This window comes from Sphingomonas suaedae (assembly GCF_007833215.1).
GTDB classification, from domain to species: domain Bacteria; phylum Pseudomonadota; class Alphaproteobacteria; order Sphingomonadales; family Sphingomonadaceae; genus Sphingomonas; species Sphingomonas suaedae.
The window spans coordinates 1,579,725-1,691,347 of the sequence record NZ_CP042239.1 but is presented as its reverse complement, the minus strand read 5'-3'; the positions used below and the strand labels follow the sequence as shown (position 1 = coordinate 1,691,347).

Here is a 111,623-nt window from a genome sequence, read left to right as displayed (position 1 = left end):
AGCTCGACAACGGCATCGAGGTGAGCGGCGGGGTGAACAACGTGTTCGACGAGCGCTATCTGATCCAGGGCAATGCCAGCCTAGCGACGCTGGGCTATGCCGAGCGCATCTATGCGCGGCCGCGCAGCTGGTATGTGCAGGTGGCGGCTTCGTTCTGATCGTCTGCGTATGGAGAAGCGGTCCGGGAAACCGGGCCGCTTCTTTTTTCATCCGCGTTCAGCGGGCCGTGGCGGCAGCGATGGCGGTCGGGACGACGATCGCATCCTCCACCAGTCCGGTCGTGGCCTGGCTGTGTCGCTCCATCGCTGTCTTGCGCATGCGCCAGCTGACATAGGATGCGGCGGCGGCAGCCGTACCGGCGACGGCCGCTGCCGCCAAACGTCGACGCCGGGGAGCCAGCATCGCGCCTGCAAACGCCGCGTTGAGCGTGCGTACGACCACCGCCGGCGTGACGATGCGGTCGCCCGCCTTGTCCTGTTTGTCGCCGACCAGTTCGAGCAGCGCGAGCCCGCCCGTTCCCGCCGATATCAGCGGATGCGCGAGCAATGGCGGCGCTGCGCTGTCGCGTGGCAGCCGACCGGTGCGTGCGGCATTGGCCACCGCCGCCAGCGGGGTCATTGCGCGCGAACCGGCGACAAGGCCGAGCAGGATCGATCTGAGCATCGGGGAGTCCCTTTCTTTTCTTCTCCAACGGCTGAGGCGTGGGCCGGGTCCCCGCATCGCGACAAAGCCGATTGCTTTGCGCGCCGAGTCCCGGCACCCAGCACCCATGAACTTCGGTATCGACCGGCTGCTTGCCGACCCCGCGCTTCTCGGACACCTCAAGGGCCGCCGCGTCGCGTTGCTCGCGCATCCCGCATCGGTGACGGCGGACCTGACGCACAGCCTCGACGCGCTGGTCGCGGCGGGGCTGAACGTGTCGGCGGTGTTCGGGCCTCAGCATGGCGTGCGGGGCGACCTGCAGGACAATATGATGGAGTCGCCGGACTATACCGACCCGACCTACGGGATGCCGGTGTTCAGCCTGTATGGCGAAGTGCGGCGGCCGACGGGGCAGTCGATGCACACGTTCGACGTGGTGCTGATCGACCTGCAGGACCTAGGGTGCCGGATCTACACCTATGTCACGACTTTGCTCTACATGCTCGAGGCGGCGGCGGCGCACGGCAAGGAAGTGTGGGTGCTCGACCGGCCCAATCCGGCGGGGCGGCCGGTGGAAGGGCTGACGCTGTTGCCCGGATGGGAGAGCTTCGTCGGCGCCGGGCCGATGCCGATGCGGCATGGCATGACGCTGGGCGAGATGGGGGCGTGGTTCATCGACCACTTCAAGCTGAACGTCGAATACCGCGTGATCGCGATGCAGGGGTGGGAGCCCGATGCGGCGCCGGGGTTCGGCTGGCCCATGGATCGCGTGTGGATCAACCCCAGCCCCAATGCCGCGAACGTCAACATGGCGCGCGCCTATGCCGGGACGGTGATGCTGGAGGGCACGACGCTATCCGAGGGGCGCGGGACGACGCGACCGCTGGAGCTGTTCGGCGCGCCGGATATCGATGCGAAGGCAGTGATCGCGGAGATGCGCCGGATCGCGCCGGAGTGGGTCGCGGGGTGCACGCTGCGTGACTTCTGGTTCCAGCCGACCTTTCACAAGCATGTCGGGCAGCTGTGCAGCGGCGTGTTCATCCATGCCGAAGGGGCGGGGTACGATCATGCTGCCTTCCGGCCATGGCGGGTGCAGGCGCTGGGGTTCCGGGCGATCCGGTCGCTCTACCCGGATTACGATCTGTGGCGCGATTTTCCGTATGAATATGAGTTCGACAAGCTGGCGATCGACGTGATCAATGGCGGGCCGGGGTTGCGGGCGTGGGTCGATGATGGGGCGGCGGCGCCGGGCGATCTGGATGCGGCGGCCGGGGCGGACGAGGCGGCGTGGGTGGCGACGCGGGAGCAGTTCTTGCTGTATTAAATCCTCCCCGTGCCGGGGAGGATTTGTGTGCTTCCCCCACTTCGTCAATTCGCCTAACCGGATCGATATGCTGGCAGGGCTGATCTTTGCGACCGAGGATGCGGGGGACCGGGCGGGGACGCTTGCGGCGACCCTGCCGTTCGGGGGCATGACGCTGCTCGAATATCAGGCGCGGCTGCTGATCGGCGCGGGCGCGGGGCATATTCTGGTCGCCGTCACGCGCGTCACTCCGGCGCTGCTCGGCGCGGTCAATCGCGCGGCCAAGCGCGGGGTGCCGGTGGATATCGTGCGATCGGCGGAGGAAGCGGCGGCGCGGGCGCATCCGCTGGCGCAGTTCGTGGTGATCGCCGACGGGCTGGTCACGACCGACGATGTGATCGACCGGATGGCGCATGAGGGGAAAGACGCGATCCTGGTGACGCAGGAGCCCGCCGCGTCGCTCGAGCGGATCGATGCGCGCAATTGCTGGGCGGGCGTCGCGCGGATGCCGGCGCAGCGGATCAAGGATATCGCCGCCTTTCCACCCGATTATGATTTTCAGTCCACCCTGTTGCGCGCGATCGTGCAGGCAGGCGCCGAGCAGGTGATGCTGTCCGCCGCTGCGGTGCGCGCGGGCCATGGCGTCGAGCGCGAGGGCGCGGCGCTCGCCAGCCGCAGCAATGCGGTGCTGGCCGCGCTGACCGAGCGGCGGACGAGCTGGGCCGACCGCTGGGTGTTCACGCGAATCGCCCGCTGGGTGCTGCCCAAGGTGGTCGAGAAGGGCGTGCCGGGCTGGCTGCTGATGATCGGCGGGGCGGCGACCGGGGCGGGGGCGACCGCGCTGATTGCGTCGGGCTTTGCGTGGGGCGTGGCGGTCGCGATTCCCGGCGTTGCGGCGTTGGCGACCGGGGCGGCGCTGTCGGCATTGCGCGGCGAGGAGAAGTGCGCACTGATGCAGGAGGCGCTGATCGGCCTGATCGTCGGCGCGGTGGTGGGCGCGCTGGGGCTGATGGAAATGCGCGCGGACGCGACGCTGGATGGCGTCATCCTGGCGATGGTGACGATCGCCGCGACCGCGATTGCCGAGCGGAGCCAGGCGGTGATCCGCCGCTGGTGGGGCAGCCCGGCCGCCTATCTGCTGATCGTGACCCCCTTTGCGATCGCGGATCGGGCGAGCTGGGGGCTGGCGGCGATTGCGATCTACGCATTCGTCACGCTCGCCGCGGCAGTTGAGGCGCGACGGGAAAAGCCTTAGTTCGGTCTTAACCGCATTCCGCTAGTCCGGAGACCATGTCCGACCCGAATGTCGACATGAGTGACGGCGCCGCCGATCGGGGCGCCCGCACGTTGCTCGCGCATGTCGCGAGCGCGGACGCTGCCGTGTATCGCGGTCTGGCGACGGCGATCGACGATTTCTTTCTGCCCGAATCCGGGCGTTTGGATGAGCGCAGCCGGGTGGCACTGGCGCGGTTGATTCGCGCGCTGGTGGAGACGGTCGAGGGCGAGATTCGCGGCCATGCGGTGCGCCAGCTGGCGATGCAGGGGGCGACGGAGCTGGCCGACTCGCTCGGGCAAGCCGCCGAAACGCTCGGGGCCTTGCAGGCGTCGGGGCTGTTGCGCGACCGCGAGCTGATGGCGGAACTGATCGCACAGGTGCGCCAGGATCTGTTGGCGAGCGCGATGCCGGTGCAGGCGCATGACGATCCGGAACGGCCGAGCCTGATCAACCGATTCGTCCAGCATCCCGATCGGGTGCTGGCGCAGGGCGCGATGGCGGTGCTGATCGCCGAAAGCCGGCGGCGCAGCCTGCCCGAGGAGGGGCCGCTGGCGCAGACCGACCTGCCCGCCGAACTGCATCACAAGCTGGTGTGGTGGGTTGCGGCTGCATTGCGGCTGCGGGTTGCCCAGTCGCGCGATCTTGATCCCGCAGGCGCCGCCGCGCTGGACCGGGTGCTGGCGGATTCGGCGCAGCGCAGCCTGGTGGCGCATGATGAAGGCGACCGGCTGGAGGCGGCGGTGATGCGGCTGGCGGTCGCGATCGACGCGCGGCCCGAGGAACTTGCCGAACTGATGACCGAGGCGCTGGGCGACCGGCGCGTGACGCTGTTCGCGGCGTTGCTCGCCCATGCGCTGGGCGTCGACTATGCGGTGGCGCGCGGCATCGCGTTCGACACCGATAGCGGGCAATTATGGGTGGCGTTGCGGGCGCTGGGGCTGGACCGGGCGGCGATCGCGCGGCTGGGCCTGGCGCTGACCGAAGCCGATCCGCGCCGCGATATCGAGGCGTTCGCCGACACGCTCGACACGATCATGGCCGTGGGCGTGGAGGATGCGCGCGAGGCGATGGCGCGGCTGCGCCTGCCTGCCGACTATCGCGCGGCACTCGTCGCATTGGGGAGCGCCGTATGAACGCGATCGACCCCCATCTGCCGATCGCCATCGGCCGGGTCGGTCGCGACGGGCGGCTGGTGGAGGCCGAGCCTCGGCTGGCGGACCTCAACGCACGCGCGGGGGGCAAGCAGGGCGAGCCGCTGGCAATCCCGCAGATCGCGGCCATCGCGCGGCTGACGCAGCGGCTGGGCATCGCCATCTCGCGCAACATCGTCGCGGCGGATGGCGAGGACGATATCGACCTGTGGGTTCGCGCCGAGCCGGACGAACTGGGCGTGCGAATCGAAGTCAGCGGATGGCGCCCGCGTGCAGCCTGGCGCGCGGCGGAAGACAGTATGCGCGAGGGCGATTTCCTGCGCGCCGAGGCCGACTGGGTGTGGGAAACCGATTCGGCGATGCGGATCACGCATCTGTCGATCGAGGCGGGCGCGCGGCACGGGTTCGACGCGGGCAAGATGCTGGGCCAGCCGCTGACCCTGTTGTTCGCGCTGGAGGCCGATGACGAGGGCGCGCTGCCGATCCTGACCGCCGCTGCGGAACAGTCGCGGTTCGAGGGACAGGTGGCCGAGCTGCGCGGGACGGGCAAGCGCGTGCGCCTGTCGGCCAGCCCGCGCATCGACGCGCAGGGGCGGTTTGCGGGCTTTACCGGCGCGGCCGAGATGGAGGAGCCGGAGGAGGAACAGGCGGACCAGCCGCCCGCGCCGCCCGAGGCGGTGTTCACCACCGAATTCGGCCAGCGGCTCGATCGCGCCTTGCGCCGACCGCTCACGCGGATCATCGCCAATGCCGATAGTATCAGCGCGCAGGTCGAGGGGCCGCTGCGCACCGATTATGCCGAATATGCGGGCGACATCGCCAATGCCGGGCGGCATCTGCTGTCGCTGGTCGACGACCTGGCCGACCTGTCGGCGATCGAGCGCGACGATTTCGAGGTCGAGGCCGAGCCGATCGACCTTGCCGATGTCGCGCGCCGCGCCGCCGGACTGCTCGCCGTGCGGGCGAGCGAGGCCGATGTGCGGATCGACCGGCCGAAGGCGGATGAGTCGATGCCCGCGACCGGGGAATTCCGTCGCGTGCTCCAGATCATGGTCAACCTGATCGGCAACGCGGTGCGCTATTCGCCGCCGGGCGGATGGGTGTGGGTGCGGATGGAACGCGAAGGCCCCTATGGCTGCGTGATCGTCGCGGACCAGGGCAAGGGGATTGCAGAGGACGATCAGGCGCGCATCTTCGAGAAGTTCGGCCGCGTCGACCCGACCGAGCCGGGCGGAAGCGGCCTTGGCCTCTATATCGCGCGGCGGCTTGCACGGGCGATGGGGGGTGATATCACGGTCGACAGCGCGCCGGGACAGGGCGCGCGCTTCGTCCTGACGCTTCCAGCCCGCGAGTAACCTCCATGATCACCCGCCGCGCGACGCTGGCCGGCCTTGCCGCCGGCCTGACCTTGCCAGCGTTCGCGAAGGAACCACCGAGCGACATTTCGATGGCGCAGGACTTTGACGAGATGTGGGAGACGCTCGCGGAGCGCTATTGCTATTTCGGCGAGAAGACGACCGATTGGGCGGCGGTGCGGCGCGTCTATCGGCCGCTGGCGCTCGCCGCGCCGGACTGGGATGCGTTCGCGCTGGTGATGCGCGGTGCGCTGGGCGAAGTGTACGACACGCACACCAATATCCGGACCGCGCCCGACGGGACTCCGCGAATGCCGCCGTTCGACCTGATCGTGGCCCGCGCGCCGGACGGAGTGCGCGTGACGGCGGTGCAGACGGATTCGGCGGCAAGCGCGGCGGGAATTGCGATCGGCGACATCGTGACTGCGGTCGACGGGCGATCGGTGGATGTGGCGATCCGCGACGCGGCGCTGCGGTGCCTGTCGCGGGCCGATCCCGAAGCCGACGCCTTCGTAATCAATTCCGTCGTGGCGGGGGGACGGTCGACGCCGCGCCGCATGACCGTGCGGCGCGACGGCGCGGTGCGCGACCTGTCGCTGCCGCTCAAGCAGCGCGATGCGGTGGCGGAGGTGAGTCATCGCAGGCTGGACAATGGCATCGGCCTGATCGCGATCCGCGGCTTTTCCGACGATGCGGCGATCGCGGCGTTCGACCTGGGGCTGGCGGAATTGCGCGATGCGCCGGCGCTGATCGTCGACGTTCGCGACAATGGCGGCGGGGATACCGCCGTCGCGCGACCGATCATGGGCCGGTTCATCACCGAGACGCGGCCCTATGCGCGGATGCGCCGCCGGGCGGGGGCGGGGCTGAGTGCGGCGTGGACCGAGGTCGTCGAACCGCGCGGACCGTTCACCTATGAACGCCCCGTCGTCGTGCTGTGCAACCGATGGAGCGGCAGCATGGCCGAGGGTTTTCCGATGGGGATGCGCGGGCTGGGCCGCGCGCGGATCGTCGGCACGCCGATGATGCGGCTGGGCGCGGCGGTGTTTCCGCTGCGGCTCGATCGCAGCGGCCTGGAACTGCAATATTCGGCCGAGCCGGTCTATGATGTGAACGACCGCCCGCGCTGGCTGCTCGAGCCTGATGTGGCGGTGCCCGATGGCGCCGACATCCTCGCGGCGGGAATTGCCGAGGCGCGACGGTTGATCGCCGCCCGCTAAACTCGTGTCGAGCGTGCATCGCAGCTTGACGCGCGCATCGACGCCGCTATGTGGCGGCGCATGAACACGCAGGTCCGCCACAGCTATCGATATTACCGCGTCATCTGATTGACGGGGCGATGGCGTGCGTCCCGGGATGCGGGACGGCGAGACGGATGAAGCAGTCGGCTTCATCTTGCCAGATTCATCTCACAGCATTGCCATTGCCCTCTGTCCGGGAGGGTAAAGCCGGTAGTTCCGGCAGCCGGTCTGTAAAACCGGTCCTTCGGGGAGTGGAGCGTAACCACACCCTCCCACCATTTACCGCAGCAGCATCCACGCCGCCATCGCGACCATCATCACATTCTCGGTCAGCGAGACGAAGCCCAAGGGCACGCTGCTGTCGCCGCCCATGCACGCGCATTTGAGCTCGCGCTTCTCGACATAGACCGCCCTGAACACCGATATCACGCCGACCGTGCCGATGAATGCCGCGAGCGGGATCGACAACCAGTGCAGCGCCTGTGCCGTCATCAATATGCCTGCGGCGCCCTCCGCGAAGGGATAGAGATAGGCATAGGGGACCCAGCGGCGGGCGAGCAGGTCATAGCCGAGGAACATGGTCGAGAAGCTCTCGACATCGCGCAGCTTCTGGATCGCGAGCGCGACCATGCTGAACGAGATGAACCATTCGGCGGCGCGAATCGTGAAGGGGGAGCCATAGGCTGCATGGCTGGCGGCGAGCGCCATCAGCGCCATCATCCCGAACAGCGCGATGACCGGGGCGTAGCTGGTCTCGCCCTTTTCGCGGACGTGGAGGCCGAAATGGCGGCGCAGATCGTCATGGCCCCCGATCCGCTTGCCGTCGATGAAGGTCTGGGGCGTGGTGGCGACGTCGTGCTCGGCCTTGAACGCGTCGGTTTCCGCCCGTGTCTTCAGCCAGTGATCGTCGATCGCATAGCCCTTGCGCTCCAGCAGCGCCTTCGACTTGAGACCATAGGGGCAGATATGGCCCGGCATGACCATGCGATAGAGCGTGGCGACGGGACGGCTGGACATGTCTGGCTCCTTGGCAGCGTAACGTGTCCACCCCAGATAAGGTCCGTACCATGGTACGGAGTCAAGCCGTGAAGGACATGACGATCGGAACGCTGGCCAAAGCGGCGGGGGTGGGGGTGGAAACCGTGCGCTTCTACCAACGGCGCGGGTTGATGAACGAGCCGGGCCGGGCGGGCGGCGTGCGGCGCTATGGCGGTGACGATCTCGCCCGATTGCGCTTCATCCGGTCCGCAGCAGGCACCGGGTTTACGCTGGCGCAGATCGCCGAATTGCTGACGCTGGACGCGGGTGAAGATCGCGCGCGGGCACAGGCCCTGGCGCAGGAGCGGATGGCGGCGATCGACGCACAAATGGCCCGGCTCGCACAGGCGCGCGCGGCGCTTGAAACGCTTGCGACGCGCTGTGCGGCGGGGGAGGGCGATGGATGCCCGATCCTGACGGCGTTCGACGCGCCGGTTCAGCCGGAAGCGCGCGGTTTGACCGGGATGCGCAGATAGCGGACGCCGTTCGCCTCCGCCTCGGGCAGTTGCCCCGCGCGGATATTGACCTGGATCGAGGGGAGCAGGAGCTTGGGCACCGCGAGCGTCGCGTCGCGCGCCTCACGCATCGCGACGAAATCGTCCTCGCTGACCCCGTCATGGACATGCACGCTGGCGCGGCGCTGTTCGCCGACGGTGGTTTCCCAGCGATAGTCGTCGCGCCCCGGCGCCTTATAGTCGTGGCAGAGGAACAGCCTGGTGTCGTCGGGCAAGGCGAGCAGCCTGCGGATCGAGCGGTACAGGGTCCGCGCGTCGCCGCCCGGGAAATCGGCGCGGGCGGTGCCGTAATCCGCCATGAACAGCGTGTCGCCGACGAATGCGGCGTCGCCGATGCGATAGGCGATGTCGGCGGGGGTGTGGCCGGGAACGTGCAGCACCTCCACCTCCATCTCACCCAGCGCGAACCGCTCGCCATCGGCGAACAGCCGGTCGAAATCGGAACCGTCGGTCTTGAGATCGGTGAGGTTGAAGACCGGGCGGAAGATCTTCTGCACGTCGCGGATATGCTCGCCGATCCCGATCCACGCGCCGGTTCGCGCCTTGATGAGCGGGGCGCCGGAGAGATGATCGGCATGGGCATGGGTTTCGAGCACCATCGCGATCCGCCAGCCGCGTTCCTCCGCCCTGGCGAGCACATGATCGACCGAGGCCGAATCGACCTCGCCGCGGGCGGGGTCGAAATCATGGACCGGGTCGATCACCGCGGCCTGACCCGTGGCCGGGTCGGCGACGAGATAGGTGATGGTGTTGGTCGGTTCGTCGAAAAAGGCTTCGATAATGGGCTGCATGGGTCCCTCCATCAGGATGCTTGACAATATATAAGCACAATCTAAATTAGCAATGCCTAATGTAAGGAAGTGCAGATGCTCAAGGCTCCGATGGATCTGTCGACCTTTGCCGCGAAGGCGGACGCCGTGGCCGCATTGCTCAAGGCGATGGGCAATGGCCGTCGCCTGATTGTGCTGTGCAAGCTGGTCGAACATGGCGAGATGAACGTGACCGACCTGTCGCATGAGGTCGCGCTGTCGCAATCGGCGCTGTCGCAGCATCTGGCGAAGATGCGCGACGAAGGACTCGTCGCCTTTCGCCGCGAAGGGCAGACTTTGTGGTACCGGATCGCCGATCCGCGGACCGAGGCGCTGCTCGCCACCCTCTACCAACTCTATTGCAAGGACTGACGTGATGACGATCAGGGCAATCGCGCCCGTCGACGCGCGGCGGGCGGTGGAAGCCGGCGCGTTGCTGGTCGATATCCGCGATGCGGACGAACATGCGCGCGAGAAGATTCCAGGCGCGCTCAACGTGCCGCTGGCGCGGATCGGGGAGGTGGCGGCGCTGGGGCGCCCGCTGGTGTTCCACTGCCGTTCGGGAATGCGGACGCAGGCCAATGCCGATGCGCTGCGCGCGGCGGCGGCGGGATCGCCCTGCCATCTGCTGGAGGGCGGGATCGAGGGCTGGCGCAAGGCGGGACTGCCCGTCGCGGTTGACCGCAACCAGCCGCTGGAACTGATGCGTCAGGTGCAGATCGGCGCTGGATCGCTGACGCTGACCAGCATCGCGCTTGGCTTTCTGGTCCATCCCGGCTTTTTCGGCCTGTCGGCCTTTGTCGGCGCCGGGCTGACGGTCGCGGGCATGATCGGTTGGTGCGGCATGGCGCTGTTGCTGCGGCGGATGCCGTGGAATCGCGCGCTGCAGGCCGGGTGAGCCGATATGGCCGTTGCCACCCTCTTGGCGACGATCGCGTCTGGCGCGCTGATCGGTCTGGTCCTGGGGCTGGTCGGGGGCGGGGGATCGATCCTGGCCGTGCCGTTGCTGGTGCATGGCGTAGGGGTCACGTCCGCCCATACGGCGATCGGCACCGCAGCGGTGGCGGTCGCGGCCAATGCGCTGGCCGGGCTGGTCGGCCATGCGCGGGCAGGGACGGTGAAGTGGCGCTGTGGCCTGTTATTCGCGGCGGCGGGAATGATCGGCGCGGCGGCGGGGGCGGAGATCGGCAAGGCGGTGGATGGTCAGCGCCTGTTGATGCTGTTCGGGCTGCTGATGATCGGCGTCGGCCTGTCGATGTTCCGCAAGCGCCGTGGTGCCGAGATGCCCGATGTCCGGCTGAGCCGGGATACCGCACGCCACCTCGTCCCCCGGCTGATTCCGGCGGGGCTGGGCGTGGGGCTGGCATCGGGCTTTTTCGGGATTGGCGGCGGGTTCCTGATCGTGCCCGCACTGATCGCGGCGACGCGGATGTCGCTTCCTCAAGCTGCGGGAACCTCGCTGGTGGTGGTCAGCGCGCTGGGGGCGACGACTGCGGGCTCCTATGCGCTGTCGGGCTATGTCGACTGGCGGATCGCCGGTCTGATGCTGGTCGGCGGGGTCGGGGGTGCCGTGGCGGGAATCGCGCTGGGCAAGCGTCTGGCGGCACGCAAGGGGCTGCTGGAGCGGTTGTTCGCGGTCGTGGTGATCGCGGTCGGCCTCTACCTGATCGTCGCGCGCTGACCGCTCAGCGGCGGCGCATTGCCGCGATCAGGATTGCGCCGACGCCGGCGAGAACCGCGCCGCGCAGCGCCCATTGCCTGTCGGCGATCATGAAGCTCTGTGGTGGCCAGTTGAGCAGGTCCAGACCCTGCGCGACCCAGAGCAGGCCGATCAGGATCGCGAGAATTCCGGCGAGGACGAGAATGGTGTGGCGCATCGGGGACTCCGGACAGGGTCAGCGGTTCAAACGAAAAGGGGACCGCCGCGTTGCGACGATCCCCGGTTTCGTTTCACGGCGCGTGTGGCTCAGCGCTGGCTGACCGGCACGTAATCGCGCTGGGTCGGGCCGGTATAGAGCTGGCGCGGGCGGCCGATCTTCTGGTCCGGATCGCTGATCATTTCGTTCCACTGTGCGACCCAGCCGACGGTGCGGGCCAGGGCGAAGAGGACGGTGAACATCGTCGTCGGGAAGCCGATCGCCGAGAGGATCACGCCCGAATAGAAATCGACATTCGGGTAGAGCTTCTTGTCGATGAAATACGGGTCGCTGAGCGCGATCCGCTCCAGCTCGCGCGCCGTGTCGAGCACCGGATCGTTGATCCCCAGGCTGTCGAGCACGTCGCTCGCGGCCTTGGACAGCACCTTCGCGCGCGGGTCGAAATTCTTGTACACGCGGTGGCCGAAGCCCATCAGGCGGAAGGGATCGTCCTTGTTCTTGGCGCGGGCGATATATTCGGGAATCCGCTCGGGACGGCCGATCTCGCGCAGCATGTTGAGCGCGGCCTCGTTCGCGCCGCCATGCGCCGGACCCCAGAGGCAGGCGATGCCCGCCGCGATGCAGGCGAAGGGATTGGCGCCCGACGAACCCGCGAGACGTACGGTCGAAGTCGATGCATTCTGTTCGTGATCGGCGTGGAGGATGAAAATCTTGTCCATCGCCGCCTCGACCACCGGGTCGACGACATACTCCTCGGCAGGCACGCCAAAGGTCATGCGCAGGAAATTGCCGGTGTAGGACAGCGAGTTGTCCGGATAGAGGAACGGCTGGCCGACGCTGTACTTGTACGCCATCGCCGCGATCGTCGGCATCTTGGCGATCAGCCGGTGGCTGGCGATCATCCGCTGCTGCGGATCGGTGATGTCGGTCGAGTCGTGATAAAAGGCCGAGAGCGCGCCGACCACGCCGCACATGATCGCCATCGGGTGCGCGTCGCGGCGGAAGCCGCGATAGAATTGCGCCAGCTGCTCGTGCAGCATCGTGTGGCGGCTGATGGTGTAGCTGAACTTGTCGAGTTCGTCCTTGCTCGGCAGCTCATGGTTGAGCAGCAGATAGGCGACTTCCATGAAGCTCGACTGTTCGGCAAGCTGGTCGATCGGGTAACCGCGATGCAGCAGCACCCCCGCATCGCCATCGATATAGGTCAGCCCGCTTTCGCAGCTGGCGGTCGAAGTGAAGCCGGGATCGTAGGTGAACATGCCCGACTGGGCATAGAATTTGCGGATATCGACGACCTCGGGACCCACGCTCCCCTTTCGAACCGGATAATCCTTGTCGCCCAGTTTGAGAGTGGAGTCGGTCATCGTCACTTCCTTTCCTTCAGCCGTCCGTGTCATTCGCCCGGGGAGGCCGTCATCTGATCCGCAATGCGTCCAAGGCTTTCGTCGCGCCCAAGCAGGACGAGGACGTCGAAAATGCCCGGCGAGGTGCGTTTGCCGGTGAGCGCTGCGCGAAGCGGTTGTGCCACCGCCCCCAGCTTCACGCCCGCCGACTCCGCGACCTCGCGTACTGCGGTTTCGAGCGCTTCCGTATTCCAGTTCGCCACCGCGTCAAGCGCATCGTGCAGGCTGGCGAGAAGCGCTCGCGCGCCGCCCTCTAGCAGAGCTTGTGCATCTGCGTCCATTTCCAGCGGGCGGGTGCGAAACAAAAAGGCCGCGCCCTGGGCAATTTCGATGAGATTGGCCGCGCGCGGCTTGAGCGCATACATGCTGCGCTGCAGAAGATCGCGCTGCTCCGCGCTCGCCTCGAACGGCAGGAAGCGCGCCGCCAGATCGGCGAGTCGGGCATCGTCGGCGGCGCGGATATAATGGCCGTTGAGGCTGTCGAGCTTCTTGAGGTCGAAGCGTGAGGGCGACTTGCCGACGCCGTCGAGCGTGAACCATTCGACGGCCTGCTCGCGGCTGATGATCTCCGCATCGCCATGGCCCCAGCCGAGGCGGAGCAGGTGGTTGAACAGCGCTTCGGGCAGCACGCCGAGTTCGTCGCGGTAGTCATTGACGCCGAGCGCGCCGTGGCGTTTCGACAGCTTTGCCCCGTCCGCGCCGTGGATCAGCGGGATATGGGCATAGGTCGGCTCGGGCCAGTTCATCGCGCGGATGATGGTCAACTGGCGGAAGGCGTTGTTGAGGTGATCGTCGCCGCGGATGACATGCGTGACGCCCATGTCGTGATCATCGACCACCACCGCGAGCATATAGGTCGGCGTGCCGTCCGAGCGCAGCAGGACCATGTCGTCCAGCTCGGCATTCTGCACCGTCACTTCGCCCTGGACGAGGTCGCGGATCGTGGTCGCGCCTTCACGCTCGGCGCGGATGCGCACGACGTGCGGCTGGTCGAGCGGGCCATCGCTGCGGTCGCGCCAGGGGCTGCGGATGCGATAGGGCCTTTTCGCCGCCTGTGCCTCCTCGCGCTGCGCGGCGATTTCCTCCTGGCTCATCCAGCAGCGATAGGCATGGCCCGAATCGAGCATCTGGTGCGCGACCGCCGCGTGGCGATCGGCGCGCGCGAACTGATAGACTTCCTCGCCATCCCAATCGAGGCCGAGCCAGCGCATCCCGTCAAGGATCGCGGCGATGGCGGGCTGCGTCGAACGGGCGCGATCGGTGTCCTCGATCCGCAGCAGGAACTTGCCGCCATGATGGCGCGCGAACAGCCAGTTGAACAGCGCGGTGCGCGCGCCGCCGATATGCAGGAATCCCGTCGGCGAAGGCGCGAAGCGCGTGACGATATTCGTGCCCGAAACGGGCTCAGTAACTGCGCTCAAAACCGCGCGACCTCCGACATGTGATAGACCGGGCCGAACCGGCCCGGGGCGCCCGTAGCACGCAGTTTGAGCGGCTTCAAACCGCAGCGGATCGGGGGATGTTGGCGCAGCTTGCCTGAACCGCGATCCTCCCGCAGGTTCGGCGACGATGGGGAGCCGAGCCATGAGCGCGCCGGGGGCGGCGCGGGCGATGCCGGACCCGCCCGGCGCGCGCGCCGGAGCGGCGGCGGAACGCTGGCTGGAGGCCGAGCGCGGGCAGTTGTTCCTGTGGGTGCCGGTGATGCTGGGCATGGGGATCGCGGCGTGGTTCGTGCTGCCCGATGCGGCGCGATGGGGGGCGGTGATCCTGGGATCGCTGGCGGTCGGGGCGGCTGCGCTTGCGGTGGGGCGCGGCGGGCGGGCGGCACGGGCGCTGGCCTGGGGCGCGGTGCTGGTGGCGCTGGGCTGCGCGCTGGTGTGGTGGCGGGCCGAGCGCGTGGCGGCGCCGGTGCTGGCGCGACCGGCGGTGGTGCAGGTGGCGGGGACGGTCGAGCGGATCGAACCGCTGCCCGCGCGCGAGCTGGTACGGCTGCGCATCGCCACCGACGCGGCGACCCGGCTGCCGCCGACGGTGCGGGTCAATCTGGCGGTGAAGGATATGCCGGATGGGCTGACGCCCGGCGCGCGGGTGCGGCTGCGGGCGCGGCTGATGCCGCCAGCGCCGGCAGCCGTGCCGGGGGCCTATGCATTCGACCGGGTGGCTTGGTTCGAGGGGCTGGGCGCGACGGGGCGGGGATTCGCGCGGGTCGCGGTGGTGGTGCCGGGGCGACCCGATAGCGGGCTGCGCGCGCGGCTGACGGCGCATGTCCAGAGCCAGATCGGGGGGAGCGCGGGCGGGATCGCCGCAGCGCTCGTGACCGGCGACCGGGGGGCGATCAGCGAGGAGGATGCCGAGGCGCTGCGCCGGTCGGGGCTGGCGCATCTGTTGTCGGTCAGCGGGCTGCATGTGACGGCGGTGGTCGGGGCGACGATGTTGCTGGTGCTGCGGCTGCTGGCGCTCAGTCCGACACTGGCGCTGCGCTGGCCGCTGCCGGTGATCGCGGCGGGCGCGGCGGGTATGGTGGCGATCGGCTATACGCTGCTGACCGGGGCGGAGGTGCCGACGGTGCGGTCGTGCATCGCGGCGCTGATGGTGCTGGCGGCGATGATGCTGGGGCGGCAGGCGATCACGCTGCGGCTGGTCGCGTTCGGCGCGCTGGTCGTGCTGCTGCTCTGGCCCGAGGCGCTGATGGGGCCGAGCTTCCAGATGAGTTTCGCCGCGGTAACCGCGATCGTCGCGCTGTTCGAGAGCGCGCGGGTGCGCGGCTGGTTCGAGCGGCGCGAGGAGGGCTGGGGGATGCGAGTCGGGCGCGGTATCGGCTCGCTGCTGCTGACCGGGCTGGTGGTCGAGATCGCGCTGACGCCGATCGCGCTCTATCATTTTCACAAGTCGGGGATTTACGGCGCGTTGGCGAACATCGTCGCGATCCCGCTGACCACCTTTGTGGTGATGCCGTTCGAGGCGGCGGGGCTGTTCTTCGACCTGGCCGGGCTGGGCGCGCCCTTCTGGTGGGTGGCGGAACAGGGGTTGCATCTGCTGTTGTGGATCGCGCACAGCGTCGCCAATGCGCCCGGCGCGCTGGCGATGCTGCCTGCCATGCCGGGCGGGGCCTATGCGCTGATGGTCGCTGGCGGGCTGTGGATCACACTGTGGCGGACACGGGTGCGGGTGGCCGGGCTGCTGCCGGTGGCGGCGGGGGCGGTTTGGGCGTTGGCGACGCCGATGCCGGATCTGCTGGTGACCGGTGACGGCAAGCATCTCGCGCTGCGGATGCCAGGCGGCGAGATGGCGCTGCTGCGCGACCGGGCGGGGGATTATGTCCGGGACACGCTGGCAGAGAATGGTGGGGTCGATGCCGCGCTCCCCGCACTGGCCGACCAGCGCGACGCGCGATGCAGCGCGGACCTGTGCGTGGTGACGGTGGAGCGCGGAGGACGGACATGGCGGATCGCGGCGACGCGGAGCGGCTATCGGGTGCCGTGGCGCGAGATGGTGGATTTGTGTGCGTCGGTGGATATTTTCATCGCGGATCGCTGGCTGCCCCGGGGCTGCACCCCGCGCTGGCTAAAGCTCGACCGCGCGCTGCTGCGCCAGACCGGCGGGGTGGCGATAACCTTTGGACCGGAGCCGCATGTGGAAACCGTACGCGCGCCGGGGGCGCGGCATCCATGGCTGAAGCCCGAGACGGTGATGTCACCACGACCGTAAGGAAAGGGTGGCTTAGCGGCTGACCCGCGACCCCAGCCGGGCGGCGAGATATTCGAGGTTGGCGACCCGGCGCCACACCGCGCTGTCGGTGATCGCCTCCGGATTGAAAAAGGCGCGCATCGCCGGGAAGTCCAGATCGATCACGCGGGCCATATAGTCGGCGCCCATCGCGCCGCCGTGTTCGTCGCCCATCGGGCCGAGGCGGCGACGTAGTGCGTAGCTGTGGTGGCGCAGCCAGACCGGGCGGATGCGGGTCAGCCATTCGGTGCGGCGATGGGCGAGATTGGGCGGCCCGGCAAAGTCATGGCCATAGGCGGAGGGCTGGGCGGCGAGGATCGGGTCGATGGCGTTGAGCAGCTCCGCCTCGAACCGCCCGGCATATTTGAGCGGCAATGGCAGCGTCATCGCCTCCGCCACCACGCGGTGGTCGAGGAAGGGCATGAGATAGGGGCTGAACCGCGCCTCCAGGCTGATTTCGCGGCCGAACAGGGCGCGACAGCGGATGCGGGGGTAGATTTGCTCGATCCGGTTGCGGGGCAGGCGGCCCGTGGCGGCGGGCGGCTCGAGCGCGGCGCCGATCTTGGCCGCGATGGCGTTCAGAAAGGCGCCGGGATCGAACCGGTCGGTGGCGTCTGCGGGCGTGAAGCGCGCGAAGAAGGTGCGGGCGATGTCGTGTGCGCTGTAGCGCCGGTTCGGCAGGTAGAAAAAGTTGCGGTAGATCTCGCCGCATCCGCCTGAAACCGCGAGCGCGCCATCGGCATGGCGTGCCAGCTGGGCCGCGCCGTTGGTGCCGTTGTCGAAGAGATTTCCGAAGGTCGGCAGCCCGTCATATTGGTGGTAGTTGCGGTTCACCAGCTCGGGGAAGGCGTCGGGCGGGACGCTGCCGTCCTCCTTGTCCAGCCATTCGACCGGGAAGCCCAGCGCGGCGCCGATGGCGTGGGCGATCACCACATCCTCATCACCCGGCACGCCATAGACATAGACGTGGGGGGCGCAGCCACGGTCGCGGAGCGCGGCGAGGACGAGACGCGAATCGAGACCGCCCGAAAGCGGCGCGCGGACATTGCCGCCCAGCGCATCGACATGCGCGCCGACGATGGCGAGCAGCCGATCGCGGTGGCGGGCGATCCGTTCGGGAAGCGGCAGGTCGCTTGGCGTATCGGGCAGCGGCTTGGCGACCGTGTGGCGGACCACCCCGGTCGGGGTCAGTTCGGCGACGACATGCGGCGAAAGCGTCTTGAGCTGTTCGAACACCGTATCATCGCCGGTGGGCATGACGTTGAAGACGAGTTCATACACCCCCTGGGCATCGAAGCCGAGGCGGGGCAGCGCTTGTGCCGCGGCGAGGAAGGTGGTGGCGAAGACGCGGTCCTGCGTGTCGTGGAACAGCTGGAACGCGGCGAAATAATCGCCGAACAGGAAGTTGCGGCCGCCGCGCCGGACCAGTGCGACGAACTGGCCACCCAGCCGATCCCAGTTGAGCGCGAGCGGGTCCATCGCGAGCAGCGCGGCGAGCGCGTCGGGGCCGAGCTTGCCGTCGGCGACCAGCGTCCCGGCGAGCGCGACGAGATCGTCGCCCTGACACAGCAAAGTCTGCGGCCCCGCGATGATGTGGCCCGTGTGGAGAAGGGTCCAGCCGGGCAGCGCGACTTCCTGGGGCGCCGGAAACCCCTGGCCCGCAAGCACGGCGCGCGCCTCGCGCAGCGCGGAGTCAGCAAAGCGCGGCTCATCGTTACGGACAAGGAACAGGCTGGCCATGGGCGGTTCCTAACCGATCATGCCGCCGCTGGCGCGGGCGAAGTGTCGCGTTTCTTGCGCATCGGCTGCAGCCCCTCTTCGGCACGCTTGCGCGCGAGATAGGTGTCCAGGCCGATCTGCGCGCCAACCAGCATATAGACGAAGGGGTTGAGCGCGATGCCGACGAACAGCGATCCGAACAGATAGATGATGTGCCCATGCTGAAGCGCGGTCGCGAGCGGCGCGATCCATGCCTGTTCCGGGGGGACATTGCGGTAGCGACGGCGCAGCACCTCCATGCGCAAAATGCCGCCCAAATGGATCATCAGCCACAGGATGAAGCCGGGCCAGCCCTGTTCGCCCAGCATTTCGAAAAAGGCGGAGTGATAGGCGCGCGACTTGTCGATTTCGGGCGTGCGGACGACGGTGCGGCTCGCGCCTTCGCCGACGATCTCGACCTTGTCGTACTTGATCTCGTTCTGGCGATAGGCTTCAAATCCGCCGCCCATCGGGTGCGTTTTCACATAGTCCCAGGTCCATTTCCACACCTCGATCCGGGTCGAGGCGGAGGCGTCGGCCTGATAGCTGGAGATCGTCCCCATCCGTTCGGTGAAACTGGCGGGGAGGAAGGGGATCGAAGCGACCGCGAGGAATCCTGCGCCTGCGATGTAGAGGATGCGCCGCTTGACGTCGCGCAGCATCAGCACGGCGAGCAGGCCCGCGCAGACCAGGCCCGTGCGCGCCTGCGTCCCCACCGGCATCAGCAGGCAGGCGAAGATCAGGGCATAGCCGAAGGTCTTTACCCGCCAGTCGGGCGGGAAGATCGTACCGTACTTCGTGAACCACAGGATCAGCGGGATCAGGCAGATCGCAACGGCGGAGATGATGCTGCCCTCGAACAGGCCGCTATTATTGTCGACGATCAGCTTGAGCTGGCCATAGCCGCCGCCGCCCAGCGCGGTCTTGACCCCGCCCGCAATGATGATCGTGGAGACGGAGAGCAGCATGAACAGCAGCAATGCCTCGATCCGCAGCCTTGTGCGCAGGGTGAGGGGGAGGAAGATCGCAAAGGCCAATGCCTTCCACACCCAGTCCCATTTATACGCGGCGTCGATCGGGAAATCGGCGTTGAGCGTGGTGTAATAGCACCAGCCGAGCAAAGCGAGCATCAGCCCCTGACGCGGCGCGACGCGGGTGTCGCGCTTGTCGTCCATCGCCGCCCAGGACAGCACCGCAAACGCCACCGCCATTGCCGAAATCGGAAAGGCGTTGAGCAGGAAATAGCTCATCCGCTGGGGCGAGACGATGTCGATATAGACATAGGCGAGCACGAACAGGAACGGCCGGCGCAGGCCGAGCGCGAAGATGGCTCCCAGGAATGCGATGAAGGCGAGATCACGCACCGGGGCGTTTCCAGCCGCGCTTGGGCGGCGGCGGCTTGCCGTCCAGGCTGTCGTCATCGACCGCCGGGCTGTTGACCAGACGCCAGGCGACGACGAGCAGCAGCCCGTGGGTGAGCGCGAGAACCAGCGTGTCGATCATCGTAGGGAGGCGCGCTCCTGTTGAGTTACGGCACCGGCCCGCTCCCCCACCCGGCCACCCACAGGATACACTGTCGTTGGGTGGCCGGGTGGGGGAGCGGGCCGGTGCCGCAAACAGGCTTAGCCGCTTCCGGTTGACGGGCCGTTAAGTGATCGCGTGGCAGAGGGACGCCATGCGGATCCTGCACGTCCTTGACCATTCGCTGCCGTTGCACAGCGGTTACACCTTTCGCACGCGCGCGATCCTCAAGGCGCAGATGGAGCGCGGCTGGACCGTCGCAGGCGTCACGGGGCCGCGCTACCATACCGGCGATTCGCCGTTCGAGACGCTCGACGGGATCGATTTCCACCGCACCAGACAGATGCGCCGCCTGCCCCCTGTGCTGGGCGAGCTGGCGGAGATCGCGGCGTTCGCGCGTCGGATCGATTCGGTCGTGCAGCGCTTTCGGCCGGACATCCTCCACGCGCATTCGCCGGTGATCGACCCGCTGGCGGCGATGCGCGCGGCGAAGAAGCACGGCATTCCGTTGCTCTACGAAATCCGCGCATTCTGGGAGGATGCGGCGGTCGGCAATGGGACGGGGACCGAGGGATCGGTCAAATATCGCGCGATCCGGGCGCTGGAGACCTGGGCGGCGAAGCGCGTCGATGCGGTCGCGGTGATCTGCGAGGGCCTGAAGCGCGACCTGATCGCGCGCGGGATCGATGCGGGGAAGATCATGGTCTCCCCCAATGGCGTCGACCTGCATCTGTTCGGCGATCCGGCACCGCGCGACGAAGCACTGGCGGCGCAGCTGGGGCTGGATGGGGCGGACACGATCGGGTTCATCGGCAGTTTTTACGATTATGAGGGGCTGGACGATCTGATCGCGGCGATGCCGGCTTTGCTGGCGCGACGGCCAAAGGCGCGGCTGGTGATGGTCGGCGGCGGACCGATGGAGGAGGCGTTGCGTGCGCAGGCGGCGGCGTCGAGCGCGGCCCATGCGATCCATTTCGTCGGTCGCGTGCCGCATCACCAGGTGGAACGCTATTATTCGCTGATCGACCTGCTGGTCTATCCGCGCAAGCATATGCGGCTCACCGATCTGGTGACGCCGTTGAAGCCGATCGAGGCGATGGCGCAGCAGCGGCTGGTGGCGGCGTCCGATGTCGGCGGGCATCGCGAGCTGATCCGCCATGGCGATACCGGCACCCTGTTCCCGCCCGACGACCCGGCGGCGCTGGCCGATGCCGTGGCGGCCGTGTTCGCGGATCGCAGCACATGGGACGCGCAGCGCGCACGGGGACGCGCCTTTGTCGAGGCCGAGCGTAACTGGTCGTCAAACATTTCCCGGTACGAACCTGTTTACCAAAAACTGATCGACGCCCGCATTTCGGAAGATTCATGGTCGCGTACAGCATCGTCCACCGTCTGACCCCCAATCTCGCGCTTGCCGTTGCGGGCGGAGCGGGGGCGCTTGTCGCGGCGGCAAGCCTGTTGATCCCGGGCCCGGTGCTGGAAGAGATGGTGCTGGCGAGCGGGATCGCGGCGTTCGTGCCCGCGGCCGAGCCGCCTTTGGGGCTGACCGCGCGCATCTGTATCGGGCTGTTCGCGGGCGGGCTGATCTCGCTGCTGGCGTGGTTCGCGCTGTCGGCGCTGCTTGCCTGGACCGATTCGCGCGCGGTGACGCTGGATGAGGATGGCGAGCGCCGTCCGGTGGTGCGCCGCGCCGACGCGCATCCCGACGCGCGCCCGCGCGTGCCGCTGCGCGCCAGCGACCTGGAGGTGCCGTCGCGCCGCAAGGCGGGGCGCCCCGAGCCGGTCGCGCAGAATGACGACGTCCTCGAACTGGCCGATGAGGCGTTTACCGAAGAGGCGGTGCCGGAGGAACCGGTGATCGCGATGGGGCCGCCGAGCGAGGGGCGCCCGGTTCATGCCGAGCCTCCCGAGGTTCAGCATCTGCCCGACAATCTCAACCTGCCGCTTTCCGCCTTCGACCCCTCCGCGATTCCGCCGGTGCCGATGGCGCCGCCGCCGCCGGTGCGCCCGCTGCGTCGACGCCCGACCCGCACGCCGATCTATGACGAGAGCGAGCGGTTCGAGACGTTCGAGCTGACCCCGGCGGTGCGTCCCGCGCCGATGGGGGCACCTGCGGTCGATGAAGCGGCGATCGCCGATCCGCGCACCGAGGCGAGCGTCCATGCGCTGCTGGAGCGGCTGGAGCGAGGGTTGGCGACCCGTGGTCCGGTACCCGAGCCTGTCCCGGCGCCCGCACCCGAACCGACACATGGACTTGAGGATACGCTGTCGCAACTGCGCCGCATGGCGATGCGGGCCTGATTTCCTAGCCTTCTTCCACCGTCAGCACCCCGATCCGTAGCTCCAGCCTCTCGCCGACCCGCATGCGCGAATCGACCGCGAGATCGGCGACGAGATGGCCGCGCAACGCGAATTCGGCTTCGGGCAGTCCCGCAAGCCATGCATCGAGCGTGTGCGAGGAGCTGGCCGCCAGCGCGAGATCGTGCCGCGCGCCGGTGAAGGTGGCGCTTGCCCAGCGGGTCCAGCTTGCCTCGACGATAGCCAGATCGACTCCAGCCGCTGCGGCCTTATGGAGAAGCGCGCGTTCGAGCAGTACGCCGACGTCGGGTCCGTGGCTCATTGCGCGGCCCCCCGTCCATGCGAAACCGGAGGCCTGGACAGGAATGCCTCGACCCGTTTGAGCGTATCCTCGCGCAGCTCGCGCCCTCTTCGCAGGTCGCCCACCAGCCGCGGATCATTGACCGCGAGCCTGCCGAATTTGGTCTGCGGCATATCGTGCCGCCGCAGAAACCGTTCCACTTTTCCCAGAATCGCCATCGCCCTTCCCTCGTCCTGTCGGGGCCTTCCCCGACTCATATGTTCAGTAAATGTTCTCATTTCCAACTTGTCTAGGAAAAATCCTGCGACTATGGTTCGGCCATGGAATCGGCGGATCAGCGACGCGCATTGGCAGCGGCGGCGGAGGCGCGCGGAGAATCACTCGCGGCGCTCTCACGCCTGATCGGGCGCAATGCCGCCTATCTCCAGCAATATGTGACGCGGGGTAGCCCGCGGCTGCTGGCGGAGGGGGACCGGAGGCGGCTGGCGCGCTATCTGGGGGTGAGTGACGCGGCGCTGGGCGGGCCGGTGGCGGAGGGGCTGGTCGCGGTGGCGCGCGTCGATGCCGGGGCGGCGGCGGGGCGCGGGCGCGTGGTGGAGAGCGAGCGGCGCAGCCCGTTGCTGCTCGACCCTGCATTGCTGCGGCGGCTGGGGGTGCGGCCCGACATGGCCTCGACCATCCGGGTCGAGGGCGAGTCGATGGAACCGACCCTATGCGATGGCGACGAGATCCTGGTCGACGGTGCGCGCCGCACGCCCGGGCCGCGCCCGGCAATCCATGTGTTTCGTCGCGACGGGATGCTCGCGGTCAAGCGCCTGCGAATGCTGGGAAGCGAGGTCGAGCTGGTCAGCGACAATCCCGACTATGGGTGCGAGATCGTGGCGGCGCGGACGATCGAGGTGGTGGGCCGGGTGGTGTGGTTGCACCGCGCGCTGGTTTGACAGCGCCTAGCGGCTGCCGCGCAGCCGGTCGACCAGCGCGACCAGGAGGACAAGGCCGATCCCTGCGCCCAGGCCATAGACGAACCCAAGCGAAGGCTGGCCCTGGCGGACGCCGATCACCGTGCCGACGATCAGGCTGAGAGCGAGAAGGGCGCCGCCGGCGATCGGGGCGGGTTTCGATGAGCGGCTCATGCGGGCGCCATGCCACGTCCCGGGCCGGGACGCCACCGTCCCGTTGCGGTACGTGCGGCACGGCCGAAAGCGCATGGTTTCCAGCGATTTACCGTCGAGATGCCCGGAAACCCCGGCTTCCCGCGCGCTGGCACGCGCGATGCGTGCAGGCGCGCGAACCTTTCGCAGGAGCCCCCATGTCGCCGATCCCCTATCTTGCTGACCGCGCCCATGTGTTCGATGCTGCGGATCTGATCCGCGCCTTCGGAGACGATGCGGGGCTGGAAGCGGCAGCGCGGGCAGACAGGTTTCGCGACCTGGGCAATCACATCAACTTCTGTCGCTGGCGCCAGATCGAGCGGCTGATCGTGCTGATGAGCGTCAACCGCGCGGTCGGCACCGTTCACTGACGGACATGCCCCGCGAGGCAATATTTTCGCGCATTTCCCGCTGACGGAAACCACTGGCTTCGGCGGCGTTTAGCGCGGATGGCGCGCGCATGACATTACCGCAGATTCTGTCGGTCACGGTGTTGATCGGGATGATGGGCCTCTTTCTGTGGGGGCGGTTTCGCTATGACGTCGTCGCGGTGATGGCGCTGCTCGCGGCGGTCGCGACGGGCATCGTCGCGCCGGAGGATGCCTTTACGGGCTTTTCGGACGACATCGTCATTATCGTCGGATCGGCACTGGTGCTGTCGGGCGCGGTGCAGCGCTCGGGCGTGATTGAGCGGCTGATGCGCCTGTTGCAAAAGCGGGTGACGCGGGTGCGTTCGCAACTGCTGTTGCTCTCCGCCAGCGTCGGGTTCGGGTCGGCACTGGTCAAGAATATCGGCGCGCTGGCGATGATGATGCCTGCCGCATTCCAGATGGCGAAAAAATCCGACAGCTCGCCCAGCGTGTTCCTGATGCCGATGGCGTTCGCCTCGCTGCTCGGGGGACTCATCACCCTGATCGGCACCTCGCCCAACATCATCGTCAGCCGGGTGCGCGAGGAGATGACCGGCGAGCCGTTTCGCATGTTCGACTATGCGCCGGTCGGGATCGGACTGACGCTGGTCGGGCTGGTGTTCCTGTTTTTCGGCTATCGCCTGCTGCCCGCAGATCGCCGCGCAGCGCCGACGATGGGCGAGGCGCTCGACGTCCACGACTATGCGACCGAGGCGAAGATCGTCGAGCAATCCGTCCCCAATGGCCAGACGGTGGCGGAGTTCATCGAGCGGCACGAGCATGAGGTGGCGATCACCATGTTCCTGCGCGACGGGGTGCGCGCGACGCCGCTTGCCGATACGGTGCTGAACGAAGGTGACATCCTGATCCTGGGCGGCAATCCCGACAGCCTGGAGCGGGCGATTGCGCGCGACAAGCTGGACTTTGTCGGGACGAGCGAGGCGCCGGAAAGCCCGGAGGGTGAGGAGATCGGGGTGATCGAGGCGGTGGTGTCCGCCGGATCGCCGCTGGTCGGCGGGACCGCAGGATCGCTGATGCTGCGCCAGCGCTATGGCATCAACCTGATCGCGGTGTCGCGCCAGGGCGAACGCATCGTCCGGCGTATGCCCAATGTCGTCTTCCGCGCGGGGGATGTGGTGGTGCTGCAGGGGCCGCTCGGCATCCTTCCCCAGACGCTGAACGCGCTGGGCGCGCTTCCGCTGGCGGAGCGGGAATTGCGGCTGGGCAGCGTGCGCAAGGGGCTGTTGCCGATCGCAGTACTGGCGGTGGCGATGGCGGCGACCGCGACCGGGGCGGTGCCGGTGACGATCGCGTTCTTCGCGGCAGCGGCGGCGGTGGTGCTGTTCGGAGCGTTGCCGATCCGCGATGCCTATGACCATGTCGAATGGCCGATCCTGATCATGCTCGGCGCGCTGATCCCGGTCAGCGATACGCTGCGATCGACCGGGGTGACCGAGATTATCGGACAATGGCTGTCGGTGACCGCCGCGACATTGCCGCCCTGGGGCGCGGTGGCGCTGATCATGGCGGCGGCGATGGCGGTGACGCCGTTCCTCAACAATGCCGCCACCGTGCTGGTGATGGCGCCGATCGCCGCCACCTTTGCTGGCGATCTGGGGCTGCGGCCGGAGGCGTTCCTGATGGCGACGGCAGTCGGCGCGGGCTGCGACTTCCTCACCCCGATCGGGCATCAGTGCAACACGCTGGTGATGGGGCCGGGTGGCTATCGGTTCAGCGATTATGCGCGGCTGGGTGCGCCGCTGTCCTTGATCGTGCTGATCGTCGGGCCGCCGCTGATCCTGTGGTTCTGGCCGGTGGCCTAGTTGCGGGCCGCCGCCCGCATTCCTAATTCCTGACCGAGACCATGCAAGGAGAGCGTATGCGTACCCCCGAAGCCGTTGCCGGAATGCTGTGCCCCGTGTGCAAGGTCGGCCTTCATATGAGCGACCGGCAGGGGATCGAGATCGACTATTGCCCGCAATGCCGGGGCATCTGGCTCGATCGCGGCGAGTTGGACAAGATCATCGAGCGCAGCGGGATGGCGGAGGCGCCAGCCGCTCCGCAGCCGCCCATGCCGCCGCAGCCGCCTCAGGGTGGGCCGTGGCAGCAGGGCGGATATTCGCAGCAGGGCTATGACCGCGGCTATGGCCATCAGAGCCACGACCCGCGCTACTACAAGCACAAGCGCAAGAAGAGCTTTCTCGAAGAGTTGTTCGACTAAGAGAAATCCTCCCCGGAACGGGGAGGGGGACCGCCGCCGAAGGCGGTGGTGGAGGGGGCTCGAGGCACCGGATGCCGTTGCCTCAGCACCCCTCCGTCAGCGCTTCGCGCTGCCACCTCCCCGTGCCGGGGAGGATTTTTGATCAGGCCAGCGCGCCGACCAGCGACTTCACTTCCATGAATTCCGCCAGCCCATATTTGCCGTGTTCGCGCCCATTGCCGCTCTGCTTGTAGCCGCCAAAGGGCAGGTCGGGGTTGGGCTGGCCGCCATTGATATAGACCATGCCCGCGCGCAGCCTTGGGGCAACGCGCTTGACCGCGTCGGGCGATCCGAACACCACTGCCGACAGGCCGTAGTCGGTGTCGTTGGCGATGCGGACGGCGTCTTCCTCGTCCTTGTAGGGGATGATGGTGACGACGGGTCCGAAGATTTCTTCGCGCGCGATCGTCATGTCGTTGCGCACGCCCGAGAACAGGGTAGGCTTGACGAAATAGCCGGTCTCGATCCCGTCGGGACGGCCGGGGCCGCCGGTTTCCAGCGTCGCGCCTTCCTCCAGCCCCTTGCGGATCAGGCCCTGGATCTTCTCCCACTGCGCCTTGTTGACCACCGGGCCGAGATGGCGGCCCTCCTCGGCAGGGTCGCCGCAGCTGGTCGCCTTCATCATCTCCGTGGCGGCGGCGGCGGCTTCCTTCTCCAGCGCGGCGGGGACGAGCAGGCGGGCCGGGGCAATGCAGCTCTGGCCCGAATTCATCAGCACGCTGAACAGCGTTCCCTTGACCGCAGCGCCGACGTCCGCGCCCTCCAGCATCAGCGAGGGCGATTTGCCGCCCAGTTCCTGATGCACGCGCTTGACCGTGTCGGCGGCGTTCTTCGCCACCGCGATCCCCGCGCGGGTCGATCCGGTGAAGCTCACCATGTCGACGCCCTTGTGCTGCGACAGCGCGGTGCCGACGCCGGGGCCGTCGCCATTGACGAGGTTGAACACGCCTGCGGGCACCCCGGCCGCGTCCATGACTTCGGCAAAGATCGCGGCGCAGCCGGGCGCTTCCTCGCTGGGTTTCAGGATCATCGTGCAGCCGGCGGCGAGCGCGGGGGCGACCTTGGACACGATCTGGTTGAGCGGCCAGTTCCATGGGGTGATCATCGCGACGACGCCGATCGGCTCATGCACGACCAGGCTGTTGTCGACCTGCTCTTCGAACTGGAACTCCTTGAGTGCGCGCGCGGCGGACATGAGGTGGCCGATGCCGGAGCCGACCTGTGCGGTCCTAGCCAGGCTGAGTGGCGCGCCCATTTCGGCGCTGATCGCCTGCGCCATGTCTTCGGTGCGCCTCTTATATTCCTCGAGCACGCGCTCGATCAGCGCGATCCGCTCCTCCACGCTGGTGCGCGAAAAACTCTCGAACGCGGTGCGCGCGGCGGCGACGGCCTTGTCGACATCGGCCTGGGAGCCGAGGGTGATTTCGGTGACCGCGCTTTCGGTCGCGGGATTGATGACCTGGTGGCGGGTGCCGCCCTCGCTTTCGATCCACTGCCCTTCAATATAGTGCTTCAGATAGCTGCGCATCCTCGCCTCCGAAAAATTTGAGTATCGGGTATGGCCGTTATGTGGCGAGGGGCGGCAAGGGTTGCAACCTGAAACTGGAGACAAGCATGGCGCGCACCGCAATGATCGAACGGACCGGCGGCCCCGAGGTGATCCAATGGGTCGATGTCGAATTGCCGCCGCCCGGTCCGGGCCAGCTACAGGTGCGACACGTCGCCATAGGCCTCAACTTCATCGATACTTATCACCGTTCGGGCCTGTATCCCGTCGCGCTGCCGAGCGGACTGGGCAGCGAGGCGGCGGGCGTGGTCGAAGCGGTGGGCGAGGGGGTCGCGGGATTCGCGGTAGGAGACCGGGTCGCGACCTTCGGACCCGGGCTTGGCGCCTATGCGAGTGCACGCAACGCCAGCGCCGAAATCTGGTTCAAGATCCCCGACACCCTGTCATTCGAGCTGGCGGCGGCGGTGATGCTGAAGGGATGTACCGCCGAATATCTGATCGAGCGCTGTGCGCGGGTTCAGGCGGGCATGACGGTGCTGGTCCATGCGGCCGCCGGGGGCACCGGGCAGCTGCTCGTCCAGTGGCTCAAGCATCTCGGCGCGCAGGTGATCGGCACCGTCGGATCGCCCGAAAAGGCCGAGCGCGCGCGGGCGCTGGGGGCGGATCATGTGATCGAATATCGCAATGAGGACATCGCGACGCGGGTCCGCGCGATCACCGGAGGCGAGGGGGTTCCGGTGGTGCTGGACGGGGTCGGCATGGCAACCTGGGAGGCGTCGCTCAAATCGGCGGCGCGGCGGGGGCTGATCGTCAGCTTCGGCAATGCCAGCGGGCCGGTGACGGATGTCGATCTTGGCACGCTCAGCCAGCACGGGTCGCTGTTCGTGACCCGGCCGACCGCCTTCCACTATTACCTGACACCGGAGGAACGGGCGGCGGGCGTGGCGCGGGTGTTCGATCTGGTCATGCGCGGCGTGCTGAAGGTCGAGATCGGCCAGCGTTATGCGCTGAAGGATGCGGCGGAGGCGCATCGCGCGATCGCGGCGGGCGAGACGATGGGCGCGACGCTGCTGATGCCCTGAGGCTCAGCCCTCTCCCGGATAGGGATTTTCCTTGAGGAGGCGCGCGAGGTGCGCGGCGTTTCCCGCCAACATCGCGGCGGTTTCGTCGACCTTGTCCGGTGTGTCGTCGAGATCTTGGAAATCGGTGGAGCCCATCGCCTCGCCGACCCAATAGCAGACGCCACCTGCGGGGATGGTATAGCCGACATCGTTCAGCGCCTGGAACAGCTGCGCCGAACTGAAATGCGCGCCGTCTTCATTGCCGACGATCGCCGCGACCGCGACCTTGCCATAGCTGGGCATCCGGCCCTGATCGTCGGTTTCGGAGATGAAGGCGTCCATCCGCTCGAGCACGCGCTTGGCGATGCTGGAGATCTGGCCCATCCAGATCGGGCCGCCGAAGATCAGGATATCGGCGGCGAGAATTTTTTCGCGAAGGGCTGGCCATTGGTCGCCCTTGCCCTCGTCCGAGGTGACGCCCGGCTTGATGTCGAGCGCGGCGACGCGGACGGTTTCGGTGATCTCCACATCCTGCTTTTCGAAGGCGGTCTTGAGGACCGCGATCATCGCATCGGTAGAGGAGGGCTCGGCCGTGTCGGCCTTGAGCGTGCAGTTGAGGGCGATGGCTTTGAGCATGTCCGCATGACGCGCGGGGGGTGCGATACGTTCCATAAACAGCCACCGTCATCCGCGCGAAAGCGGGGACCCATCTCCCGAAAGGTCGGCACACCTCGCCGGCGCGTTGGAGGCGCGTCCGAGAGATGGGTCCCCGCTTTCGCGGGGGTGACGGATTTGGGTCAGCGCTTCTCGCGGCTCAACCGGGTGATGAAGGCGGCGCTGCGCAGCGCCTGCAGCGGGATCGAGGTCAGGTCGATCCACTCATTCTCCGCATGTGCGCCGCCGCCCGCGACGCCGAGGCCCGCGAGCGTATCGACATGCGCGGCGACGAAGGCGCTGTCGGCGGCGCCACGGCGGGCGGGGTCCATTTCGGCCATTTCGGGCAGCCTGAGATCGCGGTTGACCGCGTTGAGCTTGGCCAGCAGTGCGCGATTGCCCTCGGTCGGCGCCATCGGCGGATACCCTTCCTGAAAGTCGAGCTTTGCGCTGGTGCCGGGCAGGTTCTGTGCGACGATCGCCTGCATCGCGGCGCGTGCCTTGGCCTCCTGCTCCGGAGTCAGCGCGCGCAGGTCGCCGCGCGCCACCGCCTGCGCTGCGACGATATTGGTCTTGCCGCCCGCGCTCATCTGGTAATTGTTGTCGGCGAGGGTGGCAGGAGTGCCTGCGGCCATCACGCCTACATTGAAGGTCAGGTTCGGCTCGGGCAGGGTGCGGCGAAACTCGTCGAGGATGCGGGCGAGTTCATATGCGGCGCCATAGCCCAGTGACTCGCCGAACACGCCGCTTGAATGGCCGGTCCTGCCAGTGGCGGTCAGCGTCCAGTTGGTCGAGCTGCGCCGCGCGATGGTGCCGGTATCCTTGCCGTCCTCGCGCGCGAGATTTTCATATTCGAGCGCGACATCGGCCCATTTCCCGGCTTCGACGAGGTCGCGGCGGGCGAGTGCGAGCGGGCTGCCCGTGCGTTCCTCGTCGCCGGTCAGGACGATCTTGATATCGGCATCCTTGAGCGTTCCCGCCGCCTGCATCGCGCGCATCGCGGCGACGATCATGACGATCCCCCCCTTGTCGTCGCCGACGCCGGGACCGGTCGCGCGGTCGCCGGTGCGGACGAAGGTCTGGAACGGGCTTTCGCGTTCGAACACGGTGTCGAGATGCGCGATCAGCAGGACGCGCTTGCCCTTGCCATTGCCCTTGTGGGTCGCGACCAGATGCCCGGCGCGGCCGGTCTCCTTCATGTCGATCCACTCGACCGCGAAGCCCAGCGGCTCAAGCTCGGCGCGCACCATCGCGCCGACCTTGGTCACGCCGTCGATATTGAGCGAACCAGAGTTCTGGTTGACGAGCTTTTCGAGCAGCGCCACGTGGCGGTCGGTTTCGGCGGCGACGGTCGCGGCCATCTTCGCTTCGGCGCCGGTCTGCGCGTTCGCGGGCAGGGTGATAGCGAGGAGGGCGAGCGGGGCGAGCAGCTTGAGCATCGTAGCGTTAAAGCCGTCCGATGGCGCGACCGCAAGCGTTAGCCGGGAGTCACCATGAAGATCTCGCCATCCAGGTCGATCAGATAGAGGTTGCCCCCGGCATCCTCGCCGAACGAGACGAGCTGGTCGATCGTTCCCGCGTCGGGCGCGAAGTCCTGATTGCGGCGTTCGTATTTGCTGGATGCGAGCGTGGTCCCGGCGACCAGTGAAGAAGCGGGAACGCTCCAGATGTTGCCGCTGACGAAATCGCCGAACACATAGGCGCCAGCGAGCGAGGTGATGGGACCGCGATAGACATAGCCCCCGATCACCGATCGACCCTCTCGCAGCCCGGTACCATGGGCATATTCGGTCACCGGCGCCGTCAGTCCGGCCGGCGCGCCGCCGCTATAGGGCAGCGTTCCCTCGAGAAAACGCCAGCCGAAGTTGAGGCCCGGCTGATCGGTGCGGAGCACGTCGATCTCCTCCCGCGCGTCCTGGCCGACATCCCCTATGAACAATCGGCCATCGGGAGCGAAGGATGCACGGAACGGGTTCCGCAGCCCGTACGCGAACACATAAGGGTCGCCGCCCCCGGCAAGGAACGGGTTGCCCGGCGCGGGGCTGAAGAATTGGGCAGTTGCTCCCGCATAGGGATCGGTGTTGACTTCGATCCTGAGAATCTTGCCGAGCTGGACGTTGCGGTTCTGGGCATTGTTGCCGGGATCTCCCCCGCCGCCACCGTCCCCGATCGCAGCATAAAGATAGCCGTCGGGGCCAAAGCCCATCCAGCCGCCATTGTGATTGTTGGCCCCCGGGTGGGGGATCGAGAGCGTTGCGAGCAAGCTGGGCGGATAGCCAGCAGCAAGCATGTTATACCGGCGCAGCTCGATGGTGCCACCGGCGCCGGTGGCGAACACCATGAAGCGTCGCGACGTGGCGAAATCGGCAGGTAGCGCCATCCCCAGCAGTCCGCGCTCGCCGTCCGTGGTGAGGTTGCCGACCGTGAACAACAGCGACTTGGCGCCCGTGGTCGGATCGAGGCGCCAGATGCCGCCGCCCTTTTCGGCCACATACACATCCGTATTGCCGGGAATTGCGGCGACATAGAGCGGCTGGTCGAAACCGGTCCCGACGCGTCGGACGGCTATGCCCTCGCGGCTATTGGTAACCGTGACGCTGACCTCCTGCGTCGCGGAGAGGCTGCCGTCGCTCACACGCAACTGCAGCTGATAGACATTGTCCCCATCGGCGTCGGACGGGAGGTCGAAATTCGGAGCCGTCGCGAAGCTGAGCGCACCTGCAGCCGTTATCGCGAATTGCGATCCATCGGCACCGCCCGCGATCGAGAAGGTGAGCGAATTGGCGTCCGGATCAGTGGCCGTGGCCGTGAATACGGAGGTCCCGTTCTCGACCATCGAAGCGGTCGCCCCGGAGGTGAAACTGGGTGCGCGATTGGTCGGAGGCGTAACCGTGCCGCCACCGCTCCCGCCGCCGCTACACCCGGTGACAAGCACCGCCGCTAGACCGATTGCCGTGAACCGCATCGAATCCGTCCCCTTTTCTATGTGTTTTTCAATGGCCTGTTCATCGGCGCATTGCAAACAGGGGTGATCCTGGGCGGCCTGTTCATGGACCTGGGGCGGCGCATCTGCGGGTGCGCCGCCCCTCGCTTTCGCTTACTCGATTCCCAGCGCAGCCTTGATGTCCGCCCAGGCGGCGTATTTGAAGTTCTGGGCATAGGGCGGGTTATAGCCGTCCTGCGCCACGAACAGCCCGTCGGGATAGGTGGGACCGAAATCGCCGGGGGCGAAATCGATCCCGTCGGTCTCTTCCGTGGCGCCGTAAGTGCTGCCCGCGGCGATACGAAAGCGACCGACATAGGAATCGTCAGAGAGGCGATAGACGCTGTAGGCATGATCGCCCTGGCTGGAGACGATCAGATAGCCGCCATTGCCCTCGCCTTCGGGCGCGAGCGTCACGCCCTCGACATCGGCGACCAGTTTTTGCCCGTCGACACTGGCGATCGTCTTTCCCTCGACCGCGCCACCGGCGCGTGCGTCGAAGCGCCAGACGCCCGCATTTTCCTCGCCCACATAGAGGCGATGGGTGCGGTCGTCGGCGACGCAGCCTTCGGATTGGGTCGCGAGTTTCATCGTGCGGACGATCGTGCCCGAGGGGGTGGCGCCGGACAGGTCGAGCGCGACCTGGCGGATCGTGCCGTCCTTGATCACGTTGAACGCATGGAGCGTGGCGCCGCTGCGATAGAGGCACAGGCCATAGGCTTCGCCGGGGCCGACCGGAATGGTGCCGAGCGGGATCAGTTTCGCCGCCGCCGTGTCGAGCCGGAACAGCGCCAGCTTGGCGTTCTTGCGGTCGTTGCGGTCGCTGGCCGCGACGATGACGCCGAGCGGGCCCATGTCCTTGAGGTCGACATTGTTGACCTGACCCACATCGATGAAGAACCGGTCCTTGCCGGTGAGGTCATAGATGTGAAGCCCGGCCTTCTTATCCGTCCCGACGATCAGGCTGGCGGCGGGGTCTGCCCGGTTGCGCCAGATCGCGGGATCGTCCGCCGCATCGGCATTGGCGGTGCCGACGGCATCGGTCTGGCCGCGCGCCTGAACGCTGGCGGCGGGCGTGGTGGGAACCACCGGGACATCCGCCCCGGTGGTCGCGCACCCAGCTGCCAGCAGCGGGAGCAGGGCGAGGGTGAGGTCTTTGATATTCAACGGTCAATCACCCTCTTCAGAATTTGGCCGACACGCCGAACTTCGCCGTCCAGCTATATTCCTCATACTGAAGAATGCGCTTCTGGCCGCCGAAATTCTGATAGGCGAAATAGGGGGCATCGGTGACGTTGATCCATTCCGCGAACAGACGGACGCCCTTGGTGATCGCATATTTGGCCGACAGGTCGAGCTGGAAGTGGTTGTCGACGATGCGATCCTCTTCGGCCGAGCCGCCCAGCTCATCGAGATATTTGTCGCGATAGGTGCCCGCCGCGCGCAGCGAGATCGGCCCCTTTTCATAGCCGAGCACGACGTTGAACGTGTGCTTGGACGCCGAGGGGAGGTTGATGCGGCGCGGATCGGTGGGGTCGCCATCGGTGAACACCGTGCCCTTCGCATCGGTGTAGGTGTAGTTTGCGTTCAGCAGCAGCCCGTCCAGTGGCGCGGGCAGGAACGAGAATTGCTGGGCAAAGGACAGTTCGAGGCCCTTCACCTTTGCCGTTTCGCCGTTCTGGAAGGTGACCGATTCCTCATAATCGACGCCATAGGCCGTGCCCGGATCGCCATCGCGCACTTCGACGATGAAATCCTCGATCGACTTCCAGAACACGCCGGCGGTCAGCGCGGCGTTGTTGCCGAAATACCATTCTGCCGAGGCGTCGATGTTCCACGCGCTATAGGGGCGCAGATTCGGATTGCCGAATTCGGCCTCAAGGTCATCGTTGATGACGAAGCGCGGCGCGAGGTTGGACAGCTTGGGACGCACGAGGCTCTTATAGCCACCGAAGCGCAGCACGACATTGCGAACCGGCTCGTAGCGCAGCGTCAGGCTGGGCAGCCAGTCGGTATAATCGCGCAGGAACCGCGTCGGCGACACGGTGACGTCATTGCCGTCGGTCTCGGTCAGGAAACCGCGAATATTGTTCTTGGTGCGCTCGACACGGACGCCGCCGATGGCCCGCAGAGCGCCGCTGTCCCAACGGCCGAGCAGGTAACCGGCCAGCACGTCTTCGTCGATCGCATAGTCCGAAGAGGCCGAGTTGATCGCGGTGTCCAGCGCGTTGAGTTCGAAATTCGCGCGGTTGGTGTTGAAGAAGGCGGTTGGCGCGTTGTGGTCCGGCAGCGGACCAAGGTCCTGGATGCGGTAGGTCTGACCGCCCAGCACGTCGGCAAGCGTATAGTCGCCATCATAGTCATCATAGACCATCGCGTTGAAGTCATAAGACTTTTCACGCCAGCGCGATTTGATGCCGCCCTGCACGGTGAAGGTGCCGCTATCCGTCGCGAACTCGCGCGACAGGTCCGCGCGCAAGGTCCATTCGGTGTCCTTTGAATCGGACAGGGTGGTCAGCTCGAGCTCGTTAAAACCATAGCGCGTCGGATCGTTGAAGCGGGTGGTGTTGCCCGACACCTCGAACAGCGGCTTGCGCGGATCGGAATAGTCGAAATTCACATCGACGCCATGCCCGTCGAACCGCGCGCGGAAGCGGGTGGGATCGACCGAACCATTCTCCAGCTCGCTCGCCTCTGCCCAGGCGGCGGAATAGCTCAGCTTCCACGGACCGGTTTCGGTCTTGCCGCCCAGCGTCAGCGACTTGATCTTCTGTTCCTCGAACCGATCCTTCATGCGGCGGCGCACTTCGATGCGCCCATCTGCGTCGGTGAAGAATGCCGAGGTCGGTGTGCCCGATGCCGGAGCCTCATCCATGATGAGGATCACGTCGCCCCGATATTCCTGATCGGAGAACTGGCTGTAAAGACCGCGCGCATAAAGCGTCGTGCTGTCGCTGGCACGGAAGTCGAGGCTCAGCGATCCGCCGATGCGCTCGCGCTCCACGTCATAGTCGCGATACTGAAGTTCCTCGGCATAATAGATGCCGCCGTCCTCGTTCCAGTCCGCACCTTCGATATTGTCGGTCTCGAACTTGCGACGATAATAGCTGACGCCACCCGCAATCCCGAAATTGTCGGTGATACGGGTCGAGAAATCGATGCTGCCCTTCGGGGTCAGGGCATCGGCATAGTCGTTGTAGCTACCCTCCAGCTTGACCGAGAGCAGGTCCTTTTTGCGGTCGAACGCGCTGACCGTGTTGATCTCGATCGAGGCGCCGATCGTGTCGGCATCCATATCCGGGGTCAGCGATTTTTTGACCTCGATCGATTCGATCAGTTCGACCGCGACGACGTCGAGCGCGACCGAGCGGACATCGCTCTCCGGCGCGGGGACGCGGGTGCCGTTGATCGATGCGGCGTTGAGTTCGGGGTCGAGACCGCGGACCGACACGAACCGCCCTTCGCCCTGATCGGCGAGGATGTTGACGCCCGGCACGCGGCGTAGCGCCTCGGCGACGTTCTGGTCAGGGAACTGGCCGACATCGTCGCGGGTCAGGACGTTTTCCACGCCATCGGCCGCACGCTGGCGCGACAGGCTGCTGGCGAGGCTGGCAGCCTGGCCGACGATCACCACCTCATCGGCGCTGCCCAGTACCAGATTGGCGGTGACCACGCCGGTTTCGGTGACCTGGATGGTCGTACGGCTCGGCTCCGAGCCGATATAATTCGCCTCGATCGTGTAGGTACCGGCGGGAACATCGGCAAAGCGGAAACGGCCATCGCGACCTGCCTCGGTCACGCGGTTGAGCTCGACGATCCGCAGCTGAGTACCCTGCAACCCGCGCGTTCCGGCACTGTCGGTCACGGTGCCGACAATCTCTCCCGCCCAGGCGATCGAAGGGGCCAGCATGGCGAGCGCCACACAGGCGGATCGCAGAAAGGTTGCACGAGTGCTGCGCATGAAAATCCCCCGTTGGAAACGGCCCGTCAGTTGCGGCGGGCGCTGAGTCGAGGGGCGCGATAGGGCGGCTTGATGTCACTCCGGTGCGTTTTTCATTTCATTGTTGAGGCGAAATGAGGACAATTGTGTGACGTTGCGCAACGGCAACGCTGCACCGCACAAGATCGCGCGGTTGGGCTGGTCGCGGTCCGGTGCCGTCTCTCCCGATATCGCGACCGAAACGGGCGATCCCGGGTTCAGCCCGGTTCGGGAGGGTTGCGCATCGCCGTCACGGCGGCGGCGACCGCCGTCTCCGCCGCCTCATGCGCAGCGGCGACATCGGCGCGCGATCGACTGGCCGCGCGGTCCCGGCGCCGGGCGTCGCGCCGCTCTGCATTTGCGGGGGTGTCGGAAGCCATGGACCCGGCGCCCGAACGCGCTTTGCTGGTCCTTGTCTTCGCGGCCATCCTCTCTCTCCGATCCGGTGTCAGCCCGCGGGAAATGCCTTCAGCACCGAGGCCGCCGCCTCGCCAACGGCCTGATAGTCGGCAATGGCCTTGTCGGCGATCGCGGCCATTCTGGGCAGCGCTTCGAGATAGCGGGGATCGCCGGTGGCGAGGAACTGTGCGGTGGCGGCGGCGGTGGCCGCGGTGGCAAGGGTGGTCGCGTTGCGCAGCGCGTCGGTGGCGTCCTGGACCGCGATCGCGGCGGACTGCGCGACCGACTGATAGGCTTTGCCTGCCCCCGATGTCAGCACGACCTCTGGCGAAAGCACCGCCGACTGCATCTGGTGGATGGCGTCGGTGACTTGCGGATTGACGGTCATGGGATCGCTCATTGCGCTTTTCCGGCCTTTGCCTTGGGCGCCGCGCCCTTTTCCGGGGAGGGCGAAGGCGCCGGTGAAGCGGCGCTCGCGGCAGCAGCGATCCGGGCAAGCGCGGCGGTGGCCTCGTCGGCAATGGCGCCGTCGGCCTCTTTCTGTGCCTGGAGAAGGGCGATCGCCGCCTGTGCCTGGGCTTCGGCGGCGGCGACAAGCGCGGACGGCGTCATCGGCGCTACGCCGGGCGCGAGGCTCGCGCCCAGCATCCGGGCGCAGGCGGCCGTGATCGAGGCGGAGGCGATCGCTGCATCCGCCTGTTGCCGGGTGACGGCATTGTGCATTCCAAGGCCGATCGTGTTCGCGGCGACCAGCCCCAGCATCGCGGCCGCGCTGGCGGGAGCGCCCCCCGCGGCCAGCACGTTGAGCGCGGTTACCGCATCGGTGATCTGGCTGTTGACGGTGCCGCTCGCTCCGCCGTCTGCGGGCTCGGGGCCGGGCGCGTCGTCGTCGGGCTGCTCGGGGGGCTGATCGGGCATGGGTCGAACTCCGGCTAAGCGATCATTCGCCCGAGGGCGGGGGCGGGGGCGCGGCCTCGGCCCCGAGGCCGCGGACGGGGCTGCTCAGGATATCCATCGTATGCACGCCGCTGGCGGTATGGCCGTAGATCAGCGCGACACCGGCGGTGGTGGCGGCCTGTGCCGTGATCCACATCTGTTGCTGAGCCGCCGTGGCATTATGCGCGGCATTGGCAAGCGCCTGGGCGGTCGCCTGATAGAGGTTTCCGAGCGCCATGGCGGGCGACACGCCGACCACCTGAACATCGGCCTGCGTGACCGCATCGGTGATCTGGCTGTTAACGGCGGTTGGAAAGGCCAAGGCGAATTCCTTTCTGAATCAGAAAGCGACAGGCGACCCAATTTGCGGGTCGGCGGACTTCAGCTCTTGAGGATGTCCTCGGCCGCGAGGCCGGCCGCCGCGGTGTCGAGCGAATAGAGTGTGGCGACGCCCATCGTCGTCGCGGCCTGCGCCGCCACATTGGATTGTTGCTGGGCGTTGGTGGCATTGTGCGCGGCATTGGCAAGCGCCTGCGCAGTAGCCTGATAGAGATTTCCCATCGCTACCGCAGGTGCGTCGCCCAGAACCTTCGTATTCGCCTGAGTTACCGAGTCGGTGATCTGATCGTTTACCGCCGTTGGGAACGCCATATCCTGTCCTCCTCCTGAACCGGGCCGGGCATCGCGTGCCGATTTGCGCACCTTGCTATGCCTGAACGCGTTGCGAGTCGAATCGTTATTGTGGTGACCGTGATTTTTACTTTGCACCTTTTTGCGATGGGACAAAAAAAGGCGTCCCGGCCAAAGCCGGAACGCCCATCATGACATTGGTTCGGACGATTACGAGCTGTAATACATGTCGTATTCGACCGGCGAGGGGGTCATTTCCCAGCGGGCGACCTCTTCGCGCTTGAGTTCGATATAGGCGGCGATCTGGTCGGCGCTGAACACGTCGCCCTTGAGGAGGAAGTCCATATCGGCTTCGAGGCTGTCCAGCGCCTCGCGGAGCGAGCCGCAGACGGTCGGGACCAGGCTCAGTTCCTCGGGCGGCAGGTCGTAGAGATTCTTGTCCATCGGGTCGCCCGGATGGATCTTGTTCTGGATGCCGTCGAGGCCCGCCATCAGCAGCGCGGCATAAGCGAGATAGGGGTTCGCCAGCGCATCCGGGAAGCGGAATTCGACGCGCTTCGCCTTGCTGCCCGCACCATAGGGGATGCGGCACGAGGCGGAGCGGTTGCGGCTCGAATAGGCGAGCAGCACCGGCGCCTCATATCCGGGGACCAGTCGCTTGTAGCTGTTGGTCGACGGGTTGGTGAAGGCATTGAGCGCCTTGGCGTGCTTGATGACGCCGCCGATGAAATAGAGGCACATTTCGGACAGGCCGGCATAGCCATTGCCCGCGAACAGGGGCGAGCCCTTGTCCCAGATCGACATGTGGGTGTGCATGCCCGAGCCGTTATCTTCCTTGATCGGCTTGGGCATGAAGGTCGCGGTCTTGCCATAGGCATGGGCGACCTGATGCACGACGTACTTGTAGATCTGCATCCGGTCCGCGGTTTGAACCAGCGTGCCGAAGGTCAGGCCCAGCTCGTGCTGCGCGGCGGCCACCTCATGGTGATGCTTGTCGCAGGGCAGGCCCATTTCGAGCATGGTCGAGACCATCTCGCCACGGATGTCGACGGCGCTATCGACTGGCGCGACGGGGAAATAGCCGCCCTTGGCACGCGGGCGGTGGCCCATATTGCCGCTCTCATAGTCCTTGGACGAGTTGCCGGGCAGCTCGATATCGTCGATCGCATAATAGCTGGTCGAATAGCTGTTCTCGAACTTCACATCGTCGAACATGAAGAATTCGGCTTCCGGGCCGACATAGACGGTGTCGCCGATGCCGAGCGACTGGAGATAGGCTTCCGAGCGCTTCGCGGTCGAGCGCGGGTCGCGCGAATAAAGCTCGCCGGTCGACGGTTCGACGATGTCGCAGACCAGGATCAGCATCGGCGTCGCGCTGAACGGATCGGTCCAGACGGCGTCGAGGTCGGGCTTCAGAATCATGTCGGATTCGTTGATCGCCTTCCACCCCGCGATCGACGAACCGTCGAACATCAGGCCGTCGGTCAGTTCGTCCTCGCCGATCACCGATGCGACCATGGTGAGGTGCTGCCACTTGCCCTTGGGGTCGGTAAAGCGAAGATCGATCCATTCGATCTCCTGATCCTTCACCATCTTCAGAATATCGGCTGCGCTGTTAGCCATTGGAACCAAGCCCCTTTCTTTCGCTCTTCGGGTCCGGCGCCCGTCGCGGGTGCCGGAGAATCATGTTGCGCTGCGGTGCAGCTTCGTGAAATTATTGCGGTGCGTCAAATGGCGTTGTCGTCGCGCTCTCCCGTGCGGATGCGCAGCGCGGTTTCGATCGTCGTGACGAAAATCTTGCCGTCGCCGATCCGGCCGGTCTGCGCGGCGGCGGCGATCGCCTCGACCACCCGTTCGGCCAGTGCATCCTCGACGACCACTTCGAGCTTCACCTTGGGCAGGAAATCGACGACATATTCGGCGCCGCGATACAGTTCGGTATGCCCCTTCTGACGGCCGAATCCCTTGGCCTCGGTCACGGTGATTCCCGAGACGCCCACGTCGTGAAGCGCCTCCTTCACCTCATCCAGCTTGAACGGCTTGATGATGGCTTCGATCTTTTTCACGGTTTCTTCCCTCTGTGACGCCGGTGCGAGTCCCGATCGGCCGGTACCGCGCCGATGCTGGCGACGATATCGATCGCGATCAAGCGGAACGCCCCTGCCGCGCGACTTTGCATGAGGCGTGCCAGATCGCAGGGCCGCGCAATTGCGCGGCGCCAGCCCCATCGGGCGTTAACAACTGCCTAACAAATGGGCAACGCCGCGCCGCGGTTGCGCGATTGCGGTGCAGCCTTGCGACGCGGGGGCGAGGGTGTAATGTGCCGCTATTACACCTTTGCCAAGGACCCTGCCATGCGCCTCGCCCCCCTGATCCTCGCCAGCCTGCTCGCGGGGGTCAGCATCCCCGCGCTCTCCGCGCAGCAACAGCCTGCTCCCGCTGCTCTTCCCGGTGAAGGGGCGGAGGACGCGAAACTGAAGGCGCTGTTCCATGCAAGCGACGAAGCGTCGCTCAAGCGCAACCCGATCATGGCGCTGTTTCGCGGCGACCAGCGCTATGCCGACCAGCTCGGTACCTATTATACCGACGCCTATATCGCGGCGGAAAAGGCGGCGAACGAGGCGGATCTGGCGGCGCTGCGCAAGATCGACCGGGCCAAGCTGACCCCGGTCAACAAGATTGCCTATGACGTGTTCGAGGCGGATCAGTTGCGCGCGCTCAAGGGCTATCGTCCGGAAATCCTGGCGGTGTCCAAATATCTTCCGATGGACCATTTCACCGGCTTCCAGTCCTTTTACCCTGACTTCGCATCGGGGCAGGGCGCGGCGCCGTTCAAGACGGTTGCTGACTATGAGAACAACCTCAAGCGCAACGCTCAATATGCCGCGATGTATGATCGGGTGATCGGCCTGTTCCGTGAGGGGATGCAGCGCAGGATCGTCCAGCCCAAACTGGTCGTCACCAACATGATCGGCCAGTTCGACAATCTGATCGCGCAGGGGGTGGAGGAGTCCGTTTTCTATGGCCCGGTGCAGAAATTCCCCGATGGCATTGCGGAAGCCGATCAGGTGCGGCTCAAGGCCGCCTATGCCGCGCAGATCCGTGACGTGATCCTGCCCGCGCACAAGAAAATCCGCGATTTCCTGGCAAGCGAATATCTCCCCGCCGCGCGCGATACGGTGGGTACGTCGGACCTGCCCGGCGGCGCTGCGCTCTATGCCTATGCGATCGAGAGCAACACAACGCTGCCGCTGACGGCGGACTATGTCCACAATCTCGGCCTGTCGGAGGTGAAGCGGATCACCGCCGGGATGGAGGCGCAGAAGGAGAAGGTGGGGTTCAAGGGCAGCCTGCAGGAATTCTTCACCCATCTGCGTACCGACAAACGCTTCCAGCCCGCCAGCGCCGACGCGCTGCGGGAGGAATATGAGGCGATCGGCAAGCGTGTGGACGCGCGGGTGCGCGAGCAATTCTCGCTGATCCCCAAGACCCCGCTCGAAATCCGCCCGGTCCCCGCCTATCGCGAAAAGACCGATGCGGCGGGCAGCTATATGCAGGGCACGCCCGATGGATCGCGGCCCGGTGTCTTCTATTTCAACACCTATGATCTGCCGACCCGCTATACCTGGGGCGCCGAGACGCTGTACCTGCACGAGGGGGTGCCGGGGCATCATTTCCAGATCAGCCTGGCGCAGGAGAATGCCGCGCTTCCGGCCTTCATGCGCTTTGGCGGGAACACTGCCTATGTCGAGGGATGGGCGCTGTACGCCGAAACGCTGTGGCCCGAACTGGGGATGGAGACCGACCCCTATCAGCGCATGGGTGGCCTGACCGACGAGATGCTGCGCGCGATGCGGCTGGTGGTCGATAGCGGGCTGCACGCCAAGGGATGGAGCCGCGACCAGGCGATCGACTATATGGTCACCAACTCGCCAATGTCGCAGACCGACGCGACCGCCGAGGTCGAACGCTATATCGCGATGCCGGGGCAGGCGCTGGCCTACAAGATCGGACAGCTGACGATCCTGAAAGCCAAGGCGAAGGCGAAAGCGGCGCTGGGCGCAAAGTTCGACCCGCGCGGGTTCCATGCGGCGGTACTCGACACCGGCGCGTTGCCGATGCCGGTGCTGGAGAAGAAGATCGACGATTGGGTGGCGGGAGTGAAGTAGAGTCGTGTTCAGATAGGCGGCACCGCCCCGTCAGCGCGAAACGGTCAAGGCAGCGGGCGATCGCGGGTGACTGGCCGGGCGGTGATGCCGAGTGCGGGCGCGAGCTTCCTCATCGCATGTTCGGCGAGCGCGCGGGCGGTGGTGATCTTGCCGCCGAAGATCGAGAGGATCGGGGCGCCGTCGGTGTCGAGTTCGAGGTGGTAGTCGCGCGTCACGGCGCGCGCCTCGCCCGCGCCGTCGTCATGCAGCGCGCGGATGCCGGACCAGGTGCCGGTGACGTCCGCAGGGGCGATCTGCTGTCTGAAGTAGCGATTTGCGGCGGCGCAGAGATAGTCGATTTCCGCTGCATCGATCCCCGCGTCATCGGGATGAGCGACCGGGACATCGGTGGTGCCGATCATCGTCTGCCCCTGCCACGGCGCGGCGAAAACGACGCGGCGGTCGGGCTGTTGCAGGATATAGGCGTGATCGCCCTCCCACAAAGCGGGGACGGTGATGTGGCTGCCCTTGACCAGCCGCAGGCCGCTGTCGGTCGGGATGGCGAGGGTCGCGAGCAGTTGCTTCACCCACGGCCCGGCAGCGTTGACGATCGCGCGTGCAGCGACGGTGCGCCCGTCGGACAGCGCGATGTCCCAGCCGGTGTGGCCACGCCGCGCGCCGGTGACCGCGACTCCGGTGACGACCTCCGCGCCGTTGGCGATAGCGTCGGCGGCGTTGGCGCGGGTCAGCGCGACGTCATCGACCTGCGCGTCCCAATAGAGGAAGCCGCTGCTGTCGGGGATCAGCGGGGCGAGGCGTGGATCATCGCGGCCTAGCGACCGTGAACGCGGGAGCGAAGAGCCGACGCCGAGCAGATCGTAGAGATACAGCCCCGCGCGGACCATCCACCAGGGGCGGACGGCGTGCGCGTGGGGCAGCACGAACGCCATCGGGCGGATCAGTTGCGGGGCGGTGGCGAGCATCCGCTCGCGCTCGTGCAGCGCCTCGCGCACCAGCCGGAATTCATAGGTTTCGAGGTAGCGAAGTCCGCCATGGATCAGCTTGCTCGACGCCGAAGAGGTGTGCGCGGCAAGGGCATCGCGTTCGACGAGCAACGTCTTGAGCCCCAGCAGCGCGGCTTCGCGGGCGATGGCGCAGCCGTTGATTCCGCCGCCGGCAATCAGAAGGTCATAGGTCACGCCGACAGCCTAATGGCTTGCGCGCGGCGGATCGACCGGTTTCGACGGTTGACCCCCAGGGCAGGCGCGGCGACGATGGCGGGATGGGGCTTGGCCTGTCGATCCTGCTTGCGGTTGCGGCTGCGCAGTCGCCCGAAGACCTGCGCGCGCAGGAAGCGGCCATTCGGGCACGGATGGCGGACAATCCGGAGTATGAGTGCATGAGCCTCGACCGGATACCCTGTGCGGTGGAACTGGCCGACGTGCTGGAGAAACAGGGCCGGCCCGATGCGGGAATCGGCGAGATCGAGGCGGCGATGGCCGCGCTTCAGGAAGAAGGCGCGATGGGCAATGAGGCGCGCGGGGCGATCCGCTACGGCCTGGACGCCATTGCCGCGATCCGCGAGCGTCAGTCGGGACCGAGCGACGTGCTGGTGCGGCAACGCTGGACGATTGCGGTGGACCGGCAGCGGCGCACGATCGCGGTGGATGGGCCGGGAGCGGAGCGGATGACCGCGACCGGGGACGCCAGCTATCTCGACAAGACCGCCGATATGCTGCTGGCGCTGGGGCGGGGCAGCGAGGCGGTGGAGCTGGCGCGGGCGAGCTTTCGGACCGCCACCGCATTCCGACACGACCGCCCGTCGGGCGAGGTGCAGGCGCGCGATATTGCCCGGTTCAAGATCCAGCGCGGGCGCGCTTTGGGGCTGGTTCGCGCCGCCTTTGCCGCGGCGCAGGAGAGGTTTCCGGCGGAGGCGGAATGGCGGGCGGCCGATATGGCGCTGGCGGCGAAGGACTGGGCGGGAGCGGAACAACGCTATCGCGCGCTTGCAGTCCAGGCTGGAGCGCCGCTGATCGCCACGGCGCAGGAGGTGCGCGCCCGTGTCGGACTCGCCCATGCGCTGGCGGCGCAGGGCGGCGCCAAGCTGGCCCAGGCGATCGCGGTGCAGCGCGGACTGCTCGACCGGCTGGTCGTGCAGTCGTGGCGCGGCGATCGCGTCGTGGCGATGCTCGGCGCGGACCACGAAGCGCTGCTGCGCGCGGCCGGGATGCCCGGCGCGGCGGACCGAGTGCGCAGGGCATTGGCGGCGTACCGCGCGGGCGGCGCACCGCCGCGGTTCTGACCGTTATTCGACGTCGAAAAACTCGACGATCCCCGATGCGAAATGATATTCGGCGCCGACGATCTTGAGCTTGCCGGACCGGCGTGGTTCGGCAAGCAACCGCTGGCCGGGCGCACGCAGGTCGTGGACGACATGGTGGATATTTTCGCGGATCGAATTTTCGACCAGGTCGCCGGCGATCTTTTGCGCGGTGTGCACCGCAGGCACGATCGGATCGACCATCGCGCCAAGGCTGCCCGGAAGAACCGCCTTCTTGTCCGCCACGTCGATCGCGGCCTTCACGGCGCCGCAGGAGGTGTGACCGAGGACGACGACCAGTGGAACGCCCAGATGGGCGACCGAATATTCGATGCTGCCCATCGCCTGGGGATTGGCTACCGTGCTCCCCGCATTGCGCACGACGAACAGCTGGCCCACGCCGGTTTCGAAAATCTGTTCCGGGGCCGCGCGGCTGTCGGAACAGCAAACAATCGTCGCAAAGGGGCGCTGGCCGGCCAGAAAGGCGCGGCGCTGGCTGTCGTTCAGGCCGTAGTTGAACGCATGGCCCATGGTGAACGCCTGGTTCCCCTTTTTGAGCGTCGCCAATGCCGCGTCGGGGGTGATCGCCGATTTGACGCCTTCGGACGCGATCAGCGGTCGGCTGGCGAGCGCGGCGCTCCCTGCGGCGAGGGCTGCGAACAGGTGGCGACGGGTTACCTTCATGAGCCGGGATCCTGCGGGTAGGGTATCTTGACCTATCATAGGCGCCGCTGTGCGGGCCGGGCGCGATCGATGCCGCATATTTCGTTGGGGAGATTGGACTTGGTGGCGCCGCGCACTATCTTGGGGTTCAATGACAAGACAGAACAAAACAAAGAACAAGCCCGCGCCGGGTATGCCCACGCGGCAGCAGATCATCGATTTCATCACGTCGTCGGACAAGCCAGCGGGCAAGCGCGAGATTGCGCGCGCATTCGGCCTGTCGGGGCAGGAGAAGATCGCGCTCAAGGCGCTGCTCAAGGATATGGCGGACGAGGGGCTGGTCGATACCGCGCCCGGCCGCGCGTTTCACAAGATGGGCGGCGTGCCCAAGGTGACGGTGCTGCGCATCGTCGAGGCCGATGGCGATACCGTCTGGGCGGTGCCGGAGCGCTGGGAAGCCGAGGGCATTCCCGTGCCGCGGCTGCGCGTGCGCGAGAGGCGCGGGCCGGGTGGCGCGCTGGGTGTCGGCGACCGCATCCTCGCGCGCACCGAAGAGGCGGGGAAGGGCTGGATTGCCCATCCGATGAAGAAGCTCGCCAAGGGCGACGAGGCGATTCTGGGCGTCGTAAAGGAAGAGGGCGGGCGGCTCTATCTCCAGGGGTTGGAGAAGAAGGAGCGCGCAAGCCCCGTCATTTCGGAGCGCAACGGCGCCGAGCCGGGCGATCTGGTGATGGCTGACATCAGCGGCCGGGGATCGCGCACCTTCGCCAAGGTGACGGAGATATTGGGCGATCCGTTCGCGCCGCGCAGCTTTTCGCTGATCGCGATCCACAAGCATGAGATTCCGAACGTGTTTTCGGAGGAATTGCTGGCCGAGGCGGAGCGGGTGGCGAAGCAGCCGCTGGGTGAGGGACGGGAGAACCTGACCGACCTTCCCATCGTCGCGATCGATCCCGCCGATGCGCGCGACCATGACGATGCGGTGTGGGCGACGCCCGACGACGACCCCGCCAACAAGGGCGGGTGGAAGGCGATCGTCGCGATCGCGGACGTCAGCTTCTACGTCCGTCCCGGATCGCTGCTCGACCGCGAGGCGCGCAAGCGGGGGAACAGCGTCTATTTTCCCGACCGCGTGGTGCCGATGCTGCCCGAGGTCCTCTCGGCGGATGTCTGTTCGCTGAAGCAGGGCGTCGAGCGCGCGGCGCTGGCGTGCCATATGCGGATTTCGGCGGATGGCGAGATCCGGGACTGGCGGTTCAGCCGGGCGGTGGTGAAGCTGGCGGCGAATATCGCCTATGAGGATGCGCAGGCGACCATTGATGAAAAGCCCCTCCCCTTCAGGGGAGGGGTTGGGGGTGGGGCCTCACCTCCGGACGACGCGGCTGACGCACTGCCCCACCCCAACCCCTTCCCTGAAGGGGAGGGGCTAAGGAAAATCCTCCAACCCCTATGGGACTGCTGGGCGGCGCTCAACAAGGCGCGGGCGAAGCGCGAGCCGCTTGATCTGGACCTGCCCGAACGGCGGATCGTGCTCGACGAGAAGGGGCGCATCCTGTCGGTCGCACCGCGCGAGCGGCTCGACGCGCACAAACTGATCGAGGATTATATGATCGCGGCGAATGTCGCGGCGGCAAAGGCGCTGGAAAAGAAGAAGGCGCCGGTGATGTACCGCATCCACGAGCCGCCGAGCCGCGAAAAGCTGGTCGCGCTCAAGGAGTATCTCAAGACGCTCGATGTCGAATTCGCGCTGGGGCAGGTGATCCGGCCCAAGACGTTCAACCATGTCATCGCGCGCACCAAGGAGGCGGATTTTCACGCCGAGGTGATGACCCAGGTGCTGCGGACCCAGACGCAAGCCTATTACGGCCCGCAGAATGCCGGGCATTTCGGACTGTCGCTGGGCAGCTACGCGCATTTCACCTCGCCGATCCGCCGCTATGCCGATCTGGTGGTTCACCGCGCGCTGACCGAGGCGTTCAAGCTGGGTCCGGGCGGCGAATTGCCGTCCGACAAGGACATGGAGCGGACCGGCGAACTCATCAGCAAGCTGGAGCGCCGCGCGATGGAGGCGGAGCGCGACACGATCGACCGCTATGTCGCCGCCTATCTCGCCAGCCATGTCGGCGAGGTGCTGGAGGCGCGGATCACCGGCGTGCAGAATTTCGGATTCTTCGCGACGGTTGAGGGGATCGGCGGCGACGGGCTGGTCCCGGTCCGCGATCTGGGCCGCGAATATTTCCGCTATGACGAGGCGGCGCAGCGACTGGTGGGCGAAGAGACCGGGGAAGAATTCGCATTGGGCCAGCGGCTCAAGCTGCGGCTCGCCGAGGCGAACCCGGTGTCCGGCGCGCTGCGCTTCGAACTGCCCGACGGCAAGGGCAGCGGGTCGGGGCCGGGTGGCGATGGCGACCGCCGCCGCAAGGGCGGACCGCCGCGCCCGCTGCACCGGCGCGGGCGACCGGCGAATATCCGCCATCAGGGGAAGAAGCGGTAGGGTTGAACGGTCTGCCTTAGCCGCCGCTTCGGCTCGCCTGCCATGCCGCCTCGACCATCAGCCGGGCGGCTTCGGTGCGTTTGCGGGCGAGGGCGATGTCGCTGGCGCTCGCCCGCGCTGCATCGCCGACGAAGCGCGCCGAGGTCCGCGCCGCGAGCGCGACGCGGGCCGGGGTGAGCGCCGCGCCCGCACGGCCGGATTGCAGCAGTGCGCGCGCGAAGGGCTCGGCGACGTCGAGCGACTGGGGGCTGTCGGTGCCGTAGATCCGCGTGCTCGCCGCCAGCCGCTCGCCGAACAGCTTCGTTCCCTCCTCCTTCCCCTGCATCGTCAGGTTCGCGGCAAGCGCGAGCAGGGCGGCGGTGCGATATTCGCCCTCCCAGGGGATCATGTCGTTCTGCTCGATCTTCCTGAGCAGCAGGCGGCGGATCGGCTCGGCCTCCGCAGCGCGACCCTGTCGCTCCTGCAAATGCGCGAGCCGGGCGCGGGCGAAGACATTGGGATCGTCGAAGGCGGCGGCGATGTTCATCTTTTCGTCGCTGTCGCCGAGCGACACGGCTTCCCGCGCCAGCGTCTCCGCATCCGCCAGCGCGCCTGACGCTTCGAGCGCGTCGGCGCGGGCGAGCAGGTAGAACATGCGGCGCCAGACATTGATCTCGTCCCCGGCCGCGCGGACGCGGGCGATGCCGTCAGCGGTGAAGGCAAGTGCGTCGGCCACCAGACCGCGCGCCAGCAATGTGCGGGTAATCCCCTCGAACGCCTCGCGCGAATCGTCCGGCTCGTAATTGTCGTAGCGCAGCGAAAGGTTCCAGATGCGGCGATAGAGCAATTCCGCCTCGGCCAGCCGGTTCTGCGCCTCGACCGCTCCGGCGAGTTCGAGAACGTATGTCAGTGCACCGTTGGACTCCGGCCCCCAGCGTTTCTCGGCGCTGGCGAGCAGGCCGGTCAGAATCGGCTCGGCGCGCGCCGGTTCGCCGGTTTCGACATAGAGGTTGGCGAGCACCGATCCGGCATTCTGGAGCTTGAGATCGTCGAACTTCAGCAGGCGCTGATAGACCGGATAGACGCGCTCATAGATTGCGATGGTGGCGGCGTTGCCGCTGCCGGTCTGGCCCGCGATCTCGACCAGCTTGTCAGCCGCCGCGCGCGAGAGGGCGGGGGAGGGGGATTCGCCCAGCATCTGCTGGACGGCGCGGACGCCCGCATCGACCTCTCCCATCGCGAACATCAGCGCGAGTTCCGCGTCGGCGGGCGGCGTGCCGGGCTTGCGCGCTTTGGCATAGGCGGCGCGGGCACCGGCAAAGTCTCCGGCGGTGCGCAGGATCTGGCCCTGGACGCGGTAAAGGTCGCGCACCGCATCGGGCGCACGGGCGGCGGGGCGGTCGAAAGCGGCGATGGCGAAGGCGACGAGGCGCGCGGCACGGGGCTTGTCCTGTCCACCCCAATTCTGGACGCTGACCGCACGCCCCGCCATGTCCGTGGCAAAGGCGATTTCGAAGCTGGGGTCGGGTGCGGCGGCGAAGGGGGCCAGAAAGGCGCGGGCGCGATCCTCCTCGCCCGCAAGGACGAGGCCGTAGGTCATGAAGAAGATGTCGTCGATATCGTCGGATGCGACCGGACCGGTCTCGCTGGTCCGCTCGGCCGTGCCCTTCATCCGATAGGCGGCGGTGAGCCAGGCCCAGCGGGCGAAGGTCGCGAAGTCGCGCGCCTTCATTGCGGCGGCGCGGGCGTCGAGCCAGCGCGAATAGATTTCGAACTGGGTCTGGCCTTGCAGCTTCGCGACATCGTCGGCGGGACCGGCAAGCGCGAGCGCGTCGCGGATCAGCGGCGCGGCATCGGCACGGCGTCCGGCAATGAGGTGTTCGGCGGCCTGGATCAGCAGGGTGTCGGCGCGGGCCTGATCCTGTGCGCTGAGGGTGGGGAGCGCGGGGGGAGGGGCGTCCTGCGCAGCGGCGGGGAGGACAAGCAGCAACGACAAGACAATGGCGGTGGTGCGCATCGGGTTCCTTCCGCACGGCGTTGTGGCATCGGGGAACGGCGGCGGCAACGGTCGAAATCGGGCGGGGGCTGCGCGTAAATTCCTCCCCTGAGCTTGCCTCAGGGGAGGGGGACCGCGCCCGAAGGGCGTGGTGGAGGGGCGGCCCCGCAGAGGGCCGTGAACAGCTCGGCAAAGTTCCGCCCTCTTCGGGGCGGCCCCTCCGTCATTGCTGCGCAATGCCACCTCCCCTGCCGTGCAGGGGAGGAATTTAGCAGGTCAAACCGCCATCCCAGCAGCCCAGCCGCTCGACCAGGCCCATTGGAAATTATAGCCGCCGAGCCAGCCGGTGACGTCGACCGCTTCGCCGATCGCGTAGAGGCCGGGGACGGCGCGGGCCTCCATCGTCTGGGAGGAGAGTTCGGCGGTGCTGATGCCGCCGATCGTCACTTCGGCCTTGGCATAGCCTTCGGTGCCGTTGGGGTGGAAGGCCCAGGCGGCGAGAGCGCGTTCGACTTGCGCGAGGCGCTTGCCGGCGGCGGCGTGGAGTTCGCCGTCGAGCCCGAGCTGGTCGGCTAGCGTGTCGGCGAGGCGGTTGGGCAGGGCGTCGCCGAGCAGCTTGCGCAGGGTGGTGCGCGGGGCGTTGCGCTTCGCCTCGGTCAGCCAACCGGGGGCGCGGTCGGGCAGGAAGTCGATCGCGACCGGCTGACCGTGGCGCCAATAGGAGCTGATCTGGAGGATCGCCGGGCCGGACAGGCCGCGATGGGTGAACAGGGCGGCTTCGCGGAAGCTGGTTTTTCCGGCGCGGGCGGCGACCGGGGCGGCGACGCCGGAGAGTTCGCGGAACAGCACCTCGTCCCCGCCGAGGGTGAGCGGGACGAGCGCGGGGCGGGGTTCGACCACCTTGAGGCCGAACTTGCGGGCGAGGTCATAGGCGAAGCCGGTCGCGCCCATTTTGGGGATCGAGGGGCCGCCGGTGGCGATGACGAGCGCGGGGGCGCTGACGCTGCGGTCGCCCCAGGTGACGGTGTAGCTGCCGTCGGCGTGGGTCACGTCGCGGATCGCGTGGCCGAGCGCAATTTCGACGCCGCCCGCTTCGCATTCGTCGCGCAGCATCGCGACGATCTGCTTGGCGCTGCCGTCGCAGAAGAGCTGGCCGAGCGTCTTTTCGTGCCAGGCGATGCCGTGCCGGTCGACCAGGTCGATGAAATCATGCTGGGTGTAGCGGCGCAGCGCGGACTTGGCGAAATGCGGGTTGGCGGAGAGGTAGCGGTCGGGGGCGATGCCGAGATTGGTGAAATTGCAGCGGCCGCCGCCGGAGATCAGGATCTTTTTCCCGACCTGATCGGCATGGTCGATCAGCAGCACGCGGCGGCCGCGCTGGCCGGCGGTGAGCGCGCACATCAGGCCGGCTGCGCCTGCGCCAAGGATGATGGCGTCGTAGTTCATAATCCTCCCCGGAACGGGGAGGGGGACCATCCGAAGGATGGTGGAGGGGGCGGGAGGCAAGGGAGTCCGGTGCCTCGGCCCCCCTCCACCACGCCGCTTCGCGTCGCGGTCCCCCTCCCCGTTCCGGGGAGGATTTGAACCCTCACCGCAACTTCGCGATGGTCAGGCCGTCTTCCTTGGCGCGGTCCTTGACCGATTCCTCGCTGCGGGTCAGCGCCTTGGCGATGGCCTTCAGCGCCATGCCCTTCTTCGCCAGCGTATGCAGCTTCTGAATCTCGTCCTGCCGCCATGGCTGGCGGTGGCGCTCGAACTTTCCCTCGGCCATTATGCGCCAACCCTCACAGATACGGCGGGTTGTGGCGCCCGGTGGGCGACTGGGTGAATATCTCGCATCCGGTTTCGGTAATGCCGATCGAATGTTCGAATTGCGCCGAGAGCGAGCGATCGCGCGTGACCGCCGTCCAGCCATCGTCGAGCAGCTTCACGTCGGGGCGACCGATGTTGATCATCGGTTCGATGGTGAAGAACATGCCGGGGCGCAGCTCAGGCCCGGTGCCGGGGCGGCCGACATGGACGACTTCGGGCGCGTCGTGAAACACGCGGCCAAGGCCATGGCCGCAGAAGTCGCGGACGACGCCATAGCGGTGCTTTTCGGCATGGCGCTGAATCGCGTGTCCGATATCGCCCATCGTGTTGCCGGGCTTTGCGTGCTCGATGCCGATCATCAGGCACTCATAGGTGACGTCGACGAGGCGGCGTGCCTTCAGCGGCACGTCGCCGACGAGATACATGCGGCTGGTGTCGCCGTGCCACCCGTTGAGCAGGGGCGTGACGTCGATATTGACGATGTCACCATCCTTCAGCGTCTTGGACCCCGGAATGCCGTGGCAGACGACATGGTTGATACTGATGCAGCAGCTGTGCGTATAGCCGCGATAGCCCAGCGTCGCGGGGACCGCGCCGCCGTCGAGCGTCATGCGGTGGACGATGTCATCGAGCTCCGCCGTGGTCACGCCGGGCACGACATGCGGCACGAGCGCGTCGAGAATCTCCGCAGCGAGCCTGCCCGCGGCCCGCATTCCGGCGAACCCGTCGGACCCGTAGAGTTTGATCGCCCCGTCGCGGGCGAAGTTCGTGTCGGCGGTTACGGCAACATAGTCGGTCATCGCGACGATATAGGGGAAATGTCGGCGCTTTGCGAGGCCGCGGGTGCACGCTATGGCGTTCGATATGAGCGAACGCATCTGGACAGCAGGACTTGTCGTGATCGGCGACGAGATCCTTTCGGGTCGGACCCAGGACAAGAATGTCGCGCAGATCGCGCTGTGGCTCAACGTCCAGGGCATTCGCCTGTCCGAAGTGCGCGTGGTGCCGGACGTTCAGGAGCGGATCGTCGCAGCGGTGAACGCGATCCGCACCAGCTATGACTATTGCTTCACCACCGGCGGAATCGGGCCGACGCATGACGACATCACCGTCGATGCGATCGCGGCGGCGCTTGGCGTGCCGGTGGTGGTCCACCCCCAGGCGCGCGCGGTGCTGGAGAAACATTATGAGACGCGCGGTGGCCTGACCGACGCGCGGCTGCGGATGGCGCGGGTGCCGGAGGGCGCGGACCTGATCGTCAATCGCATGTCGGGCGCGCCGGGCATTCGCATCGGCAATATCCTGATCCTTGCCGGGGTGCCGTCGATCACTGCGGGGATGCTCGACGCGCTGACCGGCACGCTGGAGGGCGGAAAGCCGGTGGTGAGCGGAACGATCGGCTGCTGGGTCGCGGAAAGCGAGATCGCCGATCTGCTGCGCGAGACCGAAAAGGCGCATGAAGGCGTCGCGATCGGCAGCTACCCCTTTTTCCGCGAAGGGCGTACCGGCGCGAATTTCGTGGTGCGTGCGACCGACCCCGCGCTGGTTCAGGCGTGCATCGACGATCTGACCCGGCGGCTGGAAGAAAGCGGGCGCGCGGTCATGTCGGGCGGGATCTGACGCCGCAAATACCCTTGCCCCCTCGCGCTGTACTGATAGCTTAATACAGTTCGTATCCAGAGGGGATGATCATGATGATGAAACGATGGGTGGCGGCGCTTGCGCTTGCCGGGGCGGCGCTGCCGCTCGGGCTGGCGGCAATGCCCGCGGAGGCGCAAGAGGCGCCCGCGAAGCTGAAGGTCGAAACGCAATATTTCACGCTGCCCAACGGGCTGCGCGTCGTGCTGGCGAAGGACAACATCAGCCCGACCGTCACCGTCGGCGTCTATTACGGCATCGGGTTCCGGATCGAACCGCGCGAGCGCACCGGCTTTGCGCATCTGTTCGAACATCTGCTGTTCCAGGGATCGAAGAACGCGCCCAAGGGCGTGCATATCAGCACGATCAGCAATGCGGGCGGCGTGCTGAACGGATCGACCCGTTACGACTTCACCAATTATTTCGAGGTGGTGCCGTCCAACGCGCTGGAGCGGATGCTGTGGCTGGAGGCGGACCGCATGTCGGCGCCGGTCATCAACGAGGAGGTGCTGAAGAACCAGCAGGGCGTCGTCGGCAATGAGGTGAAGGTCAACGTCCTCAACCAGCCCTACAGCACTTGGCCGTGGATCGACCTGCCGATGCTGGCCAACACCAACTGGTATAACAGCCATAATTTCTACGGCGAATTGAAGGAGATCGAGGCGGCGACGGTCGAGGATGCCAAGACCTTCTTCGATCGCTTCTACAAGCCGTCCAACGCGGTGCTCGTGGTCGCAGGCGACCTCGATTATGCGCAGACCCGCGCGATGGTGGAGAAATATTTCGGCTGGATGCCCAAGGCGCCGCCGGTCGTGCTCCCCGACATCAGCGAGCCGCGCCAGACGGAAGAGAAGTTCCGCGCGCGCACCGACCGGCTGGCACCCAAGCCCGGCTGGGCGGCGGGCTATCACGTCCCCGCACGCGGCACGCCCGAATGGTATGCGATGGGCCTGATCGACCAGATGCTGGTCAAGGGGCAGGACAGCCGCCTGTATCGCAAGCTGGTGGCAGAGACCGGCATTGCGGGCGAAGTGGGCGGGGGGATCAATTACCCGCTGGGCAACATGTTCAACTATCAGGGGCCGATGCTGTGGAGCTTCAACTTCACGCATGACGCCAATCGCAGCCGCGATGAGATCAAGACGGCGGTAGACAGCGTGATCGAGGACCTGCGGACCAAGCCGGTCGGCAAGGAAGAGCTGGAACGCGCGCGAACCAAGATGCGCTCCTCGCTCTATTCAACGATCGACGGGACTGGGCGGGTCGGCCTGATCGACCTGCTCGCCGTCTATGCGCTGTTCGACAACGATCCGAACCTGGTCAACACGCTCGACGACGGCTTCGCCAAGGTGACGCCGGAGCTGATCCAGAAGACCGCGCAGGAATATCTGCGCCCCACCAACCGGTCGATCTATGTCATCGATCCCGGCGCGGCCCAGCCTGCGCCCGCCGCTGCCCAGCAAGGAGGCAAGTGAGATGCGCCGCATGATCGCAAGCCTGACGGCTGCCGCCCTGCTAGCCGCCCCGGTTGCCGGTGCCGCCGCGCAGGAACTTCCCTCCACGCCGCCGCCGATCCCGGCGCCGAAGGCGTTCAAAATGCCCGCGAGCGAGACCTATACGCTCGACAACGGGATGAAGGTGACGCTGATTCCCTACGGCGTTGCGCCCAAGGCGGTGGTGTCGCTTCAGGTCTATGCCGGGGGGATCAACGAAGGGCCGGATACCTGGCTCGCGGGCCTGACGCTCGATATGATGCGCGAAGGCGCGGCGGGGATGACCGCGGCGCAGATCGCGCAGAAGGCCGCCGATATGGGTGGCGGGCTCGGCACCGGCTCGGGAGCCACCAGCTCCGGCGTATCGATCAACGTGCTGTCCGAGCGGACGCCCGACGCGATCGCACTGGTCGCCGATGTCGCACAGCGCCCGACTTTTCCGGAGAGTGAGCTGGCGCGGGTCAAGGCGAACTGGAACCGACGTCTCGCGATTGCACTGACCCAGCCGGGGACGCTCGCCAACGCGGCGATCACCCGCGCCTATTATGGCGCCGACCATCCCTATGGTCGCGTCCTGCCCACGCCTGAGCAGTTCGGTGCCTATAGCGCCGCGCAGCTCAAGGCGTGGCACGCCGCCAATTTCGGCGCCAAACGTGCGCACCTCTATATCGCGGGCCGGTTCGATGCCGCCGCGGTGAAGGCGGCGGTGGAAAAGGCGTTCGGCGGCTGGGCTATGGGGCCGGAGCGGGAGCTGATCCCGGTCGATCCCAAGCCAGGACCGCAGGTGTTGCTGGTCGACCGGCCGGACGCGCCGCAATCGACGATCAACCTGATGTTCCCCGCGCCCGAGGCGGGGAGTGCGGGGGATATTCCGATGCGGGTGATGAATGCGCTGCTGGGCGGGTCGTTCAGCTCGCGCATCACGCGCAATATCCGCGAGGAAAAGGGCTATACCTATTCGCCCGGATCGGGGGTCGGTCTGTTGCCGACCAATGCGGTGTGGACCTTCAACGCGGACGTTACCACCGCGGCCACCGGTCCGTCGCTGACCGAGGTGTTCAAGGAGATCCGCACGCTCCAGCAGACGCCGCCGGGTGACGAGGAAGCGGCCGGGATGCGGCAATATATGGCGGGACTGTTCGTCATCACCAACTCGACCGCCGGAACTTTGGTCAACACGCTGGCCACGCGCGACGCGCTCGGCCTGCCGCGCGACTGGGTGGACACTTATGTCCCGGCGACGCTCGCCGTCACCCCGGCGCAGATGAGCGAGGCGGCACGACGCCTTCCACTCGACAAGATGACGTTGGTGGTTGTCGGAGACCTGAAGGTCGTCACGCCGCAACTCCAGGCTTTGCCGGAGTTGAAGGGGATCGAGTTCGAGACCGTCACTGTTCCCTGAACAAATATTCATAAAAGCTGTAGTTCGATGATGGGGGTGGCGAAAGTCGCCCCCTTTTCGTTTCGTGGTCAGAATGGATGTTCACTTGGACGATCGAAGTAAACAATTCACCGCAATTGCGAGGCTGGGCTGCGACGAATCGCGGGTTCCACTTGTTGACCCCCCGTTATGACCCACACAGCAAACCATGCGCGACCCGCGCTTCGCCGGGCCGCGGCGCTGCTTCTCGCCGCCGCCGCCTTCCCCTCAACCGCCCTTGCACAGGAGGCGGTGACGCCGCCGATGGTGCTTGTGCCGGCGCAGCCTGCGCCTGCACCTGCGCCGGTCGCGCCGCCTCAGGTGCAGGTGCCCAGCACGACCACGACTACTGTCCAGACGCCACCGGGTGAATCGCGTACGACCATCGCCCCGGCTGCGCTGGAACAGGCGGAGGCGGAGGCGCGCGAGCGTGCCGCCGCGCGTCAGGCCGAAGCCCGCCAGGCAGAGGCGCGTCAGGCAGCGGCGCGTCAGGCCCGTGCGACGCGCGCCGCCGCCCCGGCTGCGCCTGCCCCGGCGCCCAATCCCGAACCCGCTCCGCAAGCCGAGGCCGCTCCTGCGCCGGAGGCGCTGACCCCTGTGCCGCCCCCCGCCGATCCGGCGGTCCAGGCTGCGCCGGTCGAGCCGCAGGCGGCGGATGAATTGCCCGCCCCGGTCGAACAGAGCGAGCCGGGCGGTACCATGTGGCTGATTCTTGCCGCGCTCGGTGGAATCGCTGTGGTGATCGCGGGCGCGATGCTGTTGCGCCGTCGCCGCGACGACGAACCCTATGTCGAAAAGGAAATGGTTGTTGCCGCGCCCGTCGAGCGGCCCGTCCAGCCGGTCGCCGAACGCGAGATCGAGTCCAAGCCGATTGCGGCGCGTGCTGAACCGCGTGTGGACTATCCGGTTGCCGATCCGGTTGCCGCCGCGCCGGTGCTTGCCGGCTTCGTCGCTCCGCGTCCCGAACCCAAGCCGGTTGCCGCGCCGGTGCGCGCAAAGACCCAGGTCAAACCGGGCCGGACTCCCGCGCTCGAACATGCCGAGATGGTCGATGCCGATCCTGCCGATATCGCGGCGGTGCTGGGCGACGCCAAGCCGACCGGATCGCGCCCGCAGCTTGAACTGGCGATGCGACCGATCCGTGCGGGGATGAGCCGCCGCGGTGCAATGGTCGGGTTCGAACTGACCGTCGCCAATGCGGGCGCTGTGTCCGCCGACGATGTCCGCATCGGCGCCTTCATGCTTGGCGAGAATGCCGCGCGGGAGACCGAGATCGAGCGTCTGCTGGTCAACCCGCCGGTCGAATCGATCCGCCCCGCCGAGCGCATCGCGCCGGGTGACGGGACGACGCTGGAGGGATCGCTCACCATGTCGCGTGAGGAGGTCGACGCGATCGCCGGGGACGATGAGGGCTTCACGCCCGTGCTGGTCGCCGATGCCCGCTATCGCTTGCCCGATGGGCGCGAGGGGCGTACCGCCGCCGCGTTCAAGATCGGTCGCGTAAATGGTGGCGCGCATCTGGTGCCGATCGCGATCCAGGACGATCCGTCGATGTACGCCGATATCGAGGCCGAACTGCTCGGCGTTCCGGCCAAAGTGTGATTTCCGTTCACACGCCCATCCCGGCGGTGCGCCGGGATGGGCCGATTTTCGGGCGGCCCCGCGCATTTTTTGATGCGCGGGGCCGCCTCTCTCATGCTAACGCGCGGCCCGTGACTGCGTTGAACCTTCGCGCGACGACCGCGCTGACCTCTTTCCTGCTCCTCGCGATCCCCGCTATGGCCCAGAGCAGCCAGCGGCCGGTGATCATCACGCCGCCGATCGGGGACTTCCAGCTCCAGCCCAAGGGCGCGACGCCGACGCCGAGTCCGCGACCGACCGCGGCGCCAACCGCGACCCCGCGCCCCGCGGCAACCCCTACGCCCGCGATACGCCCGAGTGCCTCGCCGACGCCCGCAAGTCCGCGACCGCGTCCGACGCCTACGCCTGCCCAGGCCACAACAACTGCGCCGCAAGCGACGCCTTCCCCAAACCCTGCACGCACGCCGCCGATGAGCATCACGCCTGCGGCACCCCCCGCCGCTCCGGCGGTGGAGAGCACGCTGAGCCCGGATATCGCGGCAGCGCCCGCCGCGGGTCCGCCCGCATGGCTTTGGCCGGTGCTTGGGGGCGCGGGGTTGCTTCTGGCCGGGCTGGCGGGAGGCTGGTGGATCGCGAGCCGCCGCCGCCGCGATCCCGACGAGGAACAGGATCAAGCTCTTGTCGCCGCGCCGGTCGTCGCGTCGCCGCCGACACCGGGACCGCCTGTGCGCACATCGGGGGCGGGGGGTGCCGCCCCGGCTCCCCCCGCCGTGCCGCCCGCGCCAGCCGCGCAACCGCCATCACCTGCGGCTCCCGCCGCGCCGGTGACGCCGCCGCCCGGGCCGCTGGTCACCGAAATCCGTCCGCTGCGCGCGGCGATCCGCGACGGCCTCGTCAGCGTCGAGCTGGAACTCTACATCCAGAATCGCGGGCGCGAATCCGCCGACAATGTCCGCGCGGTGCTCGCGCTGCTGGGCGCCAATGCCGACCAGGACGCGCAGATCGCCGCCTTCCACGGGGCGGCGCGGATGGCGCCGGGGTCGGAGCCGTTCAGCATCGCATCGGGCGGCATCCATATGCTCAAGGCGCAGGTCAGCCTGCCCGGCGATCAGATGCGCGTCGTCACCGTACAGGGAAAACCGATGTTCGTGCCGATCGTGCCGGTTGCGCTCAAATGGTATGCCGGACTGTCGATCCGCACGCTGCGCGATGCATTCATGGTCGGCACCGTCCCCGCGCCGGGCAGCGACCGGCTGGGGCCGCTCTGGGTCGAACGCGCGGGCGAAGGCTTCGGACGGCTCGCGGCGAAGCGCTATGTGCCGAAGGACGTGGGGTAACTAAATTCCTCCCAGGAACGGGGAGGGGGACCAGCGAAGCTGGGGGAGGGGGCCCGAGGCAAGGGATTTCGATGCCTCAGCCCCCCTCCGTCAGCGCTGCGCGCTGCCACCTCCCCGTTCCGGGGAGGATTTATTGGCCGCTCGCTTCGCGTCATCCCCAATGAAAAGGGGCGGCCCGTTGCCGGACCGCCCCCTTCGTGAAGTTGCGATGCAGCCGCGAGATTACTTGATCTCGACGGTCGCGCCGGCTTCTTCGAGCTGCTTCTTGAGCTTTTCGGCTTCGTCCTTGCTCACGCCTTCCTTGACGGGCTTCGGCGCGCCTTCGACGAGCGCCTTGGCTTCGGTCAGGCCGAGCTGCGTGATCGCGCGGACTTCCTTGATGACGTTGATCTTCTTGCCACCGTCGCCGGTGAGGATCACGTCGAACTCGGTCTTCTCTTCGGCAGCCGGAGCAGCCGCGCCGGCGCCGCCGGCAGCCGCAACCGCGACCGGAGCAGCGGCGCTGACGCCCCACTTTTCTTCGAGAAGCTTCGAGAGCTCAGCGGCCTCGAGGACGGTCAGTTCCGACAGCTGGTCAACAAGAGCGTTCAGGTCAGCCATTTGATATTCCCTTCAAAAATTCAGATTGGTTCGAAAAATCGCAAATGAACGCGGCCTCAGGCGGCGTCCTTCTCCGCATAGGCATTGAACACGCGGGCGAGCTGCGCCGCGGGTGCCTGGGTGATCGCTGCGAGCTTCGACGCCGGGGCCTGAAGCAGGCCGACGATCTTGCCACGCAGTTCATCGAGCGAAGGCAGCGATGCCAGCGCCTTCACGCCGTCCGCGTCGAGCAGCTGGCTTCCCATCGCGCCGCCGACGATCTCGATCTTGTCGGTCGTCTTGGCGAAATCGGCCACCACCTTTGCGGCGGCGACCGGATCGGTCGAATAGGAAAGCGCCGTCGGACCCGTCAGCAGGTCCGCCAGCACCGAATAATCGGTGCCGTCGATCGCGATCTTGGCAAGGCGGTTCTTCGCGACCTTGTAGCTCGCACCGGCTTCGCGCGCCTTGTTGCGGAGGTCCGTCGACTGCTTGACGGTCATCCCGAGGTTGCGGGTGACGACCACCACTGCAACTTCGCCAAAGGTGCGGTTCAGCTCGGCAACGGCTTCGGTCTTCTGAGCACGATCCATGCCGGTCTCCTCAAAATACCCCGATCCAGATGGATCGGAGCCGGTTACGCCGGAGGTCGGGCGGATGCCCGGCCCCCTCGTCCGAGGGGCATGATCGTCAGGGCCGGATCGCTCCGGCGGGCTGACCCGGACGCTCCGCAATGCGGAAACGGCCGGTAAAATCTGTGTCCCCGTCTTGGCAGGACATTAAGACCGGCACATTCCGGTCACCTGCTGTCTCGGACGGTACGCGCGCAGGTCACCCCGCAACGCGAAGGCGCGCACATAGCGGCTGGGCCGCAGGAGTCAAGCGGTCCTCAGCCCGCGCCGCCGTTACTGGACGGGTGCGACGGTGTTGCCCACCGGCTCGCCGCGGTCCACCCGCGCGGTCATCCCGACCGACTCCGCGTCGTCGATGATCTGTTCCTCGTCGGGCAGGGGGGCTGCCGCGACCGGCGTGGGGGTCGCGCTGGGGGTCGGGGTTGGCTCCGGTTCGGCGAGATTCTCGATTGGCGCTTCTTCGACCATGTCCATCTCGTTGACCATGTCGTTGGCCGGCGCCGCGGCCTCCTCGCCGCCCGAACAGGCGGCGAGCGCAACGCTCGCGAACAGTGCGGCGGCGACAGCGGTTATGCGACGGTTCATGCGATTTCCCCTTGGTTCAGTGTGCGGCGGATTGCGCCTGGGTGGCCGAGCGCGCCTCGATCTTGGAGGCGAGCACCTTGTCCCAATTATACGGGTCGCCCCGGAAATTCATCACCCCGCTCGAACTGCCATAGGCGGTCCAGTAGAGCAGATAGACGGCGACCTGTTTTTGCAGCGGGACGCGCGTCGTCTCGCCCGTCGCGACGGTCTCGGCGATCTTTTCCGGCGTCCATTCGGGGTCGCCCTGCAACAGCAGATTGGCCAGTTCCCCCGGACGCTCCAGCCGGATGCAGCCATGGCTGGCAAGCCGGTCATAGCGCGAGAAGGTCCCCTTGCTCGGCGTGTCATGCAGATAGACGGCGAAGGGGTTGTTGAAGTCGAATTTGAACTTGCCCAGCGCCGAGTGCGACGGCTGTTGCTGCAACCGCCGGTTCGCGCCGGTGCCGATCACCTTGAACCCGTTGCGCGCCAGATAGGCGGATCCCTTCGGGAACAGTTCGCGCGCGGCGATTCCGGCGGGCACGTTCCAGGGCGGATTGACGACGATCGAATGGATGGTCGACACCAGCATCGGCGTCTCGCCGCCGCCGGGCTTGCCGGTGACGCCGCGCATCGACATCACCGGCCGGTCGCCCTCGAACACCGCGACGCTGGCCGAGGCGATGTTCACCTGGACCCGGTCGGTCGGCATCGTCTTGGGCATCCAGCGCCAGCGCTCCATATTCGCCATGATCTGGCGGATGCGGCTCTCTACCGGGACGTTGAGCGCGCCGAGCGTGCCCTTCGACACGGTGCCGGTGGGGTTGAGGCCATAGCGGCGCTGGGCGCGCACCACGGCATCCTTGAGCTCTTCGTCAAAGGTTTCGCCCAACCGGGCAACAGCCTCATCCTCGACCGCCAGCCGGGCGCGCAGCGCCGCAACGCGGGGGCCGGTGGCGCCGACGCTCATGTCCAGTCCGGCGGGGATCGCGCTCCAGCCGCCCGCCGCCTCGATCAGGCGATAGCGGGCAAGGCCCTCGCGCAGCGTCTCATAGCCCGCATAGGGTGGGGCGAGATCGCGAAACCATGTCGCAAGCCGGTTCTTGGCCAGCGCGCGGGTGAAGCCGGGCAGCGGGTCCCATTCGGCAGGGCGCAACGCCCAATCCTCCTGGAAATCTGCGGGATCGAGGCGGCCGATATGGATTGCGCGCGCATAGTCGAGCGCGGCGCGGACGAGCGCGCTATCGTCCGCGGGCAGGATCTCCGCCGCCTGGGTCGAATAACGCAGGCCGTGGGCGATGCGGCCCTGGGCGATGAGCTGGCGCAACTGCTGCGCCTGTTCCGGGGTCACGGTCGGCAGGGGGAGCGGGGCGGGGAGTGGCTGGATCTGGAGCGGCGGCGCGCCGGGCGTCGCGCTCGGCAGGGGCGCGGGGGCAGTCGTCTGGGCCAGCGCGGACGTTGCCGCCGCGAGCGCGAGGGAGGCCGCGACCAGATGCGGCCCGGTTCGTGCAACCATCGAAAACTGCTTCCTTATCACCGGTGCAGGCGATGATAGGGCGGACGCGGGCGAATGTCACCCGCCGTCCGGCCCCATCACATGCTTGCGTTCAACTTGGTTCCGGCAACGCCGATGACGATCAGCGCCATGAACCCGGCCTGTACGGGCGACACCTTGTCGCCGAACAGGATCACCCCGCCGATGATGACGCCGACCGCGCCGAGGCCCGTCCAGATCGCATAAGCGGTGCCCGCCGGGATGTCGCGCATCGCCAGCGCGAGCAGCGCCATGTTGACGAAGCTGAGTATGATCGGGACGATCGACGCCTGCCACGTGCCGACGGTCGCGGCCCATTTGAGGCTGAGCGCCCAGATAATCTCGGTGACCACGGCAATGCCGAGGATGAGCCACGCCATGTGGACCTCCATGCGATCGGGCTCGTGGAGAAAGAAAGGCACGCAGGCCGGAAACCCGTAAGAGGCGGCGCGCCGCACCGGGCAGACCCGGCGTTCGCGGTGCATCTGGCCGCTTGGCGCGGCGGGGTCAAGCCGGAGCGGGCACCCGCGCGTCGGTCCAGGCGAGGATATCGGCCATCACGGCTTCCTTGCCGATATCGGCGAGCAGGTCGTGATAATGGCCGTCATAGAGTTTGAGGGTCTTGTCCGCTGAGCCTGCGCGGTCGAAGAAATATTGGCTGCCTGCGGGCAGGGTCGCATGGTCCGATGTGCCATGGATGATGAGGACGGGCAGGGTGAGCGTGCCGAAGGAGACCTCCAGCCGCTTGTCCGCCTTCCACATCTCGCCCACCGTCTTGGCGGGCTGGGTTTCGTTCGCGATCAGCGGATCGGCGTCCATCATCGCGACATGGGCGGGATCGCGCGAGAAATCGGCATTCTTGAGCTTCAGCACGCCGAGGCGCGGGAAGGGGCCGCTGAGCCATTGCAGCAGGTTGAGCACGAAGCGCGGCGCAGGAACGCGGAAGGCGAAGCTGTGGCAGATCAGTCCCGCCAGCGCGGCCTGATGCCGGAGCGCATAGCTGGTCGCGACCACGCCGCCAGCGCTGTGGCCGATCAGAAAGATGGGGAGACCGGGATGGTCGGCGCGGGCGCGGTCGAAGGCGAGATGAAGGTCGGCGAGATAGTCGTCGAAATCATCGACGAAGAACCGTGGGCCATCGGACTTTCCCCGCCCGCGCAGATCGACCGCATAGCAGGCATAGCCCGCTTCGCTCAGCCGTGCTGCGGGCCATTCCATATGCCCGCCATGCGCGTTGAAGCCGTGCTGGAGCAGCATCACCGCGCGCGGCGTGCCGGTCGCTGGCCAGATGTGCAAATTGATGCCGGTGCCGTCGGGTTGGGTGATGCGCTCTTCGGTCATGCACGCCTCCGCTAGGGGACGTGGGAACGCTATCACGCCTGTGTAACGACTGCGATTGCATATTCGGTATGTTTCAGCCTGCGCGTGTGAGCCGGACCAGCGCTTCGTCGAGCGCGGAGAGGAAGCGCGAGCGGTCCTGCTTGGCGAACGGGGCGGGGCCGCCGATCTGGTCGCCGCCCGCGCGCAGGTCGGCCATGATCGCGCGGGTGGCGATTGCCGCGCCGATCGAAGCGGTGGTGAAGGGCTTTCCGGTCTGCGAGAGGACGCTCGCCCCGGCCTTGAGACAGCGGTCGGCGAGGAGGATGTCGGCGGTGATGACGACCGTCTTCGGCCCGGCACGCTCGGCGATCCAGTCGTCCGCCGCGTCGAACCCGTCCGAGACGATCTCGCGTCCGATCAGCGGGTGATCGGGGATGCGGATGAAGCTGTTGGCGACGATCGTGACGGCCACTTCGCGGCGCCATGCGACCTTGTAGATCTCGTCCTTCACCGGACAGGCATCGGCATCGACGAGGATGTGGGTGGCGGGAGGCATATCGTCTTTCTAAGCCCCTCCCCTTCAGGGGAGGGGTTGGGGGTGGGGCCTATCCTCTTGGCGCCTCGGTCTCGGTGAGACTTAGGCGCCCCACCCCAACCCCTCCCCTGAAGGGGAGGGGCTTAAGAGGCTCACTTCTTCGGCGGCTTGCCGCGATGGGGCTTCGGAGCGCGACCGGCACCGGACCCGGCAGGCCGTGCGCGGTGCATCGGGCGGCTGTGGTCGCGCGGCTTGCCGTGACGCGGAGCATGATCGCCGCGCGTTCCGGGCGGGGGTGGCCCGTCGGCCGGTTCGATCAGCACATCCTCCTCCGCGCCCGCCGACTTGGCGACCTCCCGCATGAAGCGGTCGGCAATCGCGCGTGGCACCTGGAAACGGGTCTCTCCCGCGCCGATACGGATCGCGCCGATCTCGCTCTTGGTGACATGGCCGCGGCGACAGATCAGCGGGAGGATCCAGCGCGGATCGGCATTCTGGCGACGGCCGATATTCATGCGGAACCACACGGTATCGTCGAAGCCGGGGCGGTGGACCGGACCACGCTGATCGGACGGGCCGCGGTCGATCAGCTCTTCGGGGGCGGGCATCGATGCGCGGTGCGCCTGAACCAGCGCAACCGCGATATCCTCGGCGCTCATCTTTTCCATCAGGCTCGCGGCGATCGCACGATCCTCCTCGTCAACCTCGACCGGGGCGATCAGCTTGTCCATCAACCGCTCGCGATCCTTGGCGCGGATATCCTCGACGCCGGGGACCGGGAGCCATTCGGCATTGATCCGCGCCTGTTTCAGCGTCGATTCGACGCGGCGGCGGCGCGGATAGGGGACGATGAGGACCGCCGTCCCCTTCTTGCCCGCGCGGCCTGTGCGGCCCGAGCGGTGCTGAAGCGCCTCGGCATCGCGGGGCAGTTCGACATGGACGACCAGGCTCAGCGTCGGCAGGTCGATGCCGCGCGCGGCGACGTCGGTCGCCACGCAAACGCGAGCGCGGCGATCGCGCAGCGCCTGGAGTGCATGGTTGCGCTCCGACTGGCTATGCTCGCCGGACAGGGCGACGGCGGCAAAGCCGCGTTCGACCAGATTGGCGTGGAGGTGGCGGACATTGTCGCGGGTGGCGCAGAACAGCATCGCCGTCTCCGCCTCGTGATAGCGGAGCAGGTTGATGACGGCATGTTCGATGTCGGACGGGGCGACGGCGATCGCCTGATAGGCGATGTCGCCATGGCCGCGATCGTCGCCGACGGTCGAGATGCGGTGCGCGTCGCGCTGATAGCGTTTGGCCAATGCCACGATCGGCTTGGGCAGGGTCGCGGAGAAGAGGAAGGTGCGGCGCTGGTCCGGGGTGGCGTCGAGCAGCGCTTCCAGTTCCTCGCGGAACCCCATGTCGAGCATCTCGTCCGCCTCGTCGAGCACGACGACGCGGGTGGCGCTGAGATCGAGCGCTCCGCGTTCGAGATGGTCGCGCAACCGGCCCGGCGTGCCGACGACGATGTGCGTACCGTGCGAAAGCGCGCGGCGCTCGCGCGAGGCGTCCATGCCCCCCACACAGGTGGCGATGCGCGCGCCTGCGGCGGCGTACAGCCAGGTCAGTTCCTTGGCGACCTGAAGCGCCAGCTCGCGCGTCGGCGCGATCACCAGCGACAGGGGCAGGCCGGGGGCGGGCAGTGCGCCGTTCTCGAGCAGGTCGCCGGACATTGCGAGGCCGAAGGCGACGGTCTTGCCGGAGCCGGTCTGGGCGGAGACGAGCAGGTCGCGGCCCTGAGCGGCTTCCTGCGTCACTTCGGCCTGGACGGGGGTCAGCGCTTCATAGCCGCGCTGGGTCAGCGCCTCGGCGAGGCGCGGGGGGAGGTGCGAAAAGGGCATCAGGCTCACAAATTGGCGCGCGCCCCGCGGGCAGCGCGTCGGTATCGGGTTGGTCGCGGGGGTTTGCGCGGCCCCTAGCGCATTTTCGCGCACTTGGCGAGGGGCGGGTCCGTAACGAAAAAACCCCGGGGTCGCCCCCGGGGTTCTTCATGTCCGGCTGGTGCCGAAGATCAGGCCGCCGAAACCTCGGCAACGTCGATCTTCACACCCGGGCCCATCGAGGACGAGACCGCGGCCTTGCGCAGATACTTGCCCTTGGCGCCCGACGGCTTGGCCTTGACCACGGCGTCGACCAGCGCGTCGAAGTTGGCGCGCAGATCCTCGGCCGGGAACGACGCCTTGCCGATACCCGAATGGATGATGCCGGCCTTTTCGACGCGGTACTCGACCTGGCCGCCCTTGGCAGCCTTGACCGCTTCGGCGACGTTCATGGTGACGGTGCCCAGTTTCGGGTTCGGCATCAGGCCCTTGGGACCCAGCACCTTGCCGAGACGGCCGACCAGACCCATCATGTCCGGGGTCGCGATGCAGCGATCGAACTCGATCTTGCCGCCCTGCACGATCTCGAGCAGGTCTTCGGCGCCGACGACGTCCGCTCCCGCTTCACGCGCCTCGTCCGCCTTCGCGCCCTTGGCGAACACGCCGACGCGCACGGTCTTGCCGGTGCCCTTGGGCAGCGTCACCACGCCACGGACCATCTGGTCGGCGTGACGCGGATCGACGCCCAGGTTCAGCGCGACTTCGATCGTCTCGTCGAACTTGGCGGTGGCGTTCTTCTTGGCGAGCGCGATGGCTTCATCCACGCCGTACAGCTTCTCGCGGTCGACGGTGCCAGCCAGGGCCTTCTGCTTCTTGGTCTGCTTAGCCATCGGATCAGCCCTCCACCACTTCGAGGCCCATCGACCGTGCGCTGCCCTCAAGAATACGGGTCGCGGCGTCGATGTCGTTCGCGTTCAAATCCTTCATCTTGGTCTCGGCGATGGCCGACAGCGCGCTGCGCTTGATCTTGCCCGCGCTTACCTTGCCCGGCTCCTTCGAGCCCGACTTGAGGTTCGCCGCCTTCTTGATGAGGTAGGTTGCCGGCGGCTGCTTCGTTTCGAAGCTGAAGCTGCGATCGGCATAGACGGTGATGACGGTGGGGAGGGGCGTGCCCTTCTCCTGCTCGCCGGTCGCCGCGTTGAACGCCTTGCAGAATTCCATGATGTTCACGCCGCGCTGACCCAGGGCAGGGCCGATCGGCGGCGAGGGGTTGGCGGCGCCCGCAGGTACCTGGAGCTTGATATAGCCCGTAATTTTCTTAGCCATTGCACTCACTCTGTAGCGGGGCGAAGCCTAGGGTTCCGCCCGGTTCAAGTTTAGCGGTTCATGCGCCCCGGACTTTCGCCCGATGCTCCCGCAATTCCAACGATGCCTCGTGGAAGCGGGCGCCCTTAGCGGGGGGTGCGCGAAAAGGCAAGTGCGCGTGGCTTTCCGCTTGCAATGTTGGTATTCGCATGTTCTCATCCTGTTCGGAACCGCGATGTGCCCAGCCGCGCATTGCGGCTCTTGTGCGCCGTTCCAACCGCGTCTAAAGGGCGTCGCCGCACAGGGGTGTAGCTCAGCTGGTTAGAGCGTCGGTCTCCAAAACCGAAGGCCCTCGGTTCGAATCCGAGCTCCCCTGCCATCCGCTTCCCGGGCGCGCCCGGACTCCTTGCAGAGGTTTCGCCCGCATGTTCCGCGCGCTGTACGACTGGACGCTGAGGCTCGCCGGTCATCGTCATGCCGATCGTTATCTGGCGGCGGTGTCCTTTGCGGAGAGCAGCTTCTTTCCGATTCCGCCGGACGTGATGCTGATCCCGATGATGCTGGCGCAGCGCCAGCGCGCCTATTGGATCGCGACCATCTGTACCGTCGCGTCGGTGGTCGGCGGAATCTTTGGCTATGCGATCGGTTATTTTCTGTTCGACACGATCGGCCAGTGGGTGATCGACCTGTACCATCTGGGCGGCAAGATCGACAGCGTCCGCGCGCTGTATGACGAATGGGGCGCGGTGGTGACGCTGACCGCAGGGATCACGCCGTTGCCGTTCAAGCTGATCACCATCGCCAACGGGTTTTTCCAGTATAATTTCCCGCTGTTCGTGCTGCTTGCGATCATCGGCCGCGGCTTTCGCTTCTACCTGCTCGCCTTTCTCGTCCACCGATTCGGAGCGCCGGTTCAGGCGTTCATCGAAGAGCGGCTGACCCTGCTCGGCTGGCTGGCAATGGTGCTGCTGATCGGCGGTTTCGCGGTGATCACGTTGATTTGAGGTCACACTCAGCGTGATTTTAGCGTGAAAACCTGCCGCACTGCAACATGTCTGTTGATCTGACAGGCCTGGCATGATCTCTTGTCCGCGGTCTTTGGAGATCGCGAATTTAAAGCCGGAGAAGCCGGCGGTTGATCGGAGAAACACGATGCGGATGAAGATGATTGCGGCGATGGCGAGTGCGGCGCTGCTCCTGACGGGCAACGTCGCTGCCGCGCAGGCGGGGTCCGCCAAGGCCCTCAGCGTGACGTCGAGCGCCAAGTCGCTCAGCCTCGCGGGCGCGGCTGGTGCGCGGACGGGCTCTGCGAAGGGGAAGTCGAACAAGCAGTTTGGCGAACTCTCGCCACTCTACATCCTGGGTGCGGTGATCGTCGTGATCGGGGTTCTCGAGGCGACCGAGGTGATCAGCATCTTCGGGGATGACGAACCCACCAGCCCCTGAACATTGCGTTCCGACGCGACGTGAAAGCAGGGCGCCCGGGCAACCGGGCGCCCTTTCGCTTTCAGGTCCGCCCGGGTGTTTTGCCCGCCTCGCCCCCTTGCCTCGCCGCACCCTACTCGTTAGATAGCGTCCCCAATCCGACAGCGTGGATGGGCATCGCCGGGTCTCTCACCGAGGGGCCGGGCGGAGAAACCTGTTCCGCTGACGGGCACATTATTTGCGAGGCAGAAAGTGGCGAAGACGAATCCGCTGGAATTCATGCGCCAGGTCGAGGCAGAGCGAAAGAAGATCGCCTGGCCGACCCGAAAGGAAACCGTGATGACCGCCGTGATGGTGTTCATCATGGCATCGCTGCTCGGCATTTTCTTCTTCGGCATCGATCGCCTGTTCGGCGCGATCGTCAACTTCCTCCTCAGCCTCGCGGGCTGAGCGGCCAGATAACGGGAACATCCATGGCGGCGCGCTGGTACATCATTCACGCCTATTCGGGCTTCGAGAACAAGGTTCGGGACCAGATCCTGTCCGATGCGACGCGGCTGGGCCTCGACGCGCTGGTCGAGGCGGTCGAGGTGCCGGTCGAGACCGTCACCGAAGTCCGCCGCGGCAAGAAGGTGCAGTCGGAGCGGAAATTCTTCCCCGGCTATGTTCTCGCCAAGCTGAACATGAACGACGACGTCTATCACCTCGTCAAGAACACCCCCAAGGTCACCGGATTCCTGGGATCGTCGGGCAAGCCCCAGCCGATCAGCGAGGGCGAGGCCGCGCGTATCCTGAACACCAAGGAAGAGGCCGCAGCGGCGCCGAAGCACCAGATCAAGGTCGATTACGAGATCGGCGATTCGGTCAAGGTGCTGGACGGCCCTTTCGCGAGCTTCAACGGCGTGGTCGAGGAACTGGATTTCGACAAGTCGAAGGTCAAGGTCAGCGTGTCGATCTTCGGGCGTGCGACGCCGGTCGAACTGGACTTCGACCAGGTAGAGCGGTCGAAGTAAGGCTTCGATGCTTTATTGGGTTACGGGAAAGCCGGGGTGGAGACGCCCCGGCTTTTTTGGTTGGTGGCGGATGTCCGGAAGTAGGCCGGTTCCCGGCCGTCCGCTTTCAGCGATTGGTCGGGCGAAGCCGTTTCGACTGACGTGCCCGGCCGAGAGGGTGGGGAGCAGCGCAGCGGAGGGTGGTTCCGGGACGACCTGATGTGCACGTCACGGCACCATGCGGCTTCGCAGCAGGTCCATAAGCTTTCCGTCTCTCCGGAGATTGTCGATCTTGCCTTCGCCTTTTAGCCAGTAGAACCGGCCAGGCGTCAAGTCGGGCGCAAGTTCATAGTCCATGCCTTCCCATTCATCCTCGCGGAAAGAATAGAAGGCCCAGTGCCCGCCGCGCGTTTCGACGACGTCCATCACATCGGTCAGATAGGTGCCGCAATCCACCCAGCGCCGCATACAGCCGAACTCGGCGGCGACGACACGCGTCGGCGGCAGGCCCTGTTTCGCTGCCCAGTCGAATGCGGCGCCGACATGGGCGGCGACCAAATGTCGGTCCCACCTTGCCTTCCCACCTGCATAATCCGTGGTGACGCCTGGATAGCGAAGCGGCACATCCCGTTTCATATTCGGGGCGCTTGTTGCGGCATAGGGTTCGTACATGTGGAAGGCATATAGAACCCGATCATCCGACAGCGCTCTTGGCCAGGACGCCAGGGAACGCGGATTGGCGTACCATCCGCCATCAACCATCACCGGCGTGAGCGAATCCACGTTGCGAATTGCTCCGATCACCTTGTCGTAGAAGGCAACGAGATCCCGGGTGCTTCCAGCGTGCGCATCGTACCAATCGCGCAGTTGTGTGGCGGATCCGTTCTCGTCGCGGAGGCTTGCCCTTTCCGGGGCGGGTTCGTTCAGGACATTGTAGGCGGCGATCGCCGGGTGATCCTTCAGCGCAAGGGCCAGGTCCCTCCAGAATTGGACGGCCTTCTGCTGATAGGCGGCATCCGTCCACAGCCTGTCGTCAAACTTGTTCCCATTTTGCTGAATCCAGCGACTGCCTGGCAGCGTCAATGGCGCGACGACTATTTTCAGGCCGGCTGCATGGGCTGCGTCCAGTTCGGCAAGCAACACCGCGAGATCCTCCGGGACGAGGCCCTGATACGCGTCTGCATCGCCGATCAGAAAGTCACGCTTTTTCCCCTTCCATTTACTGAAGGTCAGCCGCGCCCAGGTTGCGCCGGTATCCTTCAGAGCCTCGTAATAGGCTCTGTCCTTGGGACTGGCGTTGAAGACGTTGCCGCCCTTTACCGGCTGGTCCCAGAATGCAATCAGATCGGCTGCTGCTGCAGGCTGTGCGATGGCGGCCAAGAGGATCGCATTGAGCAGGAGTGTCAGAGCGCGCATAAAACCTCGCCGGATAGGTTTGCTGGCACTATGCCGAGCTGTGGATATCTGCACGCGTCAGCGCCTCAACGTTTTCCAAGTCGAGAAAATGGGCCGTGAGCTGTTAGGCCGCCTTGGAAGCGCTGGTCGTGACGCCCGACACCTTGACCGGGAAATATTGCGTAGCCAAGTCGCACTGACAAGGGAGCTGACGCGCGCAGCAGCCCCCCAAGCACCAGATCACGGCCGATTACGAGATCGGTGACTCAGGCAGGGTGCTGGACGGCCCTTTCGTGAGCTTCAGCGGTGTGGTCGAGGAACTGGACTTCGATCAGGTGGAGCGGTCGAAGTAAGGCTTCGATACGGTTTTGGGTTACGGGAAAGCCGGGGTGAGAGCCCCGGCTTTTTTGCTATGTGTGGCGAGCAGAGAGTTTTGGGGAAGGGGCGGCGTAGTGACCACTAAGCGCTTCACATGGGAGCGAGGTCCATTCGAGCAATGTCCTCAATGCCGCAGGATGACACTCGGTTTTCTCAGTGCAGGCCGAGACGTGATGACAATGCGCTGTACCGAATGTCGGTTCAGTTATGGCGAAGTTCTGCCCAAAGTAGATAAAGCCACCATCTACCTCGATCAGTTCGTGTTTAGCGCTGTCTTCAAGATCAAGGCTGGCAGTCGAGCACCGCTCGGGCATGAGGATTTTTACGAAGAACTCATACCTCTTCTTCGTCGCATAGTCTTGCTTCAACAGGCGATTTTTCCGCATTCCGACCTGCATTCGAATGAAACTATCGTGTTTCATGATGCTCGTGGCTTGCGCGACGCATATGAAGATATCGGCGGCGATGCCTCGCTACGCGAAAGCCGAGATATCGAAATGGATCAGGTCTTTGCGTTTGCTCGAGCGTTTCGCGATGGCGGTGAACCTCAGCTGGCGTTCACTCCCGATCAGGTGTTGCAAAGACCACGCAACGATTGGCTATCGGACATTCGAATCAGCGTAAATGCTGACTACTCGCAGTTTGCTGATGGCATTCGCCGGGAGCGCGACAGGGGATTCGATGCGTTGAGGGAGTTGATCACCATGTGGGCTGAGGAAAAGCCCACGTTTCGTGAGTTGCTCCGCCGGGAATCGCAGTTTGGAAAACACCGGCGCACGGCGCTCGCCGCTGCCATGCAGCGTATGGCAAACACCGGCCCGGCGGGCGGGGGCATCGATCTGCTCGATGCCTTGCTCGATCCAGTGTGGCGAGAGTTCTTTGCGTTGCGCGACTTCTTGCGTGAAGGTCGGACCGAGGAAGAGGCGATGCTGCGTGTCGGTGCCTTTTGGGACTGGCCGCGGCTGCGGGACGTGCCGTTCAACAGGATATTCGCTTACCTTTTTGCGGCATTCGGTCGGCGTGTAACGATGGGGCAACGCAAGTTTACCCGTGGAATTATGACGGACTTCCAAGCGATCGCGGCCTATGCACCCTACGTTGATGCAATGTTCGTCGATCGTGAATGCGCTTTATTGCTCAATGAAGGGGAGTTGCGCGAAGAACTGCGATATCGCGCTCAAATCTTTAGTTATGCGAATAAGGATGAATTTCTTGCATATTTGCGAGCGCTAGAGGCGCTGGCGACTGCCGAAGTGCGCCACTATTCTGAACGGATTTACGGTCTCGACTAGCCGTCGTAGCAGTTTTCGCCCCCCGTCACCCCTTCCCCTTCCGCCACCCCGTGACCTGATCAAGCGCCGGGAGCGTCGGAAACGGCTCCTCATGCGGGCTCTCGCTCGTCGCCGCCGTCGCTGCGCGGCGTTCGGCTTCGGCGACGTCGAAGGCGTCGCGGTCGCGTTGCAGGCGCGCTTCGTACATGGCGGAGAGGCGGTAGCTGTGGGCTTCGCGGCTTTCGCCGCGGCGGCGTTTGATGTGTGGGGGTTCGTCCTGGAGGCGGACGCTTTGGTGGTGGAGGCGCAGCAGCATCATTGCCTCGTCCGCCGTCATCGACGGGATCGCGGGGGGATTATTGTGGCGCCAGGCGTCGTCGCGATAGCTGGACGCGAGCGCGGCCTCCATCAGCGCCATCTCGACGCGTTCATAGCCGGTTTCGAGTGCGAGCTGCATCTCGCGGGCGAAGGCGGGGCTTTGGCGGCGGCGGGCGTAGAAGGCGGAGTGGCTGAAGCCGGCGGCTCCGGCGGAGAGGCGGACGTTCGCGGTGGCGCTGAGCGCGGCGAGGAATGCCTGTTCGGCGGCGCGGTCGAGCGCGCGGCGGGGGAGGGTGCGCAGCTGCATCCGGCCCGATGCGGTGCGGATCGCGCGCGGCTCGTTGGTGCCGGGCTGGTCGGGATGGGCGTCGGGGCCGTTCAGTCGGGCATGGGCGAGGACGAGCGCGGCGTCCCATTCGGCGGCGAAGGCGGCGTCGCGCGCGCGGCGCTTGAGCATTGTCGAGCGGTGGAAGCCGAGGCTGCGCGCCGCTTCCCGCGCATTGCCGGTGCGGCGCAGCGCAGCGAGGAAGGCGTCGTTCTCCTTGGCCTGACGCCTGTTGAAGGGGCGGGGACCGGTCATCGGTGAGTGTTCCGAAACCAGTTCCAACATTGCAAGGGGGTTTTGAGGCCCCCCCGTAGCGCCGCAGTTATGCGGGCGGGGTCGGCTCAGCGGGGCGGGGGGACCGAGACCCCCGCGTCGGTTTGAACCACAGGCTTCATCGTGCCGTCGGGGTTGTAGCGGAGATATTCGACGGTGACCGCGCGGCGGCCGAGCGCGCCCTCGCGGTCCCCGATGCGCAGCCCGGCATGGTGGAGGAACAGATACCAGTTGCTGCGGAACTGCGCGATGCCGGGATGGATGGTGAAGCTGTTGCGTGCCGAACCGGTGAGCTCGCCGCGATAGGTCCATGGGCCGCGGATCGAGGGGGCGGTGGCGTAGGAAACGCGCTCATTCTCGTGCGTCGAACGGTCGAGCGAGGCATAGGTGAGGTAATAGAGGTCGCCGCGCTTGTGCAGCCAGGGGCCCTCCTCGAAATGCGGCGGGGTGATTTCGGTGATATCGCCGTCGATCTCGATCATGTTGGGCTTGAGCCGGGCGATATAGGCTTGGCGGTTGCCCCATGCGATCCAGGTGGTGCCGTCATCGTCGGTGAAGACGGTGGGATCGATATCCTCCCAGCTATGGTCGCCCTTGGGCGTCATTCCATTGGTGATGAGCGCCGAGCCCTTTGCGTCGACGAACGGGCCGGTCGGGCTGTCGGAGACGGCGACGCCGATCGCCTTGCCGGGATGGGTGTCGTCATGTTCGACTGCGGCGTAGAACCAGTATTTGCCGTGTTTCGCGATCGCCTGGGCCGCCCAGGCGTCCTTCTTGGCCCATTTGAAGTCGTGCACGTGCATGATCGCGCCGTGATCGGTCCATGTCTTCATGTCGGTGGTCGAATAGACGCGCCAGTCGCGCATGTTAAACATCTCGCCCGGGCCGGCCTCGTCATGCCCGACATAGAGATAGAGGCGGTCGCCGATCACCAGCGGGGCGGGATCGGCGGTGAAGCGGTCACGGACGATGGGGTTGGCGCCGGGGGCGGGCGAGGGCGCGGACTGGCCGAGCGTCACCGATGGGAGCGCTACCATGAGCAGGGTTGCGCCGATGCGTTGCCAGACCATCATCCTCATCCGTTTTTGTGGGATCGAGCGCCGAAGGTAGCGCCACTGCGATTCGGGTCAATCCCGCCGCCTCGGGCCAGCTGGACGATGGCGTTCGAACGGTCGCGGGTGGCGCGGGCGCGGGCCTGATGGCGGGGGCGCGGTCGCGGTGAGACGAAAATGTTCGGGCGCGGCTTGTCTGCCGCAACCAGTAGGTTAGGCTGGAACGCCTGACGCCGGGGGCAGAGCATGGCGCGTATCGGGCTATCCTTATGTTGCGGACTGTTGGCGGCGATGTTCTGGGCATCGCCCGGGGGGGCGCAGGTCCAGCGCGACGTGCCGCTTGCCGAGAAATCAATCTGCGTTGATCCCACGCGCAATCTTCCCCAAACCGGCGGCACCTATGTGCTCGACTGGCAAGATATGATGTGCCTGGAGCATAATGGTCGCGCGCGCCTCATGCGCCGCATCTCCATGAATTATCCGATCGAGCAGCGGCCGCAATTTTCCGAGTTTATCGTTGGACGGGAACGGCTGCCCAGCGTGTTCCGGCGCGACGTTCCGCTGCTGCGGGTGGTTTTTCCGGAAAGTTCGTTCTTCGACACGGCAAGCGCCAAGATTCGCCCGGATGCCGTGAACATCCTGAGGATCATCATCGAGGGGTTGAAAGGGCAGTCGCCGGATGTCGTCATGTTCGTGGTCGGGCACACCGACGATCGAGGCGGCACCGAGTATAATTATAACCTTTCTGTGGACCGTTCGGCGTCGGTGACGTCGATGCTCAAGACGATGGGGGTCGGACCGACTGCGATCTGGCGTGCGGGGTTTGGCGAATCGGTCCCGCTTGTGCGGAACGACGACCCTGCACTGATGGCCGTAAATCGCCGGGTCGAGTTCATCTTCGGCGCGCGGGCTGACCCGATTGCGGTTTGGCTGGAGGAGGATCAGCCGCATCGGTGCAAGGCTCCCGCGGATGCTGCATCGACGGCGTGCAAGCGGATGCCACCGCCGCGCGCCATTGTGGCCACGGCCGAGACCAATCGGACGCTGGTTGAGGCAAGGCCAGGTCTTGCTGTGCGGCCGGACCCGCAGGGGCGACGCGCGAAGTTGAATCGCGATCGAAAAGCAGCAATTGCTGCGCCCGATCAAATGTCGGATAGTCTCAAATTAGATGATTCGGGAAAGCGTCATGTGGAATTGATCGCGCCGAACAAGATGGTGTTGCGGATGGTTCCGCAAAAGCGAGTAATGGAGAAGCCGACGCGTTTTTAGGGCAGTTCTGGGGGAAACATGACCGAACATGGGGTGGTGGCACGCGATGCGTCCTATTGGGCATCGTCGCCGACGGCATTGATGGACTATGTAGCGCTCGACCTGTCGAGCAACGGACCGGCAGCCAACGAGTTGATGGGGGGGATCGATCATGAGTTCCACAATTCGGATCAAGTCGCCGATCTAGTTGATGACCGGTCGGAACTCCCTGACAATATCACTGCGCACATGGCTTCGTGGTATCGGCAGTATATTGCCCCCACACGTCTGGCGGCACTCGCTGCGGTCAAGTCCCGCTTCGCCGAGGACAAGCCGAAAAGCGTTCCGACGTTCATCATGGAAGCGCGACGGGACGAGATTCTCGCCGACAATGCAAGTCGCCGCCACAAGGCGGTGACTGATTTCCGCCTTGAATATGCAGGACGGATCGAAGACCGTGATCGCGCCGAACGGGATTATGAGTACCAGAAGGCGAAACATGGCGGTCGAGAACCCAATACGCGCAGCAAATTGATTTATTTTTTGCTGTTGTTTGGGCTGGCCGCGCTCGAGTTCCTGATCAACTTTGAAACGCTGCTGGCCTCTCCGGTCGCCAAGGGCGTGCCGGCGCTCGCGCTGGGCATGACGGTCGCCGTCGCATTGTCGATCGCCTTTGCCAGCCATGCGCATGGCAAGCTCGTCAAGCAATGGCATTATCATATGCATAGTGCCGAGCGGGACCGGAAGCGCCGGTTTATCTGGTATTATGGCGTGCTGGGAACGATGGCCGATGCCATTGGCCTGGGCCTGATCGGTTTCGGACGCTATTTTCTCGTGGTCGCGATCATCGAAAAAGCGGTTCTGATGGGCAATGATCCGCCCAGCCTCGTCGGCATGATGTTTGGAACCATGTTCGGCAATGTCGCGATCTGGCTGTTGGGATCGGCCATCTCCTACTCGTTTCACGACGAGGATCCGACCTATCCTGCCTATAAAATCCGGTACGACAAGCTGAACGACGAAGTCACGAAGGGCTATCAGGAGAAGGTCGTAAAGAAGCTTCAGGAGCTGAACGAGGTCTGTCGTGAGTCCCTGAAGACCGAAGAGATGCAGAACAACGTTCAGTCGAGTGGCCAGACCTTCCAGCGGAATCGTGCACATTTCGATGCCTTGATGAAGAAGGATCACGAGGTGGAGGGGCTGCTCCAGCGCTATCGCGACGCGGTGAGGCGGGCGCATCCAAATGGCCGCTTCAATGCGGCAGATTCCGAACTGCTCGATCCAGGCCGCCGCAAGATCATGACTTCAGGCGAATGGGCGGCGTCGCCGCTTCGGCTGAAATATATCAGTAGCGGATATTGAGGCATGGCGATGCGCAATCTGTTCGTCGGCGTCTGTGCCGCACTGTTGCTGGCGGGGTGCTGGTCGTCGCCAGAAACCAAGGAGACTGGCCAGTCCGTGTCCGCGAAGAAGTTCATGGGCGCATGCAATGTGGAAGGCTTGGCAGGACCGGGCCGTCAAACAGTGATCCTGATCGATCCCAGCAGTCTGGTGAAATCGACCGGTGGCTCCGACTTCAGCGCCAAGAATGCGAGACTGCGCGACGCGCTGCTCGCCATTGCCGACCCGGATGTCGCCGGCGACACCGGAAATCTGGCGCCGCGCGAGTTGGTTACGGTCTTCCTGACCTCCCCGACCGGCGCAGCACCTCAACTGATCTTCTCCGGTTGCGCCCCATCGTTGACCGAAGCCGAGCGCACGCAACTGGAGAAGAATAACTCGACCATCGGCAAGGCGTCCGACACATTTTTCGGGCGCGGCACGGCAAATGAGATCAAGGAGCAGAAAGAGGGGTATCGCGAAGCGCTGATCGCATCGCTCAACGTTGCCTCTCAGGCCAAGGCCGATGGCGGAGCGGAGCGGGACGGGGGCTTTGCACAGTCGGCATTCGTTGCGTCGATCCGCTCTGCAACGCGCCTCTATGATCCGGCTGGCGGCATGGCGCGAATGGTCCTGATCGCGCCTGGCGCGATCGGCAAGGCGCCCTCCTATCCCAATCCCGTAGAGGCGCGAAAGGCAGGGTTCGCTGACGCAAAGAACGCGGGTCTTGACCTTGCCGGCGTGGAAGTCGTGGTCGCGATGGCGAATAGCGACCGCACCCGCAACTATCTTGACGCGTTCATGCTCGGGTCTGGGGGGGATCTCGTCGCGTTTTCAAATGGCGCGCCTTCCGGGCTGCCTGGACCGCCAATGTGGCGGAAAACCTATGTCGGCACGATCGCGATCGGCGGCGAAACCTATCCTGCTGAAGCACGTATCGCGGTGGATGCGCGCGGGAACCTGGTCAATAGCTGGCTTGAAATGCGCGGGATCTCGAAAAAGACCGTGCCCCTTAGCGGCATGGCAACCTGTCGCGGGGCGGGCAAATGCGATTTGCGAAGCGACGATCGCGGCTTCGCCCATCGATTCTATGCTGATCGCAGTGAGGCGGCGATTGGCTCCGACGGCTCGCAGCCCTTTGGCGGTATGCGCCGCTTCGAAATGGCGATCGATCAGGGGAAGCTGGTCGCCCGCGTGTATGATCCCGGCATTTCCCAGATCGGCGACGACCCAAATGCCAAGGATTTTCGGTTCACATTATCCGAGCGGACATAGGTCCGTTCGGAAAGGGGGGATTGTCATGCATCTGATCCGAACCACTGCATATGGCTTGCTTACGGCGTCGCTTTGTCTCGCGGTACCTGCACATGGGGCGCCCAAGGAGCGGAAACCGAAGATCGAAAAAAGCGAGGTCGACAAGGCCGTTGGCAAATGCGTCGGCGCGGTTCTTGTCGGGGGGCTGCTGGGAGGATTGCTCGGCGGCAAGAGAAACCGAGGTGCCGGAATCGTTGCGGGCGCAGCAGCCGGTGGTGTCGTCTGTGCGATTCTCATGCAGACTGCGAAGCGCAAGGACCGGATCATTGCCGCTCAGCGGCAGGCCGCAATCCGCGGGAGCTACACCGCAAATTATATGGATGACGAGGGGCAGACCCATATTCTACGCGCGCAAGCCGTGGATTATCAGCCGACGCGCCAAATTCACCAGGTGCGGTACGTAAATGAAGGGGGAGCGAGCGTCGTGTCTCCCTCACTCTCCGGACCGCCCCGCCTGTGCCGCAAGGTGCCGATGACCGATACGGTTCAGGGCAATTCGGCTTCGATCCCGGACCAGCTTTTCTGCTTCAACGAGGCGACAAACACGATGGAACCCTATTCCGAAGCGAACGCCTAGGCTCGTTTTCAGTTAGGCGGCACCGGCCCGCTCCCCCACCCGGCCACCCACAAGGTACACTCAATGGGTGGCCGGGTGCGGGTAGCCCCGCAAAGTATTACTTTGTGGGGAGCCCGTGGGGGAGCGGGCCGGTGTCAGCTCTGCTGAAAACGACTCTAGGCCGCCCGGATCTCCCAATAGCCGCTCACCCGCGCCGTCAGGCGACCTGGGCGATCCCGCTGTCGCTGTCGCGGGTGGCGAGGGCGCGGGCTTCGGTGACGGGGAGGGGGCGGCCGAAATAATAGCCCTGGACCTTGGTGCAGCCGAGCGCCTGGATCAGGCGATGCTCGTCCTCGGTCTCGACGCCCTCGGCGGTGGTGGCCATGCCGAGGCTGTCGGCCAGCGCGACAACGGCGCGGATGATCGCGATCGCCTCCTTCTGGCCCTTGGACGCGCCCTGGACGAAGCTGCGGTCGATCTTGATCGAGCTGAAGCGGGTGCGCGAAAGATAGCCGAGCGAGGAATAGCCGGTGCCGAAATCGTCGAGGCTGAGGCGCACGCCCATGTCGAGGATCGCCTCCAGCGTCTGAATCGCGGCGGTGCCCTCGCGCATGAACACGCTTTCGGTGACTTCGAGTTCGAGACGGCTGGGGTGGAGGCCGCTTTCCTTGAGCGCCCGGGCGACGAAGGCGGCAAAATTGGCGTTGTGGAGCTGTTCGGGGCTGACATTGACCGCGATGCGGATCGGATCGTCCCAGCCCGCCGCCTCCATACAGGCGCGGCGCAGCACCCATTCGCCGATCGCTGCGATCAGGCGCGCGTCTTCGGCCAGCGGCACGAATTTCGCGGGCGAGATCGGGCCGAATTCGGGATGCGTCCAGCGCAATAGCGCCTCGAACCCCATCAGCGCGCCGGTGCCGGCCTGGACGACGGGCTGGTAGAGCAGGTGAAGCTGATCATTCTCGATCGCGCCGCGCAGCGCGATTTCGAGGACGCGGCGTTCTTCCGCCTCGACATGGAGCTGGGGCTCATAGGCGTGGAACAGGCCGCCGCCCGCATCCTTGGAACGATAGAGTGCAAGATCGGCGGAGCGGATCAGCATCTCCGCCGTGCGCCCGTCCCGCGGGCCGAAGGCAAGGCCGACGCTGGCGCCGATATAGAGGGTGTGGTTATCGACGTCATAGGGCGCGGAGAGCACGTCGATGATCGTGCGGGCAAGCCGCTCGACGGCGGCGGCGTCGCTGGCATCGCGGACCACGACGGCGAATTCGTCCCCGCCCAGGCGGCCGATGATGTCGTTGGCGCTCATCAGCTGTTTCAGCCGTTCGGAGACGCGCATCAGCAACCGGTCGCCGACCGGATGGCCGAGCGTGTCGTTGACCGCCTTGAACCGGTCGAGGTCGATCATCATGAAGGCGCAGCGGGTGTTCCACCTGTCCGCCTCGCTCATCGCGACGGCGAGCGATTCGTTGATGAGCAGGCGGTTGGGCAGGCCGGTGAGCGTGTCGTAACGCGCCATGCGGCTGATCTTGTTGGCGGATTCGCGCGCTTCGGTGACGTCGGAGCCGACGCCGCGAAAGCCGATGAAGCTGCCGTCCTCGTTGAACCGGGGCGAGCCGGTGAGTTCCCACCAGCGTTCCTCGCCGTCGACGAAGACCGGGATGAGAATGTCGCGGAACGGCTCGCGTTTCTTGAGCGATTCGGCGAGACCGCGCAGGCCCGACGCGAAATTGCCGCTTTCCCAGGCGGGGCCCGCCAGCACCTGAAGGAAGGGCATTCCGTTGATCGCCATCGGATCGACGCCGAGCGAGACGGCGAAGCGCGGGTTGGCGCGCATCACCCGACGCTGCGCATCGGTTTCCCACAGCCAGTCCGCGGCCTTGTCCTCGAACTCGCGGAGCAGGAGGCTGACGGTTTCGTCGCGTTCGGCCAGGGCGATTTCGTTGGCGCGGATCACCACCAGCGCCTTGCCGCGCGCGGTGCAGGCAAAGACAAGCAGCAGCGTGAACAGCAGGGATGCTGCGCCCAGCGCGGGCGAATGGATCAGGCTGATCGCAACCGCATTGGCGCCGCCCAGCACGACGAGGAACATGATCGTCGCCAGCGGGAGCGCGGCCATCGCAACCGAGGATGCGGCCATCAGGATCGACAGGATGATCCACATGCCGCTCGCAGCCTGCGCATCGGCATTGGCGCCGAACAGCAGCGGCGCGATCGACCAGACCGCGCCGAGCGCGAGCCCGTCGAGCACCGTGTCGCGGACATCGCCCAATGTTGCGGTGCGTTCGGTACGGTGGCGCACGGCGAGGCGGCGAAAGGCGACCGCGACGCCGACCGCGCCGACCAGCGCGCCCCAGCTTGCCAGTTTCCACAGCGGCACCAGCGCGGCGAAGTTGAGCACGATCAGGCTGGCGCCGACGACATTGGCGGCGAGCATGAACAAGGCGAGCTGGCTGCCCGCATTCATCTGGGCGGCGCGAATGGGTCCCCAGTCGGTCGTGTCCGCCGGATCATAGAGGCCAAGAAGCGCGCGCATATCGATACGCGGCCTGGCGAACTGGGAGGTCGTCTGGCTGGTCACCCGGCATGATTACCGGAGCGGAGGTTAGCGATCAGTTAGGGCGCAGGGGGAGGGCGGAAAATTTTTCCCGCCCTTCCCAGGTCCGCTCGCTCAGGCGGCGATGCTGTAGGGCTTGATCTCGCCGTTGAGATACAGGTTGCGGGCCTTCGCCCGGCTGAGCTTGCCCGAACTGGTGCGGGGCAGGGTGCGCGGCGGGATCAGTTCGACCACGCAGTTCATGCCGGTGACGGCGCGAACGCGCTCGCGAATGTCCTCGCGCAGCTTCTGGCGTTCGCTGTCGTCGCTGGTGCGGCACTGGACGAGCACGGCGGGGGTCTCTTCGCCGCCCGGAGTGGTGATCGCGAAGGCCGCGATGTCGCCCTGTTTGAAGCCCGGCAGCTGCTCCACGGCCCATTCGATATCCTGGGGCCAGTGATTCTTGCCGTTGATGATGATCATGTCCTTCGCCCGACCGACGATATAGACATAGCCGTCGGACATATAGCCCATGTCGCCGGTGTCGAGCCAGCCATCGACCATGCAGGCATCGGTCGATTCGGGGTCGCGGAAATAGCCGACCATCACGCTGGGGCCGCGGCACCACACCTTGCCGATCGCGCGTTCGGGGAGCGGGGTGCCATCCTCCTCGCGGATCTGGATCTCCATGTCCTTGACCGGCTTGCCGCAATTGACGATCGCGCGATAGCGCTGCGGGCGGTTGCCGCCTGCATCGGTGCCGCCCGACAGCTGGGTTTCCTCTACCAGTTCGACGACGATGCCTTCGCCCGGGGGCATGATCGAAACCGCCAGCGTGGCTTCGGCGAGGCCGTAGCTGGGCAGGAAGGCGCTGGCCTGGAAGCCTGCATCGGCGAAGGCGTCGACGAACGACTGCATGACGTCCGGACGGATCATGTCGGCGCCATTGCCGGCGACGCGCCAGCGGCTGAGGTCGAACCGCTCCGACGCCTTGGTCTGGCTCGACATGCGGCGCGCGCAGATATCGTAGCCGAAGGTCGGCGAATAGGAGAGGGTGGTGCCCGTATTGCGGGTAATGAGATCGAGCCAGGCGAGCGGACGCCGGGCGAAATCCTCGGTCTTGAGATAATCGGTCGAGACCTGGTTGGCGACGACCGACAGGAAGCAGCCGACCAGCCCCATGTCGTGATACCAGGGCAGCCAGGAGACGCAGCGGTCGCTGTCCTGCAGCTCCATGCCGTGGCTGTGCGCCGAGAGGTTGTTGAGCAGTGCGTGGTGGGTGATCGCCACGCCATGCGGGAAGCGGGTCGAGCCGCTGCTATACTGAAGATAGGCGATGTCGTCGGTCTTCGCCTGGGGAAGCTCCGCCTCTGGAGCCTCACGCGTTGCGAATTCGGCCCAATCGAGTCCGGTAACGCCCTTCTGGCGTGCCGCCTCGCCGGCCATCGCGGCGAGTTCGGTGGGGTAGAACAACATCGTCGGATCGCAGCTTTCGAGCTGGACCGAGAGCTGGTCGATATAATGCTGGCTGCCGCCAAAGCTGGTGGGCAGCGGCAGCGGCACCGGCCAGGCGCCGGCATAGATCACGCCGAAGAACAGCGAGGCGAAATCAGTGCCGGTTTCCGCGATCAGCGCGATGCGGTCGAGCGGCTTCACGCCCGCCGCGATCAGGCGGCGTGCCTGGTCGAGCGCGTCGGCGCGCATCTCGCTGAACGGGTAGGCGCGCGTCAGCGTGCCGCGCGCATCGTGAAAGTTCAGCCCGCGCGTGCCCCGCGCAGCATAGTCCAACGCTTCACCCAGCGTCGCGAAATCCGCCAGGCGGCGGGGAAGATTGTCGTCGGTCGGCGTCGGCTGCACTGTGGCTTCCTTCACCTCGACCTGTTCCTTCACGTCCAAAGCCATATCCTAAAATCCGTGCCCCTGATCGTGTCAGGCCACCCGCCCGTCATCGACGAAAAGGCCCCACATCAGAAATGCGGGCGGCTCTGCTACGCACTGTCGTTCAAATTCGGTTGCCAGTGTGGCACAAACAAGGCGTATGCGCTCCCCACGTCGCCCCATTCCTCCGCTCGACCGCGCTTCGCTGGACCGTCTGGCGCTGCGCTATGTCGAGCGGTTCGCCACGACGCGCGGCAAACTGGCGGCCTATCTGGCGCGCAAGATCCGCGAACGGGGGTGGGAAGGAGACGCTGTCGACCCGGCGGCGATCGCCGAACGTTTTGCCGAACTGGGCTATGTCAACGACCGGCTCTATGCCGAATCCAAGGCTGCGGCGATGGCGCGGCGGGGATTGGGCGCGCGGCGGGTGGGCGAAGCGCTGCGCCATGCCGGGATCGTTGGCGACGACGCCGAGGCAGTCGCACCGCAGGTCGAGGAACGCGCCACCGAAACCGCGCTCGCCTTTGCCCGGCGACGACGGATCGGCCCCTATGCGGCGGAAGCGGCGGACCGCGATGTGATGGCCAAACAGGTCGCCGCGATGGTGCGTGCGGGGCATTCCCCCGCGCTGGCATGGCGAATCGCCCGGATGGAGCCGGATTCGGAGGTCGAGGATCTGATCTGACCCGATCGAAATGCGCGCAATTCGCCTGTCAGGAGGACGGCCTGCCTCATAAGATTGCTCGATCGAACATCGTAACAAAGGATTCGCACCTTCCGGAAATGCTGTGTTAACATCGTTGGTCAGGGGGAAATGTCGTAATGCGAGCCGACCCGCAGCGTGCGTCGAGCGACCTTGTCGAACTGACCGAGCCGAACGCGGCACCGGCACTGGCGACTGCGCCCGATTGCGAGCGTCATTCCGGAACCGTGAAGTGGTTTGACGTGACCCGCGGCTTCGGTTTCATCGTTGCCGATGATGAGCGTGCGGGCGACATATTGGTCCATTTCTCGGTGCTTCAGCCGCTCGGCCGCCGCAGCCTTCCCGAAGGCGCGCGGGTCGAATGCACCGTCGTGCAGCGCGAGCGCGGATTGCAGGCGCGCGAGATCGTCTCGCTCGACCTGACCGATGCGGTCGAACCGCTGCGGACGCGGCCAGGCGCGGGCGACCGGATCGACCGGCTGAAACTGATCGAAGAGGCCGGACCGTTCGAGGCGGTGACCGTCAAATGGTTCAATCGGCTGAAAGGCTATGGCTTTCTGGTGCGCGACGACGATTCGGCCGATATATTCGTGCATATGGAAACGCTGCGCCGTGCGGAGATTTATGACGTCGAACCCGAACAACCGCTGCGCGCACGGATCGTCGAAGGCGAAAAGGGCCCGCTCGCGGTTCTGGTCGAGCCGGCCTGACCGCGCATTGAGTCTGGCGCTGGCGGCGTGCGCGCTGCTGCCCGGCTGCACCGGCGGCGAGAGCAAGGATGCGGTACCCGCCTCGCAAGCGGCGCTGACCACCGTTACCATCGAATCAGGGGCTGCGCGGCATGTCTTCAAGGTCGAGATGGCGCGTACCGCTGCGGAGCAGCAGCGGGGGCTGATGTTCCGCACCGACATCCCCGCCGATGGGGGGATGTTGTTCGCCCCCTATCCTCCCGGTGGCGGCGGGCCGCGCGAGGCGAGCTTCTGGATGAAGGACACGCCGAGTTCGCTCGATATCATCTTCATCCGCGCCGACGGCACGATCGCGCATATCGCCGAGAATACCGTCCCCTTCTCGCCGGATCCGATCCGATCGGGCGAGCCGGTGGCGGCGGTGCTGGAAGTGTTGGGCGGCAGGGCAGCGGAACTGGGCATCTCCCCTGGAGACAAAGTGCGCTGGTAGGTAATTGCGCAGACCTGGATGATGATATAAAGATGATATCATTATTTCGGGAGGCGAGAATGATTCGGACGATCGGAGCGGCTGCGGCGATGCTGCTGGGCACCAACGCAGCGCTGGCGCAGGAAACGACGCCGGCCGGTGTGCCGATCGAGGCGCCGGGGCCGGAAGGGGCGCTCGCCGGGACGTTCCTGGATGCGGGGAAGGGAGCGCCGGTGGTGCTGATCGTCCCGGGATCGGGGCCCACCGATCGCGACGGGAACAGCCCGATGGGGGTGACGGCTGGCTATCTGCGGCAGCTTGCGGAGGAACTGGCCACGAACGGCATCAGCACCGCGCGGGTCGACAAACGCGGGATGTTCGGAAGCCGCGCGGCGGTGAGCGATCCCAACAGCGCGACGATCGTCGGCTATGCCGATGACGTCGTCGCATGGACCCGCATCCTGAAGGATCGGGCAGTTGCGAAATGTATTTGGGTCGCCGGGCATAGCGAGGGGGCGCTGGTTGCGCTGGCCGCCGGGCAGCGCGATGCGGACATCTGCGGCCTGATCCTGATCGCCGGGCCGGGGCGCAAGCTGGGTACGGTCATGCGCGAACAGTTCCGCGCGAACCCGGCCAATGCCCCGTTCCTCGAATCGCTGCTGGGCATGATCGATGCGCTGGAGGCGGGGCGGACGGTTGCGGCGGACGCGCTCCCACCCGCCATCGCGCCCTTCTTTCCGCAGGGGGTGCAGACCTATCTGATCGATGTGCTGAAGCAGGATCCGGCCGCGCTTGCCGCAGCCTATCAGGGGCCGATGCTGATCGTGCAGGGCGGTCGCGACATCCAGGTCGCGCAGGCCGATGCCGATGCGCTGCGCGCGGCCGCGCCCAAGGCGGTCTATGTCCAGCTGCCCAGGATGAACCACGTGCTGAAAGAGGTGGAGAGCGATGCGCGGGCCGCCAACCTTGCCACCTATGCCGATGCCAGTCGCCCGCTGGCGCCGGGGCTGGTCGATGCGGTTGCCGGGTTCATGAAGCGATGAACGCCGTTGCCCGAGCGGCCCGCGCCGCGTAAAGCGCGGGCCATGGGTATCTTCGCGAACATCTTCACCTGGTGGAACGGTTCCACCTTCGGCACCTGGGTCGGCCTGCGCGGCAAGGAGCAGGTCGGCGAGGATTCACTCGGCAATCTCTATTTTCAGGGCGGGGCGGACATGCACGGCCGCCCGCGCCGCTGGGTGATCTACAAGGGATCCAATGATTCGAGCCGGGTGCCGCCCGAATGGTTCAGCTGGCTTCACCACCAGATCGACGATGTGCCCGATCGCGCGCTCCCGCCGCTGCGTAAATGGGAGCAGCCCGCCGTGCCCAACCTGACCGGCACTGCGCTGGCCTATCGCCCGGCGGGCGCGCTGGAAAAGGGCGGCAAGCGGGTCGCGGCGACCGGCGATTACGAAGCCTGGACGCCCGGCGCCTGATGCGCCTGTCGCGGACCGCTGCGCTGCTGCTGGCGCCGCTTGCGCTGACGGCGTGCGGGAAGGGCGGCGAGGCGGGCAATGATGCGCCGGTGATCGACCGGGTCGAGGTCGAGCCAAAGGCCGGGACTGGCGAGGAAGTGGTGGCGGTGGATGCCGGCCCGACCGCGTCGGTATCGGGCGTCACGCCGATGCAGGATCGCGTCGCGGTGCTGGGGCTGCTCAACAAGCGCAATGGCGAGGCGCGCGACCTGACGCTCAAGCCCGGCCAGGCGGTGCGCGCGGGCGATGTGATCGTCCGGCTGCGCGCGTGCGAGAAGACCGCGCCTTGGGAGACGGAGCAATATACCGGCGCCTTCGCGCAGGTCGATGTGCGCGGCACCGACGGGAAGTTCACGCGCGCCTTTTCGGGCTGGCTGTTCAAGGAACGGCCGGGCCTCAACGTCGTCCAGCACCCGATCTACGATGTCTGGGTCAAGAGCTGTGCGATGACCTTCCCCGATACCGGGGGCGAAGTGGTGGGAGCGGGTGCGTCCGATCCAGCGCCGAAACGGTCGAGCGCGCCGAAGTCCGCCGATGAAGGACAGGATGCCGCGCCTGCCGCGACGCCAAGCCCGGCGGCGCCCTCGCCCAGCGCATCGGACAATAGCGACAGATAATCTTCGCGCGGCACCTCCACCGCGCCCAGCGAGGCGAGGTGGTCGGTGATGAACTGGCAATCGAGCAGGGCGAAACCGCCGACGCGGAGGCGTGCGACCAGCGCGGCGATCGCGACCTTTGACGCATCGCGCGCGCGGCTGACCATGCTCTCGCCGAAAAAGGCGCGACCGAGCGCGAGGCCGTAAAGCCCGCCGACCAGCCGGTCGCCGTCCCAGCATTCGACCGAATGCGCGAAGCCGCGACGGTGGAGCGCGACGAACACCCGCTCGATCGCCGGGTTGATCCAGGTATCCGGTCGATCGTCGGCCGATTCCGCACAGAGCGCGATCACCTGCTCAAACGCCGTGTCGGCCGTGACGCGAAACCGGTCGCTGGCGATCGTCTTGCGCAGCGAGCGCGAGAGGTGGAAGCCGTCGAGCGGCAGGATCGCGCGCTGGCGCGGCTCGACCCAGAAGACGCTGGGATCGTCGCGATGCTCGGCCATCGGGAACACGCCCATCGCATAGGCGCGCAGGACGAGATCGGGATCGAGGTCGCTGGAACGCGAGGTGACGCGCGTCATTTCTTTTTGGGTCTCGACAGGCGCAGTTCGATCGCCTGCCAAAGATCGGCGACGGCGCGTGCCCCGGGACTGCGCGGGGCAAAGGCGCCGAGCGGGGCGCGGCGCGCGGCCATCGATTCGACGATGCTGGCCATCGGGATCACCGGCCAGTCGGGATGACGCTCCAGCGCTTCGGCGTGCAGCTTGCGGCGGCGATCGACCATCGAATGGACGGGCATCAGCGGTACCTTTGCCTTTCCGCCGAGATGGCGCGTCACCTCGTCCAACGCGCGTTCGGACAGCGGGGAGGGGATGACGGGCACGACGATCAGGTCGGCGGCGCGCATCACCTGCTCGCTCGTCTCGGTGAGGCCCGGCGGACAATCGAGCAGCATCCGATCATAGGCGCTGTCGAGCTGGGACAGTAATTTGGCGAGCCGCTTCTTCTTGTCCAGTTCGTGAAACAACAGGTCGAGGCCACGTAGCGACGCGTCCGCGCCGATCAGGTCGAACCGGTCGATCGCGGTGGCGTGCGCCAGTTTCGACGGCTCGATATCCTTGGTGAACACCGCCTGCGCCTGTGCACGGCCCGCGCCGCCGCCGAGCAGGAAGGTCGAAGCGGCCTGTGGATCAAGGTCCCACAGCAGCGTGCGGCGTGCGGAGAGCATCGCGGAGCACCAGGCGAGATTCACCGCCAGCGAGGTTTTTCCGACGCCGCCCTTGAGACTATACACTGCGATCGTCGCCAAAACCGCCTCCGTTGGTTCGCAGCCAAGGTGGCGAATGGCGGCGGCTAGTGCAACGCCGAAAGGTGGCGCAGCTTGTCCGGATTGCGGGTGATGTAGATCGCGACGACGCGGCCGTCGGCGATCTCCAGCGCAGTCGTCTGGATTTCGCCATCGCCCTCCATCGTCACGAAGCCGGGCAGGCCGTTGACGAAGCCGGTACGCAGCAGGTGCGAGCCATATTTGCGGAACAGCACCGCAAGCGACTTGTGCAGCTTCATCACATGGCGGAAGCCCATGACCAGCCGGATCGCCGCGGTGCGCTTGCCGCCGCCGTCGGAATGGACGCTGACATCATCGGCCAGCATCGCGCCCAATGCGGTCATGTCGCCGGTGCGCGACGCCGCGAAGAACGCCTGGGCGATCTCAAGGCCATGTTGCTGCTCGACCCGGAAACGGGGACGGGCTTGCCGGACATGGTTGCGGGCGCGAGCGGCGAGCTGGCGACAGGCCGCAGCGTCGCGGTCGAGCGTGGCGGCGATCTCGTCGAACGCCACGCCGAACACGTCGTGCAGCAGGAAGGCGGCGCGTTCGAGCGGAGACAGGCGTTCGAGCGCGAGCATCAGGGGAAGGGTGACGTCCTCGTCCGGCTCTTCCTCGACCAGCGGATCGGGCAGCCAGGGGCCGATATAGGTTTCGCGCCGGTGGCGGGCGGATTTAAGCTGGTCGATGCAAAGCCGCGTGACGGTACGCCGCAAGAACGCCTCAGGCTCGCGCACCGCCGCCCGGTCGGTGCCCATCCAGCGGATGAATGCCTCCTGCACGACGTCCTCCGCATCGGCGACCGAGCCGAGCATCCGATAGGCAACGCGGATGAGTTTGGGGCGCAGCGGATCGAACGAGTCCGCCGCTGCGCCCTTCGTGTCGTGGGGAGTCACGCCGCCGCCTTTGCTGCGGCGGGATCGATCCACAGGTCGAACCCGACCGCGAGCCGGTTCCACCCGTTGATGATGTTGATCATCAGCGTGAGCTTCACCTGTTCCTCCTCGCTGAACTCCGCTGCAAGCGCGCTATAGGCTTCGCGCTGGGTGTGGCCTTCGGAGAGGCGCGTCAAGGCGTCGGTCCAGGCGAGTGCGGCACGTTCGCGGGGGGTGTAGCAGGGGGCCTCGCGCCAGGCGGAGAGGAGGTAGATGCGCTGTTCGCTCTCGCCCTGTGCCCGGGCTTCGGCGGTGTGCATGTTGAGGCAGTTGGCGCATTGGTTGATCTGCGAGGCGCGGATCTTGACCAGTTCGATCAGCGCCGGCTCGAGGCTGGCGTTGATCGCGGTGGAGGCGGCGAACCAGGGCTTCATCACGGTGGGGGCAGCGGCGAAGGGGTCGAGTTTGGCGGTCATGGTCATGCTCCTTGCTGGGTTGCACGGACATGACGAGCGGGGCGGGGCGGATGTGACATGCGGACAAAAAAAGAGCCGGTTCGCACCGGCTCTTTCGATCGAATGAATGGGATGGGGCGCTTTAGCCCTTGCAGGTGAGCGTGCCCTTGCCCGGGATCTCGACGGTGGCCGACTCCGAATTGCCGGTCAGCTTCCAGCCGCCATCGGCGGTGAAGGGCTGGCCCGCTTCGGGTGCCTTGAGATCGGTCGGCGTGCCGCCCTTTTCGGTGCGGAGGCGGACCAGCTTGTCGCCCTGGAAAAACTCGGCGAAGACCAATGCGTTGCCTGGCTGGCAGCGCATCGACACGGTCGCCTTGATCGACGGGGGCAGTTCGACCGGAGCGGCGTTGGCGAGCTGCGATTCCATCGGATCGGGCGCGCGTTCGCTGATCACTTCGGGTTCGGGTTTACAGGCAGCGAGCGGCAGCAGCGCGATCGCGATGGCGGCGGGGAGGAGGCGCATGTTCATAGCGGAACTTCCCTTTGCGTATGCAGCATCGCCGGTCAAGATAGTAAGGATACCCTATAGCAATCGCGTTTTGCGTCGCATCGATACAATATCATGTGTCACTCGTGAAATTCGTCCAGATCGGGTATGCGGCCGAACGCAATTTTCGTTCCCACCCGGTCGCTGCGGCTGCCGTCCATCGGCCCGACCGAGACCGCGTGGCGGCCGAATTTCTCGTTGATCGTGTCCATCGCCTTGCTGAGCGACAGCGTCCGCGTCTCGCGCGCCAGCGGATCGTTGGGATCGAGCGCGGCGAACAGCGACTCCTGCGCCGCGCCCAGCGGGGCGATCTCCGCCAGCGTCACGCCGATCATGCGGATCGCGAAGCCGCCGGGGCGCGTCCGGCCCGCCTCCGCCAGCCGGGGGAAGATCGCATCGAGCGCCGCCAGCACCGCGAAACTGTCCTGCGTCGCGGGCAGCTTGATCGAGCTGCGCCACATCGACTTGTCGTCCTCCCACTTGGCGTGGAGCACGAGCAGTCGGCTGACATAGCCCTTGCGCCGCAGGCGGCTGGCGGATTTGAGCGCCAGGCGGCGCGCGGTGAGGCGGACGGGTTCCAGCCCGCGCTTGCTGGGGCTGAGGACATGGCTGTGGCCGATGGTTCGGTTCTGCGTCGGCTTTTCGGGCAGGTCGAAGCCGTGGAGCAGATACCAGAGCCGGTCGCCATTGACCCCGCCCCAGGCGGACCCGGCATCGCGCGGGCGGCGATCGCAGAGCTGGCCGATGTCGACAATGCCCTGTTGCGCCAGCCGCTTCTCCATCTTCGCGCCGATCCCCGCGATGTCGCGCAGCTTGAGGCTGAATAGCCGGTCGGGCAGCATCTCCTGAGTCAACACGGTCAGCCCGTCGGGCTTTTCCATGTCGCTGGCGAGCTTGGCCAGCAGGCGATTTGGAGCGATGCCGATCGAGCTGGTCAGGCAATCGCCCACCTCGCGGCGAATCCCGGCCTTGATCCGCCGCGCCAGCGCCATCGCGGTTTCGGGATCGTTTTCGTTGTCGAGCAGGCGGCACGCCACCTCGTCGATCGAGCAGACCGCGGTGACGGGGATGTGGCGCCAGATCTCCGCGACGATCGCCTCGTGGAATTCGACATATTTGGCGTGCTGGCCGGGGGTGACGATCAGGTCGCGGCACAGCCGCTTCGCCTCCCACACCGGGGTGCCGGTGCGGATGCCGTACTTCTTCGCCTCGACCGATGCGGCGATGGCGACGGTGGTGTCGCTGTTCACCGGCGCGACGATGATCGGCCGGGCGCGCAGATCGGGGTTCAGCTGCTGCTCGACACTGGCGAAATAGCTGTTGAGATCGAGATACAGCCAGCGCAGCGGACGTGGCGGCAGAGAGAGGAACGCCGGGTCGGGCATGTCGGAACAATAGCGGAACGGGGCGGCGGAGTCACGCAGCCGACGCGCGGAAGTTCACACTGGCTTGACACTATCGCGAGGGTCGGGCGGCGACGGGCTTCGCGGTGCGCGGGGCGGGTGGGCGGTTGCAATTCTCAAAGAGCGGGCCCGGGCCGGGGGAGGATTGACGGATTGGGGCCTGTAGGAAAGTTGTTTGTGGGCTGGTGAGCCCTGTAACCCCTGACTCGCGCCGGAGCATGATCCTGAAGGAAACAGGCGCCAAGCGGAAACGAACTAGCGCGAGCGATCAGCAGGCGCTGATCCGGCGAGAAACTTCGCGCGAGGTGGAGGACGCCAATCGTGGCAACACCCGCCGTTCCGCCTGACACGGACCCGCCCAACGGCCGCGCCCACGCCAGGCGATCAGATCGTCAGGAAAAAATGCCTCCGTCGGTGACGCCGGGGCCGCCGGCCGCCGTCAGCTCATCGACCGCATATTCGGTGCAGATGGGGTCGGTCCAGACCTTCGGCGCGTCCTGGTTCGGAGCCTTAGGTTCGAAGGTGTCACGTTCGGTCACGAGATGCTCCATTTCAAAATCGACAGATTCTATCCTTCGGGCTCACGCCAGGCGATCAAATGGTCAGGACAAGACGCCTGAATCGGTGAGACCGGGGCCGCCGGCTGCGGTCAGTTCGTCAACCGCATATTCACTGCAGACCGGGTCGGTCCAGACCTTGAGGGCGTCGCCATTCGGGGCCTCAAGCTCGACGGCGTTACGTTCGGTCATCCTGAGATACTCCGTTCTAAAATCGGCCGATCGCGGTTTCCCCGGCCATCGACCTTTCGGTCCAGTGTTGCTGCGCTATACGCCTAACCCCTATGGCGTGCTTTATCAAGTTTGTCGCGCCATATCGGCGCATCGATTACGCGCGGCAGCGCCAGTCAATATCGGGCGCGTAAGGCCGATCCGAGCGCGATTGCGCGATCGCCCCCGCCCTGACGGATCAGCCTCAATCGTTGCGCCGTTCCGCCTTGCGGATGAAGTGGGCGACAGAGGTGCCGCGCAGCAGCTTGATCCGCTGACGATAGCGCTGGTCGTCCGTGACGGGACCGGGCCCTGACGGCTCGGCGGCCAGCTGGCGCAGCAACGGCAGATCGAGCAACGCGTCGCCAGTGGGGCTCGCGCGGTCCAGCTCCGCCGCGATGGTCCCGCGCGTCTGTTCCAGGCGGGTGGGCCAGTCGGCGCCCTGCATCCCCTTGCCCTTTTGTTGAAGGATTTCCGGAGGAATGCGGTCGCCAAATGCGCGATGGTAGATCCAGCGGGTCTGGCCGCCGCGGAGCAACAGGTGGGGGGGCATTGCCAGTGCCAGGTCGATCAGGCGGCGGTCGCCTGTCGGATCGCGCTGATCGATGCCGTAGCGGGCGAGCTGCCCTTTGTGAGTAAGCCCAGCGACGTCATAATGGCGCAGCACGTAAATCACCCGGTCATGCGTGGTGCGCGGCTGCGGCAGACGAAGGCCGTGGCCGATCTGTTCAAGATGCGCCCGATAGTCTGCACTGAGGGTCAGCTCCGGATTGAGCGCCGCATAGACGAGCAGGTCTTGCGGTCGACCCGGCCGTCGGAGGCCGCGGCGCATCGCGTCAACCAGTCTTGGCGGCAATATGGGACCGAACGCCGCCGATGCGACCGAAAGGGTTTTCCAGCCGCGACGACGCAAGGCGAGACCTTCGGAAGCGAGCGTGTGCCAGGCCCCGCTGCGCGCCAGCATCGTCAACCGTTCGATGCCCTGATGGCTGATTGTCATGTTGCCCATCGTTCCGACCAGCATCACGCGTTCCCTGCGCAGTTGCATCTGGCGGCAGATCTCGGTCATCCAGACCTGGTTGCACAGGTTGAACGGCGGGTATTCGGCGGCGTGGAAATGCGCGTCCATGTCGTCGCCGATCTGCCTGTCGCGCGAATCGACCCGGACATGGTCGATATTGGGGTGGCGCGCGGCCAGCAGCGCGGCGAGCGGCCCCTCATCGAGCGTGCGATCGCCCCAATGGTCGAGGCGCGCGCCGGCCATGGGGACATGGGTGTAGGCCGAGAGACGCTGATTGCGCTGCGCGAGGTGAAGCGCGGCGGACGCGGTGACAGCGCTGCTGTCCAGGCCGCCGCTGAGTTGGCTGCCGACGGGATCGTTGCTGCGCAGGCAGGCGGCGACGGCGGTGTCGAAGGTTGAGCGCAGGGCCTGGACAAAATCGTCGTCGCTGCGCAGGCCGGGATCGCGGGGGGTGTCCCAGTCATACCAGTCGACCAGATCGATCCGGCCATCGGCATGGACGGTGACCCGCTGTCCCGGCTCGACGCGGCTGATCTCTGCGAAGAAGCTGCGCGGGCCGCGGCGCGGGGCGAGTGCGATACAGTCCATCAACGTCAGCGGATCGGGTGCGAGGGGAATGTCGGGCAGGGCGTGGAGGCCCTTGGCCATGGTAGCAAACGCGATGCGATCATTGCGGCAATGATAGAAGAGCGGGCGGTTGCCGAGCAGATCGCGGACGAGGTGAAGGCGGCGCTGGTCGGCGTCCCACAGCGCAAAGGCAAAGTCGCCGACCAGCCGGTCGGGCGTGTCGGTGCCCCAGCGCTCCCACGCTGCGAGCAGCAGATCGGAATCGGCAAGGACTGCAAGCCGCTGGGTCAGGCCGAGGGCCTCGGCCAACTCCGCCCGGTTGTCGAGCCGCAGATCTGCTACCAGATGAAAGCGCACGCCCGCGAGCGGCTGACGGTCGAACCGGTCCTCGGGTAGCAACCGGGCAAGACCCAAGCCGAGGGAGACTGCGTCGCCATCCCATGCGGCGCTCCGGTCATTGCCATAGGGCGCCAACGCGCGGCGCATCCGCGCAACGTCCTGCGCCGCCCCCGGCCGGCCGTCGCGGTTCCAGATGCCGCAAATCGCGGTCATTGCCGCGCCGCCAGATCGAGCGCCAGATCGGCCAGCTGGTCGAGTTGGGCGAAGTCGTGCGACCGAGCGACACGATACACCGGGATGCGCATCGCAATCGATGCGGCGTGGCGCAGAACTGTCCCGGCGCGGCCCGTTGCGGTTGCGATTTCTGCGTAATGGGAAAGCCGTGCCAGCGCTGCGGTCGCCTCGCCGACCGACAGACGCTGCGCTTCCGGCGCGGCAAGATCGGGCGTCGGGGCCAGAATCAGCAGGGCGTCGAGCGGCCGGGGTTCCGTGACGAACCGACCGGTCACATCGACATGGAATTTGTCGAATCCGGGCTTTACCCGCGCTGCGCTGTCGGTGGGGGCGTCAAGCTGTGTCGCGCTCGCCGCCCACAATTTGGTCGAGGGATAGCTTGGCCAGGCCTGGCCGGTGGCGGGATCGATCACCAGCTGATCGTCGCTGAGGAGATGACCCCCGCGCCGCATCAGTGCGCCGGCCAGGGTGGATTTCCCCGCGCCGCTATGCCCCGCCATCGCGATCGTGACCCCGTCGAGCGATACCGCGCTGGCGTGGAGTGGCGGCCGGTCGCGCTGTTGCGCAAGGACGGTGAAGGCGGGGCCGAACAACAGGGTGTGGAGTTCGGCCGATGAGCAGGACGTGGCGCCCTCGACGGTGATCCGGCAGCCGTCGCCGATTCTCAACCGCAGCTTGCCTGGCGGTTGCAGATCGACAAGAGTCGGCCCGTGAATTGCGAACGGGCCAACGAGTGTTGCCGGATCGGGGAGTTTCTCCACCTCGGCAAATTCGATCGCGATCGGCGGATGCGCGGCGTCCGCCTCCGCCGCATCGGTGTCCGCCTCGAGATAGGGGAGGGCGCGGGGCGACTGAACGGTCCAGCCCGCGACGCGATAGCGGAAGATGCTCACCCGGACACCGCCGCCGAGGGGATAGGCGGGGTCATTCCGGAGAAATCTCGATCAGTTTCTTGCGCTGAAGGTCGGTGAGGAAGGCGAGAACGCTGATCCGAATCTGTTCGATCGGCGCATCGTAGCGCGCGGCCAGATCCTGACACAGGCTGTCGATCGTGCAGGGCTGGGCAATTGCGGTCCAGATGTCGGTCGCAATCGGATCGAAGCCGAAATAGCGGCCCGATTCGATATCCATCAATACGACCGAACCGTCGACCGCGGTCGACAGAACTGCGGGGTTTACGACGACACGGTTTTGCAATTGTAACCCCGGCATGGCGTGTTCCGTTCGGTCATAGATATGATGTGTTGCACGGGCGTGCCTAGAAAGCGGCGCGTTGCATTGCAACTGCGGCGACGGACGCAGGGATCGCCAATGCGTGGTGTAACGGGAACGTGGATTGAAACCTGGCGCTTGAACGGACTATAATGGCGATCTCCTTTTGCCATGGTGTTCGCCACAGGGCCGATGCTGACGCCGTTAATGGCTGCATCGTCCGGGTCGGGGCAATCCGTTCGTTTTTTCAAGGAACATACGTGCCGTCATATAAAGAACCTTCGTTTCAGGAACGCACCGCGCTGGCCGCAAAGGCCAGGGAGAAGGCGCTCGCCAAGCTGAAGGCCAAGCCGCCGATCGATCCGGCGGTCGCGCAGGCGCGGCGCGAGGCGGCCGAGGCCAAGGAGAAGGCGCAGGCCGAGGCGCGCGCGGCGAAGGCCGAGGCGATCGCGAAGGCGAAGGCCGAAAAGGCGGCGCTGGCGGAGGCGGCGCGGGTGAAGCGCGAGGCGGAGGAGGCTGCCGCAGCCGAAGCCGCAGCGCTGAAGGCTGCGCGGCTGGCCCCGCCGAGCGCGGCGGAGATGAAGGCGGCGCGCGATGCCCGCTATGCGGCGCGCAAGGCGCGGAAGTAAGGCGAGGCGCCTGTCGGGCGTCTGATCCTTCCTGCGGCGAGGGACGCCCCGTTTGTTGCCGCGTGGGTCCATTGCCTCGCGCCCCCTCCACCACCGCTTCGCGGCGGTCCCCCTCCCCGTGCCGGGGAGGATTTAGGCGGCCAATGCCTGTCGCAACTCCAGCCATGCCGGGAGCTTTGCCGCGAGGCCGATCGTGTGCAGCGGGCTGGAGGAGGGAAGGGCGTGGATCGTCCAGCGCGATGCCGCGTCGCCAAGCTGGCGCAGGCCGAGGCGGTGGGCGGTGGCGCCGTTGAAGGCGATGGCGCGCAGGTCGGGCAGGCTGGCGGCGAGGGTGGCGAGGTCGTTGGCCTCGACCGCGGCGATGGCGGCGTCGCTGCTGCCGGCGCGCGTGGCGCTGGCGACCGCATCCCACAGGCCGATGCGCGCGTCGCGCAGCGCGGCGAGGCGGGGTTCATAGGGCAGAGCGGGGAGGTCTTCGCGGTCGATCACCGCGGCGATCAGGCGCCAGAACTGGTTCTGGGGGTGGGCGTAATATTCGCGCGCAGCGAGGCTGCGGTCGCCGGGGAGGCTGCCGCAGATGAGCAGGCGGGTGCGCGCATCGGTGATGGGCGGGAAGCTGGCCTTGCGGGTCACGCGGCGGGGACGATGTCGGTGTGGATGAAATCATCGCCCTTGAAGAGCAGGGGCTGGCCGGTCGTCCTGGCGAGAGCGTAGGCGAAACAGTCGCCGAAATTGAGGCGGGCGGGGTGGTTGCCCTTGCCGAATGTGCGATAGGCGGTCGCTCCGACCTCAGCCTGCTCGGCGGTGACCGGGGCGATGTCGACGGGAAACAATTTCAGGAGCGCGTCGAGACGGGGGCGAAGGTTGCGGTCGCGACGTCGCGACAGCACCACTTCCAGTTCGACCCAGCTGCCCGCCGACATCTGCCGAGAGGGGGCCAGAGCGAGGATACGTGCCAGTGCGTCCTGATCTGGTTCACCAATCAGGATCGCAATGATCGCCGACGTGTCGACGATCATTTTGGAAGGCCATCCTCGTCATAGATTTCGTCCATGATCTCCTTTGACGTCTTGCCATGCCATTCGGGCGGCATTTCGGCGCGAAACTGCCGACTGATCTCCCGCACCGCGGCGATCTTTTCCTCGATCTCGGCCTCGCGTTTGCGGGCTTTCTCTTCGAGTGCTTCCTTGATCGTCTCGGTCACGCTCTTGCCGAGCTGTCGGGCGAGATCGCGGGCCAGTTCGACCGTCTCGGCATCCTTGATGTTGAGTTGCGCGCCCATTTCTACCTCCGGCTTGCGGCTTTCTACCATAGGTGGGGTGAAGCTGCCAGCGGCGGGCAGGGGCAAGTCCCGAGCGGCGGCGGCATAGTTTCGCTTGCTTGCGGGGCGGACGGGGGCGTGCCTATGGTCCGGCCATGCAGGTAGCAAATGATACGATCGCGCTGATCGGAAACACCCCCCTTGTGCGGCTGAAAGGGCCGAGCGCGGCGGCGGGATGCGATATTTTCGGCAAGTGCGAATTCGCCAATCCGGGGGCGAGCGTGAAAGATCGCGCGGCGCTGTTCATCGTCGAGGATGCCGAGGAACGCGGGCTGATCGAGCCGGGTGGCACGATCGTCGAGGGGACGGCGGGGAATACCGGGATCGGCCTGGCGCTGGTGGCGAATGCCAAGGGCTACAAGACGATCATCGTGATGCCCGAGACGCAGAGCCGCGAGAAGATGGATACGCTGCGCGCGCTGGGGGCCGAGCTGGTGCTGGTGCCGGCGGCGCCCTATTCGAACCCCGGGCATTTCGTGCACACCTCGCGCCGTATCGCGGAGGAGACGCCGAACGCGATCTGGGCGAACCAGTTCGACAATATCGCCAATCGCCGCGCGCATATCGTGGGCACCGCCGAGGAAATCTGGACGCAGATGGAGGGTCGGATCGACGGCTTTACCTGTGCCGCGGGGACGGGCGGGACGATTGCGGGCGTAGGCCTTGGCCTCAAGGAGAAGGACGAGAAGGTCCGCATCGCGCTGAGCGATCCGCATGGGGCGGCGCTCTATAATTACTATGCGCATGGCGAGCTGAAGGCCGAGGGATCGTCGGTCGCCGAGGGCATCGGGCAGGGGCGGATCACCGCGAACCTGGAGGGTGCGCCGATCGATACGCAGTTCCGCATCTCGGACGAAGAGGGGATGGAGTGGGTCCGCCGCTTGCTGGCCGAGGAAGGGCTGTGCCTGGGGCTGTCCTCGGGGATCAACGTCGCGGGTGCGGTGCGGCTGGGGCGCGAGCTCGGGCCGGATGCGCGGGTCGCGACGATCCTGTGCGATACGGGATTCCGGTATCTTTCAACGCTGTACAATGCGGAGTGGCTGCGACTCAAAGGACTGGCTGTGCCCGAGTGGCTGGACGTCTGAAAGGGTAGGCGGCACCGGCCCGCTCCCCCACCCGGCCACCCAACGACAGTATATTCTATGGGTGGCCGGGTGGGGGAGCGGGCCGGTGCCGGAAGCCGAAGCAAACAGACGTTCGACAATCGGCTGTTAAGGCGTTACATTTATGCCACAGCCATGAAATCGTTACCCACCGATCCACAGTCGAGTATGCAGCGAGTCCGTGTCGGATTGACCGGGCTTGCCACCGTGCTGCTGCTGATCGGGGTGGCGAGCGCGATCTTCACATCGGCGGACAATGAGGAGCCGGTGGTGGCCGAAGGGGCGTCCAAGCCCGACGTGGTCGCCAACATGACCGACGGGGTGGTGACGAATACCGCTGCCGCGCCGAAAGACGAGCCGATCGCCGAACTCGGCATCGCGCCGCGCACCGCCGAAACCCCGGCGCCGGAAATCACCCCCTATCCGATCCCCGAGCCGAAATGAGACTCGCGGCGATCCCGGTCATGTCCGCGCGGGAATTTCCGGGAAATCCCGCCACCATCGCCCCTTTGACCCGTTCGGAGCGGGAAATGCCGCCCTGCGCGGTCCGTAGGGGCTGGAACATAAGGTGGTCACTTAACGAATGAAGTGAATACAGCGGTAGGAAGTGGTGCCAAGTGGGGCATTTTACCGCGGAATCCCGAGTAGAGGCATTGAAAACCTGGACCGCTTGCGATAGGCCAGCGGTACACAGGGAAACCTTTATCGTCGGCCGTCATGGGTCCGGGCGCGTGCGATGGCACGCCTTCGGAGGCGGGGAAGGTTTGCCCTCAAAAAGGGGCGAGCGTGGCACGGAGCGGCTACAGAGGCGTGGGGTTGCAGATGGTGGACGACAAGGGTCGTGTCGCCATCCCCTCGGCCCTGCGCGCCGCGCTGGAGAAGAACAGCGGCCACCCGACCGACAGCAAGGAAGCGCGCGTCGCGATCCTCGCCACGCACGAGACCGACGAATGCCTGGTCGCCTATGACGAGCCCTATTTCGACGCGATGATGGAGCGGCTGGACGCGCGCGCGCTCGAATTTGCGGGCGATCGCGGGCAGGTCGATTTCAACATCTGGCGCGACGGCGTGGGGACGAGCGAGAATATCGCCTTCGATCCTTCGGGCCGCTTCGTGATGCCGGGCATCCTCGGCCGGATCGGCGGCATTCCCAAATCCTCCTACGCCTTTTTCGTCGGTGTGGGCGCGATGATCGAGATCTGGAATCCCAAGACGCTGCTCGACAATCCGTCGATCTCCGAAAAGCTGAAGACGGCGTGCCGCTTCAGCCTGGAAGAGAAGGGGGTGGTGCTGTGAGCGCACCCTTGGTCCACGACGCCGTTAACCAGGATCGCCCACATGTTCCGGTGCTGCTTGCCGCGGTGCTCGATGGCCTCGCCATCCAGCCCGGCGAGCGGCATGTCGACGCCACGTTCGGCGCCGGCGGCTATACACGCGCGTTCCTCGAGCGGGGCGCCGAGGTGGCCGCCTTCGACCGCGACCCAAGCGCGATCGAAGGCGGCCAAGCCCTTGTGGCAGAAAGCGAAAACCGGCTGACCCTGATCCAGGCGCCCTTTTCCGCGATGGACCGTGAGCTGGAAATTCGGGGGCTGGGGCCGGTCGATGGCGTGACGCTGGATATCGGCGTGTCGTCGATGCAGCTCGACCAGGCGGAGCGGGGATTCAGCTTCCAGAGCGACGGCCCGCTGGACATGCGGATGGACCAGTCGGGGATGACTGCGGCCGAATTGGTTAACGAAATCAGTGAGTCTGATTTAACCATGATATTGCGGAATTACGGGGAAGAAAAACAGGCCCGACGTGTGGCACAAGCCATCATCAAGGCACGGCCCCATGCGCGCACCGGGGACCTGGCCAATGTGGTGCGGCGAGCGCTCGGCTACCGCCCGCACGAGAAGAAGGACCCGGCCACAAGGACCTTCCAGGCGATCCGGATCCACCTCAACCGCGAGCTCGACGAGCTCGAGGAAGGGCTGGCTGCGGCCGAGCGGGCGCTGAAGCCCGGCGGGCGGCTGGCGGTGGTGACGTTCCACAGCCTGGAGGACCGGATGGTCAAGAAATTCCTGCGCGAGCGCAGCGGGAGCGAGCCGGCGGGATCGCGGCATCGCCCGGCGGTGACGGCGGCGCAGGCACCGAGCTTCGAGCTCCCCGCGAAAGCGGTGCGGCCGAGCGAGGACGAGATTGCGGTGAACCCGCGGGCACGGTCGGCGACGTTGCGCGTCGCCCGCCGTACCGCGGCACCGGCGTGGCAGTGACGAGAGCAGGGAGGCGAAGGTGGCAATCAAGGCGTTGAACGGGTTCGGCTGGTTCCTGACCGGCGTGGTCGTGGCCCCCGCCTGTTACCTGGTGTCGTCGCAGGTCGCAGCCGAGCGGTCGAAGGTCGAGGCCGTCGAGCGTGCGATCGCAAAGGCGCGCAAGGATATTCGCGGGCTGGAGACCGAATTCGACACGCGCGCCAATCTGGCCCAGCTCGAGCGCTGGAACGGGGAGGTGATGCGCTACACCGCGCCGACCCCGCGCCAGTTCCTGGCGAGCGATACCGAGCTGGCCGCGCTGCGCCCGATGGAGGGCGACGGCATGGCCGAGCGCTATGCCGCGATGATCGTGCCGCAGGGGATGCCCGATGTCGTCGCGGGAGCCGCGCGGACCGCATCGGACGCGGTCGTCGCTGCGCCCGCGCCCAAGCCCGCCGCTGCCGTCGCGACCGCCAGTGCGGAAGCCGCCGCCCCGCGTCCCGAAAAGCTCGCCGCCGCCGTCGCGGCACCGGCGCGGGCTGCGAAGGACGAGGCGGTGGCGATGCTCGACCGCAAGCTGCTCAAGGATTCGAGCTTTGGCGACCTGATGCAGGGCGTGCGCGCGGAGGCCAAGAAAATCCGGTGACCGTCCTCGTCGCCCCCGCGCCGCGACTGCGCTCCCGCGACGGCAACCGCGCCTCGCCGATCGCGGTCGCGCATGTGCGGCTCATGATCCTGACGCTGTTGTTCGCCGCCGCGATCTGCGTAATCGTCGCGCGACTGGCGCTGCTCGCGGTGATGGCCGAGCCGGCCCAGGCGACGAGCGTAAACGCGATGCTGGTGCCGCTGCGCGGCGACCTGGTCGACCGCAACGGGGCGCCGCTCGCCCGGACGATCGACGCCTGGTCGATCGGGGTGCGGCCCGGCAAGGTGATCGGCGACAAGGCGCAGCTGGCACAGATGCTGGCCGCGACGCTGCCCGGCCATAGCGCGGCCGACTATGCCAAGATGCTGAACAGCGACGCCAAGTTCACCTATCTGAAGCGCCGCGCGGTGCCCGAGCTCGTCGCCGCGGTCCATGCGCTGGGCGAGCCGGGGATCGAGTTCGCGCGCGAGCCGCAGCGGCTGTATCCGCAGGCCACGCTGGCCGCGCACGCGCTGGGCTTTGTCAATTTCGACGGCCAGGGGATCAGCGGCGCCGAACTGATCCTCAACAAGCAGCTGACCGATCCGGCGCGGCGCGGCCAGCCGGTGGCGCTGTCGATCGACCTGCGTGCGCAGGCGGCGCTGGAGAGCGAGCTGGGCGCGGCGATGACCAGCTTTCAGGCGCGCGGCGCGGCAGGCGTGATCCTGGACGTGGCGACGGGCGAGGTGATGGCGATGACCTCGCTGCCGACCTTCAACCCGAACAACGTCAAGGGCGCCAATCCCGAGCATTTCCGCAACAATGTGACGCAGAGCGTCTATGAGCTGGGATCGACCTTCAAGCCGCTGACCATGGCGTTCGCGATCGAGAGCGGCGTCGCGCCATCCATGTCCAAACGCTATGACGCGACCCAGCCGTTGCAGGTCGGCGCGTTTCGCATCCGCGACGACCATGCGCAGAAGCGCTGGCTGAACATTCCCGAGACGCTGATCCATTCATCGAACATCGCCACCGCGCGGATCGCCGACGAACTGGGCAAGGACCGGATGGCGGCGATGTTCCAGCGGCTGGGCTTTCACGACCGGATGCCGATCGAGCTGAACGGCGCCGCCAAGCCGCTATGGCCGCAATATTGGGCGCGCACCACGGTGATGACCACCGCCTATGGCCATGGCATCGCGGTCACCCCGCTGCATCTCGCCAGCGCCTATGCCGCGATGGTCAATGGCGGCGTATGGCGCCCGGCGACGCTGCAGAAGGTCGAGCCGGGCAAGGCGCCTGCGGGCCAGCGGGTGATTTCGGAGGCGACGAGCGCGCGGATGCGCCAGTTGCTGCGTCTGATCGTGACGCACGGGACGGGCAGCAAGGCCGATGCGCCGGGCTATCGCGTCGGCGGCAAGACCGGGACCGCCGAAGTGCCCGGACGCGGCGGTTATCAGCGCAACAAGAACGTCTCGACCTTCGCAGCGGCTTTCCCGATGGACGCACCGCGCTATGTGGTGCTGGTGATGCTCGATTCGCCGATTGGAAATGAACAGTCCGCGGGCCAGTCCACCGCAGGCTGGACCGCCGCCCCCGTCGTCAACCGCGTGGTGATGCGGACCGGCGCGATGCTGGGCGTCGTACCCGACGAGCGCCGGGACGTCGATGTGTCGGACCTCACCCCGCTGCTGTGGGAGCCGGACGCGAAGGCCAAGCCCGCGACCGCAGCGCTCGGCGCGGGGGTGGACGAGTGAGGCTGGGCGAACTCACCGGCAAGGGCGAGCAGGATATCGTCACGGGGTTCGCGATCGACCACCGCAAGGTGGCGCCGGGTACGGTGTTCGGCGCGTTTCGCGGCACGCGCTTCAACGGCGAGGAGTTCATTCCCGACGCGATCGCGCGCGGCGCCGTGGCGGTGGTCGCGCGCCCCGAGGTCAAGGTCGAGGGGGCGGCGCATATCGTCAGCGATCATCCGCGCACCGAATTCGCGCGGATCGCGGCGAAATTCTTCGCGCCCTTTCCCGAAACGTCGGTGGCGGTCACCGGGACCAATGGCAAGACGTCGACGGTGGAAATGGTGCGCCAGCTGTGGCTGATGGCGGGGCATCATGCGGCGTCGATCGGGACGCTGGGCGTCACCACGGCGAGCGAGATGGTCTCGACCGGGCTGACCACGCCCGATGTCGTCACCTTCCTGTCAAACGTCGCCGGGCTGGCGCGCGAGGGCGTGACGCATCTGGCGTTCGAGGCATCGAGCCACGGCCTGTCGCAATATCGCACCGAGGGGCTGCCGGTGCGCGCGGCGGCCTTCACCAATTTGAGCCGCGATCACCTCGACTATCACAAGGACATGGCGGATTATTTCACCGCCAAGCTGCGGCTGTTTGCCGATGTGCTCGATCCCAACGGGGTCGCGGTGGTGTGGGCCGACGATCCGCATAGCGAGCGGGTGATCGACATCGCCCGGATGCGCGGCAACCGGATCATCACCGTCGGTGAGCATGGCGACACGATCCGGCTGGTCGCGCGCGAGCCGACCTTGCTCGACCAGAAGCTGACGATCGCCCATGGCGGGGTCGAATATCGTGTCGGGCTGCCGTTGATCGGCGGCTATCAGGCAGCGAACGCGCTGATCGCGGCGGGGCTGGTGATCGCGACCGGGGGCGATCCCGCGCAGACCTTCGCCAACCTTGCCCGGTTGCAGCCGGTGCGCGGGCGGCTGGAGCGCGCGGCGATCTGCAAGAGCGGAGCGCCGATCTATGTCGATTACGCCCATACGCCCGATGCGATCGAGGCGGCGATCGCGGCGCTCAAGCCGCATGCCGCCGGGCGGCTGATCATCGTATTCGGCGCGGGTGGCGATCGTGATGCGGGCAAGCGCGAGCCGATGGGGCTTGCCGCCTGTACCGGCGCCGATCTGGTGATCGTGACCGACGACAATCCGCGCGAGGAGGATGCCGCCGCGATCCGGCGCCAGGTCATCAAGGGCTGTCCGCAGGCGACCGAGATCGGCGACCGCCGCGCGGCGATCACCGCTGCGGTGGCCGCTGCCGGGCCGGAGGATATCGTGCTGATCGCCGGCAAGGGGCATGAGCAGGGACAGATCGTCGGGGGCATGGTGCTGCCGTTCGACGATGTGAGCGTCGCCCGGGAGGCGGCGGCGTGAGCGCGCCGCTATGGACCTCCGCCGAGATCGCGGCGGCGACCGGCGGGACTGCTTCGGCGGAGTTCGCGGTCGACGGCGTCGCGTTCGACAGCCGCGAAGTCGGACCGGGCGCCTTGTTCTTTGCGCTGACCGGCGAGACCACCGACGGGCATTGCTTTCTCGACCAGGCGTTTGCGAGCGGGGCCGCCGGGGCGGTGGTGTCGCAGGAGACGCCGCACCCGCACGTCCTGACCGGTGATACGATGGTTGCGCTGGAGAATCTCGCCCGCGCGAGCCGCAAGCGGATGACCGGGGTGGTCATCGGCGTGACCGGATCGGTCGGCAAGACCGGGACCAAGGAGGCGCTGTTCGAATGCCTCGACCGCGCCGATCCGGGCGCCGTGCATCGATCGGTCAAGAGCTACAACAACCATACCGGGGTGCCGCTGTCGCTCGCACGGATGCCGCGTGATGCGCGGTTCGGCGTGTTCGAGATGGGGATGAACCATGCGGGCGAGCTGCTGGCGCTGACCCATATGGTGCGCCCGCATATCGCGATCGTCACGACCATCGCGCCGGCACACACCGAATTCTTCCCGAGCCAAGAGGCGATTGCGGACGCGAAGGGCGAAATCTTTCAGGGGTTGGTGCCCGGCGGAACCGCGATCGTGCCGTTCGACAGCCCGCATCGCGACCGGTTGATCGCCGCTGCGCAGGATCATGCGGCGCGGATCGTGACCTTCGGCCTGAAGGAGGGCGCCGATGTCCGCGCGATCGAGATCATTCCGCAGGAGCGCGGCGGCACGTTCGTCACCGCGCGGATCGGTGCGGAGCGGACGCTGAGCTTCACCCTGTCGCAGCCGGGCGACCATTGGGTCGCCAATGCGATGGCGGTGCTGGCCGCCGTGGATGCGGCGGGCGGCGATCTGGAGCAGGCGGGGCTGGCGCTGGGCGAGATGGGCGGGCTGGCGGGGCGCGGGGCGCGGTTCGCGGCGAAGGTCGATGGCGGCGAAGCGCTGGTGATCGACGAGAGCTACAACGCCAACCCCGCATCGATGCGCGCGACGCTGGCGGTGCTGGCGGCGACCCCGGCGGCGCGGCGCGTTGCAGTGCTGGGCGAAATGCGCGAACTGGGCGAGCAGTCGGACGCGTTTCATGCCGATCTGGCCGAGCCGATCGCGGCGGCAGGCGTCGAAACGGTGCTGCTGGTCGGTGAAGGGATGGCGCCGCTCGCCGCAGCGCTTGAGGGGCGGGTCGATTTCGTCCATGTGGCCGACGCCGCAAGTGCCCGCGAGCGCATCGACGCGATGCTGCGCCCGGGCGACGCGGTCCTCATCAAGGGTTCGAACGGGGTCGGGCTGTCGCGGGTCGTCGCGGCACTGGCGGGAAGGGTTTAACGGGGCGCCATGCTGTACGAGATCGCCGAATGGCTGGGCTTTCCGGGGGTGCTCAACCTCTTCCGCTATTTGTCGTTCCGCACCGGCGCGTCGGTTGCGACCGCGCTGCTGATCGGCCTGATCATCGGGCCGCGGTTCATCGGCTGGCTGCGCGTGCGGCAGGGCAAGGGGCAGCCGATCCGCAGCGACGGGCCGCAGAGCCACCTCGCCAAGCGCGGCACGCCGACCATGGGCGGGCTGATGATCCTGACCAGCCTGTCGCTGGCGATCCTGCTGTGGATGGACCTCAGCAACCCCTATATCTGGGCGTGCGTGTTCGTGACGCTCGGCTTTGGCATGATCGGCTTCCTCGACGATTACGACAAGGTGCGAAAGGCGAGTACGGCGGGCGTTTCCGGGCGGATACGGCTGCTGGGCGAGTTCGTGATCGCGGGCGTAGCCGCATGGGTCATCACGCTGCAGAACGGGACCGTGCTGTACGTGCCGTTCTTCAGCCAGTTCAGCGTCGACCTTGGCTATTTCTACATCGTCTTTGCCGCATTCACGATCGTGGCGTTCGGCAATGCGGTCAACCTGACCGACGGGCTGGATGGCCTTGCGACCATGCCGGTCATCATCGCGAGCAGCGCGTTCCTGTTGATCGCCTATCTCGTCGGCAACAAGATCTATGCGACCTATCTGGGCATTCCGCATGTGCCGGGGGCGGGCGACCTCGCCATCTTCTGCGGCGCGATCATCGGCGCGGGCCTCGCCTTCCTGTGGTTCAATGCGCCGCCCGCGGCGGTGTTCATGGGCGATACCGGGTCGCTGGCGCTCGGCGGGGCACTGGGCGCGATCGCGGTGACGACGCATCATGAGCTGGTACTGGGCATCATCGGCGGCCTGTTCGTGGTCGAGGCGATGAGCGTCATCATCCAGGTATTCTGGTACAAGCGCACCGGGCGCCGCGTGTTCAAGATGGCGCCGATCCACCATCATTTCGAGCAGCTTGGCTGGAGCGAGCCGACGGTCGTGATCCGGTTCTGGATCATCGCCTTCGTGCTGGCGCTGGCGGGGCTGGCGACGCTGAAGCTGCGGTGATCGCCTCGCGCGCCTGGCGCGGGAAACGCTTTGCGGTACTCGGGCTGGCGCGGTCGGGGGCGGCGAGCGTGCGCGCGCTGCTGGCGGGCGGGGCGCGAGTGACGGCTTGGGACGGTAAGGAAGAGGCGCGGCTTGCGCTTGGCGATACTGCCCCTCTCCCAACCCTCTCCCCTGAAGGGGAGAGGGCTATTGCGTTGGCCGACCCGTTGACCATCGACCTGACCGGGTTTGCCGGGATTGTGGTGTCGCCCGGGGTGCCGCTGAATTCCCATCCCATCGCCGCGAAGGCGCGCGAGGCGGGCGTCCCGATCATCGGCGATATCGAGCTGTTCGCACAGGCGCGTTCCGAGCTTCCGGCGCACAAGGTCGTCGGGATCACCGGGACAAACGGCAAGTCGACCACCACCGCGCTGATCCACCATATCCTCGAGACCGCAGGTGTCCCGGCGCGGCTGGGGGGGAATATCGGGCTTCCCATTCTTGGGCAGGAGCCGTTGCCCGCAGGGGGCGTCTATGTGCTCGAGCTGTCGAGCTACCAGATCGACCTGACCCACAACCTCGATTGCGAGGTCGCGGTGCTGCTCAACATCACGCCGGACCATCTCGACCGCTATGACGGCTTCGAGGGCTATGCGGCGTCGAAGGCGCGGTTGTTTGCGATGCAGTCCAAGGGCCATGCCGCGATTATCGGGATCGGGGATGAGGCGTCGCAGGCGGTGGCCAAGCAGGTGGCGCGGTCGGGGCGGGCCGAGGACCTGACCAAGATCGCGCCGGGCTTCTGCATGGATCAGTCGCGCTGGCCGGCATTGCAGGGGCCGCACAATGCCAAGAACGCGCTCGCCGCGATCGCCGCGTGCGAGGCGCTGGGTGTGGATCAGGCCAACATCGACCGGGGCCTTGAGAGCTTTCCCGGCCTGCCGCACCGGATGGAGCGGGTCGCGACGCGCAATGGCGTGACCTTTGTCAACGACAGCAAGGCGACCAACGCGGAGTCTACCGCACCCGCGCTGGCGGCTTATGATCGCATTCACTGGATCGTCGGGGGCAAGGCGAAGACCACCGACCTCGATCCGTGCCGTCCGGGTTTCCCCCATATTGTCCGCGCCTATACGATCGGCGAGGCGGGGGCGATGTTCGCCGATCTGCTGGAAGGGGAAATGCCGGTGACGCGCAGCGGGACGCTGGATGCCGCCGTGCGCGCGGCTGCTGCCAATGCCGCGCCGGGCGAGACAGTGTTGCTGTCGCCCGCCTGCGCCTCGTTCGACCAGTTTCGCGACTATGAGGATCGTGGCGACCAGTTCCGTGCGGCTGTGGAGGCGTTGTCGTGAGTGAGGTTGGGGCATGAGCGACGTGATCCGCGCGACGACCAAGCGCAAGCCGCTGCGCGAGCGGTTCGAGGACCAGCTGAGCCGGGGGAGCAAGACGCCGCTCGGCCTGTGGTTCTGGGAGATCGACCGGATCCTGCTGCTGCTCGCGCTGTTGCTGATCGGCATCGGGCTGGTGGCGGTGGCGGCGGCGTCGCCCGCTTCGGCGGAGCGCTATTCGGACGCGACCAAGCAGTTCGCGTCGATGCATTATTTCTGGCGGCAGGCGGTGTGGATCGGTTTGTCCGTCCCGGTGTTGCTGCTCGTTTCGATGCTGCCGATCAGCCTCGCCCGGCGCGGCGCGATCCTGGGCACGGGCATCTGCATCCTGCTGGTCGGGGTCGCCGCCTTTTTCGGGACCGAGATCAACGGTGCGCGGCGCTGGATCGGCTTTGGCCTGATCGGATTCCAGCCTTCGGAATTCCTGAAACCCTTTTACATCGTCACCACCGCCTGGCTGTTGTCGATGCGCGCCAAGGACCCCGACCTGCCCGTGATCCCGCTGACCGGGGTGATGACCTTCGTCATCGCGGTGCTGCTGATGAAACAGCCCGATTTCGGGCAGACCATGGTGTTCGGCGCGGTGTGGGTCATCCTGCTGATGCTGTCGGGCATCTCGACCCGCGCGATCGGCGTGCTGGGCGGCGCGGCGGTGGCGGGGGTGGTCGCGGCCTATCTGTTCTACGACACGGCGCGCACCCGCATCGACAGCTTCCTGTTCCCCGATCCCGAAAAGGCGGCGGCGGAGCATTATCAGACCGACATGGCGCATGCGGTGCTGACGGCGGGCGGGCCGACCGGCACCGGGCCGGGGGGCGGGACGGTCAAGTTCAAGCTGCCCGAGGCGCATACCGATTACATCTTCTCGGTCGTGGGCGAGGAATTCGGCCTGATCGCGTGCATCGCGATCGCGCTGATCTATCTCGCCATCGTCGTGCGCGTGCTGGTCAAGCTGCTCGACGAGGAGGATGTGTTCCGTTTGCTCGCCGCAGCGGGGCTGGCGGCCCAATTCGGGATTCAGGCGGTGATCAACATGGCGGTAAATACCGGCCTTGCCCCCTCCAAGGGGATGACCTTGCCCTTCATTTCCTATGGCGGATCGTCGATGGTGGCGCTGTCGATCGGAATGGGACTGCTGCTCGCTTTCACGCGGCGGAACCCGTATCTGAAGCGCTCGCACTATACGGTTCGGGGTAGAAACGCATGACATCGGGACGGCACTACGTCCTGGCAGCCGGGGGGACCGGCGGCCATATGGTACCGGCAGCGGCGCTGGCCGCCGAGCTGATGCGGCGCGGGCATAGCGTCGCGCTGATCTCCGACGAGCGCGGGGTGCGCTTCCCCGACCTGTTCGACGGGATCGAGACGCATGTTGTGCCCGCATCGCGCTTTTCGGGCGGGCCGCTGGGCTGGCTGCGCGCGCTGCGGACGATGGCCAAGGGGCGCAAGCAGGCGCGCAAACTGTATCGCCAGTTCCGCCCGGCGGCGGTGGTGGCGTTCGGCGGCTATGCATCGATGCCCGCGCTGTCGGCAGCGTTTGCGATGAAGGTCCCGACCGTCATCCATGAGCAGAATGCGGTGCTGGGGCGGGTCAACCGGCTGGTCGCCGGCAAGGTGGATGCGATCGCCACCAGCTATGAACAGGTCGCACGGTTGAAGCCAGGCCATGAGGCCAAGGTCCATCTGACCGGCAATCCGGTGCGCGAGGCGGTGCTGGAGCTGCGGCTGCGCCCCTATCCGCCGCTGGAGGAGGAGGGGATTTTCCGTGTGCTGGTGACCGGGGGGAGCCAGGGCGCGTCGGTGCTGTCGCAGGTCGTGCCCGACGGCCTGGCGCTGCTGCCCGTGCATTTCCGGCGCCGGTTGCAGGTGACGCATCAGGCGCGGGTCGAGGATATCGACGAGGTGCGCCGCAAATATGCCGAGCATGGCATCCCGGCGGAGATCGCGACCTATCTGCCCGATTTGCCCGAGCGGCTGGCGTGGGCGCATATCGTGATCGCGCGCGCGGGCGCGTCGACGATTGCCGAGCTGACCGCCGCAGGGCGCCCGGCGATCCTGGTGCCGCTGCCCAGCGCCACCGACGATCACCAGACCGCCAATGCGCGCGAGATCAGCGCGGCCGGTGGCGCGCGGACGATCCCGCAGCGCGCCTTCACGGCGCAGGAATTGGCCAAGCAGATCCAGAAACTGGGCCTCGATCCCGAGGGGCTGGCGCACGCCGCCGCCTGCGCGCGCAGCGTCGGGCGGCCCGATGCGGTGCG

Annotated in this window: 113 protein-coding genes, 1 tRNA gene and 2 pseudogenes (2 of these 116 cut by a window edge); 56 read left to right on the top strand and 60 right to left on the bottom strand. The window is 66.4% G+C overall.

Annotated elements, in window-relative coordinates; genetic code table 11:
• A protein-coding gene (locus FPZ54_RS08110; protein ID WP_145849639.1) for a TonB-dependent receptor crosses the window boundary here: on the top strand, positions 1-158 show its end. It extends 2,236 nt beyond the left edge of the window; only the last 158 of its 2,394 coding nucleotides appear in the window; its start codon lies beyond the left edge, outside the window; the stop codon is at positions 156-158.
• Positions 159-216: 58 nt separating this feature from the next.
• Here FPZ54_RS08110 and FPZ54_RS08105 read toward each other — a convergent pair whose 3' ends face one another.
• Complete coding sequence (locus tag FPZ54_RS08105) at positions 217-663, bottom strand: DUF4126 domain-containing protein (RefSeq protein ID WP_145846296.1); 447 nt, start codon at positions 661-663, stop codon at positions 217-219.
• 106 nt (positions 664-769) lie between these two features.
• Between FPZ54_RS08105 and FPZ54_RS08100 the strand changes: the two genes are divergently transcribed.
• The 5 genes from FPZ54_RS08100 to FPZ54_RS08080 are packed head-to-tail and all read left to right on the top strand — an operon-like array spanning position 770 to position 6,947.
• The gene (locus FPZ54_RS08100) at positions 770-1,966 is read left to right on the top strand and encodes an exo-beta-N-acetylmuramidase NamZ family protein (protein ID WP_145846294.1); all 1,197 of its coding nucleotides are present in this window, start codon (positions 770-772) and stop codon (positions 1,964-1,966) included.
• A gap of 25 nt (positions 1,967-1,991) precedes the next feature.
• A complete protein-coding gene (locus tag FPZ54_RS08095; protein WP_239019759.1) occupies positions 1,992-3,200 on the top strand; it encodes a hypothetical protein in 1,209 nt (402 codons plus the stop codon).
• Positions 3,201-3,235: 35 nt separating this feature from the next.
• Entirely contained in the window at positions 3,236-4,354 is a 1,119-nt protein-coding gene (locus tag FPZ54_RS08090) for a DUF2336 domain-containing protein (RefSeq protein ID WP_145846293.1), read from the top strand.
• A complete protein-coding gene (locus FPZ54_RS08085) occupies positions 4,351-5,727 on the top strand; it encodes a sensor histidine kinase (protein WP_145846291.1) in 1,377 nt (458 codons plus the stop codon). Before FPZ54_RS08090 ends, FPZ54_RS08085 begins: the two co-directional genes overlap by 4 nt.
• 5 nt (positions 5,728-5,732) lie before the next feature.
• Positions 5,733-6,947, top strand: coding sequence for a S41 family peptidase (locus tag FPZ54_RS08080; RefSeq protein ID WP_145846290.1), 1,215 nt, complete (start codon positions 5,733-5,735; stop codon positions 6,945-6,947).
• A 300-nt stretch (positions 6,948-7,247) separates the two neighbouring features.
• Here the strand turns inward: FPZ54_RS08080 and FPZ54_RS08075 are convergent, their stop codons facing one another.
• On the bottom strand, positions 7,248-7,985 hold the full coding sequence (locus tag FPZ54_RS08075) for a MauE/DoxX family redox-associated membrane protein (protein WP_145846288.1): 738 nt from the start codon (positions 7,983-7,985) through the stop codon (positions 7,248-7,250).
• A gap of 77 nt (positions 7,986-8,062) precedes the next feature.
• On the opposite strand from FPZ54_RS08075, the gene FPZ54_RS08070 reads away from it, so the two are divergent.
• Positions 8,063-8,482 (top strand): MerR family transcriptional regulator, encoded by a 420-nt coding sequence (locus FPZ54_RS08070; RefSeq protein WP_145849637.1) that lies wholly within the window; start codon positions 8,063-8,065, stop codon positions 8,480-8,482.
• On the opposite strand, the gene FPZ54_RS08065 is transcribed toward FPZ54_RS08070, so the two are convergent.
• Positions 8,443-9,312 carry an MBL fold metallo-hydrolase gene (locus FPZ54_RS08065; RefSeq protein ID WP_239019758.1) on the bottom strand — a complete coding sequence of 290 codons (870 nt, stop codon included), beginning with the start codon at positions 9,310-9,312 and terminating at the stop codon, positions 8,443-8,445. The genes FPZ54_RS08070 and FPZ54_RS08065 overlap by 40 nt on opposite strands.
• A gap of 75 nt (positions 9,313-9,387) precedes the next feature.
• On the opposite strand from FPZ54_RS08065, the gene FPZ54_RS08060 reads away from it, so the two are divergent.
• From FPZ54_RS08060 to FPZ54_RS08050, 3 genes are read left to right on the top strand one after another with little or no spacing between them, the layout of a single operon-like run.
• Complete coding sequence (locus FPZ54_RS08060) at positions 9,388-9,702, top strand: ArsR/SmtB family transcription factor (RefSeq protein ID WP_145846285.1); 315 nt, start codon at positions 9,388-9,390, stop codon at positions 9,700-9,702.
• Between the two features lie 4 nt (positions 9,703-9,706).
• Positions 9,707-10,228 (top strand): rhodanese family protein, encoded by a 522-nt coding sequence (locus FPZ54_RS08055; RefSeq protein WP_145846284.1) that lies wholly within the window; start codon positions 9,707-9,709, stop codon positions 10,226-10,228.
• Positions 10,229-10,234: 6 nt separating this feature from the next.
• Positions 10,235-11,011, top strand: coding sequence for a sulfite exporter TauE/SafE family protein (locus FPZ54_RS08050; RefSeq protein WP_145846283.1), 777 nt, complete (start codon positions 10,235-10,237; stop codon positions 11,009-11,011).
• 4 nt (positions 11,012-11,015) lie between these two features.
• Here FPZ54_RS08050 and FPZ54_RS08045 read toward each other — a convergent pair whose 3' ends face one another.
• The 3 genes from FPZ54_RS08045 to gltX all read right to left on the bottom strand — a co-directional run bounded on the left by FPZ54_RS08045 (position 11,016) and on the right by gltX (position 14,031).
• Positions 11,016-11,207 carry a hypothetical protein gene (locus FPZ54_RS08045; protein WP_145846281.1) on the bottom strand — a complete coding sequence of 64 codons (192 nt, stop codon included), beginning with the start codon at positions 11,205-11,207 and terminating at the stop codon, positions 11,016-11,018.
• Positions 11,208-11,296: 89 nt separating this feature from the next.
• A complete protein-coding gene (gene gltA / locus FPZ54_RS08040) occupies positions 11,297-12,571 on the bottom strand; it encodes a citrate synthase (protein ID WP_145846280.1) in 1,275 nt (424 codons plus the stop codon).
• A 29-nt stretch (positions 12,572-12,600) separates the two neighbouring features.
• Positions 12,601-14,031, bottom strand: a complete 1,431-nt coding sequence (gene gltX / locus FPZ54_RS08035; RefSeq protein ID WP_145846279.1) for a glutamate--tRNA ligase — start codon at positions 14,029-14,031, stop codon at positions 12,601-12,603.
• A gap of 163 nt (positions 14,032-14,194) precedes the next feature.
• On the opposite strand from gltX, the gene FPZ54_RS08030 reads away from it, so the two are divergent.
• A complete protein-coding gene (locus tag FPZ54_RS08030; RefSeq protein ID WP_422396563.1) occupies positions 14,195-16,318 on the top strand; it encodes a ComEC/Rec2 family competence protein in 2,124 nt (707 codons plus the stop codon).
• Between the two features lie 12 nt (positions 16,319-16,330).
• On the opposite strand, the gene FPZ54_RS08025 is transcribed toward FPZ54_RS08030, so the two are convergent.
• The 3 genes from FPZ54_RS08025 to FPZ54_RS19805 are packed head-to-tail and all read right to left on the bottom strand — an operon-like array spanning position 16,331 to position 19,597.
• Positions 16,331-18,076 (bottom strand): asparagine synthetase B family protein, encoded by a 1,746-nt coding sequence (locus FPZ54_RS08025; RefSeq protein WP_145846277.1) that lies wholly within the window; start codon positions 18,074-18,076, stop codon positions 16,331-16,333.
• A gap of 17 nt (positions 18,077-18,093) precedes the next feature.
• Positions 18,094-19,458, bottom strand: a complete 1,365-nt coding sequence (locus tag FPZ54_RS08020; protein WP_145846276.1) for a DUF5935 domain-containing protein — start codon at positions 19,456-19,458, stop codon at positions 18,094-18,096.
• Positions 19,451-19,597: a hypothetical protein gene (locus tag FPZ54_RS19805; RefSeq protein WP_156442820.1), complete on the bottom strand. Its 147-nt coding sequence runs from the start codon at positions 19,595-19,597 to the stop codon at positions 19,451-19,453. The genes FPZ54_RS08020 and FPZ54_RS19805 overlap by 8 nt, the downstream gene beginning before the upstream one ends.
• 172 nt (positions 19,598-19,769) lie before the next feature.
• On the opposite strand from FPZ54_RS19805, the gene FPZ54_RS08015 reads away from it, so the two are divergent.
• Both FPZ54_RS08015 and FPZ54_RS08010 read left to right on the top strand, forming a co-directional pair.
• Positions 19,770-21,011, top strand: a complete 1,242-nt coding sequence (locus FPZ54_RS08015; protein ID WP_145846274.1) for a TIGR04063 family PEP-CTERM/XrtA system glycosyltransferase — start codon at positions 19,770-19,772, stop codon at positions 21,009-21,011.
• The gene (locus FPZ54_RS08010; RefSeq protein WP_145846273.1) at positions 20,981-21,916 is read left to right on the top strand and encodes a hypothetical protein; all 936 of its coding nucleotides are present in this window, start codon (positions 20,981-20,983) and stop codon (positions 21,914-21,916) included. The genes FPZ54_RS08015 and FPZ54_RS08010 overlap by 31 nt, the downstream gene beginning before the upstream one ends.
• Before the next feature lie 4 nt (positions 21,917-21,920).
• Here the strand turns inward: FPZ54_RS08010 and FPZ54_RS08005 are convergent, their stop codons facing one another.
• On the bottom strand, positions 21,921-22,235 hold the full coding sequence (locus FPZ54_RS08005; protein ID WP_145846271.1) for a hypothetical protein: 315 nt from the start codon (positions 22,233-22,235) through the stop codon (positions 21,921-21,923).
• Positions 22,232-22,432, bottom strand: coding sequence for a hypothetical protein (locus tag FPZ54_RS08000; protein WP_145846270.1), 201 nt, complete (start codon positions 22,430-22,432; stop codon positions 22,232-22,234). Before FPZ54_RS08000 ends, FPZ54_RS08005 begins: the two co-directional genes overlap by 4 nt.
• A 102-nt stretch (positions 22,433-22,534) precedes the next feature.
• Between FPZ54_RS08000 and FPZ54_RS07995 the strand changes: the two genes are divergently transcribed.
• Positions 22,535-23,155: a S24 family peptidase gene (locus FPZ54_RS07995; RefSeq protein ID WP_145846269.1), complete on the top strand. Its 621-nt coding sequence runs from the start codon at positions 22,535-22,537 to the stop codon at positions 23,153-23,155.
• A gap of 6 nt (positions 23,156-23,161) precedes the next feature.
• On the opposite strand, the gene FPZ54_RS07990 is transcribed toward FPZ54_RS07995, so the two are convergent.
• On the bottom strand, positions 23,162-23,347 hold the full coding sequence (locus tag FPZ54_RS07990; RefSeq protein WP_145846268.1) for a hypothetical protein: 186 nt from the start codon (positions 23,345-23,347) through the stop codon (positions 23,162-23,164).
• Positions 23,348-23,523: 176 nt separating this feature from the next.
• Between FPZ54_RS07990 and FPZ54_RS07985 the strand changes: the two genes are divergently transcribed.
• From FPZ54_RS07985 to FPZ54_RS07975, 3 genes are all read left to right on the top strand, one after another.
• Positions 23,524-23,736, top strand: coding sequence for a hypothetical protein (locus tag FPZ54_RS07985; protein WP_145846266.1), 213 nt, complete (start codon positions 23,524-23,526; stop codon positions 23,734-23,736).
• 89 nt (positions 23,737-23,825) lie between these two features.
• On the top strand, positions 23,826-25,598 hold the full coding sequence (locus tag FPZ54_RS07980; protein WP_145846264.1) for an SLC13 family permease: 1,773 nt from the start codon (positions 23,826-23,828) through the stop codon (positions 25,596-25,598).
• A gap of 56 nt (positions 25,599-25,654) precedes the next feature.
• Positions 25,655-25,996 (top strand): TFIIB-type zinc ribbon-containing protein, encoded by a 342-nt coding sequence (locus tag FPZ54_RS07975; protein WP_145846263.1) that lies wholly within the window; start codon positions 25,655-25,657, stop codon positions 25,994-25,996.
• A 142-nt stretch (positions 25,997-26,138) separates the two neighbouring features.
• Here the strand turns inward: FPZ54_RS07975 and FPZ54_RS07970 are convergent, their stop codons facing one another.
• Positions 26,139-27,563 (bottom strand): aldehyde dehydrogenase family protein, encoded by a 1,425-nt coding sequence (locus tag FPZ54_RS07970; RefSeq protein ID WP_145846261.1) that lies wholly within the window; start codon positions 27,561-27,563, stop codon positions 26,139-26,141.
• An 86-nt stretch (positions 27,564-27,649) separates the two neighbouring features.
• Between FPZ54_RS07970 and FPZ54_RS07965 the strand changes: the two genes are divergently transcribed.
• Positions 27,650-28,624, top strand: coding sequence for a quinone oxidoreductase family protein (locus FPZ54_RS07965; protein WP_145846259.1), 975 nt, complete (start codon positions 27,650-27,652; stop codon positions 28,622-28,624).
• A gap of 3 nt (positions 28,625-28,627) precedes the next feature.
• Here FPZ54_RS07965 and FPZ54_RS07960 read toward each other — a convergent pair whose 3' ends face one another.
• From FPZ54_RS07960 to FPZ54_RS07910, 12 genes are all read right to left on the bottom strand, one after another.
• Positions 28,628-29,275, bottom strand: a complete 648-nt coding sequence (locus FPZ54_RS07960) for a flavodoxin family protein (RefSeq protein ID WP_239019757.1) — start codon at positions 29,273-29,275, stop codon at positions 28,628-28,630.
• A gap of 125 nt (positions 29,276-29,400) precedes the next feature.
• Positions 29,401-30,696: a M20/M25/M40 family metallo-hydrolase gene (locus FPZ54_RS07955; RefSeq protein ID WP_145846256.1), complete on the bottom strand. Its 1,296-nt coding sequence runs from the start codon at positions 30,694-30,696 to the stop codon at positions 29,401-29,403.
• Positions 30,697-30,734: 38 nt separating this feature from the next.
• Positions 30,735-32,222: a PQQ-dependent sugar dehydrogenase gene (locus tag FPZ54_RS07950; RefSeq protein ID WP_145846254.1), complete on the bottom strand. Its 1,488-nt coding sequence runs from the start codon at positions 32,220-32,222 to the stop codon at positions 30,735-30,737.
• 132 nt (positions 32,223-32,354) lie between these two features.
• Positions 32,355-33,401, bottom strand: a complete 1,047-nt coding sequence (locus FPZ54_RS07945; RefSeq protein WP_145849635.1) for a phytase — start codon at positions 33,399-33,401, stop codon at positions 32,355-32,357.
• Positions 33,402-33,423: 22 nt separating this feature from the next.
• Positions 33,424-36,201 (bottom strand): TonB-dependent receptor, encoded by a 2,778-nt coding sequence (locus tag FPZ54_RS07940; protein ID WP_145846253.1) that lies wholly within the window; start codon positions 36,199-36,201, stop codon positions 33,424-33,426.
• A gap of 236 nt (positions 36,202-36,437) precedes the next feature.
• The gene (locus tag FPZ54_RS19800) at positions 36,438-36,599 is read right to left on the bottom strand and encodes a hypothetical protein (RefSeq protein ID WP_186456958.1); all 162 of its coding nucleotides are present in this window, start codon (positions 36,597-36,599) and stop codon (positions 36,438-36,440) included.
• Positions 36,600-36,667: 68 nt separating this feature from the next.
• On the bottom strand, positions 36,668-37,018 hold the full coding sequence (locus FPZ54_RS07935; protein WP_145846252.1) for a hypothetical protein: 351 nt from the start codon (positions 37,016-37,018) through the stop codon (positions 36,668-36,670).
• The gene (locus FPZ54_RS07930; protein WP_145846250.1) at positions 37,015-37,536 is read right to left on the bottom strand and encodes a RebB family R body protein; all 522 of its coding nucleotides are present in this window, start codon (positions 37,534-37,536) and stop codon (positions 37,015-37,017) included. Before FPZ54_RS07930 ends, FPZ54_RS07935 begins: the two co-directional genes overlap by 4 nt.
• Before the next feature lie 22 nt (positions 37,537-37,558).
• The gene (locus FPZ54_RS07925) at positions 37,559-37,876 is read right to left on the bottom strand and encodes a RebB family R body protein (RefSeq protein WP_145846249.1); all 318 of its coding nucleotides are present in this window, start codon (positions 37,874-37,876) and stop codon (positions 37,559-37,561) included.
• Positions 37,877-37,935: 59 nt separating this feature from the next.
• A complete protein-coding gene (locus tag FPZ54_RS07920) occupies positions 37,936-38,205 on the bottom strand; it encodes a RebB family R body protein (protein ID WP_145846247.1) in 270 nt (89 codons plus the stop codon).
• A 189-nt stretch (positions 38,206-38,394) separates the two neighbouring features.
• Positions 38,395-39,807 carry a type I glutamate--ammonia ligase gene (gene glnA / locus FPZ54_RS07915; protein WP_145846246.1) on the bottom strand — a complete coding sequence of 471 codons (1,413 nt, stop codon included), beginning with the start codon at positions 39,805-39,807 and terminating at the stop codon, positions 38,395-38,397.
• A 104-nt stretch (positions 39,808-39,911) separates the two neighbouring features.
• Positions 39,912-40,250, bottom strand: a complete 339-nt coding sequence (locus FPZ54_RS07910) for a P-II family nitrogen regulator (protein ID WP_145846245.1) — start codon at positions 40,248-40,250, stop codon at positions 39,912-39,914.
• 288 nt (positions 40,251-40,538) lie between these two features.
• Here FPZ54_RS07910 and FPZ54_RS07905 point away from each other — a divergent pair, with 288 nt between their 5' ends.
• On the top strand, positions 40,539-42,353 hold the full coding sequence (locus tag FPZ54_RS07905) for a DUF885 domain-containing protein (protein WP_145849634.1): 1,815 nt from the start codon (positions 40,539-40,541) through the stop codon (positions 42,351-42,353).
• Between the two features lie 44 nt (positions 42,354-42,397).
• On the opposite strand, the gene glpD is transcribed toward FPZ54_RS07905, so the two are convergent.
• On the bottom strand, positions 42,398-43,531 hold the full coding sequence (gene glpD, locus FPZ54_RS07900; RefSeq protein ID WP_145846244.1) for a glycerol-3-phosphate dehydrogenase: 1,134 nt from the start codon (positions 43,529-43,531) through the stop codon (positions 42,398-42,400).
• Between the two features lie 17 nt (positions 43,532-43,548).
• Between glpD and FPZ54_RS07895 the strand changes: the two genes are divergently transcribed.
• Complete coding sequence (locus FPZ54_RS07895) at positions 43,549-44,634, top strand: hypothetical protein (RefSeq protein ID WP_186456957.1); 1,086 nt, start codon at positions 43,549-43,551, stop codon at positions 44,632-44,634.
• A gap of 3 nt (positions 44,635-44,637) precedes the next feature.
• Here FPZ54_RS07895 and FPZ54_RS07890 read toward each other — a convergent pair whose 3' ends face one another.
• On the bottom strand, positions 44,638-45,336 hold the full coding sequence (locus FPZ54_RS07890; protein ID WP_186456956.1) for a carbonic anhydrase: 699 nt from the start codon (positions 45,334-45,336) through the stop codon (positions 44,638-44,640).
• Between the two features lie 172 nt (positions 45,337-45,508).
• On the opposite strand from FPZ54_RS07890, the gene FPZ54_RS07885 reads away from it, so the two are divergent.
• Positions 45,509-47,809: a ribonuclease R family protein gene (locus tag FPZ54_RS07885; RefSeq protein ID WP_145846240.1), complete on the top strand. Its 2,301-nt coding sequence runs from the start codon at positions 45,509-45,511 to the stop codon at positions 47,807-47,809.
• Between the two features lie 16 nt (positions 47,810-47,825).
• Here FPZ54_RS07885 and FPZ54_RS07880 read toward each other — a convergent pair whose 3' ends face one another.
• The 4 genes from FPZ54_RS07880 to map all read right to left on the bottom strand — a co-directional run bounded on the left by FPZ54_RS07880 (position 47,826) and on the right by map (position 52,396).
• A complete protein-coding gene (locus tag FPZ54_RS07880; RefSeq protein WP_145846239.1) occupies positions 47,826-49,805 on the bottom strand; it encodes a tetratricopeptide repeat protein in 1,980 nt (659 codons plus the stop codon).
• 255 nt (positions 49,806-50,060) lie between these two features.
• Positions 50,061-51,230: a BaiN/RdsA family NAD(P)/FAD-dependent oxidoreductase gene (locus FPZ54_RS07875; RefSeq protein ID WP_145846238.1), complete on the bottom strand. Its 1,170-nt coding sequence runs from the start codon at positions 51,228-51,230 to the stop codon at positions 50,061-50,063.
• 142 nt (positions 51,231-51,372) lie between these two features.
• Positions 51,373-51,555 (bottom strand): hypothetical protein, encoded by a 183-nt coding sequence (locus FPZ54_RS07870; RefSeq protein WP_145846236.1) that lies wholly within the window; start codon positions 51,553-51,555, stop codon positions 51,373-51,375.
• Positions 51,556-51,568: 13 nt separating this feature from the next.
• On the bottom strand, positions 51,569-52,396 hold the full coding sequence (gene map, locus FPZ54_RS07865) for a type I methionyl aminopeptidase (RefSeq protein ID WP_145846235.1): 828 nt from the start codon (positions 52,394-52,396) through the stop codon (positions 51,569-51,571).
• 64 nt (positions 52,397-52,460) lie between these two features.
• Here map and FPZ54_RS07860 point away from each other — a divergent pair, with 64 nt between their 5' ends.
• The 5 genes from FPZ54_RS07860 (at position 52,461) to FPZ54_RS19795 (ending at position 59,065) form a co-directional block, all read left to right on the top strand.
• A complete protein-coding gene (locus FPZ54_RS07860) occupies positions 52,461-53,216 on the top strand; it encodes a competence/damage-inducible protein A (protein ID WP_145846234.1) in 756 nt (251 codons plus the stop codon).
• A 71-nt stretch (positions 53,217-53,287) separates the two neighbouring features.
• Positions 53,288-54,709: a M16 family metallopeptidase gene (locus FPZ54_RS07855; RefSeq protein WP_239019756.1), complete on the top strand. Its 1,422-nt coding sequence runs from the start codon at positions 53,288-53,290 to the stop codon at positions 54,707-54,709.
• Between the two features lies 1 nt (position 54,710).
• Positions 54,711-56,129, top strand: coding sequence for a M16 family metallopeptidase (locus tag FPZ54_RS07850; RefSeq protein WP_186456955.1), 1,419 nt, complete (start codon positions 54,711-54,713; stop codon positions 56,127-56,129).
• A gap of 168 nt (positions 56,130-56,297) precedes the next feature.
• A complete protein-coding gene (locus FPZ54_RS07845; protein ID WP_145846231.1) occupies positions 56,298-57,749 on the top strand; it encodes a hypothetical protein in 1,452 nt (483 codons plus the stop codon).
• A gap of 449 nt (positions 57,750-58,198) precedes the next feature.
• Complete coding sequence (locus FPZ54_RS19795; protein WP_186456954.1) at positions 58,199-59,065, top strand: hypothetical protein; 867 nt, start codon at positions 58,199-58,201, stop codon at positions 59,063-59,065.
• A gap of 222 nt (positions 59,066-59,287) precedes the next feature.
• Here the strand turns inward: FPZ54_RS19795 and rplL are convergent, their stop codons facing one another.
• The 10 genes from rplL to rplK all read right to left on the bottom strand — a co-directional run bounded on the left by rplL (position 59,288) and on the right by rplK (position 67,417).
• Positions 59,288-59,665, bottom strand: a complete 378-nt coding sequence (rplL, locus tag FPZ54_RS07830; RefSeq protein WP_145846227.1) for a 50S ribosomal protein L7/L12 — start codon at positions 59,663-59,665, stop codon at positions 59,288-59,290.
• 56 nt (positions 59,666-59,721) lie between these two features.
• Positions 59,722-60,237 (bottom strand): 50S ribosomal protein L10, encoded by a 516-nt coding sequence (gene rplJ / locus FPZ54_RS07825; protein WP_145846226.1) that lies wholly within the window; start codon positions 60,235-60,237, stop codon positions 59,722-59,724.
• Positions 60,238-60,549: 312 nt separating this feature from the next.
• Positions 60,550-60,861, bottom strand: a complete 312-nt coding sequence (locus tag FPZ54_RS07820) for a hypothetical protein (RefSeq protein WP_145846224.1) — start codon at positions 60,859-60,861, stop codon at positions 60,550-60,552.
• Between the two features lie 16 nt (positions 60,862-60,877).
• On the bottom strand, positions 60,878-62,356 hold the full coding sequence (locus FPZ54_RS07815) for a L,D-transpeptidase family protein (RefSeq protein ID WP_145846222.1): 1,479 nt from the start codon (positions 62,354-62,356) through the stop codon (positions 60,878-60,880).
• A 77-nt stretch (positions 62,357-62,433) separates the two neighbouring features.
• Complete coding sequence (locus tag FPZ54_RS07810; RefSeq protein WP_145846220.1) at positions 62,434-62,754, bottom strand: DMT family transporter; 321 nt, start codon at positions 62,752-62,754, stop codon at positions 62,434-62,436.
• Between the two features lie 127 nt (positions 62,755-62,881).
• Positions 62,882-63,715 carry an alpha/beta hydrolase gene (locus tag FPZ54_RS07805; RefSeq protein WP_145846219.1) on the bottom strand — a complete coding sequence of 278 codons (834 nt, stop codon included), beginning with the start codon at positions 63,713-63,715 and terminating at the stop codon, positions 62,882-62,884.
• 73 nt (positions 63,716-63,788) lie between these two features.
• Positions 63,789-64,250 carry a YaiI/YqxD family protein gene (locus FPZ54_RS07800; protein ID WP_145846218.1) on the bottom strand — a complete coding sequence of 154 codons (462 nt, stop codon included), beginning with the start codon at positions 64,248-64,250 and terminating at the stop codon, positions 63,789-63,791.
• Between the two features lie 131 nt (positions 64,251-64,381).
• Positions 64,382-66,112, bottom strand: a complete 1,731-nt coding sequence (locus FPZ54_RS07795; protein WP_145849632.1) for a DEAD/DEAH box helicase — start codon at positions 66,110-66,112, stop codon at positions 64,382-64,384.
• A 170-nt stretch (positions 66,113-66,282) separates the two neighbouring features.
• Positions 66,283-66,981, bottom strand: coding sequence for a 50S ribosomal protein L1 (gene rplA, locus FPZ54_RS07790; protein WP_145846216.1), 699 nt, complete (start codon positions 66,979-66,981; stop codon positions 66,283-66,285).
• Positions 66,982-66,985: 4 nt separating this feature from the next.
• Positions 66,986-67,417 (bottom strand): 50S ribosomal protein L11, encoded by a 432-nt coding sequence (gene rplK, locus FPZ54_RS07785; protein ID WP_145846215.1) that lies wholly within the window; start codon positions 67,415-67,417, stop codon positions 66,986-66,988.
• Positions 67,418-67,698: 281 nt separating this feature from the next.
• On the opposite strand from rplK, the gene FPZ54_RS07780 reads away from it, so the two are divergent.
• The 5 genes from FPZ54_RS07780 (at position 67,699) to nusG (ending at position 69,834) form a co-directional block, all read left to right on the top strand.
• Positions 67,699-67,775, top strand: a tRNA-Trp gene (locus FPZ54_RS07780).
• A gap of 46 nt (positions 67,776-67,821) precedes the next feature.
• Positions 67,822-68,400 (top strand): YqaA family protein, encoded by a 579-nt coding sequence (locus tag FPZ54_RS07775; RefSeq protein ID WP_145846214.1) that lies wholly within the window; start codon positions 67,822-67,824, stop codon positions 68,398-68,400.
• A 148-nt stretch (positions 68,401-68,548) separates the two neighbouring features.
• Positions 68,549-68,842: a hypothetical protein gene (locus FPZ54_RS07770; RefSeq protein WP_145846212.1), complete on the top strand. Its 294-nt coding sequence runs from the start codon at positions 68,549-68,551 to the stop codon at positions 68,840-68,842.
• 231 nt (positions 68,843-69,073) lie between these two features.
• Positions 69,074-69,271, top strand: a complete 198-nt coding sequence (gene secE / locus FPZ54_RS07765) for a preprotein translocase subunit SecE (RefSeq protein WP_145846211.1) — start codon at positions 69,074-69,076, stop codon at positions 69,269-69,271.
• Between the two features lie 23 nt (positions 69,272-69,294).
• Entirely contained in the window at positions 69,295-69,834 is a 540-nt protein-coding gene (nusG, locus tag FPZ54_RS07760; RefSeq protein ID WP_145846209.1) for a transcription termination/antitermination protein NusG, read from the top strand.
• 207 nt (positions 69,835-70,041) lie between these two features.
• Here nusG and FPZ54_RS07755 read toward each other — a convergent pair whose 3' ends face one another.
• A complete protein-coding gene (locus FPZ54_RS07755; RefSeq protein ID WP_145846207.1) occupies positions 70,042-71,229 on the bottom strand; it encodes a glycoside hydrolase family 5 protein in 1,188 nt (395 codons plus the stop codon).
• Between the two features lie 206 nt (positions 71,230-71,435).
• Between FPZ54_RS07755 and FPZ54_RS20155 the strand changes: the two are divergent.
• Together FPZ54_RS20155 and FPZ54_RS07745 are read left to right on the top strand one after the other, a co-directional pair.
• Positions 71,436-71,543: pseudogene (locus FPZ54_RS20155) on the top strand (transcription termination/antitermination protein NusG); the annotation flags it as partial.
• 222 nt (positions 71,544-71,765) lie between these two features.
• Positions 71,766-72,878, top strand: a complete 1,113-nt coding sequence (locus FPZ54_RS07745; RefSeq protein ID WP_186456953.1) for a hypothetical protein — start codon at positions 71,766-71,768, stop codon at positions 72,876-72,878.
• A 25-nt stretch (positions 72,879-72,903) separates the two neighbouring features.
• On the opposite strand, the gene FPZ54_RS07740 is transcribed toward FPZ54_RS07745, so the two are convergent.
• Positions 72,904-73,755, bottom strand: a complete 852-nt coding sequence (locus FPZ54_RS07740) for a hypothetical protein (RefSeq protein ID WP_145846203.1) — start codon at positions 73,753-73,755, stop codon at positions 72,904-72,906.
• A gap of 86 nt (positions 73,756-73,841) precedes the next feature.
• Positions 73,842-74,846: a glycoside hydrolase family 43 protein gene (locus FPZ54_RS07735; protein WP_239019755.1), complete on the bottom strand. Its 1,005-nt coding sequence runs from the start codon at positions 74,844-74,846 to the stop codon at positions 73,842-73,844.
• Between the two features lie 225 nt (positions 74,847-75,071).
• Here FPZ54_RS07735 and FPZ54_RS07730 point away from each other — a divergent pair, with 225 nt between their 5' ends.
• The 4 genes from FPZ54_RS07730 to FPZ54_RS07715 are packed head-to-tail and all read left to right on the top strand — an operon-like array spanning position 75,072 to position 79,344.
• Positions 75,072-76,094 carry an OmpA family protein gene (locus FPZ54_RS07730; protein WP_145846201.1) on the top strand — a complete coding sequence of 341 codons (1,023 nt, stop codon included), beginning with the start codon at positions 75,072-75,074 and terminating at the stop codon, positions 76,092-76,094.
• 18 nt (positions 76,095-76,112) lie between these two features.
• Positions 76,113-77,435 (top strand): hypothetical protein, encoded by a 1,323-nt coding sequence (locus FPZ54_RS07725; RefSeq protein WP_145846200.1) that lies wholly within the window; start codon positions 76,113-76,115, stop codon positions 77,433-77,435.
• A 3-nt stretch (positions 77,436-77,438) separates the two neighbouring features.
• On the top strand, positions 77,439-78,728 hold the full coding sequence (locus FPZ54_RS07720) for a hypothetical protein (protein ID WP_145846198.1): 1,290 nt from the start codon (positions 77,439-77,441) through the stop codon (positions 78,726-78,728).
• Positions 78,729-78,753: 25 nt separating this feature from the next.
• Positions 78,754-79,344, top strand: a complete 591-nt coding sequence (locus FPZ54_RS07715) for a hypothetical protein (RefSeq protein WP_145846196.1) — start codon at positions 78,754-78,756, stop codon at positions 79,342-79,344.
• Between the two features lie 196 nt (positions 79,345-79,540).
• On the opposite strand, the gene FPZ54_RS07710 is transcribed toward FPZ54_RS07715, so the two are convergent.
• Together FPZ54_RS07710 and FPZ54_RS07705 are read right to left on the bottom strand one after the other, a co-directional pair.
• Positions 79,541-81,859, bottom strand: coding sequence for a putative bifunctional diguanylate cyclase/phosphodiesterase (locus FPZ54_RS07710; protein ID WP_145846194.1), 2,319 nt, complete (start codon positions 81,857-81,859; stop codon positions 79,541-79,543).
• A 135-nt stretch (positions 81,860-81,994) separates the two neighbouring features.
• Entirely contained in the window at positions 81,995-83,761 is a 1,767-nt protein-coding gene (locus FPZ54_RS07705) for a fatty acyl-AMP ligase (protein WP_145846193.1), read from the bottom strand.
• Positions 83,762-83,897: 136 nt separating this feature from the next.
• Here FPZ54_RS07705 and FPZ54_RS07700 point away from each other — a divergent pair, with 136 nt between their 5' ends.
• From FPZ54_RS07700 to FPZ54_RS20395, 6 genes and pseudogenes are all read left to right on the top strand, one after another.
• On the top strand, positions 83,898-84,422 hold the full coding sequence (locus FPZ54_RS07700) for a regulatory protein RecX (RefSeq protein ID WP_145846191.1): 525 nt from the start codon (positions 83,898-83,900) through the stop codon (positions 84,420-84,422).
• Between the two features lie 137 nt (positions 84,423-84,559).
• Entirely contained in the window at positions 84,560-85,150 is a 591-nt protein-coding gene (locus tag FPZ54_RS07695) for a cold-shock protein (protein WP_145846189.1), read from the top strand.
• Positions 85,151-85,157: 7 nt separating this feature from the next.
• Positions 85,158-85,619, top strand: coding sequence for a DUF192 domain-containing protein (locus FPZ54_RS07690; RefSeq protein ID WP_239019754.1), 462 nt, complete (start codon positions 85,158-85,160; stop codon positions 85,617-85,619).
• A 59-nt stretch (positions 85,620-85,678) separates the two neighbouring features.
• Positions 85,679-86,641, top strand: coding sequence for an alpha/beta hydrolase (locus FPZ54_RS07685; RefSeq protein WP_145846186.1), 963 nt, complete (start codon positions 85,679-85,681; stop codon positions 86,639-86,641).
• 42 nt (positions 86,642-86,683) lie between these two features.
• Positions 86,684-87,076, top strand: coding sequence for an NADH:ubiquinone oxidoreductase subunit NDUFA12 (locus tag FPZ54_RS07680; RefSeq protein ID WP_145846185.1), 393 nt, complete (start codon positions 86,684-86,686; stop codon positions 87,074-87,076).
• Positions 87,076-87,498: pseudogene (locus tag FPZ54_RS20395) on the top strand (DUF2155 domain-containing protein); the annotation flags it as partial. The gene FPZ54_RS07680 and the pseudogene FPZ54_RS20395, both read left to right, overlap by 1 nt.
• A gap of 35 nt (positions 87,499-87,533) precedes the next feature.
• Here the strand turns inward: FPZ54_RS20395 and aat are convergent.
• The 11 genes from aat to FPZ54_RS07630 form a co-directional block, all read right to left on the bottom strand.
• Positions 87,534-88,295: a leucyl/phenylalanyl-tRNA--protein transferase gene (gene aat, locus FPZ54_RS07670; RefSeq protein ID WP_145846183.1), complete on the bottom strand. Its 762-nt coding sequence runs from the start codon at positions 88,293-88,295 to the stop codon at positions 87,534-87,536.
• Positions 88,292-89,023 (bottom strand): ParA family protein, encoded by a 732-nt coding sequence (locus FPZ54_RS07665; protein WP_145846181.1) that lies wholly within the window; start codon positions 89,021-89,023, stop codon positions 88,292-88,294. The genes aat and FPZ54_RS07665 overlap by 4 nt, the downstream gene beginning before the upstream one ends.
• 44 nt (positions 89,024-89,067) lie before the next feature.
• Positions 89,068-89,937, bottom strand: a complete 870-nt coding sequence (locus FPZ54_RS07660; protein WP_145846180.1) for a sigma-70 family RNA polymerase sigma factor — start codon at positions 89,935-89,937, stop codon at positions 89,068-89,070.
• Positions 89,934-90,392 carry a carboxymuconolactone decarboxylase family protein gene (locus FPZ54_RS07655; protein WP_145846179.1) on the bottom strand — a complete coding sequence of 153 codons (459 nt, stop codon included), beginning with the start codon at positions 90,390-90,392 and terminating at the stop codon, positions 89,934-89,936. Before FPZ54_RS07655 ends, FPZ54_RS07660 begins: the two co-directional genes overlap by 4 nt.
• 121 nt (positions 90,393-90,513) lie before the next feature.
• A complete protein-coding gene (locus tag FPZ54_RS07650) occupies positions 90,514-90,900 on the bottom strand; it encodes a hypothetical protein (protein WP_239019753.1) in 387 nt (128 codons plus the stop codon).
• 98 nt (positions 90,901-90,998) lie between these two features.
• Positions 90,999-92,303: a DNA polymerase Y family protein gene (locus FPZ54_RS07645; RefSeq protein WP_145846177.1), complete on the bottom strand. Its 1,305-nt coding sequence runs from the start codon at positions 92,301-92,303 to the stop codon at positions 90,999-91,001.
• 410 nt (positions 92,304-92,713) lie between these two features.
• On the bottom strand, positions 92,714-92,860 hold the full coding sequence (locus FPZ54_RS19790) for a hypothetical protein (protein WP_186456951.1): 147 nt from the start codon (positions 92,858-92,860) through the stop codon (positions 92,714-92,716).
• 63 nt (positions 92,861-92,923) lie between these two features.
• Complete coding sequence (locus tag FPZ54_RS19785; protein ID WP_186456950.1) at positions 92,924-93,070, bottom strand: hypothetical protein; 147 nt, start codon at positions 93,068-93,070, stop codon at positions 92,924-92,926.
• Positions 93,071-93,293: 223 nt separating this feature from the next.
• Positions 93,294-95,228: an asparagine synthetase B family protein gene (locus FPZ54_RS07640; RefSeq protein ID WP_145846176.1), complete on the bottom strand. Its 1,935-nt coding sequence runs from the start codon at positions 95,226-95,228 to the stop codon at positions 93,294-93,296.
• Positions 95,225-96,142 carry a hypothetical protein gene (locus FPZ54_RS07635; RefSeq protein ID WP_145846175.1) on the bottom strand — a complete coding sequence of 306 codons (918 nt, stop codon included), beginning with the start codon at positions 96,140-96,142 and terminating at the stop codon, positions 95,225-95,227. Before FPZ54_RS07635 ends, FPZ54_RS07640 begins: the two co-directional genes overlap by 4 nt.
• A 31-nt stretch (positions 96,143-96,173) precedes the next feature.
• Positions 96,174-96,446: a PqqD family protein gene (locus FPZ54_RS07630; protein ID WP_186456949.1), complete on the bottom strand. Its 273-nt coding sequence runs from the start codon at positions 96,444-96,446 to the stop codon at positions 96,174-96,176.
• A gap of 275 nt (positions 96,447-96,721) precedes the next feature.
• Between FPZ54_RS07630 and FPZ54_RS07625 the strand changes: the two genes are divergently transcribed.
• Positions 96,722-97,090: a DUF6481 family protein gene (locus FPZ54_RS07625; protein WP_145846172.1), complete on the top strand. Its 369-nt coding sequence runs from the start codon at positions 96,722-96,724 to the stop codon at positions 97,088-97,090.
• A 132-nt stretch (positions 97,091-97,222) separates the two neighbouring features.
• Here FPZ54_RS07625 and FPZ54_RS07620 read toward each other — a convergent pair whose 3' ends face one another.
• Genes FPZ54_RS07620 through FPZ54_RS07610 form a run of 3 tightly spaced genes read right to left on the bottom strand, consistent with a single transcriptional unit; the run spans position 97,223 to position 98,372 of the window.
• On the bottom strand, positions 97,223-97,723 hold the full coding sequence (locus tag FPZ54_RS07620) for a DNA-deoxyinosine glycosylase (RefSeq protein WP_145846171.1): 501 nt from the start codon (positions 97,721-97,723) through the stop codon (positions 97,223-97,225).
• Positions 97,720-98,109, bottom strand: a complete 390-nt coding sequence (locus FPZ54_RS07615) for a type II toxin-antitoxin system VapC family toxin (protein WP_145846170.1) — start codon at positions 98,107-98,109, stop codon at positions 97,720-97,722. The genes FPZ54_RS07620 and FPZ54_RS07615 overlap by 4 nt, the downstream gene beginning before the upstream one ends.
• Entirely contained in the window at positions 98,106-98,372 is a 267-nt protein-coding gene (locus FPZ54_RS07610) for a type II toxin-antitoxin system VapB family antitoxin (protein WP_186456948.1), read from the bottom strand. Before FPZ54_RS07610 ends, FPZ54_RS07615 begins: the two co-directional genes overlap by 4 nt.
• Before the next feature lie 134 nt (positions 98,373-98,506).
• Between FPZ54_RS07610 and FPZ54_RS07605 the strand changes: the two genes are divergently transcribed.
• The 12 genes from FPZ54_RS07605 to murG all read left to right on the top strand — a co-directional run.
• Positions 98,507-99,496, top strand: a complete 990-nt coding sequence (locus FPZ54_RS07605; RefSeq protein ID WP_145846167.1) for a cysteine synthase A — start codon at positions 98,507-98,509, stop codon at positions 99,494-99,496.
• Between the two features lie 153 nt (positions 99,497-99,649).
• Entirely contained in the window at positions 99,650-99,958 is a 309-nt protein-coding gene (locus FPZ54_RS07600) for a hypothetical protein (protein WP_239019752.1), read from the top strand.
• 378 nt (positions 99,959-100,336) lie between these two features.
• The gene (locus FPZ54_RS07595) at positions 100,337-100,810 is read left to right on the top strand and encodes a division/cell wall cluster transcriptional repressor MraZ (RefSeq protein ID WP_145846165.1); all 474 of its coding nucleotides are present in this window, start codon (positions 100,337-100,339) and stop codon (positions 100,808-100,810) included.
• Between the two features lie 8 nt (positions 100,811-100,818).
• Positions 100,819-101,769: a 16S rRNA (cytosine(1402)-N(4))-methyltransferase RsmH gene (gene rsmH, locus FPZ54_RS07590; protein ID WP_145849628.1), complete on the top strand. Its 951-nt coding sequence runs from the start codon at positions 100,819-100,821 to the stop codon at positions 101,767-101,769.
• 19 nt (positions 101,770-101,788) lie between these two features.
• Positions 101,789-102,394 (top strand): hypothetical protein, encoded by a 606-nt coding sequence (locus FPZ54_RS07585; RefSeq protein ID WP_145846164.1) that lies wholly within the window; start codon positions 101,789-101,791, stop codon positions 102,392-102,394.
• Positions 102,391-104,130, top strand: coding sequence for a peptidoglycan D,D-transpeptidase FtsI family protein (locus FPZ54_RS07580; protein WP_145846162.1), 1,740 nt, complete (start codon positions 102,391-102,393; stop codon positions 104,128-104,130). The genes FPZ54_RS07585 and FPZ54_RS07580 overlap by 4 nt, the downstream gene beginning before the upstream one ends.
• A complete protein-coding gene (locus FPZ54_RS07575) occupies positions 104,127-105,542 on the top strand; it encodes a UDP-N-acetylmuramoyl-L-alanyl-D-glutamate--2,6-diaminopimelate ligase (RefSeq protein WP_145846161.1) in 1,416 nt (471 codons plus the stop codon). Before FPZ54_RS07580 ends, FPZ54_RS07575 begins: the two co-directional genes overlap by 4 nt.
• On the top strand, positions 105,539-106,918 hold the full coding sequence (locus FPZ54_RS07570; protein WP_145846160.1) for a UDP-N-acetylmuramoyl-tripeptide--D-alanyl-D-alanine ligase: 1,380 nt from the start codon (positions 105,539-105,541) through the stop codon (positions 106,916-106,918). Before FPZ54_RS07575 ends, FPZ54_RS07570 begins: the two co-directional genes overlap by 4 nt.
• 9 nt (positions 106,919-106,927) lie before the next feature.
• Positions 106,928-107,998, top strand: a complete 1,071-nt coding sequence (gene mraY / locus FPZ54_RS07565; protein WP_145846158.1) for a phospho-N-acetylmuramoyl-pentapeptide-transferase — start codon at positions 106,928-106,930, stop codon at positions 107,996-107,998.
• A complete protein-coding gene (gene murD / locus FPZ54_RS07560; RefSeq protein ID WP_145846157.1) occupies positions 107,995-109,326 on the top strand; it encodes a UDP-N-acetylmuramoyl-L-alanine--D-glutamate ligase in 1,332 nt (443 codons plus the stop codon). The genes mraY and murD overlap by 4 nt, the downstream gene beginning before the upstream one ends.
• Before the next feature lie 13 nt (positions 109,327-109,339).
• On the top strand, positions 109,340-110,569 hold the full coding sequence (locus FPZ54_RS07555; protein WP_145846155.1) for an FtsW/RodA/SpoVE family cell cycle protein: 1,230 nt from the start codon (positions 109,340-109,342) through the stop codon (positions 110,567-110,569).
• Positions 110,566-111,623: the 5' portion of an undecaprenyldiphospho-muramoylpentapeptide beta-N-acetylglucosaminyltransferase gene (murG, locus tag FPZ54_RS07550; protein ID WP_145846154.1), read on the top strand. It continues 106 nt past the right edge of the window; 1,058 of the gene's 1,164 nt are visible here — the first part of the coding sequence; it begins with the start codon at positions 110,566-110,568; its stop codon lies beyond the right edge, outside the window. Before FPZ54_RS07555 ends, murG begins: the two co-directional genes overlap by 4 nt.

Excerpts from the sequence above, each read along its gene's own strand:
- FPZ54_RS08000 (WP_145846270.1), bottom strand. The coding sequence starts at position 22,432 with ATGGCGATTCTGGGAAAAGTGGAACGGTTTCTGCGGCGGCACGATATG.
- FPZ54_RS07720 (WP_145846198.1), top strand. The coding sequence starts at position 77,439 with ATGGCGATGCGCAATCTGTTCGTCGGCGTCTGTGCCGCACTGTTGCTG.
- FPZ54_RS07685 (WP_145846186.1), top strand. The coding sequence starts at position 85,679 with ATGATTCGGACGATCGGAGCGGCTGCGGCGATGCTGCTGGGCACCAAC.
- FPZ54_RS07555 (WP_145846155.1), top strand. The coding sequence starts at position 109,340 with ATGAGCGACGTGATCCGCGCGACGACCAAGCGCAAGCCGCTGCGCGAG.
- FPZ54_RS07695 (WP_145846189.1), top strand. The coding sequence starts at position 84,560 with ATGCGAGCCGACCCGCAGCGTGCGTCGAGCGACCTTGTCGAACTGACC.
- FPZ54_RS07870 (WP_145846236.1), bottom strand. The coding sequence starts at position 51,555 with ATGGCCGAGGGAAAGTTCGAGCGCCACCGCCAGCCATGGCGGCAGGAC.
- FPZ54_RS07820 (WP_145846224.1), bottom strand. The coding sequence starts at position 60,861 with ATGAACCGTCGCATAACCGCTGTCGCCGCCGCACTGTTCGCGAGCGTT.
- FPZ54_RS07875 (WP_145846238.1), bottom strand. The coding sequence starts at position 51,230 with ATGAACTACGACGCCATCATCCTTGGCGCAGGCGCAGCCGGCCTGATG.
- FPZ54_RS07905 (WP_145849634.1), top strand. The coding sequence starts at position 40,539 with ATGCGCCTCGCCCCCCTGATCCTCGCCAGCCTGCTCGCGGGGGTCAGC.
- FPZ54_RS07920 (WP_145846247.1), bottom strand. The coding sequence starts at position 38,205 with ATGGCGTTCCCAACGGCGGTAAACGATCAGATCACCGACTCGGTAACT.
- FPZ54_RS07965 (WP_145846259.1), top strand. The coding sequence starts at position 27,650 with ATGGCGCGCACCGCAATGATCGAACGGACCGGCGGCCCCGAGGTGATC.
- FPZ54_RS07885 (WP_145846240.1), top strand. The coding sequence starts at position 45,509 with ATGCCCACGCGGCAGCAGATCATCGATTTCATCACGTCGTCGGACAAG.
- FPZ54_RS07745 (WP_186456953.1), top strand. The coding sequence starts at position 71,766 with ATGCGCTGTACCGAATGTCGGTTCAGTTATGGCGAAGTTCTGCCCAAA.
- FPZ54_RS07805 (WP_145846219.1), bottom strand. The coding sequence starts at position 63,715 with ATGACCGAAGAGCGCATCACCCAACCCGACGGCACCGGCATCAATTTG.
- FPZ54_RS08105 (WP_145846296.1), bottom strand. The coding sequence starts at position 663 with ATGCTCAGATCGATCCTGCTCGGCCTTGTCGCCGGTTCGCGCGCAATG.
- FPZ54_RS07980 (WP_145846264.1), top strand. The coding sequence starts at position 23,826 with ATGACATTACCGCAGATTCTGTCGGTCACGGTGTTGATCGGGATGATG.
- FPZ54_RS07970 (WP_145846261.1), bottom strand. The coding sequence starts at position 27,563 with ATGCGCAGCTATCTGAAGCACTATATTGAAGGGCAGTGGATCGAAAGC.
- FPZ54_RS07595 (WP_145846165.1), top strand. The coding sequence starts at position 100,337 with ATGGTGGACGACAAGGGTCGTGTCGCCATCCCCTCGGCCCTGCGCGCC.
- aat (WP_145846183.1), bottom strand. The coding sequence starts at position 88,295 with ATGACGCGCGTCACCTCGCGTTCCAGCGACCTCGATCCCGATCTCGTC.
- FPZ54_RS07710 (WP_145846194.1), bottom strand. The coding sequence starts at position 81,859 with ATGCGCGCGCTTCTTGGCCTCTATGATCCGGCGGACACGACCGACTGG.
- FPZ54_RS07700 (WP_145846191.1), top strand. The coding sequence starts at position 83,898 with ATGCGCTCCCCACGTCGCCCCATTCCTCCGCTCGACCGCGCTTCGCTG.
- FPZ54_RS07715 (WP_145846196.1), top strand. The coding sequence starts at position 78,754 with ATGCATCTGATCCGAACCACTGCATATGGCTTGCTTACGGCGTCGCTT.
- FPZ54_RS07600 (WP_239019752.1), top strand. The coding sequence starts at position 99,650 with ATGAAATCGTTACCCACCGATCCACAGTCGAGTATGCAGCGAGTCCGT.
- FPZ54_RS07775 (WP_145846214.1), top strand. The coding sequence starts at position 67,822 with ATGTTCCGCGCGCTGTACGACTGGACGCTGAGGCTCGCCGGTCATCGT.
- FPZ54_RS07935 (WP_145846252.1), bottom strand. The coding sequence starts at position 37,018 with ATGAGCGATCCCATGACCGTCAATCCGCAAGTCACCGACGCCATCCAC.
- FPZ54_RS08085 (WP_145846291.1), top strand. The coding sequence starts at position 4,351 with ATGAACGCGATCGACCCCCATCTGCCGATCGCCATCGGCCGGGTCGGT.
- FPZ54_RS07850 (WP_186456955.1), top strand. The coding sequence starts at position 54,711 with ATGCGCCGCATGATCGCAAGCCTGACGGCTGCCGCCCTGCTAGCCGCC.
- FPZ54_RS07795 (WP_145849632.1), bottom strand. The coding sequence starts at position 66,112 with ATGCCCTTTTCGCACCTCCCCCCGCGCCTCGCCGAGGCGCTGACCCAG.
- map (WP_145846235.1), bottom strand. The coding sequence starts at position 52,396 with ATGACCGACTATGTTGCCGTAACCGCCGACACGAACTTCGCCCGCGAC.
- rplL (WP_145846227.1), bottom strand. The coding sequence starts at position 59,665 with ATGGCTGACCTGAACGCTCTTGTTGACCAGCTGTCGGAACTGACCGTC.
- FPZ54_RS08080 (WP_145846290.1), top strand. The coding sequence starts at position 5,733 with ATGATCACCCGCCGCGCGACGCTGGCCGGCCTTGCCGCCGGCCTGACC.
- FPZ54_RS08070 (WP_145849637.1), top strand. The coding sequence starts at position 8,063 with ATGACGATCGGAACGCTGGCCAAAGCGGCGGGGGTGGGGGTGGAAACC.
- glnA (WP_145846246.1), bottom strand. The coding sequence starts at position 39,807 with ATGGCTAACAGCGCAGCCGATATTCTGAAGATGGTGAAGGATCAGGAG.
- rplJ (WP_145846226.1), bottom strand. The coding sequence starts at position 60,237 with ATGGATCGTGCTCAGAAGACCGAAGCCGTTGCCGAGCTGAACCGCACC.
- FPZ54_RS07810 (WP_145846220.1), bottom strand. The coding sequence starts at position 62,754 with ATGGCGTGGCTCATCCTCGGCATTGCCGTGGTCACCGAGATTATCTGG.
- mraY (WP_145846158.1), top strand. The coding sequence starts at position 106,928 with ATGCTGTACGAGATCGCCGAATGGCTGGGCTTTCCGGGGGTGCTCAAC.
- FPZ54_RS07880 (WP_145846239.1), bottom strand. The coding sequence starts at position 49,805 with ATGCGCACCACCGCCATTGTCTTGTCGTTGCTGCTTGTCCTCCCCGCC.
- FPZ54_RS07940 (WP_145846253.1), bottom strand. The coding sequence starts at position 36,201 with ATGCGCAGCACTCGTGCAACCTTTCTGCGATCCGCCTGTGTGGCGCTC.
- FPZ54_RS07705 (WP_145846193.1), bottom strand. The coding sequence starts at position 83,761 with ATGGCTTTGGACGTGAAGGAACAGGTCGAGGTGAAGGAAGCCACAGTG.
- FPZ54_RS08075 (WP_145846288.1), bottom strand. The coding sequence starts at position 7,985 with ATGTCCAGCCGTCCCGTCGCCACGCTCTATCGCATGGTCATGCCGGGC.
- FPZ54_RS07855 (WP_239019756.1), top strand. The coding sequence starts at position 53,288 with ATGATGATGAAACGATGGGTGGCGGCGCTTGCGCTTGCCGGGGCGGCG.
- FPZ54_RS19805 (WP_156442820.1), bottom strand. The coding sequence starts at position 19,597 with ATGATCGACACGCTGGTTCTCGCGCTCACCCACGGGCTGCTGCTCGTC.
- FPZ54_RS08005 (WP_145846271.1), bottom strand. The coding sequence starts at position 22,235 with ATGAGCCACGGACCCGACGTCGGCGTACTGCTCGAACGCGCGCTTCTC.
- FPZ54_RS07655 (WP_145846179.1), bottom strand. The coding sequence starts at position 90,392 with ATGACCGCCAAACTCGACCCCTTCGCCGCTGCCCCCACCGTGATGAAG.
- FPZ54_RS07800 (WP_145846218.1), bottom strand. The coding sequence starts at position 64,250 with ATGCCTCCCGCCACCCACATCCTCGTCGATGCCGATGCCTGTCCGGTG.
- FPZ54_RS07640 (WP_145846176.1), bottom strand. The coding sequence starts at position 95,228 with ATGACCGCGATTTGCGGCATCTGGAACCGCGACGGCCGGCCGGGGGCG.
- FPZ54_RS08100 (WP_145846294.1), top strand. The coding sequence starts at position 770 with ATGAACTTCGGTATCGACCGGCTGCTTGCCGACCCCGCGCTTCTCGGA.
- FPZ54_RS08045 (WP_145846281.1), bottom strand. The coding sequence starts at position 11,207 with ATGCGCCACACCATTCTCGTCCTCGCCGGAATTCTCGCGATCCTGATC.
- FPZ54_RS07770 (WP_145846212.1), top strand. The coding sequence starts at position 68,549 with ATGCGGATGAAGATGATTGCGGCGATGGCGAGTGCGGCGCTGCTCCTG.
- nusG (WP_145846209.1), top strand. The coding sequence starts at position 69,295 with ATGGCGGCGCGCTGGTACATCATTCACGCCTATTCGGGCTTCGAGAAC.
- FPZ54_RS07990 (WP_145846268.1), bottom strand. The coding sequence starts at position 23,347 with ATGAGCCGCTCATCGAAACCCGCCCCGATCGCCGGCGGCGCCCTTCTC.
- FPZ54_RS07995 (WP_145846269.1), top strand. The coding sequence starts at position 22,535 with ATGGAATCGGCGGATCAGCGACGCGCATTGGCAGCGGCGGCGGAGGCG.
- FPZ54_RS08060 (WP_145846285.1), top strand. The coding sequence starts at position 9,388 with ATGCTCAAGGCTCCGATGGATCTGTCGACCTTTGCCGCGAAGGCGGAC.
- FPZ54_RS19785 (WP_186456950.1), bottom strand. The coding sequence starts at position 93,070 with ATGACCGAACGTAACGCCGTCGAGCTTGAGGCCCCGAATGGCGACGCC.
- FPZ54_RS07615 (WP_145846170.1), bottom strand. The coding sequence starts at position 98,109 with ATGATCGTCGACACGTCGGCGATCATTGCGATCCTGATTGGTGAACCA.
- FPZ54_RS19795 (WP_186456954.1), top strand. The coding sequence starts at position 58,199 with ATGAGCATCACGCCTGCGGCACCCCCCGCCGCTCCGGCGGTGGAGAGC.
- FPZ54_RS07955 (WP_145846256.1), bottom strand. The coding sequence starts at position 30,696 with ATGCTCAAGCTGCTCGCCCCGCTCGCCCTCCTCGCTATCACCCTGCCC.
- rplA (WP_145846216.1), bottom strand. The coding sequence starts at position 66,981 with ATGGCTAAGCAGACCAAGAAGCAGAAGGCCCTGGCTGGCACCGTCGAC.
- FPZ54_RS08050 (WP_145846283.1), top strand. The coding sequence starts at position 10,235 with ATGGCCGTTGCCACCCTCTTGGCGACGATCGCGTCTGGCGCGCTGATC.
- FPZ54_RS07960 (WP_239019757.1), bottom strand. The coding sequence starts at position 29,275 with ATGGAACGTATCGCACCCCCCGCGCGTCATGCGGACATGCTCAAAGCC.
- FPZ54_RS07815 (WP_145846222.1), bottom strand. The coding sequence starts at position 62,356 with ATGGTTGCACGAACCGGGCCGCATCTGGTCGCGGCCTCCCTCGCGCTC.
- FPZ54_RS07740 (WP_145846203.1), bottom strand. The coding sequence starts at position 73,755 with ATGACCGGTCCCCGCCCCTTCAACAGGCGTCAGGCCAAGGAGAACGAC.
- FPZ54_RS08090 (WP_145846293.1), top strand. The coding sequence starts at position 3,236 with ATGTCCGACCCGAATGTCGACATGAGTGACGGCGCCGCCGATCGGGGC.
- FPZ54_RS07680 (WP_145846185.1), top strand. The coding sequence starts at position 86,684 with ATGGGTATCTTCGCGAACATCTTCACCTGGTGGAACGGTTCCACCTTC.
- FPZ54_RS08010 (WP_145846273.1), top strand. The coding sequence starts at position 20,981 with ATGGTCGCGTACAGCATCGTCCACCGTCTGACCCCCAATCTCGCGCTT.
- rplK (WP_145846215.1), bottom strand. The coding sequence starts at position 67,417 with ATGGCTAAGAAAATTACGGGCTATATCAAGCTCCAGGTACCTGCGGGC.
- FPZ54_RS07845 (WP_145846231.1), top strand. The coding sequence starts at position 56,298 with ATGACCCACACAGCAAACCATGCGCGACCCGCGCTTCGCCGGGCCGCG.
- FPZ54_RS08015 (WP_145846274.1), top strand. The coding sequence starts at position 19,770 with ATGCGGATCCTGCACGTCCTTGACCATTCGCTGCCGTTGCACAGCGGT.
- FPZ54_RS07950 (WP_145846254.1), bottom strand. The coding sequence starts at position 32,222 with ATGCGGTTCACGGCAATCGGTCTAGCGGCGGTGCTTGTCACCGGGTGT.
- FPZ54_RS08025 (WP_145846277.1), bottom strand. The coding sequence starts at position 18,076 with ATGGCCAGCCTGTTCCTTGTCCGTAACGATGAGCCGCGCTTTGCTGAC.
- FPZ54_RS07755 (WP_145846207.1), bottom strand. The coding sequence starts at position 71,229 with ATGCGCGCTCTGACACTCCTGCTCAATGCGATCCTCTTGGCCGCCATC.
- FPZ54_RS07610 (WP_186456948.1), bottom strand. The coding sequence starts at position 98,372 with ATGGGCGCGCAACTCAACATCAAGGATGCCGAGACGGTCGAACTGGCC.
- FPZ54_RS07730 (WP_145846201.1), top strand. The coding sequence starts at position 75,072 with ATGGCGCGTATCGGGCTATCCTTATGTTGCGGACTGTTGGCGGCGATG.
- FPZ54_RS08030 (WP_422396563.1), top strand. The coding sequence starts at position 14,195 with ATGAGCGCGCCGGGGGCGGCGCGGGCGATGCCGGACCCGCCCGGCGCG.
- FPZ54_RS08065 (WP_239019758.1), bottom strand. The coding sequence starts at position 9,312 with ATGCAGCCCATTATCGAAGCCTTTTTCGACGAACCGACCAACACCATC.
- FPZ54_RS07650 (WP_239019753.1), bottom strand. The coding sequence starts at position 90,900 with ATGAACATGCGCCTCCTCCCCGCCGCCATCGCGATCGCGCTGCTGCCG.
- FPZ54_RS07645 (WP_145846177.1), bottom strand. The coding sequence starts at position 92,303 with ATGCCCGACCCGGCGTTCCTCTCTCTGCCGCCACGTCCGCTGCGCTGG.
- FPZ54_RS07735 (WP_239019755.1), bottom strand. The coding sequence starts at position 74,846 with ATGATGGTCTGGCAACGCATCGGCGCAACCCTGCTCATGGTAGCGCTC.
- FPZ54_RS07605 (WP_145846167.1), top strand. The coding sequence starts at position 98,507 with ATGCAGGTAGCAAATGATACGATCGCGCTGATCGGAAACACCCCCCTT.
- gltA (WP_145846280.1), bottom strand. The coding sequence starts at position 12,571 with ATGACCGACTCCACTCTCAAACTGGGCGACAAGGATTATCCGGTTCGA.
- FPZ54_RS07975 (WP_145846263.1), top strand. The coding sequence starts at position 25,655 with ATGCGTACCCCCGAAGCCGTTGCCGGAATGCTGTGCCCCGTGTGCAAG.
- FPZ54_RS07930 (WP_145846250.1), bottom strand. The coding sequence starts at position 37,536 with ATGCCCGATCAGCCCCCCGAGCAGCCCGACGACGACGCGCCCGGCCCC.
- FPZ54_RS19800 (WP_186456958.1), bottom strand. The coding sequence starts at position 36,599 with ATGGCTTCCGACACCCCCGCAAATGCAGAGCGGCGCGACGCCCGGCGC.
- FPZ54_RS07985 (WP_145846266.1), top strand. The coding sequence starts at position 23,524 with ATGTCGCCGATCCCCTATCTTGCTGACCGCGCCCATGTGTTCGATGCT.
- FPZ54_RS07860 (WP_145846234.1), top strand. The coding sequence starts at position 52,461 with ATGAGCGAACGCATCTGGACAGCAGGACTTGTCGTGATCGGCGACGAG.
- FPZ54_RS07725 (WP_145846200.1), top strand. The coding sequence starts at position 76,113 with ATGACCGAACATGGGGTGGTGGCACGCGATGCGTCCTATTGGGCATCG.
- FPZ54_RS07890 (WP_186456956.1), bottom strand. The coding sequence starts at position 45,336 with ATGAAGGTAACCCGTCGCCACCTGTTCGCAGCCCTCGCCGCAGGGAGC.
- FPZ54_RS08055 (WP_145846284.1), top strand. The coding sequence starts at position 9,707 with ATGACGATCAGGGCAATCGCGCCCGTCGACGCGCGGCGGGCGGTGGAA.